Below are 114,177 nucleotides of genomic sequence, written 5' to 3'. Positions count from 1 at the left end.
GTAAAAGGGCTGGTCAGGACGGCAAAATTCGATCCAGTTCGGCCAGTTCCGCGGCCACTCGCCTGGCCTGCGGCCACCGGATCAGCGCGTAGATCGACAGCGCCCTGCGCAGGTGCTCCCGCCCCTCCTCCACCTTGTGCAACCGCACCAGGCACCGCCCCAGCCCGGCCCCGGCCTCGGCCAGCACCGAGGGCGCGGCCATCTGCTGGCCCAGTTCCAGCGAGCGCGAGTACAGCGACCGGGCCTCCTCGACCCGGTCCTGGGCCAGCCGGACCGCGGCCAGCCGCCACAGCGTGACCGCCGCGCCCAGTGGGTTGCGCATGTGCCGGTACAGGGCCAGCGCGGCGGTGAGGTCACGCGCCGCGCCTGCCCGGTCGCCGGTGAGGCTGTGCAGGTAGCCCATGGAGTTGAGCGCGTTGGCCTGGCCGAGCACATCGCCGAGGGCACGGGACTGGGCCAGCGAGCGGGTGACGTCCTTGGCGGCCTCGGTCAGCTCGCCGGTGTTGATGCGGACCAGGCAGGAGTGGTTGAGCGCGCCCGCCTCGCCGAGTTCGTCGCCGAGGGCGCGGTAGTAGGTGAGGGCTTCGGCGATGTCGAAGCGGGCGCCGGTGTGGTCGCCGGAGAGGGCACGCATCAGGGCGGCGTCGCGCAGGGTGTTGGCCTGGCCGAGGATGTTGCCCAGGCGGCGGTAGAAGGTCAGCGCGTCGGCCAGGTTGCCGCCGGCACAGCAGTTGTCGCCGTCGAGGAAGCGGGTCCAGCCGAGGTCGTTGAGCGCGTGCGCCTGGCCGAGGGTGTTGCCAACGGTGCGGTAGTGCTCGGCGGCCTCGTACAGGTTGGTGGTGGCCGCGGCCAGGTCGCAGACCAGGTACTGCACCACGCCGAGTTCGTTGAGCGTGCCCGCCTGTCCGGCCAGGTCGTCGAGTTCCCGGTACAGCGCGAGGGCCTGGGTGAGGTGGCCGGTGGCGGCGAGGTTGTCGCCGTCGAGGCGGGCGACGTTGCCCAGGATGCTGAGCGCGTTGGCCTCGCCGCGGCGGTCGCCGGTGCGCCGGGCCACCGCGAGCGCGGTCTGGTTGAGCACGGAGGACTGCTGCCAGTTGCCGCGGCGGCGCAGGTACGGGTGCAGGGCGGTGGCCAGTGCGGTGATCAGTCCGGCGTGTTCGGGTGGCACCGGGGTGAGCACGCAGGCGGCCAGGTTGCAACGTTCGCTGTCCAGCCAGGCCAGCGCGTTGGCGCCGGTGATGGTGGGGCGGTGCGCTGGCGGGTGCTCGGGTTCGGCGGCCTCGGTGACCGGGGCGGCGACCAGGATCTGCGCGGTGGCGGCGATGGTGGTGTGCAGGTAGTAGCTCAGCAGGCGGCCGAGGGCTTCCCGCCGTTGTTGCCGCCGGTCCGGTGGGGACAGCATCCGGGCGTACTCCTGCAACAGGTCGTGCAGGCCGTAGCGGCCGGGCGCGGTCTCGGTGAGCAGGTGGTCGTCGTAGAGGTCCTCCAGGCCCTGGCCCGCGGTGGCCAAGTCGGTGCCGGCCAGCGCGGCCGCGCCGTAGGCGTCGATCTCGGTGCCGGGGTGTTCGCCGAGTTGCTGGAACAGGCGTTGCTGGTCCTCGGACAGGCCCTGGTAGGACAGCTCGAAGGCGGCGGTGATGCACAGCTTCTCGGCACGGATCTCACTGAGCCGGTGCTGTTTGCAGGCCAGCAGGTCGACCAGGTGCCGCACGCTCCAGCGCGGGTGGTGCCGCAGCCGCCCGGCGGCCAGCCGGATGGCCAGGGGCAGGAAGTCGCAGCGGGCCACCAGGTCGGCCACGTCGGTGGCGGCGGTGCGGTGTTGTTCCCCGGCCAGGGTGAGGAACAGCTCGGCGGCGTCGGCCGGGGGCATCTTGGCCAGTTCCAGTGACCGCAGGTGTTCCAGCGCGCCCAGTCTGCGGCGGCTGGTGATCAGCACGAAACAGCCGGGGCTACCTGGCAACAGCGGCCAGATCTGTTCGTGCCCGGCGGCGTCGTCGAGCAACAGCAGCAGTCGCTTGCCGTGGGTACGACGCCGCCAAAGCGTGGCCCGCGCCTGGCAGGAGGACGGGATGCCGCGGGCAGGGACGCCGATGGCGACCAGCAGGTCGATCAGCCCGTCGGCCGGGTCCAGCGGGCGCTGGCCGAGAGTGAAAGCGTTGAGCTGCAAGAAGAACTGGCCGTCCGGGAAACGGGACGCGAGCTGGTGCGCGGCATGCACGGCCAGGGTGGTCTTGCCTACGCCGGGCATGCCGTCCACCGCGATGATCCTGGTGCCGCCCTCGGCCGCCCGCAGCACCGCCTGGGTCAGTTCCCGCAGTTCCCTGGTGCGGCCGGTGAAGCTGAGCACGTCCGGTGGGAGCGCGGCCACCACCGCGGTGGCCTCGGCGAAGGACTCCGGTGGCGCAGGCACCGGTTCGGCGATCCTGGGCGGGTTGGCCAGCAAGTGCCTGGCCAGTTCGCGCACGCCGGGACCGGGCTCAGCCGCGCAGGCCGCGCGCATCCGCTGGGTGGCGAAGTCCAGGAACTCGCGGATCGCGGTGTGCCGCCCGCACCAGGCCAGTGCGCGCAGGCCGATCATGATCAGCTCGTCGGTGGGTGTGCACTCGTTGAGCAGCCGGGTGACATTGCTGGCCACGGTGGGGAAATCGCCGGCGTGCAACTGTTCGGCGAGCAGTTCGGTGTGCATCCGCAGCCGTTCCTGGGCGAGCATGAACCGCTGCCCCTCCACCCAGGTCCCGGTGACCGGGCTGAGTGGTTCGCCGCGCCAGAGCCCGAGTGCGGCCTGGTACTCGGCAATCGCTTTCTCGTGCTCGCCGCGCCCGGCGGCGGTCCTGGCGAGCTTGGCGTGATGGGCGGAGCGGTGGTGATCGACCAGCAGCGGGTCCACGTCGAGCCGGTAGGCCCGCGCCCGGTCGGTGTGCGCGGAGCCGACACCCCTGGTGCGCAACCAGTTCTTGTCCCCGCCCGCGGTCTGGATCGCGGTGCGCACCCGTTCCACGTACTTGCCCAGGCTGGCCGCCGCACTCGGTGGCGGCCCGGCGGGCCAGATGTGCTCGGCCAGGGTGTGCGCGTTCACCCACTCGCCCGGACAGAGCGCGAGCGCGGCGAGCACCCCGCGCTCGGCCATCCGTTCCAGCCGAATCTGGCCCTCTGGCCCGTGGATACCGATCTCCCCCAGGATCCGGATCTCCAATCCGCGTCCCCTCCCTGGACCGCCGATGAAGGGGCGAGTCTGGCACGGGCCGCATGATCGATACCAGGGGTGTGCGGGGTTGTGCTGAGGAATGTCCGCGCAGGTCAACGGATCCACTGAGGACAGGCTGTCCTCAGTGGACGCGTCGACCGATCGATGTATCCGGTTTCAGTGCGCGAGTGCGGCCAGCCAGGGCAGCCAGCGGGCTTCCGGGCCCTCGGCGTACCGCCAGGCCATGTTGGCGCAGGTGTAACCGACCGCCAGCCCGCTCTCCGGATGTGCGAAGCCCAGCCGTCCGCCCGCGCCCGCGTGCCCGAAGGAGCCCGCCCCGAGCATGGGGGAGCCGGTGCGGGTGAGTTCGTAGCCCAGGCCGAAGCGCAGCGGGTGCGGCTGTGGCAGGCGGTCGAACGGGGCGGGCTGACCCAGCCCGTCGGTGTGCGGGGTGCGGGCCCGGTCCACGGTTTCCCGCTGCAACAAACGGATTCCGTCCACCTCGCCGATGGTGGCCGCGTACATCCTGGCCAGCGCGCGGGCGGTGCCGATGCCGTTGCCAGCCGGGATCTCCGCGGCGTGCCCGGCGCGGGAGTTCAGCAACTCGTTGGCCCCGGCGCCGCGTTCGGCGTTGACCAGCATGGTGTGCGCCAGCGGTGCGTCCGGGTCGATGCCGAAGGCGGCCATGCCCGCGCGCAGTTCGGCGGCACTGGGCTCGGCGGCGGTGCTGTACTGGGGGATGACCCGGTGTTCCTGGCTTTCCGGCAGGCCGATCCACAGGTCCAGCCCGAGCGGTTCGGCGATCTCCTTGGCGAAGTACTGACCGACGGTCAGTCCGGTGATCCGGCGGATGACCTCGCCGAGCAGGTAGCCGTAGGTCGCGGCGTGGTAGGCGAAGGCGGTGCCGGGGGTCCAGAGCGGGGCGGCCCCGGCGAGCATGCCGGTGCAGTGCCGCCAGTCGAGGAGGTCCTCGATCGCGCCCAGCCGCTCCGGCGGGAACCCGGGCAGCCCGGCCTGGTGGGTGAGCAGGTGGGTGACGGTGACCTGCTCCTTGCCGTTGGCCGCGAACTCCGGCCAGTACCGGGCCACCGGGGCGGCCAGGTCGAGCTGACCGCGTTCGCTCAGCAGGTGCGCCATGGTGGCGACCAGGCCCTTGGAACAGGACATGGTGACGCCGATCGTGTCCGCCTCGAACGGCGTCGCCCACAGGTCCACCACCGGCTCGCCATGCCGGTACACGGCCAGTTGCGCGCCACCGGGGTCGTGCGCCTGAGCCGCCGTGAACGCGGCCCTGACCTGCTCGTAGCCCGCGGCGACGGTCCCGTGCACCTCGGTCATGACTGCCTCCAGGTATCCAACTGGTTGGTTGATACGGTCAGTCGGACAACGTGACCGCGTCCCCGGGAGTTCCCGGCAGCGGCATGCCGGGCAGGCTCTGGTCGGGCGGCCCGATCAGCACCGGCGAACAGACCCGCCACGACCGCCGGGACCAGCAGGGCGAGGTTCTTGCTTCTCATGGGCGACCGGGAAAACCGTGCCGCTGCGGCACAGTCAAATCCTCACCGCGGCCGGACGCCCAGCACCCGCCGTTCGGCCGCGGTGAACGGCGGGTCCGGCAGGGCGGGGCCGTTGTCACCGCCGCGCACGGCCTGCCAGAGCACCCGGGGACTGCGCATCCGGCTGGGCGGGGCGGTGAGCGCGAAGATGTCGGCCCGGATGTCGGTGACCAGCCTGCTGCGGCCGCTGCTGGCCGAGATCCAGTCGCCGAGCCGGTCGATGATCCCGTCGAAGCGGCCGGGACCCGGACCGGCGGTGCCCGGGTAGCGGGCGTCCTGACCGGTGGCCATGTCCCAGGCGTTCGCCGCCGCCCCGGCCACGGCGCGTTGCAGGCGAAGGGTTCCCGGCTTGCGGCGGCGCTCGAACTCGGTGCGCAGGGCGAGTGCGGACAGCGCGGCGGCGGACATGCCGTGCCCGTACACCGGGTTGAAGGTGGCGTACGCGTCGCCGAGGGCGACAAAACCGTTGGGGCACGGGCGAAGCCGCTCGAAGTGCCGCCGCCGGTTGGCGTCGGCGCGGAACCCGAATGGCGTGCCGACCGGGGTGGCCGCCTCGATCAGCTCGGCCAGCACCGGATGCGGCAGCAGCGCGGCGAAGGCCCGGAATCCCTCGGCGTCCGTGCCCGGCCTGCTGCCCGGCCCGCCGGAGAGGGTGATCATCCACAGCCCGTCCTCGATCGGCAGCAGCGTCCCGTTGCGCCGCACCCCGGGTTCCCGCCGCGGACTCGACTGCAGGGTGACCGCGGGGAACTCCGGGCCTGCGTCCACCGGCGCCCGGAACACCCTGGTGGCGTAGAAGATCCCGGGGTCCACAATGGACTCACGTACCGGCGGGAAGCCCAGCTCGGTCAGCCAGCGCGGCGCGCGGGAGCGGCGCCCGGTGGCATCCACCACCAGCTCCGCGGTCAACGGCGCCGACCCGGTGCGCACCCCGGTGATCCCGGCCGGACTCCCTTGCAGGCCAACAACTTCGGTCCGGCCCAGCACGGTCACGTTGGGCAGCTCGCGCAACCGCCCGCGCAACGTGGACTCCAGCAGTTCCCGGCTGCACCCGAGGATGAACTGCCGCCCGGCGTAACGCGGGAACCAGCCCCGCGAGGCCAGTCCGAGATAGCGCCCCGGCAGGTTGATGTGCTGTGCCCCGGCCGCGGCCAGCTCCGCCAGCACCCCGGGCACCAGCGCCTCCATCGCCCTGGCCCCACCGGAGACCAGTGCGTGCGTGTGCCTGGCCTGCGGCGCGCCCCGGCGCGGCACCGGCTCCCCGGCGAAGGCGTCCTGCTCGACTACGGTGACTGCCTCGGCATGCGGTGCGAGGGCGAACGCGGCCAGCATCCCACCCATCCCGCCGCCGAGAATCGCGGAGTGCTGCAGCACGACTGTCCTCCCCAGGGCTGTGTGCTCGGCACCCTCCAGGAAACCCGCGCCTGCCCCAGCTGGCGATCGGCTGTTCGGGGAGACTGCCGGGAAAGGCGGGCACTAGCCGGGAAAGTCCGGGAAAACCCCAGATCACCGGCCAGTTTCCGGCGTTCCCGGACCGGAAGTATTGCGTGCTCAGCCTGTCCGGCTGACCTGCCGCACCCGCCACAACGGCGCGGCCAGCACCGCCGCGAGCACCAAAGCACTGGCGGACAACAAGATCGCCTCCCTGGCCGCCGAATCGGCCAGCGCGCCACCGGCCAGCGAACCCAGCATGAAGAGCAGGCTGCCGATGCCGCCGGTGATCGCGAAAACCCGGCCGACCAGGCGCTCGGGCACCGCGGTCTGGCACAGCGTGGTGTAGGCGATGCTGAAGGGCGCGTTGGCCAGCGAGGTCACCAGCACCGCGCCGATCGCGGTCGGCACATCGGTCGCGCTGACCATGAGCACCGAGGCGGCCGCCATCACCGCCATGCTCACCGCGAGGCCGCGCGCCACCGGCAACCGGGCCGCCAGCGCGACCACCACCCCGCCGGCCACGATCTGCGCGATCCCGTTCACCCCGGACAGCCAGGCGATGTCGGCCGGCGAGCCGCCGAGGTCCCGGTCCAGGAACACCACCATGATCGTGTTGTTCACCCCGGCGGAGAGGGACAGCGCCAGCGCCGCGGCGGTGGCCACCAGCAGCACCCGGCTGCCCCGGATCGCGGCCAGCCCGGACCGGATGGTGCCGTGCACCGGTTCCTCTGCCTCGGCCTCGGCCGGGCGGATGAGCCGCAACCCGGCCAGCACCAGGGCCGAGGTCAGGAAGGTGGCCGCGTCGAACAGGATCGCCGGCACCGGGCCGAGCCAGCTGGTGGCGATGGCCGCGGCGGCCGGACCCAGGGTGAACCCGAGCTGGGTGGTCAGGGTGAGCAGCGAGTTGGCCCTGGTGAGCTGTTCCGGCCCGACGGTGGCCGGGGTCAGCGCGCGCTGGGCCGGTTCGGCCAGGGTGGCCCCGGCGGCCAGCGCGGCCACGCACAGCACCGCCAGCACCGGACTGCCCAGCACCAGCGCACCGGCCAGCAGCAGCGCCAGCACCGCGCACAGCAGGTCCGCGCCGATCATCAGGCCCCTCGGCCCGAACCGGTCGGCCAGCCTGCCGTAGAGCGGCACCACCAGCACCCTGGGCAGGAACCCGGCCAGCACCAGCGCACTGAGCCAGGGCGCGGGCGCGGTGCTCTGGCTGTAGAGCCACAGCACCACGGTGGTGCCGTTCATGGCATCACCGATGGTGGACACCGCGCCCGCGGCCCAGAGCCGCCGGAAGGCCGGGGTGAGCATCAGTTCGCCGGGGGACCGGCCAGCAGCGCGGACACCGGCACCAGCGGCTTCTGTTGTGCCGCCGGGGTGCGGGCGCGTTCGGCGGTGGCCGCCGGCCAGTACTCCTCCTTGAGCCTGCGCAGGTGCACGTGCCACAGGTGCGGCAACAGGGTGCGCGGCGTCGGCCCAAGGCCCAGGTCCAGCTCGCCGGAGCTGAGCGAGACGCCCTCGCCCGGCTCGACCACGTAGTGCCCGTCGGCGCGCAGGGCGGAGACGTTGCGCTGCAACGCCTTGCTCGCCCACATCGCCGGGTTCATGGCCGGGGCGAACACCGCGGGGCGGGGGCTGGACAGCAGTGCGGTGGACAGCAGGTCGTCGGCGATCCCGTTGGCGGCCTTGCCGATGATGTTCGCGCTGGCCGGCAGCACCAGGAACAACTGCGCCCAGCGGGTGAGCCGGATGTGCGGGGCCTTCTGGGTCGGCCCGCCCCACAGGTCGGTGAGCACCTGGTCTGCCAGCACCGTCTCCACCGTGTTCGGCGGGATGACCCTGGTGGCGGCCGCCGTCATGATCACCTTGATCTCGCCGGCGAACTCACGGCGCAGCCGGAGCAGGTAGTCGATGATGTGGATGGCGTGGATGGATCCGCTGACGCCGACCAGCAGCCGGTCGCAGGGCGGTGTGCTGTACACGAAATCTCCTCCAGGTGCCCAGGGAGCCGGTCCCCGCCGGGTGAGCGGCGGGGACCGGCGTGGGATCAGCAGTGACAGTTGCCATCGCCCGGGGGCTTGATCTGTTCAGCCGGGCGGGGCTGCGAAAGCCAGGTCATGTGGGTCACCCCCTTCCGTTGTCATCCCTTGGGACAGAACTGCTGGTCCTTCGGCTGGACCGGTCCGGTGTGCGCACGTTCGGCGCGGACGAATCTGAGCGTTTCCTGGATGGTCTGCTTGGCAGGCGGGCAGAACACGTCGTTGTCGTCCATCCACTCCTTGGGGCAGACCGCGCCGTGACAGGAGGGCTGGAACCAGCAGGAGACGCACTTCTTGCCGGTGTCCATGCCGTCGGTCTCGCACCACAGCGCCATCCGGGCCCAGTCCAGGTCCATCAGCCCGTCCGGGCGGAGCACGCCGACCTTGTTGCGCTCGTGGTAGTCCAGTTCGATCGTGCACTTGTAGACGGTGCCGTCGGAGCCGATCACGAACGAGCGCGGGTTGGCCGCGTAGCAGACGTAGCCGTCCGGGCCCATCGAGCTGGAGACCGTGCCGTCCCGGAACCCGGCGGCCGCGGCCTGGCGGCGGGCCTCCACGATCGCGCGCGGACCGCTCTTGCCCTCGCAGATCACCAGGTCCTCGTCCCCGGCGCCACCCCAGCGGCCGATGGCCTCGAAGTGCGTGGTGAACCGGGGATCGCCGCCGAACTCCTCCTGCAGCATCGCCAGGTAGCCGTCCAGCCTGGACAGCGTCTCCGGGTCGAAGTTGTGCCGCACCATCACCTCGAAGTCCAATGTGGACCGGCGGAGGTAGCGCAGGTTGTCCAGCACGGTGCGGAAGGTGTCCTCGCCGTCCTTGCCGTGCCTGCGCGCGTTGTGGTCGGCCTCGGTGCCGTCCAGGGTGATCTGGAAGTGGTTGACCCCCAGCGGGATGATCTGATCGGCGAACCGGGGGGTGAGCAGTGAGCCGTTGGTGGTGGCACTGGCGCTGAACTTGATGTCGCGCCGGTCGGTGAACTCGCGCATCCAGGGCATCAGTTCCAGCACCGTGCCCGCGGCCAGGAACGGTTCGCCGCCGAACCAGTGCACCGCCAGCTGTTCCAGATCCTCTTGCGCCTCAAGGAACTTCTTGAGCCCGTCGCGCAACTCCGGTTTCATCTCGCCGCGCAGGAAGGACTCGTAGCAGTACACGCACCGGAAGTTGCACTCCTCGGTGGGCATGATGATCAGGTGCAGCATCGACGGGTCGTAGCGGCGCAGGTAGGACTGGTGCACCAGCTGGGCCTCGTCCATCGTCTCCGGCACCAGGAACCCGCCGTGCTCCAGGTCGGCCAGGATGCCCTCCAGCGGAGCGTGGCTGATCGTGCCGGGGATCAGCGCCCGCCGGGCCTGCTCGGCCAGTTCCGGTTCCACCACCCCGATCGCGCCGGTGCGGGAGGAGTTGACGATCAGGGACTGGTCCTGGTCGAAGCTCATGCTCAGGAACCGCGATGGGGTGTACCGGCCGTTCGCCATGGCGCCGCCTCCGAGATCGCTTGATCGCCTTCGAGATCCGATCCTGCCGAGCCGGGTGCATAGGAACCGCACAGGCGGCGCACATTCAGCGGCTGCCGACCGCCGCGCGCAGTCGGTCCAGGTGCTCGGCCAGTGCGCGTTCCGGGTGCGCGGACAGCCCGGCGGCGGCGATGCGCAGGGCCAGCGGCAGGTGGTCGCAGAGTTTGGCGAGCTGGGTGGCGGCCTCGGGTTCGGCGTGCAGGCGGTCCGGGCCGAGCAGGGTGGCCAGCAGGGTGTGGGATTCCTCCGGGGGCAACGGGTTCAGCCGCAGCCTGCGGGCGGACTCGAAGACCACCAGGCCGTCCAGGGGGTCCCGGCTGGTGATCAGGACCAGCGAGCCGGGGCTGCCGGGCAGCAGTGGGCGGACCTGTTCGGGGCCGATCGCGTTGTCCAGCAACACCAGCACCCGGCGATCGGCCAGCAGCGAGCGGTACAGCGCGGCGGCCTCGGCCAGACTGGGCGGCACCGTGGCCGCGCCGAGAGCCCGCAGGAAGCGGGCCAGCACGGTGTGCGCGGGCAGGCCGGAGGTGTGCCCGCACAGGTCGGCGTGCAGCTGGCCGTCGGGGAAGCGCGGGCGGTGCCGGTGCGCCCAGCGCACGGCCAGCGCGGTCTTGCCGAGGCCGTGGCCGCCGGTGATCGCGGCGACCAGGGTGCCGTCCGCGCGCCGGTCCAGCAGCTCGTCCAGTTCGCGGAGTTCGTTGCCGCGGCCGGTGAAGTCGATGATCGACTGGGGGAGCTGGGCCGGTGGCGTCGGCCGCGCGGGTTCCGGGCTGCTGTCCTCGCTGAGGATGAGCTGGTGCAGCCGCCGCAGTTCCGGGCCGGGGTCCACGCCCAGCTCCTCGGCCAGCCTGCGCCGGGTGTGCTCGTACACGGTGAGCGCCTCGGCCGGTCGGCCGCAGCGGTGCAGGGCCAGCATCAGCAGCGCGGGCGGCTGCTCCCGGCTCGGGTGCGCCGCGGTCAGCTCCCGCAACTCCGCCACCACCTCGCCTTCCTGCCCGGCGGCCAGCCGGGCGCGCAGGCAGTCCTCGGTCACCGCCAGCCGCGCCTCGCCCAGCCGGGCCAGCTCGGCCTCGACCCCGTGCAGCTCCACGTTCTCCAGCGGCTGCCCCCGGCACCGCGCCAGCGCGTCCCGCAGCTGCCGGGCGGCCTCGACGGTCTGCCCGCGCCGCAACGCCTCCCGGCCCCGTTCGGCCGCCGCGGTGAACCCGGCCAGGTCCAGCTCACCGGGGTACACGGTGAGCAGGTAGCCGCCGGAACGGGCGATCAGCCGGGACTGCTCCGGGCCGAACAGGCGCCGCAACGCGGTGAGGTGGCTGCGCAGGTTCGCCGCGGCCGAGGGCGGCGAGACCGGCCCCCAGACCACCTCGACCAGCCGCTCCGCGCTGACCACCTCGTTGGCCCGCAACAACAACGCGGCCAGCAGCGCCCGTTGCCGCGGCGCCCGCACCGGCAGGCACACCCCGTCTCGCCGCACTTCCAGCGGGCCCAGTACGCGGAACTCCATGACAGTCCACGAGACAACCGCTTCCCTGCCACGTCAACTGATCACCATCGCGCGATCATGGTTCCCTGCCCGAAGAGGCGGACCTTCGGTGGCGGGTCGATCGGCTACCGGTCGCGGGCCGCGCGCCGCCGCAGCAGCACGGCCGCGACGCCCAGCAACATCACGGTGAGGCCAGCGCCGATCAGGATCAACAGGGTGCTGCCGCCGATCCACCAGCGCCGGGCCGTCGAACCGGTGACCGTGACCAGCTCGCCCTCGCCGTCCAGCCTGGCCAGCTCCCTCGGCCCCCGGAGGTAGTCCTCAGGAGCGAGCAGGGTGTTCTCCCGCCGGAATTCGGTCAGGTCGCCGCCGTAGCCCTGTCCAGCGCTGTCGAAGACCCGGGCCGGGCCGCCGGGGGCGCGGGCCACGTGCAGGGTGAGCAACTCGATCGCACTGTCGGCGCGCCGGATCAGGAGGCGGCGCTGGAAGATCTCGGTGCCGCCGTACTCCCGGATCGCGGCACTGGCGGCATCGCTCGGTGAGCACTCGACCTTGTCCTGGCACTGGCGGGCGGTGAACAGGACGTTCTGCAGTTGCTGCGGGGAGAAGTGCGCGGCGAAGTTGGCCATCCGGTCCTCGGGCGTGCGGCTGTGCGCCCGGTACCCGGCCAGCGGATCGTCGCGGACCTCGGCCGCCCGCACGTACTCCGCGACCAGGTTGGGCACCGGCCCCGGCGGTGGCTCCGGCGGGCCGCAGGCCCCCAGCATCAGCAGCGCCACCAGCGGTGCCCACCGAGCACGCATGACGCGCAGCCCCTCACCTGATCGACGATTCGCGCCGAGGGTAGGTCAGGTGAGGTGCCGCTCAGTCACCGCTGGCAGCTTGCTGTCACCGGCTCAGCCGGGTTTGCGGGCCACGGCCAGCACGCAGTCGAGCAGGTCCAGTTCGCGCCGGATCTGGTCCTGGTCCTGCCACCAGTCCGGTTTGCCGGCCCGGCCAGGATCGCCCCAGTGCCGGAACCAGCCCTCCCAGGTGTGCTCGCGGATCGAGCGCACGCCGACCTCGTCGAACCCGATCCGGGTGAGCTGCTCGGCGTAGGCGGTGCGGTCGTGCCAGTTCGCGTCCGGGATGCTGAACCGGTAGAGGCTGAACCGCGGTGAGCGGAAGACCTCGCGCGGGGTGTCGCCGTGCAGCGGGATGGTGTCCACGGTGCCGAGCAGGCCACCCGGCCGCAGTACCCGGAACGCCTCGGCGAAGAACGCGCTGCGCGGGTGGAAGTGGAAGGCCGCGTCCAGCGAGACCACCCGGTCGAAACTGGCATCCGGGAACGGCAACGTGGTCGCGCTGCCCATCCGGAAGGTGAGCCGGTCGGTCAGCCCGTCCTGCTCGGCGCGCTGGGTGGCGGCCAGCACGTGTCTTGGCGTGACGTCGACGCCGGTGACCGACCGCGCCTTGTCGGTGTTGAGCCAGAGGAAATCCTGCTCGCCGTAACCGCAGCCGACGTCCAGCACGTCGTGCTCGGGGGCCAGGGCCACCGCGTCGCCGAGGCAGGTGGCCAGTGCCGCGCCCGCCTCGTCCAGGGTGCTGTCCGGATACTGCCAATAGCCGATGTTGACATACCGGGTTCGCTGACCCTCGAAGTCGGTTTTCGGATCGGTGAACTCGTAGAACCGGCGTACCCGCGCGGCGGGGTCGCGAGTGGTGATGGCGCGGAGGATTTTGCCGAACGTACGGATGTCTCGCAGCATGCAGGCGGGCTCCCTGGGCGCGGAACTCGATCGGTCTGCCGCCGCGAACCGGACATACACGACGACGTATTGACCGTATCGCCGTGTATGTCCGGATTTTTCCTAGTGTTGGATTTTCACCATCAGGCGGGCAGGGCCGCTTCCAGGCCGTTGAGCACCGCATTGCAGTCCCGGCGCAGGGTTTCCGCGTCCTCGGCGGTCACGAAGAACACCCCGAGCCAGTTGCGAGATCCCCCGGACGGGTCATAGACCGGCACCGGGTCGCCCTCGGGCATCTCGAAGGCCTTCACCTGATCGGCGGTGGTGCCGGGGGAGAGCAGCGTGTCCCAGTCCGCGCCGGAGGGGTTCCAGCGCGGGGTGCTGGCCCAGGGGGCGCCGTGCGCGTCGGTGGGGATCACCGCCAGCGAGGCGGCGGCCCGCTTGCCCTCGATCATCATCGCCTCGGGGTAGTCCACCGGCTCGCCGAGCAGCTCGCGCACCAGCATGGCGATCGGGTCGAAGCCGAAGACCTCCTCGATCTGCTTGGTGACCATCAGTCCGGCGAAGCGGGCGCCGGTCTCGATCACCGCGCCGAAGCCGTCCGGGCCGAGCTTGATCTCGGTGTGCGTGCCGCAGGTCTCCAGGCCCAGCGCGTCCACCGCGCGGCGGGAGATGTCCTCGAGGTGGCGCTGCACCGGCTCGGGCAGCGTGCTCGGCATGGTGCTGGCGACCTCGGTGAACGGCGGGATCGCGGGCAGCTTCCCGGTGATGCACAGCGGGTGGTAGACGCCGTTGGCCACGATGCCCTCGACGCTGACGTAGTCGCCGTAGCCGGGCTCGGTGTACCAGCCCTCGGTCGACCCGGCCAGGATCTCCTCGACGAGGAGGTCCCGGTCGGTGTCCGGCGCGTACAGCTCGTTCATGCCCACCTGGTGCCCCAGCTCGAGGGCTTGCGCGACCTGCCGCCACGCGGGCGCCACGTCCTCGGCGGTGTGCAGCACCAGCTGGGCCACGGATCCGGCGCCCCAGGCCGGCTTGAGCAGCAGCGGCGGGGTCAGCTCGGTCATCGCCGCGGCCAGGTCGGCCTCGGAGTCCACCCGGCGGAACCGGGGGATCGGCACACCCGCGCGCTCCCAGGTCTCGCGCATCAACCGCTTGTCCCGCGCGGTGATCAGCCCGGGACCGCCACCGGGCAGGCCCAGCCGCTGCGCGACCTTGGCCACCAGCAGCACCGCGAACTCCGAGATCGACAGCACCGCGTCCGCGCCCAGTGCCCTGGCGTGCTCGACCACCAGGTCCACCAGGGCCTCGCCGCGGGCCTCGGTGGCCAGCTCGGTGACGCTGGTGCAGGCCGGCCGCCACTCGGACTCGCCAGCCTCGGGCAACGGCATCAGCGCGAGCACGTGCAGCTCGCCCTCGCCCGCGATCCGCGGGAAGACGTGCTCCAGCGGCGCGCCGCCCTTGACGTAGAGGTAGAGGATCTTCTTGCTCATCGAGTGCTTCCTTCGATCACGGCCTCCGGCGCGCGGCGGCGGTGCGCCCGGCGGAGGAATGCGGCCAGCACGGTCATCAGCACCACGGTGCCGATGGCCAGGTGCAGGAGGAACAGGTTCAGCGCCCCGGCGGAGAGGTAGGCGCCCAGTGCGAGCACGACCAGCGAGCAGACCAGTCTGTCCACAATGGACTCGACCGAGAGCACGGTGGCCCGGCGGGAGGGATCGGTGACGGCGTCGTTGACCAGCTGCCGCTGGATCGGGTACGCCACCCCGGAGACCAGGGAGAACACGCACATCAGCGCGATGGTCGCGGCCAGTCCGGCCGGGACCAGCAGGGCCAGCAGCAGGGCGAGCACGGCGGTCAGCACGAGGATCGCCCTGGTGTCGCTGAGCCAGCGCCGCACCAGTGCCGAGCGTGCCGCCCCGGCCACCTCGAAGAGCGCGTTGGCGGCCAGCACCGAGCCGAAGGCGGCCACCGGGAGGTCCTTGGCGGCCAGGATCGGCTGGAACAGGTTGGTCTGCAACACCCGGACCAGGGTGAACACCGCCACGCCCTGCACGATCAACAGCATCAGCAGCTTGGAGCGGGTGACCAGCCGGACCGCGCCGGTCAGCGCCTGGGACAGCGGCTCCCGATCGGCCTTGTCCGGCCGCCGCTGACCACCGGGCAGCGCGGGCAGCCGGGCGGCCAGCAGCACCGCGACGGCCGCGCCCGCGGCGGTGAGCAGGTAGGGCAGCGGGGTGTGCCACTGCATGAGGAACCCGGCCAGCGGCAGGCAGGCCACCCGCCCGATCAGGCTGGCCGCGCGGGCATTGCCCTCGGCCTTGCGATAACGCTCCGGTACGCCCGAACGGACGTGGTATTCGTACAGATAGGCGCTGCCCGCACCGGAGACCAGCGAGTTCGCCAGCGCCACCAGCAGGAAGTGCACCAGGAATCCCCAGAACACCGGCCAGAACACCGGCAACAGGTTCGCGACCAGCAGCGTGCCCGCCCCGGCGAGCAGGAACCGGCGATAGTCGAACCGGTCCGCGAGCGCGCCGGTGGGAATCTCCAGCAGGCAGAAGAACACGTAGTAGATGCTCTGGATGGTGAAGATCTGCTCGTCGGTCAGACCGGCGTTGCGCTGGTAGAGGTAGAAGACGGGCAGCCACCAGAGCAGTCCGGAGAACAGTTGGTAGCCGTTGTACAGTCGGGTCACATTCGCTCAACTCGGTAATTCGCGGAATCGAGTTCATCGCAAATGGCGGGGATGAACAACGGAGAAACAGAATGTTATCATCTTGTGCTGTCCTCGGCCAATCCGGCCGATGTGACTCTGCTCGCAACATTGAAGGATTTGATTCATGCGAGTCCTTTTCCTGGGAAGTCCAGGGGCCGGCCACCTGTTACCGATGATTCCGCTGGCCACGGCATTCCGTGACCGCGGCCACGCCATCGCCTTCGCCACCCTGGACGGCGGCGAGGCGATCACCCGGCTGGACATCCCGCACCTGCCCATCCAGCCGGGCCTGGACTGGCGGCACGAACTCCGCCGCCTGGGCGCCGAGCGCCACCCCGGCCTGCTGGCCCGCACCGTGGCCACCAACTCCGCCGACCGCGCCGCCTTCGTCCCGCTGGCCGCCCAGGTCAACCGCGCGGCCCTGCCCGCCACCATCGCCACGGTCCGCGCCTGGCGCCCCGACCTGGTGATCTACGAGTACCTCTACCCGGCCGCCCTGATCGCCGCCGCCGAGCTGGGCATCCCCGCCATCCAGCACGAACTCGGCTTCACCCGCACCGCCCCCCTGCGCGAGCTGATGCTCACCGAACTCGCCCACCCCACCCTGACCCCCGGCCACACCCTGGAAGTCGCCCCCCGCGGCATGATCCCCGGCCCCGACTACGGCCACCCGCTGCGCCCCATCCCCCTCGACACCCCTGGCGACCTCCCCGCTCCCACCGGACGCCCGCGGATCGCGGTGACCCTCGGCACCGTGCCACCCAAGGTCGACGGCCTCACCCGCCTTGACCGCGTGGTCACCGCCGCGGCGGCGATCGACGCCGACTTCACCCTGGTCATGGGCCGGATGGACATCAGCGAACTGGGCCCGCTGCCCAGCAACGTCCAACCGACCGGTTGGGTGCCGTGGCACCGGCTGCTGGAGACCTGCGCGGCAGCGGTGCACCACGGCGGCTCGGGCACGGCACTGGCCGCGCTGGCGGCGGGAGTGCCGCAGCTGGTGCTGCCGGACGGGTCGGACCGGTTCATCACGGCGGACGCGGTGCAGGCGCGCGGGGCGGGAGTGAAAGCGGTTGCCGAGGAGGTGACGCCGGAGCTGTTGCGGCGGTTGCTGGCCGATCCGGGGTGGCAGGCGGCGGCCCGCGAGGTCAGCGCGGAGATCGCGGCGATGCCTACCCCCGGTGAGGTGATCGATACGCTGCTGGTCTAATTCCTGCCGGGGGTGGGGACTCTTGCGTGCTTCGGAAACCACGTTGACCGGGCTGATCCAGGGCCAACGGCAGTTCCAGGTGCCGCTGTACCAGCGCACCTACTCGTGGACGGACAAACAGCTCGAACTCCTGTGGGAGGACGTGCTCAGCCAGGCCGGGCCGCCACCGGCCGGGCCGACCCACTTCCTGGGCTCGGTGGTGCTGGCGCCCTCGCCGCGCAGTGAGGCGGGCTTCGAGCAGTGGGTGGTGGTGGACGGCCAGCAACGGCTGACCTCGCTGAGCCTGGCGCTGGCCGCGCTGCGCGACCACCTTGGCGAGACCGAGCGGATCAACGACCTGTACCTGCTCAACCGGTACAAGCAGGGCGATGACCGACTGCGGCTGCTGCCCACCCAGGCCGACCGGGACAGCTACCGGCGGTGCGTGCTGGAAGGGCAGGCCGACGGCGAGGACCGGCTCGCCGTGGCCTACCGGTACTTCCGGCGGCAACTCGGCAGGCTGACCGATCCGGCCGCGCTGGAGCGGGTCGAGCAGTCGCTCACCACCCGGCTGACCCTGGTGCTGGTCACCGCGGACCGGGACGACAACGTGCACCGGATCTTCGAGTCGCTCAACAACACCGGCCTGCGGCTGAGCCAGGCCGACCTGCTGCGCAACCACCTCTTCATGTGCCTGCCCACCCAGGCCGAGCGGATCTACACCGACCTGTGGCTGCCACTGGAACGCGAACTGGGCGACCGCCTGGAACAACTCATGTGGCTGCACCTGGTGCTGACCGGCGATGAGCGGGTCCGGCGGCAGGATCTGTATGTGGCGCAACAGGAACGGCTGCGCCGGGCAGGCGGCACCGAGGCCGCGGTCGAGTCCTACCTGCGCGAGCTGACCCGCCGGGCCCCGCACCTGCGCACGCTGACCGAACCGGACCGCGAGCCGGATCCGGCGGTCCGCGAGTGCCTGCGGCGACTCGCGGACTGGTCCGTGACGGCGGCCCACCCGATGCTGATGACGTTGCTGGACAAGCGTGACCGTGGCGAACTGTCCACAGTGGACCTGGTGACGGCGCTGGTGCACGTGGAGAGTTTCCTGGTCCGCCGGATGATCTGCCAGGTGCCGACGAACAGCCTGGCCCGCATCTTCGAGGACCTGCCAGCCCAGCTCTCCGCCGAGTTGCCGGTGGCCGAGGCCGTGCGCCAGGTGCTCTCCGGCCAACGGCATTCCTGGCCCGATGACGATGCGCTGCGCACCGCGATCCGGACCTAGGCGTTCTACCGGCAGTGTCAGGCTCACCATCGAACACGTGCTACCCCAGACCCCGACGCAGGAGTGGCTCGATGTGCTGGCCGAGGACGGCGGCGATCCGGCGGAGCGACACAAGGAACTGCTGCACACCCTGGGCAACCTGACCTTGACCGCGGTCAACGCCACCCTGTCCAACCATCCATTCCAGCGCAAACAGGACCTGCTTTCCGTCAGCCACCTGGAGCTGAATCGGCAGATCGCGGGCACGAGCCGTTGGGGCGCAAAGGAAATCCTGGCCAGGGCGGAGGATCTGGCCGACCGGGCGATCCGGTTGTGGCCGGGTCCGGCGGAAGTGCATCAGGTGGAGAAGGCCAGGGACTGGAGCCTGTTGCACCGAGCCTTGGCTGCCCTGCCGATGGGCGCGTGGACAACCTACGGCGAGGTCGCCACCCTGATCGACTCGCATCCGCGGCCGGGTCTCGGCCACCTTCCGCTGGGCCGACACCGATCGCGGCGAGATACTGGACGTGTTGCGCGCCGATGGCGTTCGCCTGGATGAGCACAACGTCGCCGATCCGGAGCAGTGGCTGTCCGCGGCCGACCTCGCCGAACTGCTCGGCCTGGACGCCACCAGCCTGGCCGAGGAGCAGGCGGACCCGGACGACTACGAGATCCGGTGGCAGCGATTCCTGGAGCAGCTGGGCCGGCACTTCGGCTTCGGTGACGGTGCCAAGGTGACCAGCTGCTTCCTGCTGTTCGACCGGCCCGATCGGGAACACGTCTGGCCGTTCACCATCTACCCGACCTACGGCGCCGCCGGTTACGTGGAGGTCGTCTTCCTCTACCTGTCCACCCGGGACCCGTTCACCGACCCGGCGATCCGAGAGGACTTCCGCCTGCGCCTCAACCAGATTCCCGGCATCGACATCCCGGCCAGCAAACTGGCCCGGCGCCCCAGTTTCCCGCTGTCCGTGCTGGCCGATCCGGCCAACGTGCGAGCGCTCGGCGAGATCCTCCGCTGGTTCCGGGACACCGCCGAGCGCTGAGCGACTCAGCCGACCGAGTGCGCGGCCATCCGCTCGGCCAGTCCACGCCGGTCCGCGTCGGCCACCGGTCCAGGCGAGCCGACCGCGGTCGCGCCACCGGCCAGTGCATCGGTCACGAACCGGGCCACCAGGGCCGGGGCGGGGGTCAGGTCCGCGCCCAGGCTCGCGATGACCACGGGGGTCTCCGCGGGGTCGGTTTCGACCGCGACCAGCCAGCCGTGGCGTTCGGTCCAGGTGAGCATCAGGTCGTGGCCGGGCAGGCCGGGCCAGCGACGGGTGAGGGCCAGGTAGGCCGTTGCCGTGTCGGTGACCTCGCACAGTGCGCCGTCGGTGGAGACGCCAAGCGCGGCGGCCACGGCGTGCACGTAGCTGGACAGGGCCTGGGACAGCGGCGGGGGCTCGGGGGTGGGCTCGGGGTTGGGCAGCCCGAGCATGGCCAGGAGGTCGTGGCGGTCCTGCGGATCGGTGGCGTGGCAGGCGACCGTGCGGGCGGCGCGGACCTGCTGACCGAACTCGACCCGGCTGGCGTGCGCCCTGGCTTCGGCGAAACCAGTGCTGGCTGGACGGGGGGATGCGCTCATGCTGGCTCCGTTTCCGGACTGGCCGGGATCGCCAGCGTGTTTGGTTGTAATGAGGAGACATTACCGCTGCTTCACCTGGGAGCAAATGCGAGTCCGCTCAGGTCAGCAAGCGGTCACCGTGCGGTAACGGTGCTGGCATCGCCGTCATCGATGTGCGATGGGCACCCCGGCGGCGCGGAGTCTGGCCTCGGTGAGCGCGGTCAGTCGTGCCCAGGCCGGGGCCTTGTCCATGTTGTGGTAGCTGATCAGCCCGTGCCGGGCGGCCGGGTCGCTGCGGCCCTGGAAGGCGGTCACGATGGCCAGCTGCGCGGGGTTGGCGAGGTAGTGCTCGGCCATCGCGGTGGCGAGTGTCTCAAGCCGGGGATCGTCCGGATCCCAGTCGGCCGCGGCCCAGCCGAGTCGTTGCAGTTCGACGAACCGGGGGTCGTCCAGGGCCGCCTCGACGTTGCCGAGGTAGGCGTCGAAGTCCTCCGGGACCAGCGCCCTGGCCAGCACCAGGCCCTCCCGGACGATCTCCACATCGGCCGGGGTCATGCCGAAGCCGGGCAGCCGGTCCAGCAGCGCGAGCGCGTGTTCGGGCAGCAGCGCCCGGTCGCCCTCGGTGAGCCGGTGCAGGGTGTCCCGGCGCGCGGTGAGGTCCTCGATCTGTTTGGTGAGGCGGCGTTTGACGTCATCGAGGGCGGCCGCGAACTGCTCGCCGTCGGCCGCCAGCAGCGACTTGATCTCGGCCAGCGGCACGCCCGCGGTGGCCAGCGTGCGGACCTGGACCAGTCGCAGCAACTCCGGTGAGCCGTAGCGCCGGTAGCCGGAGCTGTCCCGCCGCGGCTCGTCGAGCAGACCGTGCCGGTGGTAGTGCCGCACGGTCTTGATGGTGATGCCGACGAAGGCCGCCGCCTGGCCGATCGTGACGCCGAGGGTCATCCGGTGAGGATGGACCCTGCCCCTGGGTCAAGGTCAACCCGCGCCCGACTTGCCAAATCAGCAAGGAACTTTGCCAAGGCGTCCAGCGGCGGCGCACGGTGGGGCCATGACAACCAAGGTAGATGTCCTGGTCATCGGCGGCGGCGCGGCCGGACTCAGTGGCGCGCTCACCCTGGCCCGCGCCCGCCGCTCCGTGCTCGTGCTGGACGCGGGCGAACCACGCAACGCCCCCGCCGAAGGCGTGCACGGCTTCCTCACCCGCGAGGGCCTGCCGCCCGCCGAACTCGTCGAGCTGGGCGCGGCGGAGGTGCGTGGCTACGGCGGACAGGTCCGCCAGGCCACGGTGACCGCCGCCCGTCGCACCGCCACCGGGTTCGAGGTGGACACCGCCGACGGGGAGCGGTTCAGCGCCCGCCGCCTGCTGATCACCACCGGCCTGACCGACGAGCTGCCCGAGATCCCCGGCGTGCGCGAGCGCTGGGGCCGGGATGTGCTGCACTGCCCGTACTGCCACGGCTGGGAGGTGCGGGACCAGCCGATCGGCGTGCTCGGCGGCGGCCCGCACACCCTGCACATGACCCTGCTGCTGCGGCAGTGGAGCGCGGATGTGGTGCTGTTCCGGCACACCGCGCCCGAACTGACCGCCGCCGACCGCGAGCAGCTGGCCGCCAGGGAGATCGCCGTGGTCGAGGGCGAGGTGGCCGGGCTGGAGATCACCGCGGACCGGATCTCCGGGGTCCGGCTGGCCGACGGCCGGGTGGTGCCGCGGCGGGCGATCGCGGTGCTGCCGAGGTTCGCCGCCCGCGCCGGATTCCTCGCCGACCTCGGGCTGTCGTTGACCGAACACCCGATGGGCGAACACATCGAGGCCGACGGGCGGGGCGTGACCTCGGTGCCAGGGGTGTGGGCGGCGGGCAACGTGACCGAGCTGATGGCCAGCGTGGTCATGGCGGCCGCCGCGGGCATGGCGGCGGCCACCTCGATCAACGCCGACCTGGTCCAGGAGGACACCCGCCGCGCGGTCGGCCGCCGCGCGTTCAGCCCCGAGCAGGAGTCCCGGCTCAGCGAACTGGTGCTCGGCGCGGACCGGCACGGCCTGGCCGGGCTGCTTCAGCCGAACCCGATGTGAGTCAGCCAGAACGCCAGCAGCGCGGTATCGCCGCTGACCGCGATCCCGTTGCCGGCGAAGGGCTTCCGCCGGTACAGCGCCAGCAGCAGATCGGTCAGCGGGGCGCGCGCGGTCACCGCCGCCGCGCCCCGGCCACGGCCGGAGACGATCACCTCGCCGGTGAGGTCGACGAACCAGGCCGCGTCCACATCGGTGGCCGCGAAGGCCAGTGTGCGGCCGGGGCCGAGCAGCGCGCGCTTGCCGGGGTTGTACTCGAAGTGCTGCGCCAGCGAGTCCAGCATCATCCACTCGTCGACGGCGTCCAGGGCGACCTCGGTGGCCACGGTGAACGGGATCCCGGCGGCCAGGGTCGCGTCGGCGCGGTGCACGACCGTCTCGTGCGCGAACCGCCGGGCCCAGAAGTCGGTCCCGCCGCCCGAGGTCAGCGGGGTCCAGACCGCCAGGCCGGGGCCTGCCGCGCGCAGTGCCTCGGCCAGTTCGGTCGCGCCCTCGACCAGCCAGTCCAGCGGCAGCGGCCGGGAGTCGTCGCCGTCGAGCTTGCGCACCTGGTCATCGGGGAGGAACCCGGTCGCCCTGGTGCGGATGATCTCCGCGGCCCAGCGGTGACCGCCGCCGATATGCCGCACCAGGTCGCCGAGCGTCCAGCCGGGGCAGGAGGGCACCGGGGCCCGCGGGTCGGCCCCGGCCAGCTCGGTGAACACCTCGGTCTGGACGCGGATCTCGGTGTGCTGACGGGTGAAGTCCATGGTCGCCTCTCGTGCTCGGGAACCGTTGTGCACGAGCTGGTCGGAGCCGACCCGGCGATCTCGACATCGGCCGTTACGGCACCACGACCAGCCTGCCCACCACCGATCCCTCGGCCAGCCTGCGCAACGCCTCGTCCACCCCGCCCAACGGATACTCGCCGGCCACACACGCCCGGATCCGGCCCGCCGCCGCCATCGCCATGACCGCGCGCGCGTCGGCCAGGGTCGCGCCCACCGAGCCGCGCAGGATCGTCTCCCGCACCACCACCTCCAGCACGTCCAGCGCGGCCGGCTTGTCGGTGTAGCCGACCAGCACCACCCGACCACGCGGTCGGGTCATCCGCACCGCCTGGCCCGGGGTGTGCTCGTTGCCGACGGTGTCGATCACCACGTCGCAGCCGCGCCCGCCGGTGGCCGCGAGCACCGCCGCCACCGGATCCGCCGCCCTCGGATCGACCGCCGCCGTCGCCCCGTACCGGATCGCCTGGGCCCGGCTCGGTTCGTGCGGGTCCACCGCGAACACCGTGGCGCCCTCGGCCACCGCGACCTGGGTGACCGCCAGGCCGACCCCGCCCGCGCCGATCACCACGACCACCTCGCCCCGCGCCACCTCGGCGACCGCGCGCACCACCCGGACCGCGGTGGTGCCCGAACAGCCCAGCACCGCGGCCTCGGCGAAGGAGACCTGCTCCGCGATCGGGACCAGGCAGCGGGCGGCGGTGAGGAAGTACTCGGCCAGGCCGCCGTCGGTGTCGAAGCCCCACTTGGCGTTCGGGGCGGCGCACAGGTTCTCCATGCCGCCAACGCACCAGGCGCACCGGCCGCAGCCGTCGTAGTAGTAGGCCAGCACCCGCTGACCCACCGGCGCGTCCACGCCGGGACCGACCTCGGCGACCTCGCCGGCGATCTCGTGGCCCAGCACGATCGGCAGCGGCGGGGCGATCGCCTCGCCGGTGGCCAGGTGCAGGTCGGTGTGGCACAACCCGGCCGCGCGGACCCGGATGAGCGCCTGACCTGGACCTGGCACCGGGCGCGGGCGCTGTTCCACGGTGATCGGGCCGCGGAGTTCGCGCAGTACCGCCGCGGACATGAGTTGGGTTCCGGACACGGCCTGGATCCTGGCATACCGCGAGGCGGCGTAATAGTGCCGTGATTGAGGGGAAACACACCCGTGCGTCACTCGATCGAGGCTTGACAGAGATCGCGTCTTGTTTCGCGCCCTGCCGGGGAAGTAGCGTCCGATCCGGCGCATCCGTGTCAATGGCAGAAGGACCCCGGTGGAATTCGACGGCTTTCATCAGGCGTATTCTCATGTGTTGAAATCACTGATCGACGAACCCGCGTACCGCAACGCGCCGCGTGGTTTCGCCAGCCGGGAACAACTCGGTCTGCGGTACCGGCTGCGCGAGGCGAGCCAGCGGATCCCGTTCGTGCCCGCGCGCAGGCTCAACCTCGTCTTCAACTTCGCCGAGGCGCTCTGGTACCTCTCCGGGCGCGATGACCTGGACTTCATCGGCTACTACGCGCCCAGCATCCGCAAGTACTCCGCCGACGGGACGCGCCTGACCGGCACCGCCTACGGTCGTGCGCTCTTCGGCGGCAACGGCAGGCCGGTGCAGTGGCCGACCCTGGTCCGGCAGTTGCGGGAGGATCCGGACAGCAAACGTTGCGTGCTGCAGATATTCGACGCGGACGAACTGGCCATCGCCGGAAATCCGGACGTCTCCTGCACGCTCGGACTCCAGTTCATGCTCCGCGAGGGCGCACTGCACGGCGTTGGTTTCATGCGCGCCAACGACGCCTATCGCGGAATGACCAGCGACGTTTTCTCTTTCACGCTGATTCAGGAGATGTTCGCCCGCGAATTGGGTGCCGAACTCGGTTCCTATACCCATCTGGTGGGTTCGGTGCACCTCTACGACCCGGATTACCAGCGTGCCCGCGAGGTGCTCGCCGACCCGGCCGTGCACGAGACGGTGCTGCCGCGGTTCCCGGAGATGCCCGTCGGCGACAACTGGCCGTGGGTGCGGCAGGTGCTGGAGTACGAGGAAGCGCTGCGGCAGAACCGGATCCGGCTGGAACCCGACACCGAGGTGCTGGGCCTGCCGGAGTACTGGGCGCAGGTGCTGCTGATGTTCGAGGTCTACCGCCGGGTGCGGCGCCAGGAGCAGGTCGACGGCGAGCTGATGGCCGCGCTGTCCCCGCTGTACCGCGCGCTGGTGGAGCAGAAATGGCCGCAGACGGTGTCCAGCGGGACACCGGTGGGGAGCTGAGGAGCCGATGGGCACGCAGTGGAAGGACACCGTCGACGTCGCCGACGGTTTTGACGCCTACGACGACCTGCCGGAGCGGCTGATCGGCTACCCGGCCGTCTTCGCCGCGCTGGGCATCGGCGACCCGTCGGTGCGCACCGTGCTCGACTACGGCTGCGGCCCCGGCAAGGTCGCCAACCGGGTGGTCGGCGCGAGTGCGGCGCACGTGGTGGCCGCCGACATCTCCGCGGCCATGCTCGACATCGCCCGCACCCGCCGGGCCCACCCGCGCATCCAGTACCACCAGATCGACAGCGGCGGCCTGCCCTTCCTCGCCGATGACTCGGTGGACGCCGCGATGTCCTGCTACGTCTTCATCAACGTCGGCGAGCAGGCCCAGATCAAGGCCATCGTGGCCGAGGTGCACCGGGTGCTCCGACCGGGCGGTAGGTACGCGATCCTGGACACCAACCCGGACACCACCGGCATCCGCTTCTCCACCTTCCGCAGCGGCGAACCCGGCCGGGTCTACGCGCACGGCGAGCGGCGGCAGGTGCTGCTGCACCAGCCCGGCGGCGGCGTGCTGGAACTGATCGACCACCACTGGCCGCGCCAGACCTACCTCGACGTGCTGGCCGAGGCCGGCTTCCGCGAGATCACCGTGGCCCAGCCACTGCTCGACCCGGCCGCGGCGGCGCAGGCGGAAACGCCGCCCGCCGAGGCCACCCGTCCACCGTTCCTGATCGTCTCCGGGGTGAAGTGAATGAGCAGCACAGGTTCCCGTCGCAGTGTCTTCCTGGCCGGCCCGTTCAAGGCGCTGGTCGATGACACCGGCGCGATGCGGGTGGCCGAGAAGGCCCGCTTCGAGGCGCTGATCGACCGCCTGGAGGCCGAGGGCTACCAGGTGCACAACGCGCACCGCAGGGAGGCGTGGGGCAAGGAGTTCCTGCGGCCGGAGGAGTGCACCCGGCTGGACTACGAGGAGATCTCCGACAGCACCGTGTTCGTGGCCTTCCCCGGCCACCCGGCCTCGCCGGGCACGCACATCGAGATCGGCTGGGCCTCGGCGCTGGGCAAGCCGATCGTGCTGCTGCTGGAGCCGGACCGGGAGTACGCCTTCCTGGTGCGCGGCCTGCACACGGTCGCCGACGTCACCTACCTGACCATCGGTGACGATCTGGTGGACGAGGTGGCCGCACTGGTGAACCGGCTGGCGGATCGGGAACCTGTCGTCGAAGGTGTGTGAGGTGAACGATCTCGCCGAGTACTACGACGGCTTCCTGGTTGACCTCGACGGGGTCGTGCACCTGGGCTGGCAGCCCCTGCCGGGCGCGGTGCGGGCGCTGGCCGAACTGAGCCGCCGGGGCAAGGGGATCGTGTTCCTCACCAACGATCCCCGCCTCGGCCGGGCCGCGGTGGCCACCCGCCTGCGCGGACTGGGCATCGCGGCCGAGGCCGATTCGGTGGTCACCTCCGGCTGGGCGGCCGCCGTGCGGGTCGCGGACACCCGCGGCCAGGTGTACGTGATCGGCTCGCCCGAACTGCGGGCCGAGGTCGCCGGCGCCGGCGCCACCGTGCTCTCCTCGGCCGAGGCCGGGATCGCGGACCGGATCCTGGTCGGCGGGCACAGCGGGTTCGACTACGCCGAACTGGTCGCGGCCTGCCGGGCCGGTGACAACGGCGCGGAGCTGTTCGCCACCAACCGGGACGCCACCTTCCCGATGCCGGAGGGGCCATGGCCCGCCACCGGCGCGATCCTGGCCGCGGTGGAGACCGCGCTGGGCCGCCGGGCCCGCTCGATCGGCAAACCGGAGCCGGAGATCTTCCACGTGGCCAGGGCACTGCTCGGCCCCGGCCGGATCGCGGTGATCGGCGACCGGATGGACACCGACATCCTGGGCGGCCACCGGGCCGGGCTGGCCACCATCCTGGTCCACCAGGGTCCCGACCGACCGGTCGGTGAGCCCGCGCCGGACCACGTGGTCACCTGCCTGGCGGAGCTACTGCACCCGCGGTAGCCCGGCCAGTGGCAACAGCACCTCGTCCACGATCTGCGCGCGCAGTTCCACCGGCATCGGCGGGCCCTGGGTCAGGAAGTGGTGCAGCACCAGCGCCGGACCGGCCGCCGCCACCCGGGGCGTGATCGTCTCCGCGCGGATCTCACCGCGCTCGGCCGCCTGCCGCAGCACCTGGGTGAGCAGCCGGTTGCGGCCGCTGACCATGCTCTCGCGCAGTTCACGGGTCAGCTCGGGATCGCGCAGGGTGTCGGTCAGGATGCCGCGCACCGCCTCGCCGACCGGGCTGGTCAGCCGCTGGACGACCAGGTCCAGTGCGGCGAGCAGGTCGGTGCGCAGCCCGCCGGTGTCCGGGATCGGCTCGGTGGTCCGCGCGGTGTGCTGGATGGCGGCGGCGACCAGGTCCTGCCGGGTGGGCCAGCGGCGGTACAGCGAGGCTTTGCTGGTGCGGGCCCGCTGGGCCACCCCGTCCATGGTCAGCCCGGCGTAGCCGACCTCGGCGAGTTCGGCCAGGGTGGCCTCGACGATGGCGTTGAACAGCACCTCGCCCCGTCGGCGCGGACCGCGGCGGTGATCCACCGGCTGCTCCATCCACACCCCCACTTAGAGTCCGTTGCGTTCTCTATCGCGGCAGCCTACCGTGGGAGATAGTGAACTGCGAGTTCTCTATCTGATGGGGGAGTGGTTATGCGGGTGTTGTTCGTGGCCTCGGCGGGTGTGGGGCACGCCTTCCCGATGGTGTCGCTGGCCAGGGCGTTCGTCGCCGCCGGGCACGAGGTGCTGTTCGCCACCACGGGGGAGGGCCTGGCGGTCGGCGAGGCCGGGCTGCCGGTGGCCGATGTGTCACCGGGGATGAACCGGTCGGTGATGATCGCCAAGCTGCGGGCCGAGCACCCTGAGTTGGTGCGCGCCATGCAGGCAGGCCGGATCGGCGACCTGCGTGAGACCGCGGAGCTGATCGGGGTCATGGTGCGGCTGCAGGTGGACGGGGTGATCGAGGTGGCCCGGTCCTGGAAACCCGACCTGGTGGTGCAGTCCCAGGCCCAGCACACCGGCCTGATCTGCGCGGGAGCGCTGGGTATTCCGTTGGTGGAGCACAACTTCGGCCTGGTCCGGGCGACTGGGCTGGACGAGACACTGCGGGAGCAGCTCGCCGACGTCTTCGCCAAGCACGGCGCCGAACTGCCCGAACGCCGCACCACCCTGGACGTCGCACCGCCGAGCATGGTCGACACCCCGGTCGGCCGCCCGCTCCGCTACGTGCCCTACAACGGCGCCGCCGCCACCCCCGGCTGGCTGGCCGAACCGCCACTGCGGCCGCGGATCGCGGTCACCCTGGGCTCGGTCGCCCCCAAGGAAACCGGAATCGGCCCGGTGCAACGGATCCTGGCCCTGGCCGGGGAGATCGACGCCGAGTTCGTGCTCGCTCTGGGCGCGGTCGACCCCGGCCCGCTGCCCGCCAACGTGCGCGGCACCGGCTGGCTGCCGCTCAACGCGCTGCTGCCCACCTGCGCCGCGATCGTGCACCACGGCGGCGCGGGCACCACGATGACCGCACTGGACGCGGGCGTGCCACAACTCGTGCTGCCCAGCGGTTCTGACCGCTACGTCAACGCCGCCGGTGTGCACGCAAGGGGAGTCGGCATCGCCGCTGAGGAGTCCGAAGTGGACAGTGTGCTGCTCACCCGGCTGCTCACCGAGGAATCCCTGCGGATCGAGGCGGCGGCGGTGCGGGCGGAACTGCGTGCGCTGCCCGCCCCGGCCACGGTCGCGGCCGAACTCGTGGAGTGGGCTTCCTGACTCAGTGCGGCCGGGTCACCTCGCCACCGCACCGGCAGACCTGGTCCGCGCACCCCGCGCACCAGGTCCGGTGGCAGCGCCCGCAGATCGCCAGCTCGCCCAGTGGTTCGGCGCCCCCGCAGTCACCGCACAGCCGGGTACTGGCCAGCATCGGTGCCGCGGGAGTTCCGCTGAACGCCAGCAACTCCCGCGCCACCGGTGGCAGGTGCTCGGCCCAGCGGTGCGCCGTGACCAGGTCCAGGCGCAGCAGCGGATCGGCCGGGCGGCCGTCGGCCACCCACAGCTCGGCCCGGTTGGTCAGCCGCGCGGTCAGTGCTCGATCGGCCGGATCACGTTGCAGTGCAACGGCTTCCAGTGCGGCGCGTTCGAGGTGGTTGACCGGCAGACGGGTCACCTTGCGGCGCCGGGCCAGGTCGGCGCGGCTCGCGGCGTAGTCGTACTCGCCGCGCTGGAAGGCGGCCTCGGTGAGCAGCGCCAGCTTCTTCAGCGAGGTGCCGCTGCTGATGGTCCGGAAGTGCTCGCGCAGGCCCCGCCACCGCGCGTCGGCGGTCACCGGGCCACGCCGCCCGGCCAGCACGCAGCCGATCAGCGCGATCAGGTCGATGTTGCTGGGGCCGATCCGGTCGAGCAGCCGGGCGAGTTCGGCGTGCTCGCCCGCGGCCAGCAGATCACCCAGCATCAGCAGCAGCCAGCGGGTGTGCATGCCCTCGTCCTCATCCCGCCCCGGCTGCGCGGCGATCTGCGCGGCCAGCTCGAAATCACCGGCGAGCAGGTGGTGCAGCCGCAGCGCGGCCCGACCGGACGGGTGTTCCCGGTCGGCGGTGTAGCCGCGGTTGAGGTGCGGCAGCGCGCGTTCGGGGTTGTCCAGCATCAGCCAGGCCTGCGCGAGCACCGCGGCGTCCGGCTCGTGCTCGAACTCGCCCACCCGCTCCCACTCCTGCGCCGCCACCAGCAGCCGGTGCAGGTCGGCGGTGTCGCCGGTCTTCTCCACCAGTTCCACCAACGCCTTCACCCACAGGCAGGTGAAACCCAGTGCCGCCGCACGGGCCAGTTCGGCCTCGCGCAGTGCCCGGGTGCTCAGCTCCTCGATCCGCAACAGCGCGGGCACGGTGCCCAGCTCGTAGAGCCGGTGGCACTCCGGCAGCCAGGCCAGCCAGCCCACCGACTGCCGAATGGTGGCCACCCCGGCCCGTCGCGGCCAGGAATCCAGGAGGTCCGGCAGGGTCCCGAGCGGGTACCAGACCAGGGGCCGGTCCGCGCCGAGCTGTGGCCCGGTCGTGGTGCCAAAACCCAGGTGTCGCCCAAAATTCGCGATGATCGCCTCGGCGTCCGGCCGCGCACCCGGCTGCTCGGCCAGCGCCTGCCCGGCCAGCTCGTCCAGCCAGTCCCAGCCCTCGACCAGGTCCAGGCCCTCGCGCAGGATCCGGCCCCAGGCCCACACATCCATCGCCGGATCGGCCGCCGCCCCGGCGAGCTGCTCGGGCGCGGCGTAGGCGGCGGTCAGTCGTACGCTGGTCCGCCCGCCCGCCGGGACCATGGTCTCCAGGTCCGCCAGCACCGTGCGCCACCGCGGTTCCCGCCCGGCGAAGCCCTCATCGCCGTGCGCGAAAAGCACGTTCTCCGGCTTGACATCCCCGTGCACCAGCCCATGCCGGTGCAGCTGGTGCAGCGCACAGGCCAGCGCCAGCCCGTGATAGGCGAGTTCCTCGACGCTGATGTCCTTGCCCGCCAACCGATCCCGCAGACTCCCGCCGGGACAGTAGGGCAGGCACAGGTGCTGCACCGGCCCGCCGGGCACCCCCAGCACTTCCTCGACGGTCAGCACCCCGCCGAACCCGTGCCGGATCAGCCGCAGCGCCTCATCCTCCCGCCGCGCCAGTTCAGCCGCCGTTGTAGCCGCGGATCCCTTGAGCACGAACAGCTGCCCGTCCGCACGCCGTCCTAAGTAGACGGTGGGAGCCAGTTCGGCGACCGTCTCGTAGCCACCGATCCGGCCCAGCGCGGGCGCCTGCCGCAACGCCGCCGCGGCGGCCAGCGCGCGCGGGAAGTACGGCGCGGCGAAGGGATCGGCGAATCGTCCGCTCATGCGACGTGCAGGGCCGCGAAGGCAGCGCAGACCACGGCCCAGCGTTGCTGGTGGAAGGCGATGGTGTCCTTGATCAGCACGCCCAGCTCCTGACCCAGTTCACCGTCCAGGGCGCGGTAGAGGTGGTCCAGCACTGCTGTGCCGGAGGTGCGGGTGGACACGGTGATGGCGGCCGCTGCGCCCTGCGGCGGCCCGGTGCGGGCGATCTCCCCGGTCGGGAAGTACTTCAGCACCGCCACCGCGAACGCCCGCTCCGGCGCACTCAACGGGGCCTCGCTGAACGCCGCCGCCAGCGCGTGCACCCGGACTCGCACCGGCTCGAAGTCCACCCGCAACCGCCGCAACGACTTGGCCACCTTGCCGACCTGCTCGGCGAACCCCGCCTCACCCTGTGCCCAGGCATCCGGGGTCTGGTCCAGCACGGCGTTGAACATCAGCAGGTAGTCCCGGTGCACGGCTTCGAGATCAGCCATCAGCCGCAGCAACGCCGACTGGGAATCGAACGCCTGACCCAGTTCCGCCAGCGCCCGGTTCGCGTGCAGGTGCACCCCACCGTGCACCACCCCGGCCTGCACACTGATCCCGGACACCTCGCCGGTGATCGAGTTGGCGGTCTCAGGCGGTTCGGCCCCGTCCGTGCTCATGGCGACACGGTAGTGGACCAGGACGCGGAAACCCCGCCGCCGGAAGAACTTCCGGTGGCGGGGTTTCGTCAGGCAGGTCAGAGACCAGCGGTGAACAGCAGGCGGTTCACGGTGCCGCCGGTGGTGCCACCGGAGACCACGTTCGGGGTGGCGTTGGTGTTGAGCCAGTTGTGCACGGTGGCCGAGGGGGCGTCGCCGAAGCGGGCCTTGTACAGCGCGGCCACACCGGCCACGTGCGGGGTGGCCATCGAGGTGCCGCTCATCGAGCCGCTGCCGCCGGTGCGCAGGGTGGAGATGATGTTGCCGCCGGGGGCGTAGAGGTCGACGCAGGCGCCGGTGCTGGAGAAGGAGGAGCGGGCGTCGCTGATCTCCGAGGAGGCGACCACGGTCGCGGTCTCCACCTTGCGCGGCAGGCGGTCACAGGAGTTGCCGCCGGTGTTGCCCGCCGAGGTGGCCAGGAAGACGCCGGAGGAGATCATCTTGCGGATCGCGGTCTCCAGCGCCGCGCTGTGGGTGAAGTTCCACGAGGTGTTGGCCACCGCGGGCTTCTTCGCGTTCGCGGTCACCCAGTTGATGCCGTTGAGCATCGAGGTCGCGGTCGCGCCGCCACCGCAGTCCATCACCTTGACACCGTGCAGGCTGGCCTTCTTGGCCACGCCGTAGGTCTTCGAGCCGATGGTGCCTGCCACGTGCGTGCCGTGGCCGTGGCAGTCGGTGTTGTTGGTGTCGATGGCGTTGTGGTCGAAGGTCGCCCGGCCCTCGTAGTCCGGGTGCGAGGGCGTGATGCCGGTGTCGATGATGTAGGCGTGCACACCCGCGCCGGTGGCGTTGTAGGTGTAGCTCTTCGACAGCGGCAGGTTGCGCTGGTCGATCCGGTCGATACCCCAGGACGGCGGGTTCGGCTGGGTCGCCTCCAGGGCGTCGGTGACCCGCACGTCCTGCTCGATGCTGGTGACCGCCGGGTCGCGGCGCAGCTGCCGCAGCTGGGACGGGGTCAGCTTGGCGGAGAAGCCGGTGACAGCGGCGTTGAACTCAGCGGCGGGCTTGATGTCCAGCGAGCTGGTCAGGCTGCGACCGCGGGCCTTGGCCGGGTCGGTCACCACGATGTAGGTGTCGGCGATGGGCTGGGTCCCCGCCGAAGCGGTGGCCAGCGACAGCGGCGCCTGGTAGGCGGGCTCGGCCATCGCGGTGGCGGCGGCGAGGGTCGACAGGGCCGCGGCCGAGAACACGGCGATCACACGATTGAGCGGATGCACGTAGTGGCTCCTTAGTGCACCAGCGACCGGGCGTGTCCACCGCAGGGTTGGTGAACGGACCGCCACCCGATCGTGGGTCAACCAGCAGACTGACGAGTTGGTCTCCGCAGGTCAATGGTGCTGATCAAATGTCCGCTAGTGTCCATCCGTTCTGCGGTGTTGCTGCCATCTTTCGGCCGAGGTGGTTCGGGGGATTGCGGCAACCGCCCCCATGAGCAGCCCCCACACCTCACCGGCGTGTTGGCCGTTGTCGTACCCAGTCTTGGCCGTTCTCGTACCCAGTGTTGGCCGAACTGGTACACCCTCCGGCCAACACGCCGCCCACAACGGCCAACACACCGTCCAGTTCGGCCAACACACCGTACGAGAACGGCCAACACGGGGTGGGTGGGTTAGGGGAGGGGGGTCAGGAGGATGTGGCCGTCGCGTAGGGCCTGCTCGATTGGGTCTGGGTCTGGGTGGGGGGAGCGGCCTGGGCCGTGGCGGATCTCGAGTTCGGTCAGTGGGGGCTTGGTTTCGCAGGTTTGGCACCACTCGCTGTGTGGGAGGTCCTGGCCGCAGGCGGTGTGCCGTAGCAGGGTGCGGGGGCCGTCGGGGGAGAGGTGTTTGTTGCCCCAGCGGACCATCGCGGTCAGCACCGGCCACAGCTCCTGACCGCGTTCGGTGAGCAGGTACTCGTGCCGCCCCGGCTGGTACTCGCTGCGCTCCAGCACCCCCGCGCCGACCAGGGATTCCAGCCGGGCGGACAGCACCGCGCGGGGCAGGCCCAGGTGGCGGTGCAGGTCGGTGAAGCGGCGGATGCCGAAGAAGCAGTCGCGCAGGATCAGCGGGGTCCAGCGCTCGCCGATGATCTCCAGCGTGCGCGCGATGGTGCACTCCTGGTTCGCGTAGTCCGACTTCAGCGCCATGCCCCCATGCTAGCCGTCGGTTCAGTGAATGAACCAACCGTGCTACGGTTCATTCACTGAACCGAGGGAGGCTCGTGGTGACCGCCACCGCACAGTCGGCTCCGCCGACACCAGACCTGCGCCGCACGGTCGCGGTCGCCGGATTCGGCACCCTGCTCGTGATGGCCGTGTTCACCGCGCCGCTGGCCACCCCGCGCGAACTCGCCACCGAACTGGGCGCCGGACCGGCCGGGCAGACCTGGATCCTGAGCGCGATGAGCCTCGGGCTCACCGTGGCCATGCTGACCGCGGGCGCGCTGGCCGACGATTTCGGCCGCCGCCGGGTGTTCCGGCTCGGCGCGGTGGTGCTGCTGCTCGCCTCGGTGCTCTCCGCGCTGGCCACGGTGACCTGGCTGTTCGTCTTCGCCAGGGTCCTGGCCGGACTCGGCGCGGCCGCGGTGCTGGCCTGCAGCCTGGCGCTGATCGGGCACGCCGCCCCACCCGGACCACAACGCGCCTACGCCATGGGCCGCTGGAGCGCGAGTCTTGGCCTCGGCCTGGCCCTCGGGCCGGTGCTGACCGCGCTGGCCGCGCAGTTCCTGGACTGGCGGGTCATGTACTGGGTGCTGGTGCTCGGCGCCGCCGTCCTGGTCACCGCCGCCCGCGGGCTCACCGAATCGGTCTCCGGCCACCGCCGCCCGCTCGACCTGCCCGGCGTGCTGCTGCTGGCCGCCGGACTCGCCGCGCTGCTGGCCGGACTCACCCTCGGTCGCGGCGGCTGGCTGGCCCCGGCCACCCTGGCCCTGCTCGGCGGCGGCCTGCTCCTGCTGCTCGGTTTCCTGCTCCGGCAGGCATTCGCGGCCGAACCCATGATCGAACTGAGCCTGTTCCGCAGCCGCGGCCTGGTCTCGGCCACCCTGGTCTCCTTCGCCGCGGGCGCCGGGGTCACCGCGCTGATGTCCTTCCTGCCCATCGTGCTGCAGAACGCCCTGGGCCTCGGCCTGGTCACCACCTCGGTGCTGGTGGTGGTCTGGTCCGGCGCCAGCGTGCTGGCCGCACTGGCGGCCCGGCGACTGCACCGGCTCGACCTGGACCTGCGGCTGGGCCTCGGCATGATCATCCTGGCCGTCGGGCTGTTCGCGCTGGTCAGCCCGTCCCGCACCGGGTACGGCCTGGACCTGCTGCCCGGCCTGCTGATCGCGGGCATCGGCACCGGCATCAGCAACTCCAGCCTGGGCGTGGCCGCGGTGGCCAGCGTGCCCCCGGCCAAGGCCGGTCTGGGCGGCGGCCTCAACCAGACCGTGCGCTACCTGGGCGCGGCCATTGGGGTGACCGTGGTCTTCGTACTCAGCGTGCGCTCGGCCGGGGCCCCGATCAGTGAACTCCTGGACGGCTGGCGGGCGTCGGTCTACGTCTGCGCCGGCGTCACTCTGATGGGTGGAGTCGCCGCCCTCGCACTGCGTCCGCGCGCATCGCGATAACGGGTTTACCATCGCAGTGCCGGTCGGATTACTCCGATCGGCACTGTCTGCCCATACCCGGAAGTGAAGTAGGACGCTGAGTGAGGCCAGGACTGACATTCGCGGTGCTCGGGCCGGTACGGGCCTGGCACGACGGGGTCGCCCTGCCGCTGGGCTCGCCGCAGCAGCGGCTGACCCTGGCGGTGCTGCTGCTCGCCCAGGGCCGACCGGTCAGCACCGAGGACATCGCCGCCGCACTCTGGGAGAACGAGGTGCCAAGGGCCGCCCGCGGCACCATCCGCACCTACGTGCACCGGCTCCGGCAGACCCTGGAGATCGGCGGCGGCGAACCCGTGCTGACCTCGGCCCCCGGCGGTTACGCGTTGCGGGTGAATGCCGATGGGCTGGACCTGAGCCGCTTTCAGGAATTGGCCCGGAATGCTGAGAAATCCATTTCTCAGGGTGACCTGGAAAGCGGTCTCCGGGACTTGCACGCGGCCCGGCTGGAATGGCAGGGCGAGGCACTGGCCGAGTTGCCTTTCGAGTACGCGGCCAGGGAACGGGGCAGGCTGCGGCAGCGCCGACTGGCCGTGATCGAGCGGCTGGCCGCACTGGAGATCGACCGCGGCCGCTGCGCCGGTCTGCTGGACCAGCTCGCCGCCGAGGCCGCCGCCGAACCCCTGCGCGAACGCCTGCAGGAACTGCTCATGCTCGGCCTGTACCGGGCGGGCAGGCAGGCCGAGGCCCTGGAGACCTTCGACCGGGTGCGCCGCGACCTGGCCGCCGAACTCGGCGTCGACCCCGGCCCTGCCCTGCGCGGCCTGCACGAACGCATCCTGCGCGCCGACCCGGCCCTGCTCGGCGACAGGGTCGAACGGCACCGCCCGACGGCCCAGCCGGCCACCCCCTGCCAGCTGCCTGCCGACCTGCCCGTGTTCACCGGCCGGGACGCCGAACTCGCCCAGATGCGCTGCCGCCTGCAACCCGGCCCGAACCGGCCCGCGGTCGTGGTGGTGCACGGCATGCCGGGGGTCGGCAAGACCACCTTCGCGGTCCGCTGCGCGCACGAGCTGGCCGGGGACTTCCCGGACGGCACGCTGTATGTGGACCTGCGCGGGTTCGAGGCCGGGGACTCCGCGCTGGACCCGGCCGACGCGGTCCGCTGCTTCCTGGACGCGCTGGCCGTGCCCACCCAGCACCTGCCCGACCGCCTGGACGCGCTCACCGCGCTCTACCGCACCGTGCTGGCCGAACGCCGCTGCCTGATCCTGCTGGACAACGCCCGCGACACCGCCCAGGTGCTGCCGCTGCTGCCCGGCGGCTCCCGCTCACTGGTGCTGGTGACCAGCCGGGTGGAGCTGTCCGGCCTGGTCGCGGGCACCGGCGCGCTCACCGTGTCACTGGACCTGCTCGGCCACGCCGAGGCCAGGCAATTCCTCACCCGCCGCCTCGGCGAGGACCGGCTGGCCGCCGAACCCGGGGCGGTCACCGACATCATCACCACCTGCGGCCGGTTGCCGCTGGCCCTGGCCGTGGTCGCCACCAGGGCAGCCGCCAACCCCGGGTTCAGCCTGGCCGAGGTGGCCGCCGAACTCGCCGCGGCCAAGGGCGGCCTGGACGCCTTCGCCAGCCCGGACAACCTCACCGACGTCCGCACCGTGCTGTCCTGGTCCTACCGCGCCCTGTCCGCCCCGGCCGCCCGGCTGTTCCGGCTGCTCTCGCTCTACCCAGGCCCGGAGATGGGTGTGCCGGTGGGCGCCAGCCTGGCCGGCGTGCCCAGGGCCAGGGCGAGTGTGCTGATGCGTGAGCTGGCCGCCGCGCACCTGGTCACCGAACCCCGCCCCGGCTGGTACGCCTGGCACGACCTGCTGCGTGCCTACGCCGCCGAACTACTGCAAGCCGAGGACAGCCACGAACAGCGGCAGGCGGCCCGGCGGCGCGGCCTGCACTGCCACATCCGCTCCGCGCACGCGGCCACCCAGACCCTGTCCCGGCAGCAGGACGGCCCGGAACTCGGCGAGCTGGAACCGATGGTCTGCCCGCGCGCCTTCACCAGCCACCAGGACGCACTGGACTGGTTCGGCGAACGGCACGGCGTGCTGCTGAGCATGATCGACCGGGCGGCCAGGGACGGTTTCGAGTCCGAGGCCTGCCGCCTGGCCTGGTGGATCCGGCACTTCCTGGACCTGGGCGGGCACTGGCGGGACCTGGAGGTGGTCAACGAGACCGCGTTGCGCGCCGCCCAGCGGATCGACGACAAGATCGCCATCGGCTACGCCTCCCGCGGCCTGGCCAGGGTCGCCGCGCACCACGGCCGCTACGAGTCCGCGCGCCAGCACCTGGCCCAGGCACTGGCCTGCTTCGAGGCCGAGGGCGATCTGCTGGGCCGGGCCTTCACCCACCGCCAGCTCATCGGCGTACGCCAGCTCGACCGCGATATCGAGGGCTCGCTCACCGAGTCCGCGGCGGCCCTGGAGTTGTTCCGCCGGGCCGGGAATCCGCTCGGCGAGGCGGGCGCGCTGGTCGCCGAGGCGGCCGGCCTGACCCGCCTCGGCCAGCACGAGCAGGCCCTGGAATCCGGCGAACGCGCGCTGGCCCTGCTGGCCGACTCCGGCGAGCCCTACGACCTCACCCTGGCCCTGGAAACGGTCAGCCGCAGCTACTTCCACCTGGGCCGCTACCAGGAATGCGTGACCTACCGGGAACGCGATCTGGCCATCAGCCGCACCCTGGGCGAACACGGGAACATCGGCACCTCACTGGTGCACCGCATGATCACCAGCTGCCTGATCCACCTCGGCCAGGCCCGGCACGCCGCCGGTCAGCACGAGCGGGCACGGGAAGACCTGCGCGCCGGACTGGCCAGCCTCACCGCCGAACTGGCCGAGGTCTACCGCACCATCGGCCGCTACCACGAGAGCCGGACCAGACTGCGCGACACCGTCACCGCGCTGGAGACCCTGCTCGCCGAACCGGACACCGGCGCGGACTGGTACGACCACGCCACCGAGGTGCTCGACACCTCGGTGACCGCGGCCGTGGAAATGGGTTTCGGCGCCTACATCCTGGAGTACTGACCCAGCGTGCTCAGTCGGTCAGGACCTCATCGGCGAACCGGTTGAGGTTGGCCAGCATCCGCTGCGCGCGCTCCTCGGTGCTCAGCGACTCCTTGGGGTTGGGCACCGCGGGCTTGCGCAGCCCGCGCACGTAGAGCGAGCAGGCCAGGTCGGCGCACAGGTAGGTGCCCACCGTGTTGCCCAGCTTCCCGGCCGCCCCCACCCGGCGCGCGCCGAACAACGCCACGTCCCCGGTGCCGTGCGTGGTCAGGCAGAAGGCGCACATGGACTGCTTGATCCGGCCGGAGGTGGCCACCAGCGCCAGCCCGACCGGCCCATCCGCGCGCGGCACCACGACATACCCGTTGTTGACCGCCTTGGGATCGCGCCAACCCAGGAAGTCCAGGTCACCCCAGGCCACCTCGGTCAACTTCCCCGGCAACGCGAGCCGCTTGGCCTCTCCCTTGGAGCAGTTGGCGAAGGAGGCGCGAATGGTGCTCTCAGCTAGCGGTTCCACGGCCCGATCATCGAACGGCGTGCAAGCGGCGGCAACTTATTAAGCCCTGGGGTGACCCACACCCCAGTCGTGCAACGCGGTCAGCACCGGCCACAGCTCGCGGCCGCGCTCGGTGAGTTCGTACTCCACCCTCGGCGGGATCTCCGGGTACAAGGTCCGGGTCAGCACCCCGTCGTGCTCCAGCGCGCGCAACCGGTCGGTCAGCGTCTTGGCACTCGGATTCCCCAGCGCCGCCCGCAGTTCCCCGAACCGCAACGGCCCGCACAGCAGCTCGCGGACCAGCATCGCCGTCCACTTCCCACTGAGCACCCGCAGTGCAACCTCGACCGCACCCGGCCGGGCCTGTCGACAAACCCCCTGCTCAACCCCAGTAACCACAACCCAACTATGCCACTTCCTGGGTACTAGTGGAGGCCCCCGCCTAGCGTCAAAGCCATGATCATCGCAGTGCACGGCCCCACCGGCGTCCAGGGCGCCCCCGTCGTCAGCCAGCTCCTTGCCGCCGGCCACGAAGTCCGCGCGGTGGCCCGAAACCCCCGCGACCTGCCACCCGGCGCCCACGCCACCATCGCCGACCTGACCGACCCCGACTCGCTCATCGCCGCCTACCAGGGTGTTGACGCGGTGGTCCTGCAACTCCCACTCGGCTTCGACAACGCAATGCTCACCCAGGCCGAGTCAGTGCTGAAAGCCTTGTCCACCAACACGATCGACCACGTCATCTTCAACACCAGCGGCCCCTACCCGACTCGTGCCAGGGGAATCCCGTTCCTGGACGCCCGCTACCAGCTCATCCGCGACCTGCCCGAGGTCACCCCGACCTTCTCGATCATCGGCCCCGCCGCCCTGTACAACGAGGTCCTGGCCGACCCGGCGACCACGACCGACACCGAAGTCCGCCTGCCCCTGCCCGCGGACATGCCGGTGCCCTGGGTAGCCGCGGCCGACGTAGCCTCGGCGATCGTGGAGCTGCTGGCCGCTCCGGTGCCCGCGCAGCTGATCGCCGGGCCGGAGGAGCTGACCGGGCCGGAGGTCGCGGCGGTGTTGTCGAGCGTGCGTGGGCGGGAGATTCGTTGGCGCACCGTGGATCTGGCTGAGTACGAGCAGCTGATGACCCCGTACCTTGGGGCTGAGCTGGCGGCGGGGATGGCTGGGTCGTTCGCGGTGGTGGACGCGGATGAGGTGGATCCGGCGTTGAACCGGCCGGGCAGCACCACGTTGCGCGACTGGGCGGCTGTTTGACGGGAACTCACTCCGCGTGGTGGCTGACCGGATACAGTCGGTCACCATGTCGGAGCACGAGTTCGTCGCCCCCATCCTCGACCCGCCGGGCGATGGGAACCTGCCGGGCACGCCGCCGCCGTTCGTGGGCCGGACCGAGGAACTGGCCAGGCTGACCGAACTGGTCGAGCGCGGCACGGCCGTGCCGATCGTGATCTCCGGATTGGGCGGGGTCGGCAAGACGAGCCTGGTCCTGCACTGGGCCAGCCAGAACGAGAAGCTCTTCCGCGGTGGACAGATCATCTTTCGCACGGCGGTGCTGCCGATGCGCCGGTTGCTGGCCAGGCTGGGCGTCGATCATGCGGCCATCCCGGAGGGGCTCGCCGCGCAACTGCGGCTGTACCGGGAGACGACCAGGACCCGGCGGGTCCTGGTCGTGCTGGACGGAATCGAGAATCCGGCCCTGGTCCGCCGCCTGCTGAGCGGCGCGCCCGCCATCACGGTGCTGATCACCAGCCGGATCACACCGGACAACGCGGTGACGCTGCCACCGTTGCCGATCGAGGAGGGGTACCCGAGGCTTTCGGCGGCGAGCCCGGCGGCGAGCGCCCTGCTCGAGTTGCTCTGCGCAGCACCCGGACCGGACTTCAGCCTGCACACGATCGCCGCGCTGAGCACCGGCGACCCTCTCCTGCCCCACCGATCGGCGCTGGAGCTGGCCCACCTCGGCCTGCTGGAGAACCGGCGGTCGCGGCACTGGATCCCGGACTGGATCCGGCCTCTGCTGCTGAAGGCGCTGGGTGCGCCCCGAACGGTCCACCGGCGGCGGATCGCCGACTGCTACCTGCAGACCGCGGTCGATGCCGACCGGCTGCTCTCCCCGGCGCGGTCGCAGTTGACACCACCGATGGCCGAGGAGGTCATCCGCGAGCACCTCGACGATGCCAGGGAAGCCTTGACCTGGTTCGATGCCGAACACGCCAACCTCCTTGCCGTGCAACAGCTCTGCCTGCGGGAAGGCTGGTCCGAGCACGCCTGGCAGCTGGCCTGGGCGCTGGAGACCTACCATCGCCGCCGGGGCCTGCTCGGCGACCCGGCGACGACCTGGCACGCGGCCGTGGACACCGCGCGGCTGCTGGAAGACTCGCCAGGGATCTCCGTCGTCCGCCAGGTGCTCGCCGACCTGGACGACCCGGTCGGCGAAGCCACCTGGGAAGTCCTCGCGCTGGAGGGGATCGCCGCGGTGAACGCCGAACTCGGCGACTTCGAGGGCGCCCGCCGCAACTGGGACCGGGTGCGCGATCTCCGCCGCGGCCCCGTCACCGAGGTCACCGTCTACACCACCGACAACGTCGGCGAACCCCTGCGCGACGCCGTGGTGGAACTGCTCCAGGTAGCCGGATTCGCGGTGACCGGCAAGGACACCCCGATCCGCGGTTCCTGGTTCCAGCGACTGCGCGTCCGCGGTGACGCCAAGGCCGTCGACAAGCTCGGCGAACTCGCGGGCAAGCTGGAACGTGCCGCCGAACTCAAGTACATCGCCACCCCGCGCTCCGAGAACGACGAACGCGAGGCCAACGCCATCGCCAAACTCGCCGAGGCGATGAAGGACGTCGACGAGGTGATCATCCGCACCTCCTCCGTCCTGTTCGTCAAAACCGCGGGCTGCGTCATGTCGATCGTGCTCAGCGAGGAGCAGATCCGTTGCCTGGACCGCAATCCCCAGCTCATGCAAGCCCCGGCCAAAGTCCTCGACGCCCTCGCTGAGCTGGTCCGCGGGGAGCCGGTGCCGCTCGCGGTGGAGGGACAAACCGGTTGACATCCGCTCCGCTCTGAAGGACGGAGATTCCCTCTACGCTGCGCGTGGAACACGCGGCGTCCGGGCGGGTTACCGCTTCACCGCGCGGTGCCGGCATCGCTGCTGGTCTTACCTGCGCTCCACGGTCGTTGAAGTCCGCCTGTCCGGCGGCCTTGATGTTCTTGGCAGCGTTGAGGTCCCGGTCGTGGGTACTGCCACACGGACAGACCCACGACCGAATATTCAGCGGCAGCTTGTCGCCCAGCCGGCCGCAGTCCGAGCACGTCCGGGTCGACGGGAAGAACCGGTCCACCCGGGCGAACGTGCGCCCGTACCGGGCGGCCTTGTACTCCAGCATCGCCGTGAAGGATGCCCATCCGGCGTCGTGCACGGACTTCGCCAACCTGGACCGGCCCAGACCGGCCACACACAGGTCCTCGACGTAGACCGCTTGGTTGTCGCGGATGATCGATGTCGAGAGCTTGTGCTGCCAGTCCCGCCGGGTATCTGCCACCCGCGCATGGGCTCGGGCAACCTTGACCACGGCCTTCTTGCGCCTGTTCGATCCCTTGGTCTTGCGGGACAGGTCCTGCTGCAACCGCTTGAGTTTGCGGGCCGCGCGGCGCAGGAACTTCGGCGCGGTCACCTTCGTGCCCTCCGACATGACTGCGAAGTGGGTCAGGCCCAGATCGATACCGATCTCGAAGTCGAGGCGAAGTACCGTCCGGCCGCGTCCCGGATCACCGTCACGGACGACGGATCGGCTGGGAGTTGACGGGACCAGCGCACGGGCAGGTCGCCGATTTTCGGCAGCCGCAGGCGGCCGTTGGCCAAGACCTGGAACCGGGCGTTCCTCGTGAAGCGGATGGCCTGCCGGTTGGCCTTGCGTGACCGGAAACGGGGCGGTGCGATCTTGCTACCCTTGCGCTTGCCCGAGAGCGAGGCGAAGAAGTTGCGGTAGGCCACGTTCAGATCGGTCAGGGCCTGCTGCAGCACGACCGAGGAGACTTCGCCCAGCCACGCCCGTTCCGGGGTGGCCTTCGCCGCGGTGACCCGCTTCGACAGCTCCGCGTCCGACAGGTACGGCAGTCCTGCGGATCGTGCTTCCTGGCGTGCCCGCAGCCCGTCGTTGAACACCACCCGGGCGCACCCGAACGACCGGGCCAGCGCCTCGCGCTGAGCTTGGTCCGGGTAGAGCCGGTAGTTGTAACGGAGCCGCACTCATGCACCCTACCGTTGGTTTATGGTTGGTCTCCAAGGCATCCGCACTGGCAGACTCTCGATTCCGAGACCGAGCGGATCGAATGCAACGGCGAGAACAACCACGTTCATCTGCTCGTGAACTTCCGGCCCAACGTAGCCCTGGCGAAGTTGATCGACTCCCGCAAGGGCGTCTCCTCACGGCGGATGCGGCAGGAGCTACCCGACCTGTGACGGCACTACCATCGGGCCAGCAAGCTCTGGTCGGGTTCGTACTTCGCAGGCTCCGTCGGCGGCGCACCATTGAGCGTCCCGCGTCAGTACATCGAACAGCACAGGGTAGCGGCCGACCGGATGGGGTAGACCGGAAGCATGCGAAGCCGAATTGTGCCGGTTGCCGGGTTGGTGCTGTTGCTCGCGGGGTGCGGGGGTAGTCCGACCGCGCCCGGAGGGACCTCGGTCGCGCCGAGTTCCGGGGCCTCCGTCACCAGCGCACCGCCGCCGGGTAGTTCCGCGCCCGCGACCTCCGTGCCTGGGCAGTTGACGTTGCAGGGCAAGGTCAGCGCCGGGGTGGAGTCGGGGTGTCTGGTCATGGAGTCAGGGGGCAAGCAGTACCTGCTGGTCGGCGGGGATCCGGCGGTGGTCAAGCCGGGTGCTGAGGTCGAGGTGCGCGGGGTGCTCAAGCCGGATCTGGCCTCCTTCTGCCAGCAGGGCGAGCCGCTGGAGGTCAGTTCGGCCAAGGGGCGCTGAGTCGTGTGGGCTGGTGGGGCGGCCTATGAGAGGTACATCGGGCGGTGGAGCCGGCCGGTGGCGGCGGCGTTCGTGGACTGGCTGGGCGTGCCCGCCGGGCGGCGGTGGCTGGATGTCGGGTGCGGCACGGGGGCGCTGACCTCGGCAGTGCGGGCGAGTTCGCCGGAGCTGGTGCTGGGGGTTGATCCGTCGGCCGGGTTCCTTGGGGTCGCGCGGGACCGGAACCCGGGGGCCGCGTTCGTGGTGGGACAGGCGGGGGCGTTGCCCGCGGTGGCCGGTGGGTTCGACGCGGTGGTCAGTGGGTTGACGGTGAACTTCGTGGCCGCGCCGGGGCGGGCGGTGGCCGAGTTCGCGCGGGTGGTCGCGCCGGGTGGGGTGGTGGCGGCCTACGTGTGGGACTACGCCGACGGGATGCAGCTCATCCGGCGGTTCTGGGCGGCCGCGGTGGAACTGGATCCGGCGGCCCTCGCACTCGACGAGGGCCGCCGGTTCCCGTTGTGCCGCCCCGAACCGTTGCGGCGCTTGTGGTCGGACGCCGGACTGACCGATGTCACCGTCCGGGCGATCACCGTGCCGACCGTGTTCGCCGACTTCGACGACTACTGGACGCCGTTCCTCGGCGGCCAGGGACCGGCCGGGCAGTACGCGGTGCGAGGTGATCGCAGCGCGTTGCGCGAGCTGTTGCGGCAGCGGCTACCGACCGCCCCGGACGGTTCGATCCCGTTGACCGCCACGGCCTGGGCGGTGCGGGGTCACTCCTCGATGGCGCCGCCGACGGCGCGCAGGTGATCGCGGAAGGTCAGCTCCGGATTCTGTTGGCGGGCAAGGAGATAACCGTCGAAACCGACCTGGCTGCGCAGCGAGACCCCGGCGCGGATCCGGTCGGCCTGACCGCGTTCGGTGTCCCGGATGCCCTCGGCCAGGGTGAGCAGTTCGGCGGCCCGGTCGGCCGGGGCGAAGAGCACGCCGTCCTCATCGCCGAAGACCAGGTCCGCGGTGCTCACCGTCCACGGGCCGACGTTGGCGGCGGTCAGCGCGTCGGCCGGGCGTGGGTCCAGGCGCAGCGGACCGGTGGACAGGCTGCCCTGGCTGAACACCGGCAGCCCGATCGCCTGGATGTCCGCGGTGTCCCGGTGCAGGCCCCAGATCACGATGCCCTGCACCCCGGCCAGTTGGGCCTCCAGCGCGGCCAGGTCGCCGACGCAGGCCTCGTCGATCCGGCCGCCGTTGTCCACCACCAGCACATCACCGGGCTCGGCGTGCTCGAATGCCTCCAGGAAGATGTCCACACTGCCGACGTGCCGGGCAGGCAACACCCGGCCGGCCACCCGGGCGCCCTGGACCAGCGGGCGCATCGGGCCGGGCGCGCAGTGCACCGGCACCTTGGCCCGCACGCAGGCGTCGGCCAGGTGCGCGGTGGTCAGCGTCGCGAACCGGCGCTGGAGTTCGTGAGTGTCCATGATGTCCTTATCCGGCAAGGGTTTTCGCAAACCAGTGGTGAGCGTAGGGCTCGTCGTTGAAGGCGGGGACCTCGCGGTACCCGGCCGCCAGGTACAGGCCGATCGCCTCGGCCAGGGCCTGGTTGGTCTCCAGCCGCAGCGTGCGCACCCCGCGCGCGGCGGCCCGCGTCTCCAGCTCGGCGAGCAGGCGGCGGCCAAGGCCGAGACCGCGCACGGTGGGGGAGACCCACATCCGCTTGACCTCGGCCCAGTCCGGCCGGCGCAGCTTCAGCGCACCGCAGCCGACCGGCTGCCCGTGCAGCGTGGCCACCAGCAACATCCCGTGCGGCAGGGTCAGCTCGGCGTCCTCGGCCGGGTTGCTGCGCGCCGGGTCGAAGCCGTTGTCGAAGCGGGCGGCCAGGTCGGCGAAATAGGCGTCCACGCAGTGCCGAGCGTCCGGCGAGGCCGGGTCGACCACCGCCACCTCCACCATCGAGGCCGCCAGCAACCGCTCCACCTCGGCCATCGCCGCACTCAGCCGATCCCGCTGGGACCCGTTGAGCGGCAACAGCATCGAGGTCGCCAGCTCATCCGACAACCGATCCAGCTCGGCCCGCTCGGCCAGCCCGGCCGCGGTCAGCCGCGCCATCCGCACCCGCCCGTCCACCGGATCCGCACCGACCTCGACCAGACCCTCCGCACCCAGCGCCCGCAACATCCGGCTCAGGTACCCCGAGTCCAGGTCCAGCCGCGCCCGCAGCTCCCGCACCTCGCGCCCGTCCGGGCCGATCTCCCACAGCAACCGGCACTGCCCGAGCGGCCGGTTCCTGGCCAGGTACGCCTCGTCCAGCGCGCCGAGCCGCTGGGTGACCGTGCGGTTGAACCGCCGCACCTGCTCGATCAGCCCGGTGTCCATTCTCTGACCTTAGTCAGAGAGTCAAGACCGACGAGGGGAGTACCCGTTACCCGTAGAGCTGGCGGAGGTGAGTCCGTGCTGGCCGGGCAACCGTCACCTTGCGGTGGCGGTGTTGGCCCGCACCGAGCGGTACGGGTCTTCCCGGGGCAGTACCCGTTGCCCACCGGAGGTGGGTCTGACGTGGGTTTCCCTCGGGCTCGTTTCATGTCGCCCACCAACTGTGGGAGGACACAACATCGCCAGGTTGCGGGCGGCGTTGAGGTCGCGATCCCTGCGCATGCCGCAGGAGTCGCAGGTGAAGGTGCGTTCGGACAGGCGGAGCTTGGCTTTCGCCACGCCACAGTCCGAACAGGTCTTCGAGGAGGGGTACCAGCGGTCGGCCAACAGCAGGCGGCTCCCGTGGCAGAGCACCTTGTACTGGAGCTGACGGCGTAGCTCTCCCCAGCCAGCCCCGGCGATGTGCCGGGCGAGCCGCCGGTTTCGAAGCATCCCGGCCACGTTCAAGTCCTCCAGGACGATTGTGCCGAAGGTGGTGGCCAACTTGGAGGTGAGTTTGTTCAGCCCGTCGCCGCGGGCGTTGGTGATCGATGTGTGCAGGCGGCTGACCTTGTCCTGGGTCCGACGCCAGCGCGCTGAGGGGGAGCGCTGGGTACCTCGGTCGGGCCCCTGTCTGCGGGCGGCCTGGCGTTGCAGCCTGCGCAGGGTCCGTTGGGCGAGTTCCAGGTGGCGAGGGTTGGGAATGACCTGCCCGGTGGACAGCACCGCGAGGTGGGAGAGCCCCAGATCCACCCCGATCACCGCGTCCGGCCTCGCCGGAGTCCGGGCAGCGCGGATGATCTCCACCGAGAACGAGACAAACCACCTGCCCGCCCGATGGGAGATGGTGGCGGAGCGAATGCGGGCGGTGCCGCGCTCGACGTGCCTGGCCAGCTTGCGGGTGGATTCGTGGGTGCGGACCAACCCGATCCGGGGGAGCCTGACATGGCGACGGTCGTGCTTGGCGAGTCCGAACGTGCCCGTGGTGAATCGGCACGACAAACAGGCTCGTCGCCCCTTGAAGCGAGGAAATCGCATGCGCGGGCCGCGCCGAACGCCGCTGCGGGATGCTCGCCAGTTGTCCAGGGCGGTGGCCAGGTTCGCCAGGCCTGAGGAGTAGGACTCCTTGGAGTTCTCCTGTCACCACGGTGCGTGGCCGTCCTCCCGCTGTGCGAACACCGCCTTCGTCAACGCCAGACCCCAGTTGTACGCGAAGCGCTGCCCGCCGCAGTGGGATCGCAACATGGCGTCCTGAGCAGCAGTGGGAGCAAGTGCGTACCGGTAGGCTTGGATCATCGTGGTCATGGCGAGACGACCGTAACCGGCGACACCGACAGTTCCCGGTGACGGGAGAGACCTCCGGTAGTCGAGACGACCAATGAACTCCGGAGGATCGGGATGCTCCTGCAGGTGCCGGGCTGGCTATGGGCAGCCACCATCGCCGCCTTGATCGCGCTGCTCGCGGTCGACCTCACCCTGGCCGTGCGGCGGCCGCACGCGGTCGGCGTGCGCGAGGCCACCGCGTGGCTGGTCTTCTACTTCGGGCTGGCGGTGATCTTCGCCGTCGGGGTGTGGTACTTCGGCAGCGCGGAGTCCGGGATCGACTTCGTCACCGGCTACCTCACCGAGTACTCGCTCAGCGTGGACAACCTGTTCGTGTTCGTGGTGATCCTGTCCACCTTCGCCGTGCCCGCGGTGCACCAGCAGCGGGTGCTGTTGTTCGGCATCGTGATCGCGCTGGTGCTGCGGGCCGCGCTGATCTTCATCGGCGGGGCGGCGATCAACCAGTTCAGCTGGGTGTTCTGGATCTTCGGCGGGTTCCTGGTGTTCACCGCGGTGCAGCTGGCCCGGCAGCGCGAGACCAGCCACGAGTACCAGGAGGGTGCGCTGGTCCGGTTGTTGCGCAGGCGGTTCCGGGTCACCGAGGACTACGTGGGCGGCCGGTCGCTGGTGCGCGTCGACGGCAAGCTGTGGCTGACCCCGATGTTCGTGGTGATGGTCGCGGTCGGGTCGGCCGACCTGCTCTTCGCGGTTGACTCGATCCCGGCGATCTACGGCATCACCCAGGACACCTACCTGGTCTTCGCCGCCAACGCCTTCGCGCTGCTCGGCCTGCGCCAGCTCTACTTCCTGATCGGGCACCTGCTCGACCGGCTGGTCTACCTCTCCTACGGGCTGGCGGTGATCCTCGGGTTCATCGGGATCAAGCTGGTCTTCCACGCGCTGAAGAAGAACGAGCTGCCCTTCATCAACAGTGGTCAGCCGGTGACCTGGGTGCCCGAGATCAGCAACTGGTTGTCGCTGGGTGTGGTGGCCGGAGTGCTCGTGGTGACCGCGGTGGCCAGCCTGGTCGCCACCCGCCGCCGCTCGGTGTGACGCCGGGTAGCGTGCGGTGCATGACCTCGCGACACATCCCCTGCCGGGCCGTGCTCTTCGACTGCGACGGCGTGCTGGTGGACTCCACCGGCCCCGCCGAGGAGGCATGGGGCCAGTGGGCCCGCGAGCACGGCCTGGACCCGGCGGTGGTGCTCGACGGCATGCACGGCGTCCGCTCCCAGGACACCGTGGCCACCTACCTGCCTGCGGAGGCGCGGGCGGCCGGGCACGCCCGGATCGAGCAGATCGAGATCGCCGGTGCCGAGGGCACGGTGCCGATCCCCGGCATCCCGGAGCTGCTCGCCGCGCTGCCCGGCAACTGGGCGGTGGTCACCTCGGCCACCCTGCCGCTGCTGCGCGCCCGGCTGGCCGCGGCCGGGCTGCCGCTGCCGGAGGTCACCATCACCGGTGAGACCGTCCAGCAGGGCAAGCCCTCGCCAGAGGGCTACCTGACCGCGGCCGCGCGGCTGGGTGTGCCGATCGAGCAGTGCGTGGTCGTGGAGGACAGTGCGGCCGGGATCCAGGCCGGACTGGCCGCCGGGGCCGGGCACGTGCTCGGTGTCGGCAAGGGCGAGGCCACCGAGGCGGCGAGCAGCGCGGTGCCCGACCTGACCGGGGTCACCTGGGACGGCGACGGGCTGCGGGTCGGCTGACGCGCGCGGGCGCGGCTCAGGTGCGGGCCGCGCCCACCTTCCAGTACCCGGAGAACAACACCCGCCGCCGATCCAGGCCGCGCTCCTTGACCAGGTGCCGCCGCACCCCGGTGGCCAGCCCGGACTCCCCGCACACCCAGGCGTAGTCCAGCTCCGGCAGGTCGCAGGCGCGCAGCGTGCGCACCAGTTCCGCGCCCGGTTCGCCGTCGCGGGTCAGCCAGGTCACCTCGACCCGCTCATCCAGTGGCACCCGGTACTCCGCGCCGGGCACCTCCACCAGCACCCGCAGCCCTGCCACCGCGTCATCGTCCACAGTGGACAGGATCGCGGCCAGTGCCGGCAGTGCGGTGTCGTCGGCGGCCAGCAGCTGGTTCCGGGCGTCGGCCGGGGGCTGGTAGCAGGAGCCACCGGTGCGGAAGCCGACCACGTAACCGGGTTTGGCCGCGGCGGCCCAGGCCGAACCGGGGCCGGCGTCGGCGTGCAGCACGAAGTCCACGTCGATCTCGCCGTCGGCGGCACGCAGTTCGCGGATGGTGTACCAGCGCAGCTCGGGCCGGGCCGTCGCGGGCATCCGCCGGATCGCGGCCCGCACGTTCATCCGCTCGGCCGGGAGTAACACGCCCTGCTGCCCGGCCTGCGGCATCAGCAGGCCGAAGTACTCGTCGGGGCCGGTCGGGACGAAGTGCCCGAACTCGTTGGCGTGGAAGGTGATCCGCCGGACCTTGGGCGCCACCTGGCGGATCGAGGTGACTGTCATCAGGAACTGGTCCACCTCCTCGCGCGCGGTCGGCGCGGCCATCACCAGCGAGGTGGCGGAGCTGAGCAGGCTCAACTGGAGGCGGTCGAACCGCGACAGCTTGGTCATGAGGGTAGCCTAACCTAACTGCTCGCTTTCTTGCGGGATCGGCATGTCCTGTGGTTCATTAGTGGAGTAATGAACCACAGGACCGGAGTCGGGATGTTCAACGACGGCAGTCCGATCTACCGGCAGATCGCCGAGCGGATCGAGGCGGACGTGCTCAGTGGAGCGCTGGCCGCTGATGAGCAGGTGATGTCGACCAACCAGTACGCCGCCTTCTACCGGATCAACCCGGCCACGGCGGCCAAGGCGTTCCAGCAGTTGGTCGAGCGGGGTGTGCTCTACAAGAAGCGAGGTCTGGGGATGTTCGTCAGCGCGGATGCCCGCGAGGTGTTGCGGGCCCGCCGGGGGGAGCGGTTCTTCGCCGATGTGGTGGATCCGATGGTGGCGCAGGCCAAGGCCATCGGGATTCCACTGGACGAGGTCGTGCGGCGGATCAGGGAACTGACCGAGGAGGGGGCATGATCACGGTCGAGGTTGACCGGCTGGAGTTGCGCTACGGCGCGACGACGGCGTTGCGGGACATCAGTTTCCGGCTGGACGGGCCGGGCATCTGCGGGGTGCTCGGGCGCAACGGGTCAGGCAAGTCCAGCCTGTTCTCGGTGCTCGCCGCCTTCCGGCGGGCTACCGGCGGCGAGGTGCGGATCGATGGTGAGCCGGTGTTCGAGAACCCGCGCAATACCCGGCGGATCTGCCTGATCCGGGAGGCCGGGGACACCGTGGAGAGCGGTGACCGGGTGCGTGAGGCACTCAACCTGGCCGCCGAGCTGCGGCCGGACTGGGACGCGGACTACGCCGCCGAGCTGGCGGACAAGTTCGGGATCAGCACGCGCAAACGCCTGCGGGAGCTGTCCCGCGGTCGGAGATCGGCACTGGGGGTGGTGCTGGGGCTGGCCGGCCGGGCGCCGCTGACCATCTTCGACGAGACCTACCTCGGCATGGACGCGCCGTCCCGGATGACCTTCTACGACGAGCTGATCGCCGAGCAGAGCGCGCGGCCGCGCACCTTCCTGCTGGCCAGTCACCTCATCGACGAGGTGGCTCCGCTGCTGGAACGTGTTGTGCTGCTTGACGATGGCCGGCTGGCCGCGTTCGAGGAGGTGGACGAGCTGCTCGGCAGAGGGGTGTCGGTGACCGGGCCCGCCGAGGTGGTGGCCGGGATCGTGGAGGGCCTGCAGGTCATCGGCGAGCGCGCGCTGGGGCAGACCCGGCAGGCGGTCGTCTACGGCGAACTGGACGCGGGCAGGCGGGCCGCGGCTGCGGCGGCGAACGTGGAGCTGGGGCCGTTGTCCTTGCAGGAACTCATCATCCACCTGACCGGGGCGGAGGAGCGGGCATGAGCGGGTATCGGCCGTTGCGGTTCCCGTTGCCGGGGATCTTCGCCTTCGTGGTGCTGCTGTGGCTGGCCTTCGCGGTGGTGGTCGGCCTGGTGCTGACCGGGATCGCGCTGTGGGGCACGGTCACCCTGAGCGTGTGGGACAACGTGCTGCAGGCCGCGCTGTGGTTCGCCTTCGGGTTCACCGCCTGGCTGGTCCACACCTACCTGCCGGTGTACCTGGCCAACGGGATCACCCGGCGCGAGTACACCGCGCGGGTGGCCGGGTTCGTCGGCGTGCTTGCCGTGCTGCTGGCGGTGCTGGCCACCGCGGGCTACCTCCTCGAAGGCGGGGTGTACGCGATCGCGGGCTGGCCGCAAGCCGTTGCCCCGCACCGGTATTTCACCGCAGCGACCGAGGTGCCCGTGGTGCTGCTGACCCAGTTCCTGTCCTTCGGAGTCTTCAGTGCGGTGGGTGCGCTGGTTGGGGCGAGTTTCTATCGCAACGCAGGGCTCGGGGTGCTGTCCCTGCCGGTGGGCCTGGCGGTGCTGGTGGTCGGCAACCTCCTGGCGGGCACCTGGCTCGGCAGCGGGTCCGGCTTGGTCCTGTTCGGGCCACTGCCGCTGGCCGTGTCCGCGCCGACGGGTCTGGCCCTGATCGCGCTCGTGCTCGGTGGGGTCTGGTTGCTGCTGCGGGACATCCCGGTCCGCACAGTGTCCACTTAGGACCAATCGCAGGGGGGATCCGGTGCGGCCGGACATCGTGGCCCACGATGTCCGGCCGTCCGGCTGCTACGCCTTGACCTCCGCGGTCGGCCGCACCGAGCGCAGCACCACCAGCACGAACCCGCTCAGCACCAGGCAGGCCGCCGCGCCGATCCAGGCCACCCAGTGCAGGCCGTCCACAAAGGACGTCCGGGCGGTGAGCAGCAGGGCCTGGCCCACCTCGCCGGACAGCTCGCCGGCCATCCGCACCGCGGTGGCCAGGGTGTCCCCGGCGGCGGCGAGCTGCTCGCCGGTCAGCCCGGTCGGCGGGTTGTCGAAGAGCCCGGCGCGGTAGACCACCGCGCCGAGGCTGCCCAGGATGGCGATGCCGGCCGCGCCGCCGAACTCGTTGGCGGTCTCCGAGATCGCCGCCGCCGCACCCGCGCGCTCCGGTGGTGCGGTGGCCAGCACCAGGTCGGTGGCGATGCTGGCCACCGCGCCCACGCCAGCGGCCAGCACGACCTGCGAGGCCAGCAGCCACGGGATCCCGCTGTCCACGCCGACCTGCGCGAACAGCGCGAACCCGGCCGAGGTCAGGATCAATCCGGTGGCCACCAGCACGGCCGGGCGCACCCTGGCCGCGACCATGGTGGCCAGGCCGACGCCGCCGAGCATCCCGACGATGCCCGGCAGCGACCACAGTGCGGCCTCGAACGGGCTGTAACCCAGCACCAGCTGCAGGTACTGCGAGACGAACAGGCCGATCCCGGCCAGGATCAGGAAGGTGATGGTGCAGGCCACGATCGAGCCGCTGAACCGGACGTGCCGGAACAGTCGCACGTCGATCATCGGCTGCCGCGCGCGCAGCTGCTGGCGGACGAACACCCAGCCCAGCACCAGGCCGAGCGCGATGGCCGCCAGGTGCGACCAGGCCAGGCCCTCCTTGGCGATCTTCTTCACGCCGTAGATCACCGGCAGGATCGCGGCCAGTGACAGCGCCGCGCTGCTCAGGTCGAACTTGCCGGGGTCGGGGTTGCGCGCCTCCGGCAGCAGGATCGGGCCCAGCACCAGCAACAGCAGCATCACCGGCACGTTGAGCAGGAACACCGAGCCCCACCAGAAGTGCTCCAGCAGCAGGCCGCCGATCACCGGGCCGATCATGGTGCCGCCGGCGAACCCCAGCGTCCACACGCTGACCGCGATCTGACGTTCCCGCGGATCGGTGAACATGGTGCGGATCAGCGACAGCGTGGACGGCGCCAGCGTCGCCCCGGCCACGCCCAGCAGGGCCCGCGCGGCGATCAGCAGTTCGGTGCTCGGCGCGTACGCGGCCAGCACCGAGGCCACCCCGAACAGCGCCGCGCCGCCCAGCAGCACCCGTCGCCGCCCGAACCTGTCGCCCAGGGTGCCCATGGTGATCAGCAGCCCGGCCAGCACGAAGCCGTAGAGGTCCAGGATCCACAGGAGCTGGTCGCTGCTCGGCCGCAGCTCCGCGCTGAGCGCCGGCACCGCGTAGAAGAGCACGGACAGGTCCATGGACACCAGCACGGTGGGCAGCGCCAGCACCGCGAGGCCAAGCCATCGCATGGGAGATCCCCTTGTTTACGTCGTAAACCCCTTGAACGCTTACAACGTATACTTCGAATCGCCGCAGGGGCAACCGAGTGGAGGAACATGCGGGAGACGGCGACCCGGCGACCCGGCCTGACCCAGGAGCTGATCGTGGACACCGCGATCGGCCTGGCGGATGAGGGCGGGCTGGACGCGATGACCATGCGCGGGGTCGGCCAGCGCCTCGGCGCCACCGGCATGGCGCTGTACCGGCACGTGGTCAACCGGGAGCGGCTGGTCGAACTCATGATCGACCGGGTGGCGGGGGAGTACGCCTACCCCGAGCCGCGCCCGGCACACTGGCGGGACGCCCTGGAAGCGGTGGCCTGGCAGGACTGGCGGTCCTTCCACGCGCACCCGTGGATGCTGGCCGCCACCGCCACCGCCCGCCCGCCGCTGGGGCCGAACCTGATCGCCAACATGGAGTGGGCGCTGGCCAGCTTCGACGGCCTGCGGCTGGAGCCCCGCGAGCAGCTCTACCTGCTGGGCGTGGTCACCAGTCACGGCCACGGGCTGGGCATGGTGTGGCTGGGCGGGGAGGTGGTGCCCGATGTCAGGGCCACCACCGGCTGGTGGCGGGAGCGGCTGAGCGAGTCCGACGCCTGCCCCCGGCTCAACGCGCTGGCCACCGCGCTCGGCCCGGAGATCGACGTGCACCAGGAGTTCGAGTTCGGCCTGGCCCGCATCCTGGACGGCATCGAACTGCACCTCGGCCGGCGCTGACCCGGCCTCAGCCCGCCGCACGCACCGCCGCGGCCGTGGCGTGTTCCAGGGCCAGGTGCAGCGCGCCGTGTGCCGGGGCCAGCGCACCGAGCACGCCGTGGTCGAGCCGGACCGGTGCGGGGGAGCGGGCGGCGACCGCGGCGCGCACCGGTTCCAGCAGCGCAGGGTGGGTGCCGACCGGGCCGCCGAGCAGCACCAGCCCGGGATCCACCACCGCGGTCACCGAGGCCACCGCGCGCGCGATCCCCGCGCTGAGCGTGCCGATCGCCCGGCTGCGCGCGGTGCTTTCGTTGGCGGACAACAGGTTCAGTACCGCGTCCACGTCGTTGCGGCCGAACCCGGCGGCGCTGAGTTCGCCGGCCAGGGTGTCCGCGCCCGCGCCCGGCAGGTAGCCGATCTCCCCGGCCAGCCCGTGCGCGCCGCGGACGAGCCGGTCGCCCAGGTAGAGCCCGACGCCCAGTCCGGCGCCGATGTGCAGGTAGGCGAAGCTGTCCGCGCCCGCCGCGCCGCCGGAGCGGTGCTCGGCCAGCGCGGCCAGGTTCACGTCGTTGTCCACCAGCACCGGCGCGCCGGTCACCGCTGCCAACACCTCCGCCGGGCTGACCAGGCCCTCCGGGAACGGCGAACCCGGCAGCGCGACCACCTCGCGGGAGCCGGGCGCGACCGGGTTGGCCACCGAGACCGCCACCGCCCGCAACGGCCCGCGCTCCGGCCCGATCGCCTCCTGTGCGTGCTGCACCACCGCCCGCAGCCCGCTGACCACGGCGGCGCTGTCGCCCGGCTTGCCCGGTGGCCGGGTGTGCTCGTGCCGGATCACCCCGGCCAGGTCCGCCGAACGCGCGCGCACCCCGGACTGGTCCAGTACCACCGCGAGCACCCAGCCCGCGGCCGTGCCGAGTTCGTAGAACGTGCCCACTCGCCCGCGCCTGCCGGTCTCGGCCGGTCCGGTGGCATCCAGCAGCGCGGCCTCGACCAGGCGGCGCACCGACTCGGACACGGTCGGCTTGGAGATCCCGGTGGCGGTGGCCAGTTCCGCGCGGGTCACCCGGCCGCGGGCGATGACCTCGGCCAGCAGCCGCGCGTCGGTGCCCGTGCGCAGCACCGACTGCGGGAGTTCCCTGCTGAGGCTTGCGCGCTCTCGTGTCACCGGCCTAGCCTGCCATCAGGATCTAGTTAGGTGAGGTTACCAAATGACGTCCACCACCGCGGCTCCCACCGACTTCCCCGCCGCCATCCGGGCGGCCAAGGCCGAACTGCGCGCGCGGGTCGGCGATGTGGCGGGTGCGTTCGCCCAGGTGAGCGCGCAAATGCGGACCGAGGTCGCGGCGGTGCTCGCCCAGCGCGAACGCGGCGAGGAGGTCTGGCCGGTACTCGAGTTCGCCGAGCTGGCCGAGGTCGGCGAGCAGCAGCGGGCCGCGATCCGCCGCCGCGGCTGCGCGGTCATCCGCGGCACCTTCCCGCGCGAGCGCGCCGAGTCCTGGGACGCCGAACTGGTGGACTACCTGGCCCGCAACGACTTCGAGGGCTCCTACCGCTACCTCGACGACGGTGTCTTCGGCGGCCTGGCCGCCGGCAAGCCGTCGATCTTCCCGATCTACTGGTCCGGCCCGCAAATGGAGGCCCGATCGGACCCGAACATGGCCGCGGTCCGCGGTTTCCTCAACGGCTTCTGGCAGCACGAGTCCGAAGGCCGGGTCTGGTTCGACCCGGCCCGCGACACCGCCTACCCCGACCGGGTCCGCCGCCGCGCCCCCGGCGCCAACTCGGCCGGACTGTCCCCGCACACCGACTCCGGCTCGGTGGAACGCTGGCTGCTGCCCGCCTACCAGCAGGTCTTCCGGCACGTCTTCGCCGGCGAGCCCGCGAGGTACGACCCGTGGGACGGCGCGTACCGGACCGAGGTGCACGAGTACTCCTCGACGGTGATGTGCTCGGCCTTCCGCACCTTCCAGGGCTGGACCGCGTTGTCGGACATGGCGCCGACCGAGGGCGTGCTGCAGGTGGTGCCCATCCCGTCCGCCATGGCCTACCTGCTGCTGCGCGCGCTACAGGACGACGTGCCCGAGGACGACCTGTGCGGCGCGGTCAACGGCCAGGCACTGCCGATCAGCGAGCAGTGGCACGCGGAGTTGCTGCCCGCGCTGACCCCGATCCCCGCGGTCGCGCCGGGGGACACGGTGTGGTGGCACGGCGACCTGATCCACTCGGTCGGCGCGGTCACCGGCCAGCGCGGCTGGGCCAACGTCATGTACATCCCGGCCAGCCCGCACTGCCCGAAGAACGCCGAGTACGCCGCCCGCTGCGGCGAAGCCTTCCTGGCCGGCGCCAGCCCAGCCGACTTCGCCCCAGAGGACTACGAGACCACCTGGACCGGCCGCCCCACCCCCGCCGACCTGAACCCGTTGGGCCGCAACCAACTCGGCCTGGACTGACCGGATCACCAGACCGGGTCGACCCCGAGGATCCGCACCGTCCGCTCCCACAACTCCCGCCCGAACGCCGGGTCATGCACCTGGGCGCCCTTGGGCGGCTGCCGCTTGAGCAGGTGGAAGTAGGCCCCGTTCACCGACTCCGCGTCCGGCGTGGCCGCCAGGTGTTCCAGCGGAGCGGCGCCCTGGTCCGGACTGACCGCCATCACCTTCCCGAGCGGTGACTTGATCATCAGCTTGCCGAACAGCCCGAACACCCCGTCGCTGCGGAAGAAGTCGCTGGCGACCAGTCCCGGGTGGAAGCTCGACGCGGTCAGCCCCGTACCCGCGGCCCGCCGGGCGAGTTCCTGGGTGAAGAGCACGTTGCCGAGCTTGGAGCGTCCGTAGACATTGGTGCTGCGGAACCGGCCCTTGGCGCAGTTGAGATCGTCCAGGTCCAGCTTCGCCCAGGAATGCGCGGCACTGGCCGTGGAGATCACCCGCGCGCTGCCCAGCGCGGGCGCGAGCAGGTGGGTGAGCAGCACGGGCGCGAGGTAGTTGGCCTGGAAGGTCAGCTCGTGCCCGTCCACGGTGGTGACCCGCTTGGTGGACTGCAGACCGGCGTTGTTGGCCAGGATGTCGATCACCGGATACCGCGCGAGCAGCTCGGCGGCCAGCCGCCGGACCTCGTCCAACTTGCCGAAGTCAGCCAGGAACGACTGCACGCCAAGCTCTTCCGCCACGGCCGCGGTCTTCTCCGGGGAGCGGCCGACGATCGCCACGGTCGCGCCGAGCCTGGTCAGCCGCCGGGCCGCGGCCGCACCGACTCCCGCACTGGCGCCGGTGATCACTGCGATGCGGCCGTCGAGCCGCAGGGTTTCCGCCATGGGGTCGATCTTGCCAGGGTTGGGTTGGTTCGTGGGGACTGTGGTTTCAGTGAGGACTGAAGTTAGTAGGGTGGGCGGACAGGCGGAAAGCAGCCCGGAGTGGGGCTGGTGGTGGAGGGGCTGGGGAGCATGGGGCGCTGGGGGCTGGCGGGGCTGGGGTGGTTGGCGAGGCGGGGAGCAGCGGCCGCGGCACAGCGGGAGCTGGGGGAGTGGGACGGGATCGCGGTCCAGCGGCGAGAGGCGTTGGCGCGGGAGGTAATCGCCGTCGGGCGTCGAGGTTTGCCGGGGCGAGGTGGAGTTCCCGGGGCGCGGCGGAAATCAGCGAGGCGGGATGAGATCGCGGTCGCGCGGCCGGAGTCGCCGGGGCATGGGGTAGCGGTCGGGGCTCGGGAGACCGGGCAGAAAGAGGCGACGGCGCGGCGGGAGTCGGTGGCGCGGGACGGAATCGCTGTCGGGCGCAGGGGATTGTCGGAGCACAGCGGAACTGCCGCTGGGCGACAGGAGTCACCGAGGCGGGGCGGGATCACCGTCGGGCCGCGCGAGTCGCCGGGGCGGGCCGGAACCCCCGCGGCACGCCGGAACTCCGCGAGCCGTGGCGGAATCGCCGCCGGACTCCTGGCCTGCGGCCTGATCGCGAGCGCGTGCACAGTCGCCGAAGTCCCCGACCCCCTCCCCGCCCCCAAACCCGCCACCGCCGCCATCCACCCCCCTGGCCGCTCACCCGCCCCCCGCCCCGCCACCCTCGAAGAAGTCCCCACAGACCCCGTCCGCCAGCGCTCCCCACGCCTGGAAGACGAGCTTCGCCGAGCGCTCCCAGCCGGATTGCGGATCGAGCGGATCACCTCCTCGGTCGAGCCCGCCCTGGGCAGCCGCTCCTACGAGATCGGCGCCCTGGTCACCGACGGGTCCGGCTACGGCGTGGTGCTGGTGCTCTTCACCAGCCCGCCGATCACCTCCGGGGAGCCGGGGTGTTTCAAGCACCAGGAGAAGTTCTGCCGGATCCTGCCGCAGGACGGCGGTGACACGGTGTCCATGGTGGACCGCAGCGGCGAGGCCGAGCAGCGGGCGATCACCGCCGACCGGTTCCGGCCGGATCGCAAGCTGCGCTTGACCATCCGGTCCCAGGACGGGGCCGACGAGCTGCAGTCCCGGTTCTGGCGGGGCGGGTCTCGACTTGGCCGGGTGCCGTTGACCGCCGACCAGGTGGTGGCGCTCAGTGGGCATCCGGGGTTCACGCCCGACTAGTGCACCCGGGCCGCCGAGGTGCCCAGGCCGTGGGGGCCGCCGAGGGTGGGGCGGGTCTTGCGTTGCCAGGATTCCGGTTGGTAGCGGCGGGTTTCCAGGTGCCATTGGAAGTCGCCGGCCAGCCAGTCGCGCAGGCCGGCGAGGTAGCGCTGGGTGGTGGTTGTGGTGCTGGGGTCGTGCCGGGTGAGCAGGGCCGGGATCTCGGTGTGGCACAGGTGCTCGAACAGTTCCAGCCGGGCCGTCAGGAGTTGGGTGGTGCGGGTGGCGGCGTTGTCGACGCCCTCGCCGAGGAAGGCCGCGTGCACCACGACCGCGTTGCCGACCTCCTGCTCGTACTCGGTTTCCCGGCGGTAGGAGAGCAGGTCGTTGTGCAGGTCGACCACATCGGCGAAGGCCTCGCCGAGCCTGCGCATCGGCGTGCTGTCCCGGATCGCGGCGGGCAATTCCAGTCCCAGCACCAGTTCGGCCAGCTGGGCGGCCCAGAGCGCGCCACCGGCCAGGCGGCGCATGCCGAGGTAGTCGGCTGGATCGGGGATCCGGCCCTGGGCGAGGTTGTCGATCTCCCACAGGGCGTCGTCGGCGATGTTGGGCAGGCAGCCGGCCAGCCGGGAGCGCCAGGCGGGGGAGGCGGTGGTGCGTTGCCAGAGGTCGTGCAGGGCGTGTTCGACCGGGTTGGCGGGGGTCGCGCCGCGTGGGATCTTGGCAAGGCGGTCGAGGAAAGTCCTGGCGCCCAGGGGATCCCGGGTTCGCTTGTGGCGTTCCAGCAGTAGGTCGTCCAGGTACCAGCTCCAGGTGTACCAGTCCGAGACCAGGTTCAGCGTGTCGCCGCGGCCCTCGGGGTGGACCAGGGCGGCGAAGAGCGGGAAGTCGAAGTCGGCCAGGTCCTGCTCGTCCCAGATCGCGAACCAGGGATCCGGTCCGGCCACCAGGCCCATCCGGTGTGCCCAGGCGGTGCTGTGCGCGCGAGCCCTTGGCAGGTCGGGGCTGCGACGCGGCGGGTAAGGCGGCTGCACGGCGCGAGCTTGCGGCGTGATCGCGCCGGTGTCCACACCTCGAAAGCGTGACGCGGGAAAACCGGTGGTCCGCGCCGCCCGGAACGAGCAGCATCGGTGATCGTGACCGTCGATCCACGAGTGCTGGCCCTGATCGCCGCCCGGCATGGGCGGTCCCTGGGCGAGGTCGAGCCGCTGCCGCCCGGCGCGGCCAACCACTGCTACCGCCTGGGCCCCGACCTGGTGCTGCGCATCCCGCGCGCCGACCCAGCCGAGTTGCGCAAGGAAGCCGCCGTCATCCCGGTCGCGCGGGCCGCCGGCGTGCGTACCCCGGAGGTGCGCAGCTACGACCCGGACCTGCCCTACCTGGTCCTCGAACACGTCCCCGGCGCCGAACTCGCCGCACCAGACCCCGTCGTCCTGACCGAGCTGGGCCGCCAGCTCGCCCGCCTGCACCGCCTGACCCCGGCCACCGCCATCCCGGGCGTGCCCACCGACACCGAGTCCGACCCCCGCCCACTGGTCGACCACCTCGCCACCACCGGCCTGCTCGACCGTACCTCCGCCGCCTGGCTCACCGACTGGCTCAACCACCTGGCCCCCTACCGTCCCGCCTCGAACCCGGTGCTCGTGCACGGCGACGTCCACCCGCAGAACCTGTTGACCCACAACGGTTCCCTCACCCTCATCGACTGGGGTGACGCGGCCTGGGCCGACCCGGCCACCGACTTCGTCAAGCTCCCGCTCGACCACCTGCACCCCGTGCTCACCGGCTACCTGCCCACCCCGGCCGACCGCGAGGCGTGGACCGCCCGGATCCTCTGGCACAACCTGTCCTGGACCCTGGGCAGGCTGCGCAACCCACGCCCGCGCCCGGACGAACGGCACTGGAGCGCACCCCCGTACGCGCGACTGCTGGACCTGCTCCGCTTTCTCGCCCAGGACCCGCCCGAACCGTGGCGGTCACTGCTGCCGAACTCCCGCGCCGGGAAACACTGACCCACGGTTTACCGCCACCCGGTGGATCCGGCCGGGAACCCATTAGCCGCGGCCAACTCGGGATCCGCGGTGGTAGCGCTTCCGCGCATTGATGCGGTACCACTATGCCTGTGGGATAACCATCAGTGACACGGGCATCGGTGGCTGACTGTTTGCCGAGGGGTGAGCGGGATGGGGGCACAGCCGCCAGATTCCGGCGAGAACGAGGAAACCGGGGCCACCCCGCCGGTTCCGCCGCCCAGTGCGCACAACGATCTCTCTGGGCACATCTACGGCGGCGCGGTCCAGGGTTACCGGATCGGGCCAGTGAACTTCCACCAGGTCCCCGGCCAGCGTCACCAGGTACCCAGGCAACTGCCGCCCGCCCCCGCCTGGCTGGTCCATCGCGGTGACGAACTGGCCAACCTGGACCGCCTGGCCGAGTCATACCGGCGCCGCGGCCGGTCCATGGTGGCGGTGCTCAGCGGGCTCAGCGGAGTCGGAAAGACCGCGATCGCACTCCAGTGGGCGCACGAGAATCGCGCCCGCTTCGGCGGCGGGCAGCTCTATGCGGATCTGAACGAATACCGTCATCGCGGTGCCGTGGATGTGAATGAGGTGCTCGCCGGTTTTCTGCGCGCGCTGGGCGAGCACCGGCCGTTGCCGATCCGGCTGCCGGAACGGGCGGCGAAGTTTCGCACCATGACCGCGGAGTCGAATGTGCTTGTGGTGCTGGACAACGCCGACCAGCCCGGCCAGGTGCGTGCCTTCCTGCCCGGTTCGCCCGCCGGTGTGGTGCTGGTGACCAGTCGCAGCAAGCTCAGCGGACTCGGCTCGGAGGGCGCCGAACTGATCCCGGTGCACCCGCTGGATCCGGCGCACAGCGTGGAATTGTTGCTGGAGCAGACCAGGCGGGGCAGCGCCGAGTACGACCAGGCCGCGCTGGAGGTGCTGGCCGAACTGTGCGCCGGGCTGCCGATGGCGCTGCGGGTGGTCGGCGCGCTGCTGGCGCACCGGCGGCACTGGTCACTGCGGCGGCTGGTGGACTACTTCAGCGATGAGGGGCACCGGCTGAGCAGGCTGTCCTCCCAGGACCGGGATCCATTCGACCAGCTCTTCGAGACCGCGGCCGGCCAGCTCTCCGTCGAGGGCCGGGCGGTCTACCACTGCGTTGGCGCCCACCCCGGCCCGGATTTCGGGCAGCACGTGCTGGCCGCGGCCACCGGACTGGCGCCGGAGGCGGTGGAGGACGCCCTGGACGAGCTGAGCGAGGCGCACCTGGTCGAGGTCACCGGACCGGATCGCTACCGCATGCACGAACTGGTCAAACTGCACGCCGGTCAGTCCGCACCCCAGGCCGCCGGTCACGCCGCGGTGCTGCGTGGCATCGTGGACTGGTACCGGCACGGCGCGGCCGCCGCGGACCGGGCGGTGCTCGGCGAGGACCGCTGGCGGCTGGCCCCGCGCAGTGAGACCGCGCCGACCTTCGTCTTCGCCGAGGGCAGCGGCACCGGCTGGTTCGAGCTGGAGCGGCGCAACCTGCTGGCCGCGGTGCGCTGCGCGGCCGGACAGGGCTGGGACGATGTGGTGTGGCAACTCTGCGAGGCGCTCTGGTCGGCCTACCACACCCGCCAGCACTTCGCGGATTCCATTGCGGCACACCAGCTTGGCGTGGCCGCGGCGGAGCGCTGCGGGCACCTGACCGCGGAGACCCGGATGCGCAACCAGCTGGCCAGGGCCTGGCTGGAGCTGGCCGAGTTCGCCGCGGCCGAGCGCGAGCTGGAGGAGGCCGAGACCAGGGCGGTGGCCAGTGGCGACCCGAGGGCCCGCGCGGTGGTGGTGGAGTCCTACGGTGTGTTGCGCAGCAGGCAGAACCGGCTGGCGGAGAGCGCGGGGCACTTCCGGCAGGCACTGAGTGTCAACGAGGAGATCGGCGATGTGCGCGGGGTGGCCATGCAGGGCTACCAGCTCGGCGGGGTGCTGCAGCGGCAGGGCGAGCACACCGAGGCGATCGCGGTGATCCAGCAGGCGCTGCTGAAGTTCTACGAGGTGGGCGACGAGTTCTCCGCGGCCCGCGCCCGGATCGTGCTCGGTGACGCGCACGTCGCGCTGGGCCAGGACCGGCAGGCTTGCGTGCACCTGCAGGCCGCGATCCGGATCATGCGCCTGCGCGGGCAGCCGGAGCGGGAGGTCCGGGCGTTGCAGGCACTGGTGGAGATCGCCCAGCGGCTGGCCGACGCCGAACTGCGGGCGGACGCGCTGGCCCGGCTGCGTGAGCTGACCGGCGGCACCGCCTCAGACCTGCGGTAGCGGCCGCACGCTCTCCACGCAGACCTCGGTCACCGGGCCGTCGGCCAGGCGCGCGCTGAGTTTGACGCCCGGTTCCAGCTCGCGGCTGCTGACCCGCCAGCGGTAGACCGCGACCGCGGCCAGGAACACCCGCAGCGGCTCGGGGGCGCAGGGCCACAACGAGACCACGCCCAGCGCCGGATCGCGGAAGGTCAGCACGCATCGGTGCTCGGAGACCGCGGCCACCAGCGCGGCCGTGCCCTCGGCCAGGGCGTGCGCGGCCCAGTCGGCCAGCTCGGTCCCGGTCAGCGGGCCGGTGCGCACGATGATCTCCGCGGTGGCCCGCAGGATGGGATCGACCTCGTCGTCGTCGACCACCAGCAGGTAGTCGCCGGTATCACTGATTCGCCGGAACCGTTGCAGGATAGCGGGAAACCGCTCTATGTCCACAGTGGACTCAGTGACGCTGTACAGCACATGGAAGGCGGTGATCGCCGCGCCGCGCACCGGGTTGGGCGCGCTGATCGGCAGCATCCGCGGTGGGTGCGCGGGCTGGTCGAGCTTGAGCAGTTCGTAGCAGGTCCGGCGCAGTTCGGCCGCGGATCCGCCGGGCAGGCCAAGGGTGTCGCCGGTGATCTCCACCAGCTCGGCGGACGCGGTGGCCTGTTCGACCTGTTCGCGCAGGTCATCACGCACGCTGAGGACGGGGGCGGTGCACACCAGCCTGCCGGTGACCGAGCCGGGGGTGAGATCGTCCAGGCCGCTGGCGGAGTTGAGGAAGGGCCTGCCCAGCGCCGCGCCGTAGAAGGCCACCGAGCCGTGGTCGCCGATGCTGAGATCGGCGGCGATCAGCGCGGCCTGCCAGCTGTCCTCCGGCCGGATCAGCAGCAGCCCGCTGTCCAGGGCGTCCCGGAACCAGGCCCGCACCGTCCCGACCCCGTGGTAGGCCCACACGTTCGGGTGCAAAACCAAGGCCACCCGGTAGTGGTCCACCGGCAGCTGGGCGAGCAGCCGCTCCACCAGCTCGTCCCGCTGCCCCAGCAGCGAGCGCTCACCCCAGGTGGAACTGATCAGCACCAGCCGCTGACCAGGTTCGACGCCCAGAGCCGCGCGGTAGGCCGACCGCCGGACCTCGGCCGCGCGGATCCGGTCCCAGGTCGGATCGCCGATCACCCTGGCCCGCTCGGCCGCCGCCGGGGTGTGCAGGGCGAGGTCGCTGAGCTGACGTTCGTGGGACAGGCCGATGACCGTGGGGAAGACCTCGCCGTCCACGGTCAGCTCATGCGGGGACAGCCCGACCGGGGCGTCCTTCTCGTTGGTGCGGCTGGGCAGGCGGCGGTTGTATCCGGCCCCGTGCGGCACCACCAGCAATGGCCCGTCCAGTTCGGCCAGCGAGGGATTGACGTGCGCGGCCAGCACGAGGTCGAAGCTGGATTTCGCGGCCACCTCCCAGTCGAGCAGGGTGATGCCGAATCGGTCCAGCTGCCCGTGCAGACCAGCGGTGAATACCGAGCCGGAGTCGAGGGTGAAATGCACCGCGAGCCGGTTGTCCGAATCCAGTAGCGGCACGATGTCGAGCAACCGGACCAGGGAGGTCAGGTTGCGCACCACGGCGAGGACAGTGCGTTGTGGCCGCACTGTCGCCCACAGGTCAACATCGGGCAGCACGCGACCTCCGCGACAATGGCGCCTGCCAACTGGCGAAGGATACACAGGAACGGGAATCGGCAGAATTCCGGGTAGAATGGCGCATTGCCAGCGGAAGAGGTGGGGATTGATGGACCCGGTCACCCTGGCCGTCGGTGGTGGCCTGCTGCTCCTCGGCTATCTCGGCGGACTGCTCAGCCGCCGCAAACGCGCCCCCGAACCCCCGCTCACCGCCGATTGCGGCTGCGGCCACTCCCTGGCCATGCACGACCCCACCGCAGGAACCTGTCACGCGGAACTGCCGCGGCCGAAGTCCTACAACGACGCGGGTGAGTACGTGGGCACGACCTACGCGCAATGCCCGTGCCGGCAGTACGTGGGTCCGCGGCCGATCGAGGAGTTCCTGGCGCCGAAGTACCTGCCGCCCGCCTGAGCCGCCCGCCTGAGCCGCGCGCCGGACCGCGTCGGCTCGGGTATGCGTACTCCATATGTCTGTTGGGCCAAGCTCCCTCGGCAGCACCATCGCCGACACCCGAGGAGAAGGTCGATGAGACGCGGTTCACCACTGGGCGCGGGGCTGGCCCTGCTGCTCCTGCTACCCATGCTCGGCTCGACGGCCGTGGCCGCCGATGATCCACCGATCCCGCACCGGGTGTCCTGGCTGGGGGAGACCCTGCTGCCCGAGGACGCCGCCCACAGCGAGGGCACGACCTGGCCCACCTACCGGCGGTGGGTGCAGAACCACCTGTCCGGGATCTGGGTTGATCCGTTGGTGGCCGATGGGCGGGTGTTCACCAACTCGGTCAGCGACGAGGGTCAGCACGAGGCCGGGGTCTACCAGCACGATCCGGCGAAGGGCGCGTTGCGGCCGACGGCCTGGTTGCAGCGGCAGGGGACCGGCGGGTCGGTGGTCACCGGGGACGAGAAGTACTTCTACGCCGACGTGACCAGGGACGGCGGGCAGTTGCTGGTCCGCTACCAGCGGGCCACACCGGCGGCGAACGGGTCGATCCCGATCTCGGAGTTCCCCGGCGGGGATCCACTGCACGCCGGCAAGACCGCGGGACGCAAGCTGAGCGGGCTGCCCGGCGGCGTGAGCACGGGGCGCGGGTTCGTGTTCCTGACCCGGCCGCAGGAGAACACGATCTACGTCTACGAGCGCGAACGGATGACCGTGGTCGCCAAGACCACCGTGCAGAACCCGGGTGCGCTGGCCTTCCGGGCAGGAAGCAACACGCTGTACGCCTTGTCCGACAACGCTTCCGGCGCTCGGGTGCTGTCCAGCTGGACGGTGCAGGCATCCGGGGCACTGACCGCCGGGTCGACGCTGACCGACGTCGGCGGTGCGCCGGTGGCGGTGGCGGTCAACGCGAACCGGCTGGTGATCGCGGACAATGCCGCTGCGGCGCAACAGGTCCGGGTCTACGAGGACTGTGTGTCCTGTGTGGACAAACTCCGGCTGGTGGACAGGCTCGGGCAGCCGGGCGGACTCGCCGCGGGCGGCGGGGTCTACGCGAATGACCGCTTCGACAACCTGACCGCGGTCGGGCTGGACAGGGACGGCCACATCCACGTCGGCTCCAACAGCACCGGGGCCTACGGCTGGGTGGACATCCGGCGGTTCACCCCGGCGAAGGCGTTGCAGGCCAAGCTGATCAACTACATCCACTCCGACAACGTGGTGCCCGACCCGCGTGACCCCGGCACGGTGTACTCCGCGTACCACAAGTACTCGCTGGACTACACCCGGACGACTCCCGGTCAGGAATGGGCGCCGGAGCGGACCCGGCAGACCCTGGACCGGGCCGGGTGCCCGGACGACGCCCGGGATGTCCTGCCGAACAACAAGGACAACTACCAGAACATCCCGGCCGCGGTGCGCTACCTCAAGGGCGCGGACGGGGTGGAGCGCAAGTACCTGTACGCGATCCCGGTCGCGGGCGGCTACACCATGGGCGTGTACCGCTTCGACGGCGAGATCGCCCGGCCCTCGGTGCTGTTCTCGGTCGGCATGAACGACTGGCCCAACGGCACCCCGGGAACCGCTGGGCTGTACCAGAAATGGGTGGACGGCGGCGGCGAGCCCGGTCAGCCGCACGCCCAGCCCAACTGCCGGATCGACCCTGGTGAGATCAGCACCATGACCGGCCGGATCAACTACATCGGCTACGGCACCTCCATCGACGACAAGGGCGGGATCTGGGGCGGCGGGGTCGGCGGCAAGCCCAAGACCGTGTTCCACTTCAAGGTCGACTCCTTCGACCGCGCGCACAACCCGCGCTACGCCGACGGCAGGGAGATCGAGCTGCCGGAGGTGCCGATGGACCGGATCCTGCAGGTGCACTACGTCGCCGCCACCGACACCGCCTACCTCTACGGCAGGCTCGGCGCGGAACCGGCGGGCGGGGTCTCGCCGCGCTACATCCTGGCCGCATACAAGGGTTTCAGCACCGCGGCACCCAGCCGGTCCTGGTCGGTGGACATGGGTTACCAGTCCTGCTGGAGCAACGGGCGGGACTACTGCTTCCCGCAGGCGCTGGCCGTGGCGGGCAACCGGGTCTACGTGGCCGACCAGGGCACCACGCCGGTGCCGCCCAACGGCCGGATCCGCAGCTACCGCGCGGACGACGGCCGCTACCAGGGCTCGCTCTACTCCGGCACCGAGATCGGCCAGACCGCGGGCCTGGTGGACATCGCGGTCACCGGGATCACCGCGACCCGGCTGCCCAGCGGCGACCACGTGATCTTCCGCGAGGACAACTCGGTCGGCCGGGTGCAGATCCACCGGCACACCCCGGTCGACCGGTAGCCGGTCAGACGAGCGCGCGACTGGCCTGGCCGAGCCCGAACTCCGCGCGCGGCCGCTCCAGGTGATCAGCGATCTGCTCCGCCACCACCAGCGCGCGCTGGTGGTGGCGGAGTGCCTCGGCCGGTCGACCGGCGGCCAGGGCGGCCTCGCCGAGTCCGTTGCGTGCCCTGGCCTCCAGCACCCGGTCGCCGATCAGCGGGGCGCTGGCCAGGGCCTGCCGGAAGTGTTCGCTGGCTTGTTCGTGGCTACCCAGCCGGCACTGCGCCAGGCCGATCCCGTACTGGGCGTGCGCCTCGACAATGGCCTCGCCACACCGCCGGGAACTGGCCAGCGCCCGATGCTGCCAGTCCAGCGCCTGCACGTGCCGCCCCTGGCTCCAGCAGGTGTAACCCAGCCCGTGCTCGGCGTGACAACGGCTCAGCTCGTCCCCGGTCTCCCCGGCCAGTGCCAGTGCCCGGGTCAGGTGATCTTCCGCCGCGGCCAGTTCGCCGGTGCGCCAATGGTTGTAGCCCAGTCCGACCAGCGCCCGGCACTGCCCGACCCGATCATCCATCTCCTGCGCGATGGCCAGCGCGCAGTCCAGCAGCTCGGCGGCCTCCCGGTAGTGCCCCAGCCGCCAGCGCACCCGCCCCAGGTCGTGCCAGGCGTGCCCGCGGTCCATGCCGGTGGCGACGTCCAGGGCGTGGTTGTGCAGGGTGAGCGCGTCCTCGTGCTCGGCCCGGGAGTTGAGGTAGCGCGCCAGCGTGGTCGACAGATCCCGCACATGTCGCGGCCAACCAAACCGAGCCGCGAATCCCGCACCACACACCAGATTCACCCGCTCTTGTGCCAGCCAGGACAGCGCCGCGGCCTGGTCGGCGAAGCCCGGTTCGGCCGGACTGGGCAGCCCCGGCCTGCCATGCTTCTCCGCCGGTCCGACCAGATCAGTGGCCGCGACCGCCATCCGCGACTGGTGGTCGAACAACCGGGTCAACGCCGACCGAGGCTCCCCACCGGCCAGCTTCGCCGCATAGGCCCGCACCAGGTCGTGAAACCGATACCGCCCCACCTCCGGTTGCTGAAGCAGCTGATGATCAACCAGTTCTTCCAGCAACACCAACGTCTCCGCCCCGGAAGCCCCACTCAGCGCGGCCGCCGCCCCCACCTCCAGATCCACCCCCGGATACAGCCCAAGCCGCCGGAACAGCGCCCGCGCCGGCGCCCGCAAATGCTGATAGGACAACGCGAACACGGCTTCAACCGCCCGATCCTCACTGGCCAACTCCGCCAGCCGCCCACACTCGTCCCGCAGCCGCTCCACCAGATCCGCCACCCGCCAGCGAGTACGCCGCCGCAACCGGTTACCCGCGATCCGGATCGCCAGTGGCAGAAACCCGCACAGCGCGACAAGTTCAGCCGAAGCCACCGGCTCCCGAACCACCCGATCCCGCCCAACAATCCGCCCCAGCAAGGCAATCGCATCTCCGGGCGGCAACACATCCAGCGTCAGCAGCGTGGCCCCGTCCACCCCCGTCAACCCTCGCCTGCTGGTGATCAACACCAACGCCCCCGGAGTCCCCGGCAACAACGGCCGCACCTGCGCACTGTCCAAAGCGTTGTCCAGCACCAAAACCACCCGCCGCCGAGCCAGCACCGCCCGCCACAACGCGGCTCGCTCCCCAGCATCCACCGGCACCTGCTCCGCCGCCACTCCCGCCGCCCGCAACAACCGGCCCAGCGCGACCCCCGGTTCCAGCGGCAGTTGCCCCGGCGTATGCCCACCCAGATCCAGGAACAACTGCCCATCCGGATACTCCGCCGCGAGCCGATGCGCCAACCGCAACGCGAGCGTGGTCTTGCCAATCCCACCCATGCCGTCAATAGCCGAGATCACCACCGCGGTACCCCCATCCCGCGCCAACCCCGCCAGCAACGACTCCACCTCGCCCACCCGCCCAGTGAAATCAGCCAGATCACCAGGAAGATCCCGCCGCAACCCCGCGACAACCCCACCCAACCCCGGATCGGCCACCAGAATCCGCTGCCGCAACTCCCACAACCCAGCCCCCGGATCCACCCCCAACTCCGCCGCCAACCGCCCCCGAACCCGCTCAAAGTCAGCCAACGCCTCAGCCTGGTTGCCCATCCGATACCGCGCGAGCATCAACAAGCCCCACAACGATTCCCGCAACGGATACAAAGCCGCCAACCCAGCCAACTCACCAACCACCCCCGCCTGCTCGCCCTCACCCAGCCGAGCCCCCAACCACTCCTCCAGCACACCCAGCCGAACCTCGTTCAGCCGCGCGACCTCAACCTCCGGCAAGCCCACATTCGCCAAAGCCTCCCCCCGCCACAACTCCAACGCCGCACCCAACAGCGCCACAGCCACCCCACCCTGCCCAAGCCGCCCCGCAGCCCGCCCCCGCTCAACCAGCTCGCCGAACACAGCCAGATCCAATTCCCCCGCCCCAACCACCAGCAGATAACCCCCCGGCCGAGTCAAAATCCGCCCAGCCCCCAACAACCGCCGCAACCCAGCGACATGACTACGCAGATTGGCCACCGCCGAAGCAGGCGCCACCCCACCCCACACCGCCTCCACCAACCGCCCAACCGACACCACCTCATTGGCCGCCAACAACAACGCAGCCAACACCGCCCGCCGCCCCGCCGCCCGAACCGGCACCACCTCGCCCCCGGCCCACACCTCCACCGGCCCCAACACCCGAAATTCCAACACCCCCCGGAGTCTGGCACCCACCCAAACGACCCCCCACCACCCGACCAAAAGCCTGCCCACCCAACCGCCCCCACAGCCAACCCGCCGTACAAGAACGGCCAACACGCGGTACAAGAACGGCCAACACGGCGTACAAGAACGGCCAACACGCGGAGAGCTTGAAACCCCAGCCGGCGTGTTGGCCGTTCTGGTACAGGGTGTTGGCCGTTGTGGACGGTGTGTTGGCCGTTGTCGGCAGGCTGGCGGGCGGAGCCCGGAGTGGGTGGCGGGGAGTGGGCGGGCGAAGCCCGGGGCGGGGAGCGTTGGGGGCAGGCGGGCGAAGCCCGGGAACGCTGCGGCTAGGCGGTTCCCACACGCCGCGACCGGGCGGAGCCCGAGGACAAGCAGCCGGGGTGGCTTTTCAAACATCTCCCGAGCGGTTCCCCATCCCCGTCAGCCTGGAGAGGACACACCGCATCCTGGGCGCGCGGACCCGCAACCCGCCGCCGCCCTAGCCTCCCAACCGCAGGGGTCCGCGCGCCCAGGATGTGGTTTGGTATCGGAGGGCTGACGGGGATGGGGGACCGTACGAGCACTGCTCTGTGCCTTTGACTTTCCCCCCATCCTTTGATTTCTGCCCGTCCGGCGAGGACGCCCTTGATCTTGACCTTCACCTGAAAAAGCAAGATCAGCGAATCGCACGCAGCAACCGAGAAACATTGATCCGAGTAGGATTCAACCCCTGCTCAATCTTCTCCAGCATCAACTCGGCATTGATCCGCCCATAAGCCAGCAGATCAATATTGGCCAACCTGAACTCCGGCCAAGTATGAATACTCAAGTGCGACTGCGACAACACCAACACCGCCGTAACCGCCCCATTGGGAAACACATGCCCCGTCTCCCCAAGGATGGTCGCATTCCCCGCCACAGCCGCCGTCCGCAACAAATCCAACAACACCGGCTCGTCAACCAGGATCCCCGGATCACGCACCCACACATCCACCGCATACGAACACAGCTCGTCTACCTGGACCTCTGCACCCGGCTCACCCATACCGCCCAGGCTAGGACCGTTCCGCCCACCCCGCAGGAAGAAGCTAAGCGCCGGCCAAGCGATAGCCCGTGACGACGAGTTCCTGCAGAGCCAGCGCATCAGCCGCCGGGACCGCCGCACCGGGTTCAATGCCGTTGAGCGCGTTGTAAAAAGCCGTCAGCGCCGCCAACTCGGGCCGGGCCGATGCCACCGTCACCGTGCCATCTGCCAGCCGCAGCTCCCCACGCCGGAAATCGAGCACATGCGCACCCTCCGTCGTGTGCGCGGTAATCGCCATCGTGACCGTCCGCGCCGCCCGATCCAGGCGCACCAACGCGGGCACCCCGTCAAAGCTCAGCCCCAGCTCAGCCTGCTCCTCAACCTCACCCCCGGACACCGCGCACGAACGCACCGCGGGCAACCCGAACACCGCGACCAGCACATCCAGCGCATGCACCCCCAGATCCAGCAGCGCCCCACCCCCAGCCAACACCGGATCCCGATACCAGGGCGTGAACGCCTGCCACAACCGATCCCCGGGGTTGCCCATCCCGAACTCGATGCTGGTGATCTCACTGGCACGCACCGCCGCGGTGAACGCGGGCAGCAACTCATGGAAGCGATACGGCAGGTTGACGCCGAAAAGCGGTCCGCCGGTGGTCCGGGCGGCGAACTGGCGGGCCTGGTCGATGTCGGCGGCCAGCGGCTTCTGGCACAGCACCGCCACCCCGGCCTCGAGCGCGGCCAGCGCCGGGGCCACGTGCTCGTTGTTCGGGGTGCAGACCGCGAGCACGTCCGGTCGCGTCCTGGCCAGCACCTCGTGCACCGAGCCGCCCATCCACACCCCGGGCTCGTTGGCGAAGAGTTCGGCGGTGCGGGCCGGGTTGCGGTCGCAGGCTCCGACCAGTTCCAGGTCGGGGCGGGAGTCCAGGAAGGGCAGGTGGTAGCGCTGGGCCACCCGGCCGCAGCCGATGATCGCGACCCGGGTCATGGCGTGGCCTGCCGGGCGGGGGCGAGTTCGGCGGCGAGCTGGTCCAGACTGATCCGGCCGCGCAGGAAGTCGCCGACCCTGACCAGCCGGGGGCGGCCGTGCCGCTGCGCCACCAGGGTCCAGAACAGGCCGAGGTCGGTCGCGGTGTGGTGCCGGGCCTGGGGCAGGTGACAGGCGAAGGAGCCGATCAGCCGGAACTCCGCCCCGGCCAGTGCCAGGCGCAGGCCCAGCTCCAGGTCCTCACCGCCCCACAACGCGCCGAATCCCTCGTCGAATCCGCCCATGCGATTGAACAACTCCCTGGGCATGCTCGTGCTGGTGCCGACACAGGCCAGCCAGCGCAGTTCGTGGTACGCGGGAATCCCGGCCACCGCCTGGGCCACGCCCTCGATGAACGAGCGCTGCGGGCCCAGCCGCCGGTACCGCTGGGCCAGGGCGGGCAGATCCGCCGGACCCAGGGTGCGGCCGCGGGCGCCGGTCAGTGTTTCGCTGAGCCGGGGCGGGTCGGGGGTGAACAGGAACGCGGTCAGGTCGGTGATGCGGCCGTGCGCCACGGTGGCCGGGCCGTGCGCGATCACGTGTCGGCGCAACAGGTCCGGCGCGGCCAGGGTGTCGTCGTCGAGGAAGAGCAGCAGGTCGCCAGTGGCCAGTGCGGCGCCGGCGTTGCGGGCGGCGGCCACGCCCCGGCCGCCGGTGGCCGTGCGGCGCAGCGGCAGTCCGGCGGGCAGGGCGGCGAGCACCGCCTCGACCGCGCCGGGGGTGGGGGAGTCGTCGACCAGCACCACCTCGAACCCGGCCCGGTCCAGCGTCTGCGCGAGCAGGGCGGACAGGGTCAGGTACAGCCGGGTGGTGCGGTCCCTGGTCGGGATGACGACGCTGATCATCGCGCCGCCCTTCTTTCCGTGGAGAACGCGTGCGTCTTCGCTCGCGCCATTCGGTCGCGAATACACGGGGCCGACTCGGTGGCATTCGGCATTCCACCCAATGTAGCGCAGCACAGCCGGGTCCACTACTGTCCCTTGGTATCACTGGGTAACTTGAGGGGTCATTGCTCCGACCGAATTAAAACGAGTTCGCCGCCGGATTCACCTGCCGGAAAACGCTAGGATGCGCGATTGGCGGGAAGGGGACCGGAATGCACTTGCCGTCCGGCGCGACGGAGTGCGACCACCTCGCGGAGCTGCCGCCGGTGGACGCCGAACCCGACCTGGCCCCGTTCCCGGCCGACCCCGCGGCGATCCCACCCGCCGCCGCCCCGGCCACCGACCTCCGGCTGCTGGTCCTGGGCCCGCCGCGGGCGCCGTCCCGGCAGGCCCCGGCGACCGCCCCGCGCGGTAGCACTCCGGAGACCTCCCGCTGACACCTCGCCGCGAAGTTCACCCGAACTACGTTCGGTGATCTGCCCGATAGGGAGCCCGGGTCACCCGTATACCCGCTTACGCTCGCCCGGGATACGTGAGTTGATCAGGAGGAACAGGGTGACGGAGGCGACGGGCTTCGGCGCCGGGCTGCGCAGGCTGCGCACCGACCGGGGGCTCTCGCTGGCCCAGGTGGCGAACCTGGTGCACTACAGCAAGGGCTACCTGAGCAACGTCGAGAACGGCCGCAAACCGGTCAACCCAGGCCTGGCCCGCAGGCTGGACAAGGCCCTGGACGCGGCTGGCGAGCTGACCGGACTGGCCCTTGAGGACGGGCAGCGCTGCCCCTACCAGGGGCTGGCCGCCTTCGAGGCCGCCGACGCAGGCTGGTTCTTCGGCCGGGACCGGGCCACCGCGGCCCTGCTGGGCAGGCTGGCCGACTCCAGGACCGCCGGGCTGCCGCTGGTCGTCTTCGGCGTCTCCGGCGCGGGCAAGTCCTCACTGCTGCGGGCCGGACTGGTGCCAGCGCTGGACCGGGGCGCGCTGCCGGAGGCCGGACCGGTCCAGGTGATCACGCCGACCGCCCGGCCGATGAGCGTGCTGCCTGCGCCGGGCGGGGTGCTGGTGGTGGACCAGTTCGAGGAGGTCTTCACCCTCTGCGAGGACCCGGCCGAGCGCCGGGAGTTCATCGACGCGCTGTGCGCGGCGGCCAAGGCGGACACCCTGGTCGTGCTCGGCGTGCGCGCGGACTTCTTCGGCGCCTGCCTGGCCAACCCGTGCCTGCTGGCCGCGGTGCGGCACAACCAGTTCACCGTGGGCGCGATGTGCAGGCGGGAACTCGTCGAGGCCATCACCGGACCCGCCGAGCGCACCGGCCTCGCCGTGGAACCAGGGCTGGTCGAACTGCTGCTGCGCGATCTCGGCGTGGTCGGCGAGGATCCGGCCGCGGGCTACGACCCCGGCGCGCTGCCACTGCTGTCCTACGCGCTGATGGGCACCTGGCAGCAGCGCACCGCCGAGGCGATGACGGTGGCCGGGTACCAGGTCACCGGTGGCATCGACGGCGCGGTGGCCGCCGCGGCCGAACGCGCCTACGAACAGCTCGGCCCGGAGGCCCAGGAGGCGGCCCGGCGGGTGCTGCTGCGGCTGGTGCGCATCGACGAACGCGATGAGCCGGCCCGCCGCCGGGTCCGCTTCGACGAACTGCTCTCCGGTGAGGAGAAACCGGCCCAGGCCGCGATCGAGACCCTGGCCGAGGCCCGGCTGCTGGTGCTGGACCGGGACACCGTGGAGATCACCCACGAGGCACTGCTGCGGGCCTGGCCACGGCTGGGCGACTGGATCGCGGCGGACCGGGAGGGCCTGCGGCTGCACCGCCAGCTCACCCAGGCCACCCAGGAGTGGAGCAGCCTCGGCCACGACGCGGGCGCGCTGTACTCCGGCGCCCGCCTCACCCTGGCCGAGCAGTGGGCCGCCGAGCACGACAGCGAGCTGACCGGCGGCGAACGGGACTTCCTGCGCAACAGCGCCGCCGCCGGACTGCGCCGCGCCCGCACCCGGCGCAGGCTGGTCGCCCTGCTCGCGGTGCTGCTGGTACTGGCCGCCAGCGCCACCGTGGTGGCCACCCAGTCCCAGCGGACGATGGCCGAACAACGCGATCTCGCGCTCTCCCGCGGCACCATCGCCACCGCGGTCTCCCTGCAGGAGTCCGATCCCGCGCTGGCCGTGCAGCTGCGGCTGGCCGCCTACCGGCGATCACCCGGCCCGGACACCCGCGACGCGCTGCTGGCCGCGTTCAGCCAGCCCTTCCGCGGCCGGTTCACCGGTCACGGCAGCGATGTGGTCACCATGGCCTTCGCCCCGGCAGGCTCGCTGGCGGCCACCGCGAGCTGGGACCACACCGCCAGGCTGTGGGACATCGGGAACCCGCGGCGGCCGGTCGAACTCGCGCAGCTGCCGCTGGCCGAACAGGCCCGCGCGGTGGCCTTCCACCCCGGCGGGAAGCTGCTGGGCGTGGCGGACGCGAGCAGCATGCGGCTGTGGGACATCACCGAACCGCGTGGGCCCCGGCCGGTGACCATCCTGCGCGGTGAGATCACCTGGGTCGCCTTCAGCCCTGACGGCCGGACCGCGGCCACCGGTGACCTCAAGGGCGGCACCACGCTGTGGGACATCAGCGATCCGGTGCAGCCAAGGGAGAGACACCGGCTGCCCGGCCACCTCTCCGGGGTCACCTCGATCGCCTTCAGCCAGGACGGCCGCCTGCTGGCCACCTCCGGCGACACCACCGCGCGGATCTGGGAGCTGGGCGGCGGCGAGCCCCGGCTGCGCGGCGTGCTCACCGCGCACACCGCCTCCCTGCGCACCATCGCGTTCAGCCCGGACGGCGCCACCCTGGCCACCGCCAGCTGGGACCACACCGTCCGGCTGTGGCGCACGGCCGATCTGCGCGGACTGGCCACGGTCAACGCGCACCAGTCCATCGTGTGGTCGGTGGCCTTCAGCCCGGACGGCCGCAGGCTGGCCAGCACCGGCGGCAACACCATCCTGTGGGAGGTGGCCGATCCGAGTGCGCCCCGCCGGGTGAGCACACTGCCCGGCGGCACCTACGCGGTGGCCTTCAGTCCCGACGGCAACACCGTGGCCACCCCGGACTGGGTGCAGGACCTGCGGGAACTGCCGCTGACCGGGCATGAGGACGTGGTCACCTCGGTCGTGTTCAACCCGGCCGGCGACCTGCTGGCCTCCGGCAGCTGGGACCGCACGGTCCGGGTGTGGGACGCCCGCAGGCCGCGTCCGCTGGCCGTGCTGACCGGCCCGGCGGCCTTCGTGCGCGCGGTGGCCTTCAGCCCGGACGGGACCCTGCTGGCCGCAGGCAGCGAGGACGGTTCGGTGTGGCTGTGGGATGTCCGCGACCCGGCCGCCATCCGGCCGCTGCCGCCGATCGCGGTGGGCGCCGGCGAGGTCGGCAGCATCGCGTTCAGCCGGGACGGCAAACTGCTGGCCACGGCCGGGCACTACTGGGTGACGCTGTGGGATCTCGCGCAGCGCCGGGAGCTGTCCCGGCTGGGCAACTCCACCACCGGCAACCTGCTGGCCGCCTTCAGCCCGGACGACCGGATGCTGACCGTCTGGGCCAGGTCCAGCCCGCCCCGGCAGTGGCAGATCACCGACCCCGGCCGGCCGACCGAACTGCCCCGCCCGGCCGGTGACAAGTCGGCGGCCGCCGGCACGTTCAGTCCGGACGGCCGGATCCTGGCGCTGTACCACCACGATGACCGCACCGTGCGGCTGCTGGACCAGAGCGGCGACCTGGCCGTGCTGCCGGGGCAACCGCTGCTGTACCGGTTGATCTTCGCCCCGGACGGCAAGCGGCTGGCGGGGGCAGGGGAGGACGGTGTGGTGCGGGTGTGGGATCTCAGCGATCCGCGCGCCCCGGTCGAGCAGGCCCGGCTGGCCGGGCACAACGGGCCGGTGCCCGGGGTGATCTTCAGCCCGGACGGCGCCCAGGTGGTCACCGGTGGCAACGACCGCGCGGTGCGGCAGTGGGACGCCGATCCGGACCGGGTGGCGGCCAAGATCTGCCAGGTGGCCTACCCGCGGATCAGTCCGGAGGTGTGGGAGCGGTACTTCCCAGGGCTGGAGTACGAGCCGCCCTGCCCGGCCTGATCGGGATTTCCCAAGGGCCCTGGCGTGCATCCGCCCGCCAGGGCCCTTGGGTCAGGTTCAGAAGCGGAACACCCAGTTCTGCTGGGATGACCCGTTGCACTGCGTGGAGTCCGCGACCCTGGCATCGTGGTTGGCGGTCAGGCAGAAGTTGCTGCCGCGGTACAGGATCCGCCCGTCCGGCCGGGGATCCCAGGTCTGGCCGATGAAGTTCCACGGCTTGCAGCGCAGGGCCCGCACCGGGTTGTTGTTGATCTCCAGGCAGTCACCGGTGCGGGTGTTGACGATCGTGGACCCGCTGCCGCGCACCCACCTGGCCGAGCTGGCGAAGACGGGCAGGCAGGGCAGGAGCTTCAGCCCGTCGTCGACCTGGGTCAGGCACGGCCCGAGCCCGCCCGCCTTGATCATGGTCCCGTCCACCGCAGGCCCTGCCGCAGCGGTGGGTGTGCTGGTCAGTGCCACCAGGGCCAGTGCGATCCCCAGTACGCGGCTGCGTGCCCGCATGCTGTTCTCCTTCGTGCGTGGATACCTGGACCGGATCCTGGCAGCAAGATCACGGCACCGGCAGCGCCGGACCGAAGGGCTGCCCGGCAGACCGCCCGAACGGCCTGCCCCGTGACAGAACCATTACGCGGCAAGGACAAAACCCGGACACGGCCGCCGGAGAGTTGACGGGTCGACGGCGGGTGCGCCCGCCGGATCACTGTCCACACTCTGAAGGAGTGGTTGTCCTGAAACACATCTCCGTTGCCGCGGTGACCGCGGCAGCGCTCCTGCTGACCACCGCGTCGCCCGCGGGCGCCACCGCGATCGGCGACGTCCAGCAGGCCATGGCGAAGGTGGCCGCGACACCCGGCGCGGTGGGTGTGATCGGCGGCGCGTACCTGGACGGCAGGCCGGCTGGCCGGGGCAGCGCCGGATCGCGGCTGCTCAACGGCGAAGGCGGCCTGATCCCGGCGGAGGCCCGCTTCCGCATCGGTTCGCAGACCAAGACCATGGCGGCCACCACGCTGCTCAAGCTGGTGGAGGAGGGCCGGATCGGGTTGGCGGACAAGCTGGCCGCCGTGCTGCCCGAGGTGGCGGTGGACGGGCTGGTCGAACGGGCCGAGGAGATCACCGTGCGGCAGCTGATCCAGCACACCTCCGGCGTACCCGACTGGTACTCCAGGGCGGGCTCGACCGAACCGGCCTTCGACGTCTTCGACTTCACCACCCACCACCGGCCGCTGGACATCGTGAAGATGACGCGAGGACTGCCGCGCACCGGCGCACCGGGGGAGAAGTTCACCTACTCCAACACCGGCTACACCCTGATCGGCATGATCGTGGAGAAGGTGACCGGCCGGTCCCTGGCCCGCGAACTCGACCGGCGGCTCTTCCAGCCGCTCGGCATGTCCCAGACCTACCTCGCGGCCAAGCCGCCGGAGGGCATCAAGGGCCCGCACGGACACGGCTACTACCCGGATTCCACCGGCGCACCACGCGATGTGGACCGCTTCAACGCCAGCTGGGGCTACGGCGCGGGTGGCGTCATCTCGACCACCAGGGACATCAGCGCCTTCTACCGGGCCTTCTACCAGGGCAGGCTGCTGCCGTCCGCGCTGCAGGAGGTCCTCACCGGTGGGCCCCAGGGGCTCGCGCGGCAGGGCTCGGGTCAGTGCGGGGACGACCTGCGGATCTTCGGCGGCACCGCGCCCGGCTACAGCGCGGTCACCCTCACCTCGACCGACGGCAGGCGGCAGCTGGCCGTCGCCGCCACCAGGAGCACCGCCGACGACGGCGAGGTCATCACCGCGATGATCAAGGCAGCCGAGGCCGTGCTCTGCCCGGCCTGACCCACTGATCGAGCAGTGCGCCTGACTGGGTCGCCGCCCCCGGCGGAGAGCGACGGCCCGGTCAGGTGATCAGCCGTGCGGGTTGAACGGGATGCCCGCAGGCTTGGCCTTCTCCAGCTCCCAGCCGAACGCGCTGTCCTTCAGCCCGAACCCGGCGCTGCCGAAGTTGGCCTGCACCAGGCGATCCCGGATCCCGGCCGGGTAGTTGTCCCAGCCGACCAGGGTCGGGTACTGCCAGGCGCCCTTGTGGTTCTCCGGCGGTTCGGTGGCGCTGGCGTGCCGGAAGCAGTGCGTGCTGATCCCGTCCTTGTGGTAGACGATCTTCGCGTGCGTGCCCTCCCAGGCGACCTGCGAGGAGGGCTTGGTGGTGTATTTGCCGTGCGCGGAGGTGGAGACGTGCTGCGCCGAGCCGTTCTGCACCCAGATCACCACGTGCTCGATGTCGTGCCGGTGCCCGCTCTCGATCCCGGCCAGCGCCTGGTCCTTCTCGAAGTACAGGTCGTACATGTAGGCGCACCAGCCGTTGTTGCAGCGGGCGCGGGAGTAGGAGTTGGTGTTGTTCAGGTCGGAGAGGTCCCGGCAGTTGCCGTTGAGCGCGCCGGTGGGCTTGAGACCAGGGTTGAGCGTGCCGTCCGGACCGATCGCGGGACTGGAGTAACAGCCGTCCCCGTCGTAGTCGAAGGCAGGCTGCCAGCGCAGGTCCTCCGCCGGCGCGCTGCCCGGCAGCGCCCGCGGCGGCTCGGCGTGCGCCGCACCGGGCAGCAGCATCGCCACCGCGGCGGCACCAACGATTGCATTGAGGGCGAAGGACAATCGCCCGAACCGCCGTTTCCTCCCGCGCTCGGCCAATGGCACAGCGTTGTGCTGCATGGGGACCTCCCGGACCGGTGGGGGCGGCGGCTGTTGTCGTTGACCATGGTTCAGTGCGCACCCGCCGGTCCGTCAAGGGCCGGGCGGCGGTCACCGCCCGGCCACTCGAAGGTTCCCGGACTGATCAACTGACGTTCACCGGGCGGTGGGCCGATCAGGCTTGCGCGCCCGGTGCCCCCGGTCCGTGCTCAGCGGCAGCTCCAGCGGTACTTCCGATCCGGCCCCGAGGCGCCGGCGATGGTGTTGTCGTCGCCGAGCACCTGCACTGTCCAGGGGGTGCCGCCGGGGGCGTCCGGCAGATTGGTGAGCAGGGTGGTGCCCTGCCACAGGGCGGGCCGGAAACCGGATTCGGCGTTCCTCCCGGCGAGCAGGCCCTGCTGGTTGATCAGGTCGACGCTGCCCCTGGGGGTCAGCGGCGTGACCTGGCCGGAGTGGGTGTCCCATACCCAGCTGTTGAAGTCGCCGGAGGGGTTCTGCCCGAGCACCTTGCCGTTGCTGATCCGGCGCACGGCCATCAGCACGGTGCCGTCCTCGTCGAGGTCGATCGGCCGGGTCGCGCCGTACTGCGGGTTGGTGTGGGTGATCGGCGCGGAACCGTTGCCCGGCCACAGGATCCAGCCACCGCCGCCGGAGGCGAGCATGTCACCGCGGTTGTTGATGGCCACCGCGTCACCCACCTTGACTCCGGCGGGCGGGATGAGCTGCCGGTAGGTCCCACCAGCGGACCAGCTGCATGTCCCCGCTGTGCGGCCCTGTCGGTGGTCATCAGCAGCAGGTCCCGCGAGTTCACCCCGGGTGGGGCGGTGAGCGGGTCGGCCTGCCAGGTGCAGGGCGGCGGGTTCGGTGCGGCCAGGGCTGACGGCGCGGGTCATTACCGCAGGGCGCATGGGCTTCCCCCCAAAGTCGATGTGCTTGCCTGCCCGGTTTACAACGTTGGAAACGGGGAGCGCAGCCAAGTGACTCCATCCGGCCCAACGCCCCCTCAGCCCGTGCCCGGCTGCTCCGGCGGCGCGCCCCGCCACCGCCAGCCGGCCTGTTTCGGCTGGTCGGGCAGGCTGCCCCGGTCGGTAGCCCACAGCAGCACCCGCCACGGGTCCAGCCCGGTGAGTTGCGCCGTGGTGTGCGGGAACATCCGGGTCAGCACCCGTTTGCACACCGCCCGCGGTGGATCCAGTGCCAGCCCGAGTCCGGTGGCCAGATCGTGCCCGTGCACCAGCATCTCCACGCAGCCCATCCCGGCGAATCCGGCCGGATCGGCCAGTCCGGTCGGGTGGTAGGCCCGGGTCGCCGGTGGCGTGGTGCGCACGGCGGCGGCCAGCAACCGGCTGCCGGTCATCGCGAACTCCAGCAGTTCGGCGGCGGTGGCGTCCTTGTCCGCGCACGCCTCGAACCGGACGTAGCGGTCCGCGGGCCGGGCAACCAGTTGGGCCGCATAGGAAAGCAGGCAGTCGCCGAGGTGTTCGGCGGTGTGCCGGGCGGTCCAGTCCCCGGTGCCGGGCACTGCGGACCAGTCGCGGTCGGTGGCGGGGGCGAGTACGGCCACCACATGTGTGGTGACCGTGTCCAGATCGTCGGCGGGCATGGTCGGGCAGTCTGCCCGATCAGCGTTGCCGTGGCGGGATCTTCACCTCGAACAGCTTCTCCGCGTCGGTGACGCAGGCGTTGTCCGGCACGTACCGCGAGCAGCTCCCGTCCGGCATCCGGTTCACCTGCGACACCCAGGCCAGCGATCCGGCCGAGTTGTCGTTGCGCGGCAGGTGCCGGTCCGCGATGGCCGAGCCGGCCGAGCCGAGCAGCAACAGCATGGCCGCCAGCAGACCGACCCTGGCCGGCAGCACGAATCGCGGTCGCGGCACGCCGAAGCGTTCCACGGCCAGGAAGACCGCGTAGCCGGTGAGCACCAGCAGGCAGTACAGGATCTCGGCGACCGTGCGCGGGTAGAGCTGGACGGCGTTCTCGGCGTACATCCGGCTGGCGAAGTAGAAGCGCAGCAACCAGGTTCCGGTCAGGCAGGCGACCACGGTGAGCACCGCGGTGCGGCGCAGGCCCAATGCCAGCGCCAGGGCCAGGCCGGTGATCAGCACGATGGTGAACAGGCCGACGCCGCCGAGTTCGCCGGCCGGCGGCCAGCTGGTGATCCGGCCCGGTTTGTCGCCCAGCCACATCGCGAAGTAGGCCGGGTCGGTGAGCACGTCGAAGTAGAAGTACTGGTCCTTGGTAGTGCCGGCGCCGCTCAGCAGGCCGTCCAGGTGACGCAGGCTGACCAGGACGAACGTGACGAGGGTGGCGCCGACGAACGCCAGTCCCTTGCCGGGGGCCGTTTTCCACGGGAAGAGCAGCAGCAGGGTGAGCACCGCGCCAGGGGCGGACCAGACGTACCAGCCGGAGTAGGTCAGGAACAGCACCCCGAAGCCGATCCCGAAGGCCGCGCCGCCGAGTAGTAGCCCGCGGTAGCTCGCCCGGTCGGCCCGGCGCAGGGTGCGCAGGAACCGGATCAGCACCGGCAGGAAGACCACCAGCACCAGGTTGGCGTAGGGCTTGTACGGGTCGATCAGCGGCAGCGTGGAGACCACACCGATCCCGAGCGCCCAGCCGGGCCGCAGCACCAGCCGCCAAGCCAGGTAGGCCAGCGGCGCGAACAGTGAGACGCCGATGATCTGCACGTCCTGCAAGGCGAACCCGGCCGGTTCACCGGTCAGCCAGGTCCAGCCCGCGAGGGCGTAGACCGACAGCGGCGGGTAGTTGCTCGGCATGACCTCGCCGCGGAGCAGGCCCTCGGCCCAGCGGATCAGCACCCCGGAGTCGCCGTGGTTGGCGTTGAGCGCCCAGGCCGTGCCGCGCAGACCGACCAGCACCCCGCCGCCGACCAGGCCACCGGCGAGCCCGGCGACGGCCGCCGCGGTGAGCCGCCCGGCCAGTTCGGTGCCAGTGCGCAGCCGGGCGGCCAGCACCAGCCCGGCGATGACCGCCAGACCCAGCACCGCGAACCGGATCTGCAGCCCGGCCAGGCCGCTGACCTGGCCGAGCCGGTCCAGCGGATCAACATCGACGGTGCCGCTCCAGGCCAGCAGGATCGTCAGCGCGAGCAACGCGACAACGACCTCCAGCACCGGCGCCAGCCACCGCAACCGCGCGGCGCGGCCAGTGAAGGCGATCTCCAGGGTGGCGATTTCCCGTGCGAGCGCGCGATCCTGTTCCAGGGCGCGCTCAAGGTGCGGCGAAGACACTATTCATCCCAACGGCTACCGGGTCTGACGTGCGGACTGCGGGTGGCCGTGCAAGGACCTTCCCCCAGCACCGGAAGCTACTGAGACGCGATGGACAATCGCTTACCTCCCACTAAAGATCGGTTCGGGCGGGCTCGGAGGACGGGTCCTCACCGGGGGGTGGGGTGGTCTGGTTTGGTCTTCGGTTGTGGTGCGCGGGCAGGAGCTGACCGATGAGCAGTGGCAGGTGGTCCAGCCGTTGCCGCCCGCCGCCGGAACCAGGGTCGGGATCTGCCCTGGCGTTGCGGTCCCTGGAAAACCGCCTGCGACCGGTTCTGGCACTGGTCCCGCAACGGCACTCTGACCGCCCTGGTCGCCCAGGTCCAGGTCGTGGCCGAAGCCATCGACGAACTCGACCGTGAAGTCTCGGTGGACTCCAGCATCGTGCACGCCCACCAGCACGCCGCCGGAGCCCGCCACACCGGCACCGCCTCCCTGGGGGCCCGGCAACCCCGCGACGGGCACACCGAACCAGATGATCATGCCCTCGGACGGTACCTGGGCGGACTGAGTACCAAGAGCCACCTGGTCTGTGACGGTCACGGCCGCCCACTGTCGGTGGTTCCCGCCACACCGGCCCTGTCCGGCCGGTGAGTCGCCCGGTGTGGGTGCTCGCGGACAAGGGCCACTCGCCCCGGGGATCCGGGCCTACCCGCGGCGAGGCCGGATCGCAGTCACCGTCCCCAAGCGCCGCGATCAGCAGGCCAATCGGCACCGCCACGGCCGATCCGGTGGCAGACTGCCGGTATCCGAGTCGGTGATCTATCGGCGGCGCAACGTGGTTGAGTGCTGCTTCAACCGGCTGAAGCAGTTCTGGACCATCGCCACCTGCCACGACAAGATCGCCCTGTCCTGCCGTGCCATGATCGAGTTGTTCATACTCCTCATCTGACTGTTGCGGACACGCTCTGGGAGGGCGGGGGATGGGGTTGCTCGGGCAGGCGGTGGTCATGTTCGTGGTGACCAATGTGGACGACATCGTGCTGCTCGCCCTGTTCTTCGGTCAGGCCGCCGGTGGCCGGGGTGCGGTGCTGCGGGTGGTCGCCGGTCAGTACCTGGGCTTCGTGGGGATCCTGGCCGCCTCGATCGTTGGCGCCCTGGGGGCTGGGTTGTTGCCAGCGCCGGTGATTCCCTACCTCGGGCTGTTGCCGTTGTTGCTGGGGCTGCGCGCGGGCTGGCAGGCGTGGCGGGAACGCCGGTCCGGTGGGGCGGACGATGAACCGGAGGTGCCGGGAGGGGGGCCCACGGTAGTGGCGGTCGCCGCGGTCACCTTCGCCAATGGTGGGGACAACATCGGCGTGTACGTGCCGGTGTTCGCCGGCGCCGGGACCACCGGGCTGATTGTCTACACGGTCGTCTTCCTCCTTCTGGTCGGGGTGTGGTGTGTGCTGGGGCGGTACTTCGCCACCCGGCCGTTGATCGCCAGGGCCCTGGCTCGGTGGGGGCATGTGGTGTTGCCGGTGGTGCTGATCGGGATTGGGCTGCTGATCCTGGTCGAGGGCGGTGCGTTCGGGCTCTGAGTCTGGTCAGGGCGGGGATTTGCGGAACAGGAGTAGGACGACCGCGGCCATCATGATCAGCAGGACCGCGCTGAGTCCGCCCAGGGTGTTCAGGGCGGTGGTGAAGGCGGATCTGGCGGTGGTGAGCAGTGCGGTGGCGGCCTCCGGGGGGAGTTGGGCGGCGGTGGTGAGGGCGCCGGAGAGGGTGTCCCTGGCCAGGCCGGGGGTGTCCTGGGGGAGACCGGCGCGGTAGACGGCGGTGCCGATGCTGCCCAGGACACCGACGCCGGCGGCGATGCCGAACTCCATGCTGGTCTCGGACATTGCGGCGGCTGAGCCTGCCTGGTCGACCGGTGCGTTGCCGACGATCAGGTCTGGGCCGAGGGCCATCAGTGGGCCGTTGCCGAGGTAGACCAGGACGAAGCCGGTGATCAGGAGGGGCAGGCCGGATACCGGGTGGACGAAGGCCAGTAACAGGTAGCCGAGGGCGGCCACCCCCAATGCGAGGGCCAGGATCCGGCCGGGTGGGAAGCGGCGGGCCAGGGCCGGGGTGAGCAGGGAGGCGACGATCATGGCGCCGGCGGCGGGTAGCAGCCACAGTCCGGCGGTGAGCGGGGACAGGGACTGGACCAGTTGCAGGTACTGGGACAGGAACAGATAGACCGCGCCGACCACGCCGATGCCGACCATCAGCACCACCAGGGCGGCGGTGAACGTCCTGGTGCGGAACAGGGTCAGGTCGAGCAGTGGGTCGGGCAGGCGGCGCTGGCGGCGGATGAACAGCACCGCGCACAGCACACCGACGGCCAGTGCGGGCAGGCTCCGGGTGAGGTCGCCGCCGCGGGCGAGGTCCTTGATGCCGTAGATCAGCGGCAGGATCGCGGCCAGCGACAGCAGGATGCTGGCCAGGTCGATCCGGCCCGACTGGGTGCGGGCGGACCGGTGTTCCGGGAGCAGGAACGGGCCGGTGAGCAGGAGCAGGAGCATCACCGGCACACCGGCCAGGAAGACCGAGCCCCACCAGTACCACTGGAGTAACAGGCCGCCCAGGATCGGGCCGAGCGCGATGCCAGCGGAGAAGCAGGTGGCCCAGACCCCGATGGCGGTGGCGCGCTGGCGCGGGTTGACGAACATGGTGCTGAGCAGGGCCAGGGTGGAGGGCATCAGGGTGGCGCCCGCGATGCCGAGCAGCGCCCTGGCGGCGATGAGCACGGCCGGACTGCTCGCGTACGCGGCGGCGACCGAGGCCAGGCCGAAGGCCGCGGCGCCGATCAGCAGCAGGCGGCGCCTGCCGACGCGGTCGCCGAGGGTGCCCATGGTGACCAGGAAGCCGGCGATCATGAAGCCGTAGCTGTCCACGATCCAGAGCAGTTCGGTGCTGGTGGGGCGTAAGTCGGCGCCGAGCTGGGGCAGGGCCAGGTAGAGCACGGTGGCGTCCATGGCCAGCAGCAGGGTGGGCAGGGCCAGCACGGCCAGGCCGAGCCAGTCACGCAGGCCGGCCCTGGGTGTGGTTGCGGTTGTGGTGTGCACGGGTCCTCGGCGGGTGGGAGTGGGTGTCGGGGATCAGGCTGCCGGGGGCGGCGCACGAAAACCGCACGGAGTTCGCACGGGGCGGGGGTGTCGGTGGGGTGGGCTAGCGTCGGGTTCGTGCGATTCGGAGTACTGGGTCCGCTGGCCGTGTGGACGGCGGCGGACGTGCCGGTGCGGATCCCGGAACCCAAGGTCCGCGCACTGCTCGCCGTCCTGCTGGTGCAGGAGGGCAGGCCGATGCCGCCCGCCCGGATCATCGCCGAGCTGTGGGGCGACCAGCCACCGGGCAACCCGGCGAACACCTTGCACACCAAGGTCTCCCAGTTACGTCGCCTGCTGGCCAAGGCCGAGCCGGACACCCGGCCGCTGCTGGTCCGCGAGTCCGCCGGGTACGCGCTCACCCTCGCGCCGGACGCGCTGGACCTCACCCGGTTCCGCGCACTGGTCGCCACCGCCGGGCGCACGGCCGACCCTGCCGATCGCGCCGGTCTGCTCGGGCAGGCGCTGGCGCTCTGGCGCGGGGCGGCCCTGGCCGATCTGGCCGGGGAGGAGTTCGCCGAGGCGGCGATCGCCCGCTGGGAGGAGGAGCGCCTGGTCGCGATCGAGGACCGGGCGCGGGCCCGGCTGCTGCTCGGTGAGCAGGCCGCGCTCGCCGCCGAGCTGGCCGAACTGGCCGCCGCGCACCCGCTGCGAGAACGTCTGCAGGCTGCCTACCTGGGTGCGCTGCACCAGGCCGGTCGCCAGGGCGAGGCGTTCGCCGGGTACGAGCGGCTGCGCGCGGAACTCGCCGAGCAGCTCGGCGTCGATCCCGGGCCCGAACTGCTCGACCTGCACCGGACGATGCTGCGACCACCGGCCCCGGCGGCCCCGGCCCGCGGCAACCTGCCCGCACCGCTGACCGGGCTGCTCGGCCGGGCCGAGGCGGTCCGCGCGGTCGGCGCGCAGCTGGGCGAGTCCCGGCTGGTGACGCTGACCGGGGCAGGCGGGGTGGGCAAGACCCGGCTCGCGCTGGCGGTCGCCGAGCAGGTCAAGGCCACCTTCGCCGACGGCGTCTGGCTGGTCGAACTGGCCGGGCTGGGTCGAGGGCAGACCGCGGCCGGTATCGCCGAGGCGGTGGCCGCCGCGCTGGACCTGCGGGCCGGACCCGGCAGTGCGCAGGGCGCGGGCTGGGTGGTGACGGCGTTGCGGGACAAGGAGATCCTGCTGGTGCTGGACAACTGCGAGCATGTGGTCGAGGCGGTGTCGGCCTGGACCGCCGAGCTGCTCGCGGCCGCGCCGAGGGTGCGGGTGCTGGCCACCGGCCAGGAGGCGCTGGGCCGCACCGGTGAGACGGTGTGGCCGGTGCCGCCGCTGGCCGCCGGGGACGCGGTCCGGCTCTTCGTCGCCCGCGCCGCCGACCGGCAACCCGGCTTCACGCTGAGCGCGGACAACACCGAGGTGGTCGCCGAGATCTGTCGCCGCCTGGACGGTCTGCCACTGGCCCTGGAACTGGCCGCGACCCGGGTGCGACTGCTCGGTGTCGGCGAGGTGCGGGCCCGGCTGGATGACCGGTTCCGGCTGCTCGCGCAGGGCGAACGCGCCGCCCCGCAGCGCCAGCGCACCCTGCGTGCGGTGGTGGACTGGTCCTGGGAGCTGCTCACCCCGGCCGAACAGGTGGTGCTGCGCAGACTGGCCGTGCACGCCGACGGCTGCACCCTGGCCGCGGCCGAGGCGGTGTGCGCTGGCGGCCCGGTGGCGCCGGACGAGGTGCTGGAGCTGCTGGGCAGGCTGGTGGACCGGTCCCTGGTCGAAGTGTCCGATGTGGACGGTCCGAGGTACCGGCTGCTGGAGTCCGTCGGCGCCTACTGCCTGGAGCGGCTGGCCGAGGCAGGCGAACTGGCCGAGGTGCGGGCCGCCCACCGCGACTACTACCTGGCCCTGGCCGAACGCGCCGAGCTGCGCGGCCCGGCCCAGCGGGACTGGCTGCGGCGGCTGGACCTGGACAGCGCCAACCTGCGGCGGGCGCTGGAGGGAGCGGTGGCCGAGGGCAACGGGGTGGCGGCGTTACAGGTGGCCCGGGCCCTGCTCTGGTACTGGTTCCTGCGCGCACGACTGTCCGAGGCCCGTCGGCACCTCGCCGCCGCACTGTCCCTTGTGGACGAACCGGAGCCGTCGATCCTGGCCTGCGCGGAGGGATTCGCGCTGCTCGACGGCGACCGCCCGGTCCCTGGACCGGTGCCCGCGGATCCGTTCGGCGCCTGGTTCCTCGGCTACTGCCGTTACGTCACCGGTGATTTCGCCGGGAGCACCGCTCCGCTCAGCGCGGCGCTGGCCGCCTTCGAGCAGCGCGGCGACCACTGGGGCCACGCGGTGGCGGCCGGCACCAGGGCCGCCGTGGGACTACTGCTCGGCGACCTGGACCAGGCCCGCCGGGACGCCCGGCTCGGCGCGGAGCTGGCCGCGCGGACCGGCGACGGCTGGGCCCGGTCCCTGGCCGCCGGACCCCGGGCCGAACTGGCCGAGATCGCCGGTGACTACGCCCTGGCCCGGCGGTGCCACGCGGACGGCCTGGCCTGGGCCGAGGACCTGGGCCTGTGGCTGGAGGCCGGGGAGCGCCTCGGTGGGCTGGGCCGGATCGCGCTGCTGTGCGGCGAGCACGAGGCGGCCAGGAGCCACCACGAGCGGGCCAGGGAACTGGCGCGCACGCACGGCTTCGAGTCCGGCCGGATCCACGCCGAGATCGGGCTCGCCCTTGGCGCCCGGCGGCGCGGCGCGCTGACCGAGGCCGAGCGGTGGCTGCGCGGACTGCTGGACTGGCACCTCCGCGCCGGGCAGGACCACGGCACCGCGCTGGTGCTGGCGGAGCTGGGGTTCGTGGCCGAACTGCGCGGGGACGCGGCCACCGCCCTCGCCCGGCACCGCTCGGGGCTGGTCGCGGCCACGGCCAGCGGTGATCCGCGGGCGGTCGCGCTGGCCATGGAAGGTCTGGCCGGAGCACGGGCGGCAGGCGGGGAATTCGTCGCGGCGGCCCGGTCGCTCGGGATGGCCGCGGCGATCCGGGAGTCGGTCGGCGCGCCGCTGCCACCGGCTGAACGTGAGGATGTCGACCGGATCAGTGGGCTGGTGGCCGGCGCGCTGGGCGAGGCGGACTTCGCGGCGGAACTGGCGTGCGGCCGGGAAACGCCGCTGGGACAGGAGGACGCCGTCATGGCGCCGGCCGGTGGGTGAGCGGCCCGCCGGGCGCCGTGGGGACGGCGGCCCGGCGGGCCGGCTCAGCTCGCGGCGCCCAGCCGCCGGTCGAGTTCGGCGCGGTCGGCCAGGTACCAGATCTGGTTGCCGCGGTTGGTCTCCCGCACGTAACTGGCCAGCGCCGAGCTGCGCTGGACGTGCTCGCTGATGTCGCCGAGGAAGGCCAGCGGCACCCGGTAGTTCACGAACTTCTGGGTGAACTCCCCGGCCATCCTGGTCTCCAGCCGGAAGAAGCCCTCGGCCAGCCGGGACACCGGGATCGCGATCACCCTGGCCTGCTGCGACCAGGCCTCGCCGATGATGTCGGCGGCGTCGCGTTCGCTGCCCAGCGGTGGTCCTTGGGGCGCGCAGTGGAACACCGGCACCCCGTGGGTGATCTCAAGCATGTCGCCTCCCCGCGTTGGTGGTGGTCAGGAATTCGAGTTCGGCCGGGACGGTCGGCACCAGGTGGCCGGTGCCGGGCAGCAGGCGCACGGTCGCGTGCGGGAGCACGGTGCGCAGCCGCCGGGCGGCGATCCTGGTGTCCCACATGACGTCCAGCTCGCCGATCAGCACGTGCACCGGCATGGCCAGCCTGCCAAGGACCTCGTCGGTGAAGACAGGCAGGTCACCACTGCGGTAGCGGTAGTGCTTGCTCATCAGCACGGTCCTGGCCACCACCGCGGTCTCGTCCACTGTGGACAGACCGGGACCCAGCATCATCCGCACGGTGCGCAGCTTCCCCCAGCGGCCGAACGGGGTCAGCAGCAGTGCCTTGAGTAGATAACCCTTGCGCTCCTTGGTGATGCCGGGCGGGCAGGACAGCGCGAGCCGGTCCACCCGCTCCGGTCGCCGGGTGGCGTAGTCCAGGGCGAGCCAGCTGCCCAGCGAGTAACCCAGGATCGCGGTGCGGTCCAGGCCGAGGTGGTCCAGCACGGCGTCCAGCCAGCTCGCGTACCGGTCGGTGGCCGGGTCGGGCCGGGTGGGCGCGCTCAGGCCCGGTTCGCCGATGATGTCCACCGCGTGCACCCGGAAATACGTTGCCAGCTCGGCGATCCGGCCCAGCCACTGGGCCGAGTTGCTGCCGGAACCGTGCAGCAGCACCAGCGGCGGCGCGTCCGCCGGACCGCAGCTGAGCACGAAGGTCTCGCCCTCGGGCGTGGGCACCTGCCGCCGGTCGTGGGGCACGGGCCAGGACGCCAGCTCCGCGAGGTACAGCTCGCGGAGCCGGCGCTCTCCAGCCTTGGATCGGTAGATCATGCAAGGGACTCTAACATTCCCTAAAGTTCCTTGCTAGGGGATTGATAGGGAGTGATGAGGAACTCAGGGTCAGTCGCCGTTGATCACGAAGGAGGATCCGGGTTCGCGGACGATGTTGCCCTTGGCCGAGTTGGTGATGGTGACGTTGGTCAGCGTCGCGCTGCCCCGCGCCCCGCCCATGGCCAGGATCCCGGCCCCGTTGTTGCTCTTGTCGATGCGCACGTTGGTGATGGCCACGTTCGGCATCTCCCCGCCGCCGGTCTTGAACTGGATGCCGTCGTAGGTGGAGTCCAGTACCTCGGTGTCCCGGATGACCACGCCGGGAATGGGCAGGTTCTGCGGGAACAGCGTGATCGCGCCGAATTCCTGCGCCTCGCCCCAGAACACCCCGCCGCAGCGGTGCAGCGCGTTGTTGGCGATCAGGGTCTGGCCGGAGAAGGGCAGTGGGTCGTGGTCGGTGGCCAGCATGATCCCCGGGTAGTTCATGGTGTCGTAGATCAGGTTGTTCTCGATGCGGTTGCCGTAGCCGCCGTAGACGGCGATCCCGTTGGCCCGCCAGGGCAGCTGGATGGTGTTGTTGAGGAACTTGTTGTCGTGCGCGATGTCCACCGCCTGGTTCTTCACGTACTTGTTGGCCCACACCGCGAGCGCGTCGTCGCCGGTGGTGCGGAAGGAGGAGTTGAACACCGTGGAGTTGCGGGTGCCGTTGGTGAAGTTGATCCCGTCGGCGTAGGTGTTGCGGATCCGCATGCCGCTGAACTCCAGCCCGTCGCCGGGCCCCCACAGCTCGGGGATGTTGTCGAAGTCGCGGCCGACCCAGACCCCCACGTTGGCGTGCTCGATCCAGACGTTGCTGATCTTGGTGCCGGTGCCGAAGCGGCCGTTGAGGCCCACCCCGCCCTCGGCGTTGCCGTCGCCGCCGCGGATCCGGCCGGAGCCGAAGATGGCGATGTCGGAGATTTGCGTGTTCTTGTCGATGTCGAACCCGAAGTTGCCCTCGTGCGGGTGGTTGATCCCGCCGGTGGCCAGGTGCGGCTGGGTCAGCGTGTACAGCTGGGAGTGCCACATGCCCGCGCCGCGGATGGTCACGTTGCTGATCCCGACCTGGTTGTGCGGCCCGCGGCCGAGCGGATCCTTGGTGAGGATCTTCTTCTCCTGCCGCCACTGCCCGGCCGGGATCCACACGCAGCCGATCACGCCGTTCTGGTCGTCGGTGACCGCGCGCTGGATGGCGTCGGTGTCGTCGTTGCCGTCGTTGGGCACCGCACCGTAGTTGGTGATCGAGGTGCACCCGGCGGGCTGGTTCGCGGCTGGCGCGACCTGCTCCAGGTCGATCAGGTCGATGATGTAGAACTGCGCCGAGTCACCGGCGTCGCGCTGCAGCTTGAACCGGGTGCCGGGCGGGTAGGAGCCGGCCAGCAGCGCGTGCGATTCGTCGAAGAGGCGGCGGGCGTCGCCCTGCGGGTTGTTGGTCAGCGATTCGGGTCCGTCGCTGTTGCCGTAGAGCCAGCTGTGCCGCGAGGACAGGGTGAGCTTGCGGACGAAGGTGTCGTTGACGTACAGGCTGATGGTGGCCTCGATGCCGCCACCGCCGGGCGCGTCCGGGATCGAGTTGCGCACCACGATCGAGTTGGCCTGGTTGGCCGAGGTGAACTCGACGAACTGCCCGGTGCTGTTGAGCCGCACCGACTGGCGGCCGGAGGACTCGGTGGCGAAGTTGGTGTGCCCGAAGGTGCGCAGCGGATCGGCGGTGAGCAGCTGGCCCTGGTAGCGGGCGGCCTCGGCCTCGTACTCGACATAGGGCACCGCCGCGCCGCGCCCGACCACGATCGAGCGGGCCAGGGAGTTGTTGTTCTCGTTGGTCTCCGCGAGCACGCCGGTGGCATCGGCGGTGGCGGTGATGGTGGCCCCGCCGCTGGTGGCGGTCCAGGTGCCGTTGATCGCCACGGTGGTTTCCGCGCCCGCGGCGATCGGGCCGGTCGGGGTGTTCAGCGTGGTCCCGCCGACCGCGATCCGGGTGACGGTGTTCCCGGCCGCGCTGGTGCCGCGGTTGCGCAGCTGCACCGCGAAGCTGACCTGCGCGCCGACCGCCGGACTGGTCGGGTTCGAGGTGACGCCGAGGACCTCGAGGTCAGGGCCGGGGGCCTGGCCGACGGTGAGCTGGTTCGGCGCGGTGAGGCCGTTGTTGGCGTCGTTCTGCTCGACGATCGTGTTGGCCGGGTCGACCAGCGCGGACACCTGGTAGCTGCCCACCGCCCTGGTCCCGGCGTTCACCGAGACGCTGGCCGTGCCGCCCGCGGCCAGCGCGCCCACCGGGGCGGTGCCGACCACCGCGCCGCCGAGGCTGAAGTTGACCGTGGTCGCGCCCGCCGGGGCCGAGCCGATGTTGCGGACCTGCGCGGTCAGCGTGATCGGGTCGGTCTCGCTGGGACTGGCCGGGCTCCAGGACACCGTGGACACGGTCAGGTCCGGGTTGGGCGCCGGGGTGCCGATGACCTGGAGTTCACCCACCTGGCCGCCGGGGGCGCCGGTGTTGCCGAAGAACTGGAGTCGCAGGTCAGCGGCCCGGCCGGTGACCGGGATGGTGATCGAGTTCTGGTTGCCGGAGGGGCTGAACTGGTAGTCGGCGCGCTCGCGTAACGAGCTGAACCCGCTCGCGGCCTGATCGCGGCCCAGCACCTGGATGCTCTGCGTGCGCGGGCCCCAGATCGGGTCCGGGTTGAGCTTGATCACCACCGACTCCAGGTCGGCGTTGGACCCGAGCTTGACGGTCAGCGTGGCCGGGTAGCCGGCGGATTCCCAGTAGCTGCCGATGTTGCCGTCGTTGGCGTTGGTCGCCACGTAGTTCTGGGTGACCGAGGATGCCTCGATCGGCTTGCCGCGGGCCAGATCGGCCGGTGCGGCCAGTGCGGTGGCAGGGGTGAGACCGGCGCTGACCAGGCCGATCGCGAGTAGGGCGGTGGTGAGCCGTCTGAGCTGCTTCCAGTGCATGGGGACCTCTGTTCGGTTTTCCGCGCAGGGCGGGACGCCGCGGGGCCAGGGCGAAGGGCGGCGACCGCGGGCGTGACAGGGCGTATGCGATGAAGTTGCAGATGATCGCCGATGATTTGAGCGATCACAGTCGACTTTTTGCGGACAGGGGAGTCAAAGGTTGCAGACACATGACGGTGACGTCAACGGTCCGCGGGCGTCGAGTTGGCAGACAGCGGAGTGTCAGACCCGCCTGGCAGGCTCGGCGCGTGCTGAATCCCGAACAGTTACGAGCAGACCTGGTGGAGTTCGCCCGCGCTGAGCTGGGCGAGACGCTCGGCGACCGGATCACCGCGGTGGCCAAGCCCGGGGTGCGCCTGGTGGTGGACGAGACCAGTTCCGGCCGGTCCCGCTTCGGCGGTGCAGGCGAGTTGCCGCCGGGGGTGGAATGGCCTGCGACGCAAGGGGTGCCGATGGTTCTGCTGGCGGTGCTCGACCTGGCGGAGCTGGGTGAGTTGTGGGACGGGTTCCCGCCCTCGGGCTTGCTGCACTTCTTCTGCCTGAACGAGGAGTACGACGTGTGGGGGCTGGACCGGCGATGGGACGGCTGGCGGGTGCTGCATGTGCCGGACGGCACCGGTGTGCCCACAGCCGTCCCGGACGGGGCGATGACGATGCCCCTGCGGCCGGTGCGGTTCGCACACGTGTGCACGGTGCCCAGCCTGGATGATGGCTTGTTCCAGTGGCACGGGCCGGAGCGGCGCCTGGTCGCCGACTTCGTGCGGGCGTGGCGGGTCCGGTCGGCGGAGTTGGGCGGGTGGTCAGAGGAGGAGGACGACGAACACCAGATCGGCGGCTGGCCCACGGTGATCAACGGATCGCCCTGGTGGTACGCGCATTTCGAGTCGCTGGAACTGACCGCGGCGGGCGAGTTGTCCGAGGAGGCCCGGGCTGAGCACGAGAGGCAGACCGAGGAGGAGAACTGGCAGATCGTGCTTCAGCTGGGCACCGATGGCATCTTCAACTGGGCCGACGGCGGCCTGATCTACTTCGGCCTGCCGGAGAAGTTGTTGCGGGCCGGGAGGTTCGACCGGACCTGGGCGGAGATGGACAGCTGCTGAGGCTACGCGCCGAGGGCGGTCGGGAGCTGGTCCCTGGACTGGATGCCGAGCTTGCGGTAGGCGCTGGTCAGGTGCACCTCGATGGTGCGCCTGCTGACGAACAGGGTTTGCGCGATGGCCCGGTTGGTCTCGCCGTCGGCGGCCAGCCGGGCCACCCGCAGTTCGCTCGCGGTCAGTGCGTCCACCCCGGTGAGCAGGGTTCGCCGGGGCCGGGCGCCGGATGCGACCAGCTCCTGTTTCGCTTGCGCGGCAAGGGGATGGGCGTGCCGGCGGCTGGCCAGGTCCAGGCCCTCGCGGAGGTGGCGCTGGGCGTCGGTGCGGTGTCCGGCCCGGCGTAACGCGCTGCCGTAGGAGATCAGCGAGTGCGCGAGTTCGAGCACGCCGGTGGAGCGGCGCAACACGTCCACGGACTCGGCGAGCCGGTCCAGCCGGGTGCCGCCGCCCTCGATCAGGCCGAGGGTGCGCAGGGCGATGCCGTGCGCCCTTGGCGCGCCGAAGCCTTGGGCCAGCACGAGTTCCTCCTCGGCGAGGTCCCTGGCCGAGGTGGGTTCGCCGAGGGCGAGCTGGGCCAGTGCGGCATCGGCCCGCCAGTGCGCGAAGCCCGGGTTGACCACGCCCGCGCCGGTCAGCCCGGCACCGCAGGCCAGCAGGTCGGCCAGGGCGGCCCTGGGTCGTTGCTGGCGGAGCCGGAGGCGGCCGCGGGCCAGGTGCACGAAGTGGCCGATGAGCATCCGGACTTCCTCCTCGGAGTCTAGTTCGTGTTCGGTGAGCACGGCCTGGGCCTCATCGAGGTGGCCCTGTTCGGCGAGCGCGTCGACCAGCACGGCGGCGGCCAGTGGGAGTTCGCGGTCGCCGTCGACCTCGTGCAGGGCAAGGGCGGCGCGGCCGTCGGCCTCGGCTTCCTGGAGGTGTCCGGCGGTGAGCGCGGTGCGTGAGCGCAGCACGGCCAGGTAGCGGAATTCGGCCAGGTTGCCGCGGGTGCGGGCGTGTTCGACCCCGCGATCGAGCACGTCAAGGGCCTCGGGCAGCCGGTCGGCCATGACCAGCGCGGTGCTGGCGAAGTTGGCCAGGATCCAGTGGTCCCGGGTCGGCAGCGAACCGGCCACGGCGCGGGCGGCCAGCTCACCCACCACCTGGGCCGGGCGGTCGGCGGTGGCGCAGGCGCCGAAAGCCAGGCAGGCCAACACCATCCGGCCCGCCTCGGTCTCCGCGGACACGGTGTCCGCGAGCTGGTCCAGCCGGGCGATCCAGGAGGTGGGCGGGTGCATGCTGACGAAACTGGCCATGGAGAAGGCGACGGTGAGCTGCAACGGCAACTCGCCCTCGTCCAGGGCCAGGGCCGCGCGGGCCAGCTCGAAGGTCTCCATGGCCGCGTCCGGGCGGCCGGTCTGCACCATCACCGCACCCAGGTCCAGGGCCAGTTCGCCGCGGGTGACCGGGTCGGTGCTCAGCTCGAACGCGGCCCGCAACGCCGGGGCGGCCTCGGCCGGGCGGTTGGCCATGCCCAGTGCCCGGCCCAACTCGGCGTGCAGCCGGGGCAGGTCCTCGGCGGCGGGAGGTTCGGCCAGGGCACGGCGCAGGCAGCTCGCGGCTGCCTCGGGCGCACCCCGGCCGAGTGCGTTCGCCGCGGCCGCGACCAGCGCGGTGACCACCGTGGGGTCGGCGCTGGGCGCGGCGGCCAGCAGGTGCGGCACGAGCTGTTCGGCCGGTGCCCCTTCGGCGGTGAGGATCTCCACCGCGCGGCGGTGGTCGGCGGCACGGCGGATCTCGGTGCCGTCGGCGTAGACCGCGGTGCGCACCAGCGGATGCGCGAAGTCCAGGGGATAGCCGCCGGTGAGGATGGACTCGCGGGCGAGCAGGTCGGCCAGGTCGGTTGCGGTGTCCAGGGGCAGGTCGGCCAGCCGGGCCGGGCGGCGCAGGTCGGCGGCGGGACCGAGGACGGCCAGGGCCCTGGCCAGCCGGACGGCCTCGGGGCCGAGGCGGGTGAGCCGGGTCAGCACGGTGCGGGCGATCGGCGCGGCCTGCAACCCGGGCACCCGGCCGGCCTGGGCCGCGACCGGCGGCACCCGGTCGGCGCGCAGTGCGGTGATCGCCTCGGTGAGCAGGAACGGGTTGCCGCCGGTGGCCTGCGCGCAGGCCCGGCAGAACTCGGCGTCGGCGGCGGGGGAGAGGCGGTCCCGGACGAACCGGCCGACCGCGTGCTCGGACAGCGGGGCGAGGTTGAGCCGCACTGGGTCGACCCCGCCAAGGGCCAGGGTGAGTGCCGCGTCCGGGGCGAGCGGGCGACTGCCGAGCAGGAGCAGCACCGGCAGGTCGGCCATCCGCCGGGCCAGGTGCGAGACGAACCGCAGCGAGGCCTCATCCGCCCAGTGCGCGTCGTCCACGGCGAGCAGCAGCGGCGCGGGTTCGGCCAGGTTGGAGCACAGCCAGTACAGCCCGTGCACCACACTGCCCACCGCCGCCTCCCGCCCGTCCGCGGCGAACACCGGCGCGGCCAGTGCGGCGGCCCCGGACTGGACCTCGGGCTCGGCGGTGCGCAACGCGGGCTCGAAGAGCTGGCGGATCAGCGCGAACGGCAGGTCCTGCTCCAGTTCGCCGCCGGTGGCGGTGAGCACCCGGAACCCGCGCCCGCCCGCCAGGTCGCCCGCGGCGGCCAGCAACGCGGTCTTGCCGATCCCCGGCACCCCCTCGACCAGCGCTGAGGTGCCCCGGCCTGCCGCAGCCGCCTGCAGCAGCGCACCGATCCGCCCCAGTTCGGCGTCCCGCTCGAACAGCCCCACCCGCACCCCTGCCCCGCAAAAGACTTCGGTGTCGACCACAATGCCGAGACGGTCGCGGAAAGTCATCGTGGTGTCTCAGGTTGTTACCTGCCTGGGAGGGGCCATGCGCAGAACCGTGATCGCCGGACTCGCGATCGCACTCGTCGCGCTGCTGAGCGGCTGCGACGACCTGGGGGATCAGGCACTACCGGTGTCGGCGACCAAACAGCAGGTCATCGCACAGACCACGGTCTCGCCGGCCACCGCGGGGGACTGCAACCGGACCGGGCCGAAGATCCGGTCCGTACTGCCGACGCTGACCAGCAAGTTCCACATCGCCAAGGCCAACCCGTGCGTGCCGCTGATCGGTCTGGTGGACGAGGTGCTCGGGGTGGTGCCGCGTTCGGAGCGGGCCGCGCTGGCCGCCTTCCAGGACCGGCTCGGCAGGCTGGTGGGTGCGGCGAACACCGTCAACACCGTGCTGACCTGCGCCTACCAGACCGACCGGCTGGGCATCGTGCTCTACCAGGAGAAGGCGCAGGCGCTCTCCCTCGGCCTGGTGGTGGCCATCCGCGGCAAGCTGGACGCCGCCGCCGAGGTCGCGGCCTGCTACCTCAAGGTCACCCTGACCGGTTTCCTGGCCGACCCGCCACCCGGCAAACCGCAGGTGCCGTGCTTCCACCGCGGCTCCCGCAAGCAGGGCGGCGAGGACTACTCGCTGTTCTGGGTCGGCTCCAGCGAGGCCATGTGCCTCGCACTGGCCAAGCTCGGCGGCTAGCGACGCCTGCGACGGGGTGCGGGCAGGCCGTGCCGGATGGCATGGCCCGCGTGCACCCCGTAAGCCAGGTCAGCGGCCAGATTCCGCAACTCCCGCAACAACTTCCGCATGGACTCAGCCTCGCCGGGCCGGCCAGGCCGAACCAGTGGCGGTAACGACAACCTTCGCTAAGATCCCGCCATGGCCAAGACCGTGGCGGTGCTCGCCTACGACGGCATGACCTCCTTCGAGACCGCGATCGTCACCGAGGTCTTCGCCCTGCGCTGGCCCGACCTGGACCTCGGCGAGGACTGGTACGAGGTGCGCATCTGCGCCGAGCAGCCGGGTCCGGTGCCGGTGCTCGGTGGGGCGGAACTCCTGGTCCGGCACGGCCTGGACGTGCTGGCCGAGGCCGCGACCGTGGTGATCCCGAGCGTGGCCGACGTGCACGCCGAACCCGCGCCCGCGGTGATCGCCGCCCTGCGACTGGCCGCCAGCCGGGGCGCGCGGATCGTGTCCATCTGCTCCGGGGTCTTCGTGCTCGCCGCCGCCGGACTCCTGGACGGACGGCGCGCCACCACGCACTGGCGCTACACGGATCTGTTGCAGCGCAGGCATCCCGCCATCGAGGTCGACCCGCGCCCGCTCTACATCGACAACGACCGGATCCTCACCAGCGCCGGCTGCGCGGCCGGTCTGGACCTGTGCATCCACCTGCTGCGCAAGGACTTCGGCGCCGAACTGGCCAACGCGGTGGCCCGGCGGCTGGTCATCCCGCCGCACCGGGACGGCGGTCAGGCGCAGTACATCGAGAGCCCGGTGGCCGCCCAGCCCGGCGACGACCGGATCGGCGAGAGCATCGCCTGGGCGCTGGCCCACCTGACCGAGCCGATCACGGTGCGGGTGCTGGCCGAGCGGGCCCGGATGTCCGAACGCAGCTACCTGCGGCACTTCGCCAGGACCGTCGGCGCGAGTCCGATCAAGTGGCTGATCGCCCGGCGGGTGCAGGCCAGCCTGCCGCTGCTGGAGAGCACGGACACCCCGATCGAACAGGTGGCCGCCGCGGTCGGCTTCGACACCGCGGTCACCTTCCGGCACCACTTCACCGTCGCCCTGCGCACCAGCCCCTCGGCCTACCGCCGGACCTTCCGCGCCGCGGGCTAGCCAAATTTGGCTAGCTGGTGCTAGCCTTCGCTCGGCAGGTAGCCAAATTTGGTTAGTGGGGAGAATCGATGTCCGGCTTGACCCCGTACGTGATGGTGCGCAGCGCCAAGGAGTTCGTCCAGTTCATCACCGAGACCTTCGAGGCGGAGGTGTCCAACGTGATCCCGCTGGCCCAGGACCCGGAGCGGGTGGTGCACGCCGAGGCCCGGATCGGCTCCGGCGTGCTGTTCTTCGGCGACGCGGGCATGGACGGCCGCCAGTGCCTGCCCACGCCGGAGGAGTCCGCGCACGTCCAGCTCTGGACCGTGGTGCCGGACCCGGAAGCCACCCACGCCAAGGCGCTGGCCGCGGGCGCCCGGGAGGCGCTGCCGCCGACCAAGGAGGAGGACGGCACCCTGATGAGCGGCTTCATCGACCCGTTCGGCACCCTGTGGTGGTTGAGCAAGACCGGGCTCTGAGCGCGGGCTAGGGAAAAAGGGAGAAGTCCATGTCGGCGGTTCGGCTGCTGGTGCTCGGCGCGGTGCGGCGACACGGGCGCGCCCACGGCTACCAGGTTCGCGCGGACCTGGAGAGCTGGGGCGCGCACGAGTGGTCCAACGCCACCTCCGGCTCGGTCTACCACGCGCTCAAGGCGATGACCGGGCAGGGATTGCTGGTGCTGCACGAGACCAGGCCGAGTGAGGCCGGCGGACCGCCGCGGATGGAGTACGAACTCACCGAGCAGGGCGAGCAGACCTACTTCTCGTTGCTGCGCAAGGCCCTCAGCAGTCACGACCCCGGTCTGGACCAGCTGGCCGCCGCGGTCGGCCTGATCGAGGACCTGCCCCGCGCGGAGGCGATCGAGCTGCTGGGCAGGCGGACCGCGGCGATGGCCCAGTGGCGGGCCAGCGTCACCGGGGGGCTGCCGCCGGAGACGGATCTGGACGGCTGGGGGCCGGTGGGTGAGGTGTTGCGGTTGTGGTTGCACACCGCGGACAGCCGGGCGGAGTGGACCGCCCGGCTGGTCCGCCGGCTGGAGGAAGGCGCGTACCGGATGGCGGGGGAGCCGGAAGCCCCGGCCTGATCACCGCAGCTGGCGGGCGGCGTAACCGAGTTTGGCCGAGTTGACGATCAGGTGCAGCCGGGTGATCCGGTCCCCGTCCAGCGCGGGGGCCAGGATCGCGGTCAGTGTCCTGCCGATCCGCAGCAGCGCCGCGGGATGCCCGTTGACCTCGGCGGTGGTGCCGTTGACCAGGGAGACCTGCGGGTGCTTTGACAGGCCGAGCAGGTAACGCAGCACCCTGGGCTTGCCGGTGATCGCGCGGCGGGCCGCGGTGGTGCCGCCGCCGTCGGCCCAGGAGACCACGTCCTCGGCGAGCAACTGCTCCAGCCCGGCCGCGTTGCCGTTGAGCACCGCGGCCAGGAACCGGGTCACGATGCGCTGCTGGGCGGAGCGGTCCGGGGGGTACCGGTGTTCGGTGGCGAGGTGTTCACGGGCCCGGTGCAGGAGCTGCCGGGAGTGGGATTCCTCGACGTCCAGGATCGCGGCGATCTCGCCGTGCGACTGGTCGAACGCCTCGGCCAGCACGAACACCGCGCGCTGCACCGGGGTCAGCCCCTCCAGCAGCACCAGCGTGCCCAGCGACACCAGATCCCGTTGCGCCGGCGTGGTGAGTGGGCCGAGCGCGCCGTCGGCGGTGAGCACCGGTTCCGGCAGCCAGGTGCCGACGTAGTCCTCGCGGCGGGCACGGGCCGAACTCAGCCGGGTCAGGCACAGGTTGGCGACCACCGTGGTGAGCCAGGCCGCGGGCACGTCGATGAGCGCCCGATCCGCCAGGTGCCAGCGACGGGCGGCGTCCTGTACCGCGTCCTCGGCCTCCGCCGCCGAACCGAGTAGCCGGTAGGCCAGGCCGAACAGGCGGGACCGATGTTCCTCGAAGACCCGCACGGGCCGGAGGTTACCCGCAGCGCGGCGACTTACCCGCGGTGCGGCGGCCGGGGGCGGTCAGCAACCCCCGGCCACGCCCGGATCACTTGCCGTTGTCGCCGATCGCGGCCAGCGCGGCGGCCAGCTTGAAGTACTTGTTGGTGCCCAGGTCGCGGACCGTCTTGATGCCGAAGGCGGCGGCCAGCTTCTCACCATCGCCATCGCTGACACCGGCCAGCGCGGCGACCGGCGCGTCCAGAACCTCGGCCACGGTCAGGTTCTCGTACGCCTTGTCGAGCTGCTTGGCCAGGTCCACGGATACAGCCACAGGTGGTTCCCCTTCAACGAGATTCGGTAGATGCCGCGGGCCAGGCTAGTGACGGCGCGCGGTGCGCGAGAGCCTCTGCGGGACCAACTCCGGCTCAGCACTGAGCGGGAGTCGGGCGGCCGGATCCGACGGCAGGGCAAGGCCGTCAGGGTCGTACCGGCGGTATCACCGGGTTGGCCCAGTCTGCCTGGCGCCGCTCCTCCAGATACGCGGCCGCGATCACCGCCACCGCCAGCTCCGCCTTGAACCGCTCGGCGGCCTCCGCCGTGACCGGCAGCACCCAGCCGCTCTTGCGGTTGTCCTTGACGTCTTCCCAGATCCAGCTGCGCACCCAGCCCCGGTCGTGCGTGTAGCGCTGCTCGTGGTGGTGGCCCTGCGGGGTGGTCCAGTGCCGGAGCAGCTCCGACAGCTGGTCGGACGGGTCGCCCTCCCGCACCCAGCCGAAGTAGGTGTACTCGCCGTCCACCGGGTCGTAGTGCTCGGACCGCCGATCCACGTGAACCCCCAGTTCATCCGGATACCGACATATGTACCGGAAAAGGCAGGCCCGTCAGTACAACTGCCGGTACCCGGCCTCGAGTTGGCCGCCAGGACCGCCGGATCCACCTGGAGCCCCATCTGCTCGGCGGAGATCCCGGCCATCGACGGGATCTCCGCCGCCCGGCCCTCGATCCGCATCCGGGCCAGCACGTCCGGTTCGTCGCTGGGGTAGGCGCGACCGTTGACCCGCAACACCTCCCGCAGGCCGGTGGCATCCGAGGTGGCCAGGGCCAGGAACGGGGCGTGCGCGATGAAGTGGCGCACGTGGTGATCGATCCGGTCCTGCACCTTGTCCTTGACCATGGCCTCCGGCGGGCCCGGATCTCGATCGGCTCGCTGTACCAGTACTACCCCAACAAGGACGCGATCCTGGCCGAGTTGCTCACCCGCCACCTCGACGGCGACCGGGCCGCCGAGACGCTGCGCCAGTACCGGGACCGGCCGGACCCGATCGAGGAGATCGTCCGGGTGTTCGTGCACACCGTGATCGAGAACCATCTCGACGATCCGGCGCTGCTGCGGGTGATGATCGAGCAGGCGCCCCGCTCCGGCGAGCTGCTGGAGCGGGTGACCCGGCTGGAGTGGGCGATGATCGGCGACCTGCGCGAGCTGTTCGAGCGGCATCCGGAAGTCCTGGTGCGGGACAAGGACACCGCCGCCCGGCTGGTGGCCTCGACGGTGGAGCTGACCGTGCACCAGCTCATCGCCGCCCCCGGCTCCATCGACACCACCCGGCTGGAGCACGAGCTGGTCGCGATGATCACCGGCTACCTGCGCGCGAACCGGTGACGGGCCGGCGGGCCAGCAGTTCCCGCAACGCGCCGACCACCACCGCGGGCGCCTCCTCGGCCATGAAATGCCCGCAGGACACCGTCTTGTGCTCGACCGCGGGCGCCCAGGCCCGCCACAGCCCGGCCGCGTCGAAGCCCAGCGCCGACCCCCAGTCCTGCTGCAACACCGTCACCGGCATCCGCAGCTGGTTGCCCGCCGCCCGGTCCGCCTGGTCGTGCTCGACGTCCACCCCGGCGCTGGCCCGGTAGTCCGCGACGATCGAGGGCACCGCGTCCCGGCAGGCGTCCAGGTAGGCCGCGCGGATCTCGGCCGGGATCGCGGCCGGATCCTTGGTCCAGAGATCCAGGAAGTAGCCGAAGAAGGCGTCCGCGCTGGCACTGATCATCGCCTCCGGCAGTCCCGGCGGCTGGGCCATCAGGTAGAGGTGGAAGCCGATCGCCGCCGACCGCCCGCGCATGACCTGCCACATGTCCGCGGTCGGCAGCACGTCCAGCGAGGCCAGGTGGGTGACCACGTCCGGGTGATCCAGTCCGGCCCGGATCGCGACCAGCGCGCCCCGGTCGTGCCCGGCCAGTGCGAACCGCTGGTGCCCCAGCGCCGCGGCCAACGTGACGATGTCCGCGGCCATGGTGCGCTTGGCGTAGCCCTCGGCCGGTTTGTCGCTGGCCCCGTAGCCGCGCAGGTCGGGCACGATGACGGTGTGGTCGGCGGCCAGGTCGGCGGCCACGTGCCGCCACATCAGGTGCGTTTGCGGGAAGCCGTGCAGCAGCACGATCGGGCGACCGGTCCCGCCCACCGCCACATTCAGTGCCACGTCCGGTGCGACGGTGATCCGCTGGTAGTCGAATCCGGTGATCCTGGGTGTCATGAGCGCAGCGTGCCCGTGCCCGATCAGCAACCGATCAGCAAGCGCTGGGCGGTTCGCCAGGAGCCCGCGACGCGGTCACCGGGGCGCTGGACACCCCGGTGACCGCGGCCGGATCAGGGCCGGGTGCAGACGAGCCTGGAGTTGCCCTCCCAGAAGGTGATGTTGATCCGGTACGCCGTGCTACTGACCTCCTGACACTGCTCCGCCCGGAAACCGTTGGCGCGGGCGTAGAACCGGGCCATGAGGAAGGCCCTGTCCTTGGCCTCCTTCTCGTTGAAGCCCCGGTCGACGCCGACGAAGGTGCGGGTGTCGGCCTTGTCCGCCTGCTCGGCGGCGATCGCGGCGCCCGCGGTGGACAGCAGGGCCAGGCCGACGAGCCCGGCGGTCAGAATCGCTCTCATAGGTCGTGCCTTTCTGTTCGCTGGTAAGGGTTTCAGGGACGCATGAGCTGCCACTGGTCCCAGAGGTTGGCGCAGGTGGTCTGGATCAGCCGGACCCCGGTGCCGGTGGCCCCCGGCGGGACCCCGACGCACTTGCCGCTGTGCGCGGCCCTGATCCGCCGCGCGCCCACCGGTGGTTCCGAGGGCACCACGTCGAAGAGCTGGTTGGCCGCACCGGTGCACGGCTGCTGGCTGAGCAGCGCGCCGTCGGCGATGGAGGCGTCGTCCACGGTGACGCACAGGCCGCTGACCACGGGCTTCAACATGGCGCGGTAGCGCACCCCGCCCGCGTCGACGTAGTTGATCCGGGTGGCCCGGCTGGAACAGTGGAACTGCTGCACCGGCGCGCCGGGAGCCGGTGAGGCGTTCCCGATCTCCATGCAGAGCCCGCTGGCGGCGCTCTGGAACCGCCAGGTCGCCTCCGCGGCCGAGGCCGGGGTGCTCATGGCCAGGACGGCGGCCGGGACCAGCGCGCCGAGCAGGATCTTCCGCAGTGGGAAGCGCTTGCCGCTCATCGCCTGCACTTCCAGGTGACCGAGGCGTAGTAGAAGATCCCGCTCATGTACTCGTCCAGGTTGGTTTCCTTGCAGTTCCTGGGCGAGAAGCCGTGCCGGAGGGCGTAGCGGCTGGCGTGGCCGCGCACGCTGTGCCGGGCGAAGGCGGGGTCCATGTTCGCGTCGCTGGTGCAGGTGTACTCGGTGACCGGGCCGCTGCACGGTTCGAAGGGACCGGCGGTGGAACTGGCCATCGCGGCCGGAGCCATCGCGGTGATGGTGGCGAAGGCGACCACGGCCGCCTTCGCCGCCAGTGCTGCTCTACTCATGTGAATCCCCCTTACGGTGAACGCCGAGATCATTCATCTCAGCTGACGTTCGAGGAGGATCATGGAGTGAGCGGATGAGTGCGTCAACTGGTGTGGACCAAACTTCGGATAGATCAGCTGAGATGCGCCCGAAGAGGCGGTGCGGTGCGAATTCGGGCTAGCTCGCGAGCGCGACTGATCACCTAGGCTCGGTCCGTGATGACCTTCGGCGTACTCGGCCCGCTGGTGGCCGCGGACGAGCACGGCCCGGTCACCCTCAAAGGTCCCCGTCAGCGCGCCATCCTGGCCCGGCTGCTGATCGCCCGCCGCCGGGTGGTCCCGGTCCGCACCCTCATCAACGACCTGTGGGCAGACCCGCCCGACGGCGCCCTTGGCGCGCTCCAGACCTTCATCAACACCCTCCGCCAGTCCCTGGAGCCAGGCCGCGCCCCCAGGACCCCCGCCACCCTGCTGGTCACCGAGACCCCCGGCTACGCCCTGCGCACCGCCCCCGACGCGGTCGACGCCACCCGGTTCGAGGTCGCCCTCGCCACCCTCGACCTGTCCACATTGGACAAAGCCCTCGCCCTGTGGCGCGGTGCCGCCTACGCCGAGTTCGCCGAAGAACCCTGGGCCCGCCCGGAAATCGCCCGCCTGGACGAACTCCGCCTGCTGGCCGTCGAACGCCGAGCCGAAGCCGCCCTGGCGCAAGGCCAGTCCGCCGCGGTCGCCGCCGACCTGCGCGCCCACATCACCACCCACCCCTGGCGCGAACACGCCTGGCAGCTACTGGCCCTGGCCCTCTACCGCACCGGCCGCCAGCACGACGCCCTGGAAGCCCTGCGTACCGCGAGAAACGCCCTGGTCACCGAGTTGGGCGTGGACCCGGGTCCCGCCCTCCGCCAGTTGGAAGCGGACATCCTCGCCCAGGCCCCACACCTGGACGCCCCACGCACACACCCAACCGCGACCCCCGCCACCGCGAGCCCCGTCACCGCCACCGCCGTCACCGCCACCGCCGTCACCGCGACCTCCGCCACCGCGACCCTGCACCCCCTCCACGCCCCCTCGCACCCCGGCCGCGCCACCGAAGCCGCCCAGCCAACCCCACTGCCCGGTCTCGCCCCGGGACCCCCGCACCCCGGCCAAGCCACCGATTCGCCCCAACCACCCTCGCCCCTCAACCCCCCACTCCTGGGCCGCGGCACCGAACTCGCCCTCCTGACCCGCACCCCACCCCGCCTGCACCTGTCCCTCATCTCCGGCGAACCCGGCTCCGGCAAAACCGCCCTCGCCGAAGCCCTCACCAGCACCCTCGCCGCCCAAGGCTGGCGCACCGCCTGGGGCCGCAACCCCGAACACCCCGACACCCCCGCCACCTGGCCCTGGACCCAGATCCTGACCGCCCTCGCCACCCACCACCCCCTCCCCGCCACACCCCCCGAGGACCGCTTCCACTTCCACCGCACCGTCCTGTCCTATGTGGACACTCTCGCCCGGCAGGCCCCACTCCTGCTCGTCCTCGACGACCTGCACCGCGCCACCGAGGAAACCCTCGCCCTGCTCGCCACCCTGGTCACCGAACCCCCGCCGCGCCCCATCCGCATCGTCGCCACCCACCGCTCCACCCAGATCACCCCCGGCCTGGCCGACCTGCTCGCCCGCATCGCCCCCGCCGAACCCACCCGCGTCTACCTCACCGGCCTGCCCGAGTCCGCCACCGCCGACCTCGTCCGCACCACCGCCCAGCGCGAACTCCCGGCCCGCGTGCTGCACGCCATCCACGAACGCAGTGGCGGCAACCCCTTCTTCGCCCGCGAACTCGCCCGGCACTACGAGACCCAGGGCGACCTCGCTGTGCCGGCCGGGGTCCGCGAGGTGATCCGCCACCGCCTGGGCGCCCTGTCCGCGGACGCCCGCACCGTGCTCCGCCAGGCCGCCGTGATCGGCCGGGACCCCGACCTGGACCTGCTGATCACCCTGTCCGGCAACGAGAACCTGGTCCTGGACACCCTGGATGCCGCCCTGCTGCTGGGTTTCCTCACCGAGTCCGGCCCCGACCGCCTCCGGTTCGCACACGCCCTGGTCCGCGACACCCTCTACGAGGAGGTCTCCGAATCCCGCCGGTCCCGCTGGCACGCCACCCTCGCGCACACCCTGGAAAGCCTGCGCCCCAACGACATCGACGCCCTGGCCCACCACCACCTACTGGCCGGATCCCGTGCCCCCGCCGACCGTCGCGCGCACTACGCCGCCGCCGCGGCCCGCCTGGCCGAATCCCGCTTCGCCCCACACGAAGCCGCCCGCCACTACCAGGCCGCCCTCGACGCGCACGACGGCGACCCGCGCACCCGCCTCGAACTCCGGATGGGCCTGATCCGCAACCAGGCCGTCACCGGCCACCTGCACACCGCCCGCGACCAGCGCGCCGGCACCCTGGCCGAAGCCGAATCCCTCGGCGACCCCGAACTGACCGCCAGGGTCATCGCCGCCTTCGACGTGCCCGGCAGCTGGACCACCCACGACGACCCGGCGATCGCCGCCCAGGTGGTCGCCGTCACCGAACGCACCCTCGCCGCCCTGCCCCCGCACCGGATCGCCGACCGGGCCCGCCTACTGGCCACCCTCGCCATGGAACTCCGTGGCACCCGCTCCACCCGCGCCCGCACGGCCGCCGCCGAAGCCGAGTCCCTGGCCAGGGAGTTGACCGACCCGGCCCTGCTCGCCTTCGCCCTCAACGGCCGTTTCCTGCACACCTTCGACCACGCGGGCATGTCCCCGGAACGCGCCGCCCTCGGCCACGAACTCCTTGCCCTGTCCGGCGAACACGGCCTGATCACCTTCGAGGTCCTGGCCCACCTCATCCTGATCCAGGCCTGCGCCGCCCGGTCCGACTTCGCCGCCGCCGACCAGCACGCCACCGCCGTCGATCAACTCGCCGACCGCCACCAGCTCCCACTCGTGGCCGTCTTCACCGAGTTCTACGCCGCCCTGCGCCACTCCGCCGCTGGCCGGTTCACCGAATCCGAGGCCGCCTACCGCGCCGCCGCCACCCGCCTGGACACCGCAGGCATGCCCGGCCTCGCCAACAGCCTGCTGCCACTGTCCTTGCTGTCCTTGGATCTCCAGCGCAACTCACAGTCCACAGTGGACCTGACCGCGGAATGGGGCCCGTACCTGGACTGGGTCCGCCCACTGGCCCTGCTCGCCTCAGGCGAACGCCCCGCCGCCCTGGCCGCCGCCCGAGCCCTCCCGGACACCCCGGCCGACCTGCTCACCGAGGCCCGCCTTGCCCTGCTCGCCCGCACCGCCGTTGCCTTGCGGGACCGCGAACTCATCGAACGCGCGCACACCGAGCTGCTGCCCGCGGCCGGCGAACTCGCCGGTGCGGGCAGCGGCCTGCTCACCTTCGGCCCGGTGACCGGTTACCTGGCCGAGTTGGCCGCCGCACTCGGTCGCTAGGACACCAGCGAGTCCAGCAATCGCAACCGTTCGGCCGAAGGCGTGCCCGGCTCCGCGCCCAGGAAGATCAGCCGCTGACTCGGATCATCCGGCAGCCGCAGGATCTCCTCCTGCAACACCAGCTCGCCGACCAGCGGATGCCGGAACTTCTGCGTCTTGTGCAGGCATTCCGCCACCGGATGCTCGGCCCAGATCCGGGCGAAATCCGTGCTCTTGATGCTCAGCTCGCCGATCAGCGCCGCCAGCATCTCGTCATCCGGATGATCACTGGTCGCCGCCCGCAGGTAGGAGGCGGCGTTGCGGGCCTGCTCCGGCCAGTCCGGCAGCAGATCGCGCATCTCGGGGGAGAGGAACATCAGCTTGGTCAGGTTCGGCCGCTGGTCCGGGCGCAGGCCGTAGAGGGCGTAGCCCAGCCGGTTGGCGCCCAGCAGGTTGGTGCTGCGGCCGACCAGCACCGCGGCCTGTTCGGTGTTGCTCTCCAGCAACGTCAGCATCGAGGGCCGGACCGTCTCCGGACCGGTGCCGCGGCGCACCGTCTGGGCTGGGCGGGCCAGCCGGAGCAGGTGCGCGTGCTCGTCCACGTTGAGCTGCAGGGCGGCGGCCAGCGCGGACAGCACCGAGTCCGACATCTGATGGCTCTCGCCTTGCTCAAGCCGGGTGTAGTAGTTCACGCTGATCCCGGCCAGCTGGGCCACCTCGTCCCGGCGCAGGCCGGGCACCCGGCGTGGCTGGCCGTAGGTGGGCACCCCGACGGTCTCCGGCGTGAGCGCGGCCCGCCGGGCCCGCAGGAAGTCGGCCAGCTCGTCAGCCGTGCTCCGGTTCTCACCCATGCACCCATGATCGCCCCCTCGCGGCCGGGCTGCCATCCCCTGGCGTTGGTACCCACCGCAGGGGCGCGCGCGGGCCGCGCGGCGGGTGCAGCGTGGGTGCCATGACCGCCACGACCCTCACCCTCGGCCTGGACACCTTCGGCGACGTGCCGGACAGTGCCAGCCAGCCCGAGGGCATCCGCCTGCTGGTCGAGCAGGGTGTGCACGCCGAGTCCGCCGGGGTGGACTACTTCGGCATCGGCGAGCACCACACCGCCGAGATGCCGCTGTCCGCACCGGACCTGGTGCTGGCCGCCATCGCCGCCCGCACCGAGCGGATCCGGCTGGGCTCGGCGGTCACCGTGCTCAGCACCGACGACCCGGTCCGGGTCTTCCAGCGCTACGCCACCCTGGACGCGCTCTCCGGTGGCCGGGCCGAGGTGATCCTTGGCCGCGGCTCCAGCACCGAGTCCTTCCCGCTGTTCGGCTTCGACCTGGCCGACTACGACGAGCTGTTCGCCGAGAAGGCCGACCTGTTCGCCCAGCTGCGCGAGGAGAAGCCGGTCACCTGGACCGGAAAGTTCCGGCCCGCGCTGGACGGCATCGAGGTCTTCCCGCACACCACCTCCGGCGCACTGCCCACCTGGATCGGCGTCGGCGGCACCCCGCTGTCGGTGGTCCGCGCCGCCCAGCACGGACTGTCCCTGATGCTGGCGATCATCGGCGGTCCGGCCGCCCGGTTCCGCCCGTTCGCCGAGCTGTACCGGCAGACCCTCAAGCACACCGGCGGCCCGGACCTGCCCATCGGCGTGCACTCGCCGGGACACCTGGCCGAGACCGACGCGATCGCCCGCGAGGAGTTCTTCCCGCACTACCTGGACGCCTTCGGCCGGGCCGCCCGGCAACGCGGCTTCCGCCCGCCGACCAGGGAGTCCTACGAGGCGGAGGTCGGCCCGCGCGGCGCGCTCTACGTCGGCTCGCCGGAGACCGTGGCCACCAAGATCGCGGCCACCCTGCGGCAGCTCGGCGCGACCCGCTTCGACCTGAAGTACGGCATGGCCAGTCTGGGGCACGAGTCCCTGCTGCGGGCCATCGACCTGTACGGCCGCGAGGTAGCGCCCCGCGTCCGCGAACTGCTGTCCACCCACTGAACCGAGGAGCGTTTCCCTTGTCCGACAAGAAGATCATCGCAGTCATCGGCGCCACCGGGGCCCAGGGCGGCGGCCTGGCCCGCGCGATCCTGGACGACCACAACGGCCCGTTCGCGTTGCGCGCCATCACCCGCGACCCCGCCTCGCCCGCCGCCCGGCTGCTGGCCGCCAGTGGGGCCGAGGTGGTGCAGGCCGACCTGGACGACGAGGACAGCATCCGCCGCGCCTTCACCGGTGCCTACGGCGCGTTCGTGGTGACCAACTTCTGGGCCCCGCTCACCCCCGAGCAGGAGGCCGCCCGCGACCGGGCCCAGATGGAGATCGACCAGGCGCACACCGCGGCCAAGATCGCCGCCGAGGTCGGCCTCAAGCACGTCATCTGGTCCACTTTGGACGATTCCAGGCCGCAGTTCACCCACCGCGGCATCAACCCGCCCACCCTGCTGGGCCGCTACAAGGTCCCGCACTTCGACGCCAAGGCCGAGGCGGACGCCCGGTTCACCGAGCTGGGCGTGCCCACCACCTTCCTGCAGACCACCTTCTTCTACGAGGCGTTCCTGGCCGGTCAGGGCCCGGCGCGGGACGCCAACGGCGACCTGGTGCTGACCACGCCGATCGGGGACAGCCCGATGTCGATGATCGCGGTGGAGGATATCGGCCGCACCGCCTACGGCATCCTCAACCGCGGCGGCGAGTTCGTCGGCCGCACCGTGGCCATCGCGGGCACGCACGCCACCGGCAAGGAGATCGCCGCGCTGTTCACCGAGGTGCTCGGCGAACCGGTCAGCTTCCGCCCGCTCACCCCGGACGCGGTCCGCGCCTCCGGTCATCCCATCGCCGACGAGATCGCCGCCACCTTCCAGTTCTACGCCGACACCGCCGACTACTTCGTCGGCGCCCGCGACCTGAACCAGGTCCGCGAACTCAACCCGCGCCTGCAGTCGCTGACCGACTGGCTGAAGGCGAACGCGGCGAAGATCCCGCGCGACTGACCGCGTCCACGCCCGGCCGGAACCACCCGGCCGGGCGAGCCGGTTGGACACGTGTGGTGATCGACCTGTTACGCACCGTCCCCTCGGGTTGTGACGCGGCACTGCGACCGTCTCCGGGGTGGAGGTCGACGCGCGAGGCAGTCAGGGAATCCAGCAGGGCGACAACAACCGGATGTGGAACCTCTTCGTCAACCTCGGCCTGCCGCCCGCGCTGAGCCGGGCGCTGGTGCTGCTGATCGTGGTGGCGCTGCTGGGCGGCGGCACCTGGGCGGTGGCGAGCTGGGTGCTGCCCTGGTTAGCGCCGACCTACCGAACCCAGTTCCTGATCGACACCACCGCCGAGGAACCGGAGAGCATCGCCCGCTCACTGCGCCAGGCCGTGCAGAACGCCGGTGACCAGGACTCGCTGGCCCTGCGGGGTTTCGGCGGTGAGTGCGGCGCGCCGGACAACACCACCCAGCTGGTCGACTTCGGCACCGGCAACCGCCAGGAGATCACCCAGGCCGCCGGGCAGCGCCGCGGTGGCAGGCCCACCCTGTTGCGCGGGGTGGTGGAGGCGGTGGCGGACTTCGCCGGCCCGTTCACCCTGCGAGCCACCCAGGTCAACCGGATCATCCTGGTCACCAGGCACGGCACCGACGCCTGCGACGAGGACACCGCCTTCGTCGGCAAGGAGATCAAGGACCGGCTGGCCGCCGCGGGCCTGACCATCGAACTGCGCCTGGTCGGCTACCAGCTCCCCGGCGACCAGCGCGACCGGCTCAAACAGATCGCCGGCGGCGCGGGCGCACCGGAACCGCTGTTCGCCGCCGATCAGGCCGGGCTGGACGCGGCACTGGAGTTCGTGACCAACGCCGAACCCGTGCTGCGCTACGCCAAGGAGATCGTGGACATCTTCAACCCCACCGTGGAACGGGTGAACACCGCGGGCACCGCCATCGTCGAGGGCCGCCTGGACGTCGCCGAGCGCACCCTGGCCGAGGCCAGGGAGTCCGCCGGGCAGGCCGGTCCGCGCCTGGACGGCCTGCGCGAGCGGGCCAGAACCCAGCAGGCACAGGACATCCAGCGCCAGGCCGACGCACTGCGCGCCCAGCTCGACCGCATCCTCACCGCGGCCAACAGCCTGCTCGCCACCGCCCGCTCGGCCCAGTCCCTCGACCCCGGCCTGACCGCCTTCCGTGGCTTCGCCGCCGACTACAACGCCAAGGTGACCAGCATGAACAAGGCCATCGCCGCCCTGCGCGCCACTGCCCCGGCGGCCCCGCGATGACCGCGCCCGTCAAGCCCCGCCGCCGATTACGCCTGATCGCCGCGCTGCTCACGCTGATCCTGGTGGCCGCCGCGGTGATCGTCTACTTCCTCATCCCCAACCACCGCACCGCTCTCCTGGTCGACTCCTCCGCCGCCCCCGACGGGTTCGGCCCCCTCGCCCAGGCGGTCGGCGCGGCCGCGGTCAACAGCGCCGCGACGGATTCGCTGTCCCTGCGCCGTTTTGGCGGCGAGTGCGGCAGCCCGGCCAACACCAGCGAACTCGTCGGCCCGGCCACCGGCACCGGCAAACAGGTCGCCGACGCGCTGCGCCGGGTCACCGCCGCGGGCCGCAGCACCCTGGTGGCCGGCATCCTCGGCGCCATCGAGGACTTCGCCGGGCTCTACCCGTTCCGCGGCTGGACCACCAACCGCATCATCGTGGTCACCCGCCAGGGCGTCGACGCCTGCAACCAGAACGAGGCCGAGGTCAAGAAACTCATCCAGGACAAGGTCGCCGAAGCCGGTCTGTCCCTGGAGTTCCGCTTCGTCGGCCTGCAGGTCCCACCCGACCAGCAACCAAAACTGACCCAGCTCGCCGCGGCCGCCGGTGCCCCCAAACCCAAACTGGCCGCCAGCACCGCCGAACTGGCCACCTCGCTCCGGGAACTCGTGCTGCCACGCGCCACCGAGGCCGGTTCGATCGCCCCGCCCACCAGCACGACCAAGCCACCCGAGCGAGCACTCGTGCAGGTCGCGGTCGCTATGTCGGTGTTCTCCGCCGAGATCAGCATCAACGCGCCGGACACCAAAGCCTGTGCGCTGCCCACCGGTCTGAAGTCCAGACGCTGCGAGTTCACCGTCCCCGCCGGGACGATCGCCCCGTTACGCGCCACCATCTCCGGCGCCTGGATGGGCCGCGGCCACCAGGGCCAGCCGATCTGGTTCGGCTGCGAGGACAAACCAACCACCCTGCAAGGGATTCCCGGCGCCAGCGCGACCTGCAACCTGGACCTGACCACCTCCGGCCGCTACGTCTGCCTGGCCACCACCGACCTCGCCGACCGCGGTGGTGCCTACGCCTGTTCGGAGATATTCAAGAAGGTCCCCAAGGCCCCGATTCCCTTCGGTAGCACCGCGCCCGCACCCACCAAGTAGGTCGTCGGTAGCACCGCGCCCGCGCCCACCAGGTAGTTCTCAGGTGGCGTACCGCCCGGCCAGCTCGGCGCCGATCCGGGCCAGTTCCGCCTGCACCGCAACGGGTTCCAGCACTTCGATCATGGTGCCCCAGCCCGCCAGGTTGCGCGCCAGATCCAGCGCCGTCGGCGCGCCCAGCCGCACCCGCGACCGCCCGTCGCGCTCCTCGTCGACCTCGCAATGCCGCCCGAACTGGTTGCGCAGCACCGAAACGAACCGCGACTCGATCACCACCGTCGCCCAGGTCCGGGACCGCTTCTGCTCCACCTCACCCACCACCTTGTCCCAGGCGGCGGCCA

Annotated in this window: 99 protein-coding genes and 4 pseudogenes (1 of these 103 cut by a window edge); 46 read left to right on the top strand and 57 right to left on the bottom strand. The window is 71.4% G+C overall.

Features of this window, described 5'->3' with window-relative positions; translation table 11 throughout:
* Positions 1–13: 13 nt before the first annotated feature.
* The 11 genes from HNR67_RS29940 to HNR67_RS29890 all read right to left on the bottom strand — a co-directional run bounded on the left by HNR67_RS29940 (position 14) and on the right by HNR67_RS29890 (position 15,629).
* Positions 14–3,193, bottom strand: a complete 3,180-nt coding sequence (locus tag HNR67_RS29940; protein ID WP_185005525.1) for an AfsR/SARP family transcriptional regulator — start codon at positions 3,191–3,193, stop codon at positions 14–16.
* 168 nt (positions 3,194–3,361) lie between these two features.
* Complete coding sequence (locus HNR67_RS29935) at positions 3,362–4,522, bottom strand: serine hydrolase domain-containing protein (protein ID WP_185005524.1); 1,161 nt, start codon at positions 4,520–4,522, stop codon at positions 3,362–3,364.
* A gap of 221 nt (positions 4,523–4,743) precedes the next feature.
* Complete coding sequence (locus tag HNR67_RS29930) at positions 4,744–6,114, bottom strand: FAD-dependent oxidoreductase (protein ID WP_185005523.1); 1,371 nt, start codon at positions 6,112–6,114, stop codon at positions 4,744–4,746.
* Positions 6,115–6,291: 177 nt separating this feature from the next.
* A complete protein-coding gene (locus HNR67_RS29925) occupies positions 6,292–7,479 on the bottom strand; it encodes an MFS transporter (RefSeq protein ID WP_185005522.1) in 1,188 nt (395 codons plus the stop codon).
* The gene (locus tag HNR67_RS29920) at positions 7,479–8,150 is read right to left on the bottom strand and encodes a flavoprotein (protein WP_185005521.1); all 672 of its coding nucleotides are present in this window, start codon (positions 8,148–8,150) and stop codon (positions 7,479–7,481) included. The genes HNR67_RS29925 and HNR67_RS29920 overlap by 1 nt, the downstream gene beginning before the upstream one ends.
* A 158-nt stretch (positions 8,151–8,308) precedes the next feature.
* Complete coding sequence (locus HNR67_RS29915; RefSeq protein ID WP_185005520.1) at positions 8,309–9,682, bottom strand: radical SAM/SPASM domain-containing protein; 1,374 nt, start codon at positions 9,680–9,682, stop codon at positions 8,309–8,311.
* An 85-nt stretch (positions 9,683–9,767) separates the two neighbouring features.
* Positions 9,768–11,225, bottom strand: coding sequence for an AfsR/SARP family transcriptional regulator (locus HNR67_RS29910; protein WP_185005519.1), 1,458 nt, complete (start codon positions 11,223–11,225; stop codon positions 9,768–9,770).
* Positions 11,226–11,329: 104 nt separating this feature from the next.
* On the bottom strand, positions 11,330–12,007 hold the full coding sequence (locus HNR67_RS29905) for a hypothetical protein (protein WP_185005518.1): 678 nt from the start codon (positions 12,005–12,007) through the stop codon (positions 11,330–11,332).
* Positions 12,008–12,100: 93 nt separating this feature from the next.
* Positions 12,101–12,952, bottom strand: a complete 852-nt coding sequence (locus HNR67_RS29900) for an SAM-dependent methyltransferase (protein WP_185005517.1) — start codon at positions 12,950–12,952, stop codon at positions 12,101–12,103.
* A gap of 122 nt (positions 12,953–13,074) precedes the next feature.
* Positions 13,075–14,424, bottom strand: a complete 1,350-nt coding sequence (locus HNR67_RS29895; RefSeq protein ID WP_185005516.1) for an ATP-grasp domain-containing protein — start codon at positions 14,422–14,424, stop codon at positions 13,075–13,077.
* Positions 14,421–15,629, bottom strand: coding sequence for an MFS transporter (locus HNR67_RS29890; RefSeq protein ID WP_185005515.1), 1,209 nt, complete (start codon positions 15,627–15,629; stop codon positions 14,421–14,423). Before HNR67_RS29890 ends, HNR67_RS29895 begins: the two co-directional genes overlap by 4 nt.
* A 145-nt stretch (positions 15,630–15,774) precedes the next feature.
* Here HNR67_RS29890 and HNR67_RS29885 point away from each other — a divergent pair, with 145 nt between their 5' ends.
* From HNR67_RS29885 to HNR67_RS29870, 4 genes are read left to right on the top strand one after another with little or no spacing between them, the layout of a single operon-like run.
* On the top strand, positions 15,775–16,860 hold the full coding sequence (locus HNR67_RS29885) for a glycosyltransferase (protein ID WP_185005514.1): 1,086 nt from the start codon (positions 15,775–15,777) through the stop codon (positions 16,858–16,860).
* A 22-nt stretch (positions 16,861–16,882) separates the two neighbouring features.
* Positions 16,883–18,121, top strand: coding sequence for a DUF262 domain-containing protein (locus HNR67_RS29880; protein ID WP_185005513.1), 1,239 nt, complete (start codon positions 16,883–16,885; stop codon positions 18,119–18,121).
* Positions 18,087–18,659: an HNH endonuclease family protein gene (locus HNR67_RS29875; protein ID WP_312988320.1), complete on the top strand. Its 573-nt coding sequence runs from the start codon at positions 18,087–18,089 to the stop codon at positions 18,657–18,659. Before HNR67_RS29880 ends, HNR67_RS29875 begins: the two co-directional genes overlap by 35 nt.
* Positions 18,631–19,146, top strand: coding sequence for a hypothetical protein (locus tag HNR67_RS29870; protein ID WP_185005511.1), 516 nt, complete (start codon positions 18,631–18,633; stop codon positions 19,144–19,146). The genes HNR67_RS29875 and HNR67_RS29870 overlap by 29 nt, the downstream gene beginning before the upstream one ends.
* Positions 19,147–19,151: 5 nt before the next feature.
* Here HNR67_RS29870 and HNR67_RS29865 read toward each other — a convergent pair whose 3' ends face one another.
* Positions 19,152–19,727, bottom strand: a complete 576-nt coding sequence (locus HNR67_RS29865; RefSeq protein WP_185005510.1) for a DUF6292 family protein — start codon at positions 19,725–19,727, stop codon at positions 19,152–19,154.
* A 144-nt stretch (positions 19,728–19,871) separates the two neighbouring features.
* Positions 19,872–20,648 (bottom strand): MerR family transcriptional regulator, encoded by a 777-nt coding sequence (locus HNR67_RS29860; protein WP_185005509.1) that lies wholly within the window; start codon positions 20,646–20,648, stop codon positions 19,872–19,874.
* 106 nt (positions 20,649–20,754) lie between these two features.
* Between HNR67_RS29860 and HNR67_RS29855 the strand changes: the two genes are divergently transcribed.
* The gene (locus tag HNR67_RS29855) at positions 20,755–21,777 is read left to right on the top strand and encodes an NAD(P)/FAD-dependent oxidoreductase (protein WP_185005508.1); all 1,023 of its coding nucleotides are present in this window, start codon (positions 20,755–20,757) and stop codon (positions 21,775–21,777) included.
* Here the strand turns inward: HNR67_RS29855 and HNR67_RS29850 are convergent.
* Positions 21,759–22,523 (bottom strand): maleylpyruvate isomerase family mycothiol-dependent enzyme, encoded by a 765-nt coding sequence (locus HNR67_RS29850; protein ID WP_185005507.1) that lies wholly within the window; start codon positions 22,521–22,523, stop codon positions 21,759–21,761. The two genes, HNR67_RS29855 and HNR67_RS29850, sit on opposite strands and share 19 nt — an antisense overlap.
* Before the next feature lie 73 nt (positions 22,524–22,596).
* Positions 22,597–23,631 carry an alcohol dehydrogenase catalytic domain-containing protein gene (locus HNR67_RS29845; protein ID WP_185005506.1) on the bottom strand — a complete coding sequence of 345 codons (1,035 nt, stop codon included), beginning with the start codon at positions 23,629–23,631 and terminating at the stop codon, positions 22,597–22,599.
* A 169-nt stretch (positions 23,632–23,800) separates the two neighbouring features.
* Between HNR67_RS29845 and HNR67_RS29840 the strand changes: the two genes are divergently transcribed.
* From HNR67_RS29840 to HNR67_RS29825, 4 genes are read left to right on the top strand one after another with little or no spacing between them, the layout of a single operon-like run.
* A complete protein-coding gene (locus HNR67_RS29840) occupies positions 23,801–24,796 on the top strand; it encodes a thymidylate synthase (RefSeq protein ID WP_185005505.1) in 996 nt (331 codons plus the stop codon).
* Between the two features lie 7 nt (positions 24,797–24,803).
* Positions 24,804–25,538 carry a class I SAM-dependent methyltransferase gene (locus HNR67_RS29835; protein ID WP_185005504.1) on the top strand — a complete coding sequence of 245 codons (735 nt, stop codon included), beginning with the start codon at positions 24,804–24,806 and terminating at the stop codon, positions 25,536–25,538.
* Positions 25,539–26,021 carry a nucleoside 2-deoxyribosyltransferase gene (locus tag HNR67_RS29830; protein ID WP_221490103.1) on the top strand — a complete coding sequence of 161 codons (483 nt, stop codon included), beginning with the start codon at positions 25,539–25,541 and terminating at the stop codon, positions 26,019–26,021.
* Between the two features lies 1 nt (position 26,022).
* Positions 26,023–26,793 (top strand): HAD-IIA family hydrolase, encoded by a 771-nt coding sequence (locus tag HNR67_RS29825; RefSeq protein ID WP_185005503.1) that lies wholly within the window; start codon positions 26,023–26,025, stop codon positions 26,791–26,793.
* Here HNR67_RS29825 and HNR67_RS29820 read toward each other — a convergent pair.
* Entirely contained in the window at positions 26,776–27,381 is a 606-nt protein-coding gene (locus HNR67_RS29820; RefSeq protein ID WP_185005502.1) for a TetR/AcrR family transcriptional regulator, read from the bottom strand. The genes HNR67_RS29825 and HNR67_RS29820 overlap by 18 nt on opposite strands.
* Positions 27,382–27,477: 96 nt before the next feature.
* Between HNR67_RS29820 and HNR67_RS29815 the strand changes: the two genes are divergently transcribed.
* Positions 27,478–28,590 (top strand): nucleotide disphospho-sugar-binding domain-containing protein, encoded by a 1,113-nt coding sequence (locus tag HNR67_RS29815; RefSeq protein WP_185005501.1) that lies wholly within the window; start codon positions 27,478–27,480, stop codon positions 28,588–28,590.
* 1 nt (position 28,591) lies between these two features.
* Here HNR67_RS29815 and HNR67_RS29810 read toward each other — a convergent pair whose 3' ends face one another.
* The 4 genes from HNR67_RS29810 to HNR67_RS29795 form a co-directional block, all read right to left on the bottom strand.
* The gene (locus HNR67_RS29810; RefSeq protein ID WP_185005500.1) at positions 28,592–30,676 is read right to left on the bottom strand and encodes a protein kinase domain-containing protein; all 2,085 of its coding nucleotides are present in this window, start codon (positions 30,674–30,676) and stop codon (positions 28,592–28,594) included.
* On the bottom strand, positions 30,673–31,320 hold the full coding sequence (locus HNR67_RS29805) for a hypothetical protein (RefSeq protein WP_185005499.1): 648 nt from the start codon (positions 31,318–31,320) through the stop codon (positions 30,673–30,675). The genes HNR67_RS29810 and HNR67_RS29805 overlap by 4 nt, the downstream gene beginning before the upstream one ends.
* A gap of 77 nt (positions 31,321–31,397) precedes the next feature.
* Positions 31,398–32,558, bottom strand: coding sequence for a S8 family peptidase (locus tag HNR67_RS29800; RefSeq protein WP_312988316.1), 1,161 nt, complete (start codon positions 32,556–32,558; stop codon positions 31,398–31,400).
* A 410-nt stretch (positions 32,559–32,968) separates the two neighbouring features.
* The gene (locus HNR67_RS29795; protein ID WP_185005498.1) at positions 32,969–33,484 is read right to left on the bottom strand and encodes a winged helix-turn-helix transcriptional regulator; all 516 of its coding nucleotides are present in this window, start codon (positions 33,482–33,484) and stop codon (positions 32,969–32,971) included.
* 77 nt (positions 33,485–33,561) lie between these two features.
* Between HNR67_RS29795 and HNR67_RS29790 the strand changes: the two genes are divergently transcribed.
* Positions 33,562–34,944 (top strand): MFS transporter, encoded by a 1,383-nt coding sequence (locus HNR67_RS29790; protein ID WP_185005497.1) that lies wholly within the window; start codon positions 33,562–33,564, stop codon positions 34,942–34,944.
* An 80-nt stretch (positions 34,945–35,024) separates the two neighbouring features.
* Positions 35,025–38,000 (top strand): AfsR/SARP family transcriptional regulator, encoded by a 2,976-nt coding sequence (locus HNR67_RS29785; protein WP_185005496.1) that lies wholly within the window; start codon positions 35,025–35,027, stop codon positions 37,998–38,000.
* 10 nt (positions 38,001–38,010) lie between these two features.
* Here HNR67_RS29785 and HNR67_RS29780 read toward each other — a convergent pair whose 3' ends face one another.
* Positions 38,011–38,496: an FBP domain-containing protein gene (locus HNR67_RS29780; protein ID WP_185005495.1), complete on the bottom strand. Its 486-nt coding sequence runs from the start codon at positions 38,494–38,496 to the stop codon at positions 38,011–38,013.
* 39 nt (positions 38,497–38,535) lie between these two features.
* Positions 38,536–38,805 (bottom strand): winged helix-turn-helix transcriptional regulator, encoded by a 270-nt coding sequence (locus tag HNR67_RS29775; RefSeq protein WP_221490102.1) that lies wholly within the window; start codon positions 38,803–38,805, stop codon positions 38,536–38,538.
* A gap of 126 nt (positions 38,806–38,931) precedes the next feature.
* On the opposite strand from HNR67_RS29775, the gene HNR67_RS29770 reads away from it, so the two are divergent.
* Together HNR67_RS29770 and HNR67_RS29765 are read left to right on the top strand one after the other, a co-directional pair.
* A complete protein-coding gene (locus HNR67_RS29770; protein WP_185005493.1) occupies positions 38,932–39,738 on the top strand; it encodes an SDR family oxidoreductase in 807 nt (268 codons plus the stop codon).
* 46 nt (positions 39,739–39,784) lie between these two features.
* Complete coding sequence (locus tag HNR67_RS29765) at positions 39,785–41,536, top strand: hypothetical protein (RefSeq protein WP_185005492.1); 1,752 nt, start codon at positions 39,785–39,787, stop codon at positions 41,534–41,536.
* On the opposite strand, the pseudogene HNR67_RS29760 reads toward HNR67_RS29765, so the two are convergent.
* Positions 41,445–42,736, bottom strand: a pseudogene (locus tag HNR67_RS29760) (RNA-guided endonuclease InsQ/TnpB family protein). The gene HNR67_RS29765 and the pseudogene HNR67_RS29760 overlap by 92 nt on opposite strands.
* Between HNR67_RS29760 and tnpA the strand changes: the two are divergent.
* The 3 genes and pseudogenes from tnpA (at position 42,698) to HNR67_RS29745 (ending at position 44,254) form a co-directional block, all read left to right on the top strand.
* Positions 42,698–43,078, top strand: a pseudogene (gene tnpA / locus HNR67_RS46765) (IS200/IS605 family transposase). The pseudogenes HNR67_RS29760 and tnpA sit on opposite strands and share 39 nt — an antisense overlap.
* 9 nt (positions 43,079–43,087) lie before the next feature.
* Positions 43,088–43,465, top strand: a complete 378-nt coding sequence (locus HNR67_RS29750; RefSeq protein ID WP_185005491.1) for a hypothetical protein — start codon at positions 43,088–43,090, stop codon at positions 43,463–43,465.
* Between the two features lie 57 nt (positions 43,466–43,522).
* Entirely contained in the window at positions 43,523–44,254 is a 732-nt protein-coding gene (locus HNR67_RS29745; protein WP_344960530.1) for a class I SAM-dependent methyltransferase, read from the top strand.
* Here HNR67_RS29745 and HNR67_RS29740 read toward each other — a convergent pair.
* The 4 genes from HNR67_RS29740 to HNR67_RS29725 all read right to left on the bottom strand — a co-directional run bounded on the left by HNR67_RS29740 (position 44,218) and on the right by HNR67_RS29725 (position 47,161).
* The gene (locus tag HNR67_RS29740) at positions 44,218–44,925 is read right to left on the bottom strand and encodes an RraA family protein (RefSeq protein ID WP_185005489.1); all 708 of its coding nucleotides are present in this window, start codon (positions 44,923–44,925) and stop codon (positions 44,218–44,220) included. The two genes, HNR67_RS29745 and HNR67_RS29740, sit on opposite strands and share 37 nt — an antisense overlap.
* A 7-nt stretch (positions 44,926–44,932) precedes the next feature.
* Positions 44,933–45,820: a bifunctional helix-turn-helix transcriptional regulator/GNAT family N-acetyltransferase gene (locus HNR67_RS45885; protein WP_185005488.1), complete on the bottom strand. Its 888-nt coding sequence runs from the start codon at positions 45,818–45,820 to the stop codon at positions 44,933–44,935.
* A gap of 93 nt (positions 45,821–45,913) precedes the next feature.
* Complete coding sequence (gene tnpB / locus HNR67_RS29730; RefSeq protein WP_246493642.1) at positions 45,914–46,942, bottom strand: IS607 family element RNA-guided endonuclease TnpB; 1,029 nt, start codon at positions 46,940–46,942, stop codon at positions 45,914–45,916.
* Positions 46,943–46,996: 54 nt separating this feature from the next.
* The gene (locus HNR67_RS29725; protein ID WP_185005486.1) at positions 46,997–47,161 is read right to left on the bottom strand and encodes a helix-turn-helix domain-containing protein; all 165 of its coding nucleotides are present in this window, start codon (positions 47,159–47,161) and stop codon (positions 46,997–46,999) included.
* 93 nt (positions 47,162–47,254) lie between these two features.
* Here HNR67_RS29725 and HNR67_RS29720 point away from each other — a divergent pair, with 93 nt between their 5' ends.
* Positions 47,255–48,232, top strand: a complete 978-nt coding sequence (locus HNR67_RS29720; RefSeq protein WP_246492626.1) for a TerC/Alx family metal homeostasis membrane protein — start codon at positions 47,255–47,257, stop codon at positions 48,230–48,232.
* A gap of 20 nt (positions 48,233–48,252) precedes the next feature.
* The gene (locus HNR67_RS29715; RefSeq protein WP_185005485.1) at positions 48,253–48,885 is read left to right on the top strand and encodes an HAD-IA family hydrolase; all 633 of its coding nucleotides are present in this window, start codon (positions 48,253–48,255) and stop codon (positions 48,883–48,885) included.
* Between the two features lie 16 nt (positions 48,886–48,901).
* On the opposite strand, the gene HNR67_RS29710 is transcribed toward HNR67_RS29715, so the two are convergent.
* Positions 48,902–49,750, bottom strand: coding sequence for a siderophore-interacting protein (locus HNR67_RS29710; RefSeq protein ID WP_185005484.1), 849 nt, complete (start codon positions 49,748–49,750; stop codon positions 48,902–48,904).
* 69 nt (positions 49,751–49,819) lie between these two features.
* On the opposite strand from HNR67_RS29710, the gene HNR67_RS29705 reads away from it, so the two are divergent.
* From HNR67_RS29705 to HNR67_RS29695, 3 genes are read left to right on the top strand one after another with little or no spacing between them, the layout of a single operon-like run.
* On the top strand, positions 49,820–50,209 hold the full coding sequence (locus HNR67_RS29705; protein WP_246492625.1) for a GntR family transcriptional regulator: 390 nt from the start codon (positions 49,820–49,822) through the stop codon (positions 50,207–50,209).
* A complete protein-coding gene (locus HNR67_RS29700) occupies positions 50,206–51,084 on the top strand; it encodes an ATP-binding cassette domain-containing protein (RefSeq protein ID WP_185005483.1) in 879 nt (292 codons plus the stop codon). Before HNR67_RS29705 ends, HNR67_RS29700 begins: the two co-directional genes overlap by 4 nt.
* Positions 51,081–51,785 carry a hypothetical protein gene (locus tag HNR67_RS29695; RefSeq protein WP_185005482.1) on the top strand — a complete coding sequence of 235 codons (705 nt, stop codon included), beginning with the start codon at positions 51,081–51,083 and terminating at the stop codon, positions 51,783–51,785. Before HNR67_RS29700 ends, HNR67_RS29695 begins: the two co-directional genes overlap by 4 nt.
* 66 nt (positions 51,786–51,851) lie before the next feature.
* Here HNR67_RS29695 and HNR67_RS29690 read toward each other — a convergent pair whose 3' ends face one another.
* The gene (locus HNR67_RS29690) at positions 51,852–53,351 is read right to left on the bottom strand and encodes an MFS transporter (RefSeq protein WP_185005481.1); all 1,500 of its coding nucleotides are present in this window, start codon (positions 53,349–53,351) and stop codon (positions 51,852–51,854) included.
* Between the two features lie 87 nt (positions 53,352–53,438).
* On the opposite strand from HNR67_RS29690, the gene HNR67_RS29685 reads away from it, so the two are divergent.
* Entirely contained in the window at positions 53,439–54,098 is a 660-nt protein-coding gene (locus tag HNR67_RS29685; protein ID WP_185005480.1) for a TetR/AcrR family transcriptional regulator, read from the top strand.
* Between the two features lie 7 nt (positions 54,099–54,105).
* On the opposite strand, the gene HNR67_RS29680 is transcribed toward HNR67_RS29685, so the two are convergent.
* Positions 54,106–55,245: an ROK family transcriptional regulator gene (locus HNR67_RS29680; RefSeq protein WP_185005479.1), complete on the bottom strand. Its 1,140-nt coding sequence runs from the start codon at positions 55,243–55,245 to the stop codon at positions 54,106–54,108.
* 43 nt (positions 55,246–55,288) lie between these two features.
* On the opposite strand from HNR67_RS29680, the gene HNR67_RS29675 reads away from it, so the two are divergent.
* Positions 55,289–56,530 (top strand): YbiU family protein, encoded by a 1,242-nt coding sequence (locus HNR67_RS29675; RefSeq protein ID WP_185005478.1) that lies wholly within the window; start codon positions 55,289–55,291, stop codon positions 56,528–56,530.
* Positions 56,531–56,535: 5 nt separating this feature from the next.
* On the opposite strand, the gene HNR67_RS29670 is transcribed toward HNR67_RS29675, so the two are convergent.
* Positions 56,536–57,393 carry an SDR family NAD(P)-dependent oxidoreductase gene (locus tag HNR67_RS29670; RefSeq protein ID WP_185005477.1) on the bottom strand — a complete coding sequence of 286 codons (858 nt, stop codon included), beginning with the start codon at positions 57,391–57,393 and terminating at the stop codon, positions 56,536–56,538.
* Positions 57,394–58,215: 822 nt separating this feature from the next.
* On the opposite strand from HNR67_RS29670, the gene HNR67_RS29665 reads away from it, so the two are divergent.
* Positions 58,216–58,638 carry a hypothetical protein gene (locus HNR67_RS29665; protein WP_185005476.1) on the top strand — a complete coding sequence of 141 codons (423 nt, stop codon included), beginning with the start codon at positions 58,216–58,218 and terminating at the stop codon, positions 58,636–58,638.
* Here HNR67_RS29665 and HNR67_RS29660 read toward each other — a convergent pair.
* On the bottom strand, positions 58,635–59,651 hold the full coding sequence (locus tag HNR67_RS29660; protein ID WP_185005475.1) for a terpene synthase family protein: 1,017 nt from the start codon (positions 59,649–59,651) through the stop codon (positions 58,635–58,637). The two genes, HNR67_RS29665 and HNR67_RS29660, sit on opposite strands and share 4 nt — an antisense overlap.
* 102 nt (positions 59,652–59,753) lie before the next feature.
* Between HNR67_RS29660 and HNR67_RS29655 the strand changes: the two genes are divergently transcribed.
* Entirely contained in the window at positions 59,754–60,629 is an 876-nt protein-coding gene (locus HNR67_RS29655) for a phosphotransferase family protein (RefSeq protein WP_185005474.1), read from the top strand.
* 171 nt (positions 60,630–60,800) lie between these two features.
* Positions 60,801–62,918, top strand: coding sequence for an NB-ARC domain-containing protein (locus tag HNR67_RS29650; RefSeq protein ID WP_185005473.1), 2,118 nt, complete (start codon positions 60,801–60,803; stop codon positions 62,916–62,918).
* Here HNR67_RS29650 and HNR67_RS29645 read toward each other — a convergent pair.
* Entirely contained in the window at positions 62,904–64,565 is a 1,662-nt protein-coding gene (locus tag HNR67_RS29645) for a hypothetical protein (RefSeq protein WP_185005472.1), read from the bottom strand. The genes HNR67_RS29650 and HNR67_RS29645 overlap by 15 nt on opposite strands.
* 109 nt (positions 64,566–64,674) lie before the next feature.
* Here HNR67_RS29645 and HNR67_RS29640 point away from each other — a divergent pair, with 109 nt between their 5' ends.
* Together HNR67_RS29640 and HNR67_RS29635 are read left to right on the top strand one after the other, a co-directional pair.
* Entirely contained in the window at positions 64,675–64,977 is a 303-nt protein-coding gene (locus tag HNR67_RS29640) for a hypothetical protein (RefSeq protein ID WP_185005471.1), read from the top strand.
* 114 nt (positions 64,978–65,091) lie between these two features.
* Positions 65,092–67,353, top strand: a complete 2,262-nt coding sequence (locus HNR67_RS29635; protein WP_185005470.1) for a lactonase family protein — start codon at positions 65,092–65,094, stop codon at positions 67,351–67,353.
* A 4-nt stretch (positions 67,354–67,357) separates the two neighbouring features.
* On the opposite strand, the gene HNR67_RS46420 is transcribed toward HNR67_RS29635, so the two are convergent.
* The 5 genes and pseudogenes from HNR67_RS46420 to HNR67_RS29615 form a co-directional block, all read right to left on the bottom strand.
* Positions 67,358–69,283, bottom strand: a complete 1,926-nt coding sequence (locus HNR67_RS46420; RefSeq protein WP_312988306.1) for an ATP-binding protein — start codon at positions 69,281–69,283, stop codon at positions 67,358–67,360.
* Positions 69,284–69,376: 93 nt separating this feature from the next.
* Positions 69,377–70,483, bottom strand: a pseudogene (locus HNR67_RS46760) (BTAD domain-containing putative transcriptional regulator); the annotation flags it as partial.
* A 259-nt stretch (positions 70,484–70,742) separates the two neighbouring features.
* The gene (locus HNR67_RS29625; protein ID WP_185005468.1) at positions 70,743–71,111 is read right to left on the bottom strand and encodes an S-adenosylmethionine decarboxylase family protein; all 369 of its coding nucleotides are present in this window, start codon (positions 71,109–71,111) and stop codon (positions 70,743–70,745) included.
* A 43-nt stretch (positions 71,112–71,154) separates the two neighbouring features.
* Positions 71,155–72,081 (bottom strand): Gfo/Idh/MocA family protein, encoded by a 927-nt coding sequence (locus HNR67_RS29620; protein ID WP_246492624.1) that lies wholly within the window; start codon positions 72,079–72,081, stop codon positions 71,155–71,157.
* Positions 72,078–72,965, bottom strand: coding sequence for a glycosyltransferase family 2 protein (locus HNR67_RS29615; RefSeq protein ID WP_185005466.1), 888 nt, complete (start codon positions 72,963–72,965; stop codon positions 72,078–72,080). The genes HNR67_RS29620 and HNR67_RS29615 overlap by 4 nt, the downstream gene beginning before the upstream one ends.
* Before the next feature lie 251 nt (positions 72,966–73,216).
* Here HNR67_RS29615 and HNR67_RS29610 point away from each other — a divergent pair, with 251 nt between their 5' ends.
* Positions 73,217–73,441: a hypothetical protein gene (locus HNR67_RS29610; protein WP_185005465.1), complete on the top strand. Its 225-nt coding sequence runs from the start codon at positions 73,217–73,219 to the stop codon at positions 73,439–73,441.
* Positions 73,442–73,559: 118 nt separating this feature from the next.
* Positions 73,560–77,108, top strand: coding sequence for an nSTAND1 domain-containing NTPase (locus tag HNR67_RS29605; RefSeq protein WP_185005464.1), 3,549 nt, complete (start codon positions 73,560–73,562; stop codon positions 77,106–77,108).
* Positions 77,109–77,165: 57 nt separating this feature from the next.
* On the opposite strand, the gene HNR67_RS29600 is transcribed toward HNR67_RS29605, so the two are convergent.
* A complete protein-coding gene (locus HNR67_RS29600) occupies positions 77,166–77,609 on the bottom strand; it encodes a ricin-type beta-trefoil lectin domain protein (protein ID WP_185005463.1) in 444 nt (147 codons plus the stop codon).
* Between the two features lie 218 nt (positions 77,610–77,827).
* Between HNR67_RS29600 and HNR67_RS29595 the strand changes: the two genes are divergently transcribed.
* Entirely contained in the window at positions 77,828–78,940 is a 1,113-nt protein-coding gene (locus HNR67_RS29595) for a serine hydrolase domain-containing protein (RefSeq protein ID WP_185005462.1), read from the top strand.
* Between the two features lie 69 nt (positions 78,941–79,009).
* Here the strand turns inward: HNR67_RS29595 and HNR67_RS29590 are convergent, their stop codons facing one another.
* The 4 genes from HNR67_RS29590 to HNR67_RS29575 all read right to left on the bottom strand — a co-directional run bounded on the left by HNR67_RS29590 (position 79,010) and on the right by HNR67_RS29575 (position 83,037).
* Entirely contained in the window at positions 79,010–79,708 is a 699-nt protein-coding gene (locus HNR67_RS29590; protein WP_246493636.1) for an NPP1 family protein, read from the bottom strand.
* A 290-nt stretch (positions 79,709–79,998) separates the two neighbouring features.
* Complete coding sequence (locus HNR67_RS29585) at positions 79,999–80,487, bottom strand: hypothetical protein (protein WP_185005460.1); 489 nt, start codon at positions 80,485–80,487, stop codon at positions 79,999–80,001.
* A gap of 305 nt (positions 80,488–80,792) precedes the next feature.
* Positions 80,793–81,392, bottom strand: a complete 600-nt coding sequence (locus HNR67_RS29580; protein ID WP_185005459.1) for a maleylpyruvate isomerase N-terminal domain-containing protein — start codon at positions 81,390–81,392, stop codon at positions 80,793–80,795.
* Between the two features lie 19 nt (positions 81,393–81,411).
* Positions 81,412–83,037: a hypothetical protein gene (locus HNR67_RS29575; protein ID WP_185005458.1), complete on the bottom strand. Its 1,626-nt coding sequence runs from the start codon at positions 83,035–83,037 to the stop codon at positions 81,412–81,414.
* Positions 83,038–83,206: 169 nt separating this feature from the next.
* Here HNR67_RS29575 and HNR67_RS46755 point away from each other — a divergent pair.
* Positions 83,207–83,968, top strand: a pseudogene (locus HNR67_RS46755) (hypothetical protein).
* Between the two features lie 31 nt (positions 83,969–83,999).
* On the top strand, positions 84,000–84,596 hold the full coding sequence (locus tag HNR67_RS29565; RefSeq protein WP_185005457.1) for a cadmium resistance transporter: 597 nt from the start codon (positions 84,000–84,002) through the stop codon (positions 84,594–84,596).
* 6 nt (positions 84,597–84,602) lie between these two features.
* Here HNR67_RS29565 and HNR67_RS29560 read toward each other — a convergent pair whose 3' ends face one another.
* On the bottom strand, positions 84,603–86,105 hold the full coding sequence (locus HNR67_RS29560) for an MFS transporter (protein WP_312988299.1): 1,503 nt from the start codon (positions 86,103–86,105) through the stop codon (positions 84,603–84,605).
* A gap of 117 nt (positions 86,106–86,222) precedes the next feature.
* Between HNR67_RS29560 and HNR67_RS29555 the strand changes: the two genes are divergently transcribed.
* A complete protein-coding gene (locus HNR67_RS29555; RefSeq protein WP_185005456.1) occupies positions 86,223–89,312 on the top strand; it encodes a BTAD domain-containing putative transcriptional regulator in 3,090 nt (1,029 codons plus the stop codon).
* Between the two features lie 44 nt (positions 89,313–89,356).
* On the opposite strand, the gene HNR67_RS29550 is transcribed toward HNR67_RS29555, so the two are convergent.
* The 3 genes from HNR67_RS29550 to HNR67_RS29540 form a co-directional block, all read right to left on the bottom strand.
* Positions 89,357–89,719: a DUF4180 domain-containing protein gene (locus tag HNR67_RS29550; RefSeq protein ID WP_185005455.1), complete on the bottom strand. Its 363-nt coding sequence runs from the start codon at positions 89,717–89,719 to the stop codon at positions 89,357–89,359.
* Complete coding sequence (locus HNR67_RS29545) at positions 89,712–90,572, bottom strand: alpha/beta fold hydrolase (RefSeq protein WP_185005454.1); 861 nt, start codon at positions 90,570–90,572, stop codon at positions 89,712–89,714. The genes HNR67_RS29550 and HNR67_RS29545 overlap by 8 nt, the downstream gene beginning before the upstream one ends.
* 69 nt (positions 90,573–90,641) lie before the next feature.
* Positions 90,642–93,563, bottom strand: coding sequence for a CARDB domain-containing protein (locus HNR67_RS29540; protein ID WP_185005453.1), 2,922 nt, complete (start codon positions 93,561–93,563; stop codon positions 90,642–90,644).
* Between the two features lie 248 nt (positions 93,564–93,811).
* Between HNR67_RS29540 and HNR67_RS29535 the strand changes: the two genes are divergently transcribed.
* The gene (locus HNR67_RS29535) at positions 93,812–94,663 is read left to right on the top strand and encodes a DUF1963 domain-containing protein (RefSeq protein WP_185005452.1); all 852 of its coding nucleotides are present in this window, start codon (positions 93,812–93,814) and stop codon (positions 94,661–94,663) included.
* Positions 94,664–94,665: 2 nt separating this feature from the next.
* Here the strand turns inward: HNR67_RS29535 and HNR67_RS29530 are convergent, their stop codons facing one another.
* Complete coding sequence (locus HNR67_RS29530; protein WP_185005451.1) at positions 94,666–97,443, bottom strand: ATP-binding protein; 2,778 nt, start codon at positions 97,441–97,443, stop codon at positions 94,666–94,668.
* Positions 97,444–97,546: 103 nt separating this feature from the next.
* Between HNR67_RS29530 and HNR67_RS29525 the strand changes: the two genes are divergently transcribed.
* From HNR67_RS29525 to HNR67_RS29510, 4 genes are all read left to right on the top strand, one after another.
* A complete protein-coding gene (locus tag HNR67_RS29525; RefSeq protein ID WP_185005450.1) occupies positions 97,547–98,200 on the top strand; it encodes a hypothetical protein in 654 nt (217 codons plus the stop codon).
* A gap of 180 nt (positions 98,201–98,380) precedes the next feature.
* Complete coding sequence (locus HNR67_RS29520) at positions 98,381–99,343, top strand: helix-turn-helix domain-containing protein (RefSeq protein ID WP_185005449.1); 963 nt, start codon at positions 98,381–98,383, stop codon at positions 99,341–99,343.
* A gap of 68 nt (positions 99,344–99,411) precedes the next feature.
* Positions 99,412–99,801 (top strand): VOC family protein, encoded by a 390-nt coding sequence (locus tag HNR67_RS29515; RefSeq protein ID WP_246492623.1) that lies wholly within the window; start codon positions 99,412–99,414, stop codon positions 99,799–99,801.
* Positions 99,802–99,830: 29 nt separating this feature from the next.
* A complete protein-coding gene (locus HNR67_RS29510) occupies positions 99,831–100,406 on the top strand; it encodes a PadR family transcriptional regulator (RefSeq protein WP_185005448.1) in 576 nt (191 codons plus the stop codon).
* Here the strand turns inward: HNR67_RS29510 and HNR67_RS29505 are convergent, their stop codons facing one another.
* The 3 genes from HNR67_RS29505 to HNR67_RS29495 form a co-directional block, all read right to left on the bottom strand.
* Entirely contained in the window at positions 100,407–101,270 is an 864-nt protein-coding gene (locus tag HNR67_RS29505; RefSeq protein ID WP_185005447.1) for a sigma factor-like helix-turn-helix DNA-binding protein, read from the bottom strand.
* 82 nt (positions 101,271–101,352) lie between these two features.
* Positions 101,353–101,577 carry a hypothetical protein gene (locus HNR67_RS29500; protein ID WP_185005446.1) on the bottom strand — a complete coding sequence of 75 codons (225 nt, stop codon included), beginning with the start codon at positions 101,575–101,577 and terminating at the stop codon, positions 101,353–101,355.
* Positions 101,578–101,722: 145 nt separating this feature from the next.
* Positions 101,723–102,073, bottom strand: a complete 351-nt coding sequence (locus HNR67_RS29495; RefSeq protein ID WP_185005445.1) for a hypothetical protein — start codon at positions 102,071–102,073, stop codon at positions 101,723–101,725.
* Between the two features lie 287 nt (positions 102,074–102,360).
* Here HNR67_RS29495 and HNR67_RS29490 point away from each other — a divergent pair, with 287 nt between their 5' ends.
* Positions 102,361–102,906 carry a TetR/AcrR family transcriptional regulator gene (locus tag HNR67_RS29490; RefSeq protein WP_407645147.1) on the top strand — a complete coding sequence of 182 codons (546 nt, stop codon included), beginning with the start codon at positions 102,361–102,363 and terminating at the stop codon, positions 102,904–102,906.
* Here HNR67_RS29490 and HNR67_RS29485 read toward each other — a convergent pair.
* The 4 genes from HNR67_RS29485 to HNR67_RS29470 form a co-directional block, all read right to left on the bottom strand.
* Positions 102,878–103,777 carry an alpha/beta fold hydrolase gene (locus tag HNR67_RS29485; protein WP_185005444.1) on the bottom strand — a complete coding sequence of 300 codons (900 nt, stop codon included), beginning with the start codon at positions 103,775–103,777 and terminating at the stop codon, positions 102,878–102,880. The two genes, HNR67_RS29490 and HNR67_RS29485, sit on opposite strands and share 29 nt — an antisense overlap.
* A gap of 113 nt (positions 103,778–103,890) precedes the next feature.
* A complete protein-coding gene (locus HNR67_RS29480) occupies positions 103,891–104,178 on the bottom strand; it encodes a hypothetical protein (protein ID WP_185005443.1) in 288 nt (95 codons plus the stop codon).
* A gap of 32 nt (positions 104,179–104,210) precedes the next feature.
* Complete coding sequence (locus tag HNR67_RS29475; protein WP_185005442.1) at positions 104,211–104,732, bottom strand: RICIN domain-containing protein; 522 nt, start codon at positions 104,730–104,732, stop codon at positions 104,211–104,213.
* Positions 104,729–105,040 carry a hypothetical protein gene (locus HNR67_RS29470; RefSeq protein ID WP_185005441.1) on the bottom strand — a complete coding sequence of 104 codons (312 nt, stop codon included), beginning with the start codon at positions 105,038–105,040 and terminating at the stop codon, positions 104,729–104,731. Before HNR67_RS29470 ends, HNR67_RS29475 begins: the two co-directional genes overlap by 4 nt.
* A 198-nt stretch (positions 105,041–105,238) precedes the next feature.
* On the opposite strand from HNR67_RS29470, the gene HNR67_RS29465 reads away from it, so the two are divergent.
* A complete protein-coding gene (locus HNR67_RS29465; protein WP_246493632.1) occupies positions 105,239–108,481 on the top strand; it encodes an AfsR/SARP family transcriptional regulator in 3,243 nt (1,080 codons plus the stop codon).
* Here the strand turns inward: HNR67_RS29465 and HNR67_RS29460 are convergent.
* Positions 108,478–109,311 (bottom strand): helix-turn-helix transcriptional regulator, encoded by an 834-nt coding sequence (locus HNR67_RS29460; protein ID WP_185005439.1) that lies wholly within the window; start codon positions 109,309–109,311, stop codon positions 108,478–108,480. The genes HNR67_RS29465 and HNR67_RS29460 overlap by 4 nt on opposite strands.
* 101 nt (positions 109,312–109,412) lie before the next feature.
* On the opposite strand from HNR67_RS29460, the gene HNR67_RS29455 reads away from it, so the two are divergent.
* The 4 genes from HNR67_RS29455 to HNR67_RS29440 all read left to right on the top strand — a co-directional run bounded on the left by HNR67_RS29455 (position 109,413) and on the right by HNR67_RS29440 (position 113,839).
* The gene (locus tag HNR67_RS29455) at positions 109,413–110,441 is read left to right on the top strand and encodes an LLM class flavin-dependent oxidoreductase (protein WP_185005438.1); all 1,029 of its coding nucleotides are present in this window, start codon (positions 109,413–109,415) and stop codon (positions 110,439–110,441) included.
* Positions 110,442–110,458: 17 nt separating this feature from the next.
* Complete coding sequence (locus tag HNR67_RS29450; RefSeq protein ID WP_185005437.1) at positions 110,459–111,433, top strand: NmrA/HSCARG family protein; 975 nt, start codon at positions 110,459–110,461, stop codon at positions 111,431–111,433.
* A gap of 118 nt (positions 111,434–111,551) precedes the next feature.
* A complete protein-coding gene (locus HNR67_RS29445; protein WP_185005436.1) occupies positions 111,552–112,703 on the top strand; it encodes a VWA domain-containing protein in 1,152 nt (383 codons plus the stop codon).
* Entirely contained in the window at positions 112,700–113,839 is a 1,140-nt protein-coding gene (locus HNR67_RS29440) for a hypothetical protein (RefSeq protein ID WP_185005435.1), read from the top strand. The genes HNR67_RS29445 and HNR67_RS29440 overlap by 4 nt, the downstream gene beginning before the upstream one ends.
* A 39-nt stretch (positions 113,840–113,878) precedes the next feature.
* Here the strand turns inward: HNR67_RS29440 and HNR67_RS29435 are convergent, their stop codons facing one another.
* On the bottom strand, positions 113,879–114,177 hold the 3' portion of the coding sequence (locus HNR67_RS29435; protein ID WP_185005434.1) for a helix-turn-helix transcriptional regulator. Its footprint extends 643 nt past the window's final position; the window shows 299 of its 942 coding nt (coding positions 644–942); its start codon lies beyond the right edge, outside the window; its stop codon occupies positions 113,879–113,881.

The organism is Crossiella cryophila (assembly GCF_014204915.1).
Lineage (GTDB): Bacteria > Actinomycetota > Actinomycetes > Mycobacteriales > Pseudonocardiaceae > Crossiella > Crossiella cryophila.
This window is presented reverse-complemented; position numbering and strand designations above follow the sequence as displayed.

What these genes read in the sequence shown, in the direction of transcription:
- HNR67_RS29460 (WP_185005439.1), bottom strand. Translation starts at nt 109,311, where the DNA reads ATGGGTGAGAACCGGAGCACGGCTGACGAGCTGGCCGACTTCCTGCGG.
- HNR67_RS29935 (WP_185005524.1), bottom strand. Translation starts at nt 4,522, where the DNA reads ATGACCGAGGTGCACGGGACCGTCGCCGCGGGCTACGAGCAGGTCAGG.
- HNR67_RS29715 (WP_185005485.1), top strand. Translation starts at nt 48,253, where the DNA reads ATGACCTCGCGACACATCCCCTGCCGGGCCGTGCTCTTCGACTGCGAC.
- HNR67_RS29740 (WP_185005489.1), bottom strand. Translation starts at nt 44,925, where the DNA reads ATGGACACTCACGAACTCCAGCGCCGGTTCGCGACGCTGACCACCGCG.
- HNR67_RS29805 (WP_185005499.1), bottom strand. Translation starts at nt 31,320, where the DNA reads ATGAGCACGGACGGGGCCGAACCGCCTGAGACCGCCAACTCGATCACC.
- HNR67_RS29910 (WP_185005519.1), bottom strand. Translation starts at nt 11,225, where the DNA reads ATGGAGTTCCGCGTACTGGGCCCGCTGGAAGTGCGGCGAGACGGGGTG.
- HNR67_RS29895 (WP_185005516.1), bottom strand. Translation starts at nt 14,424, where the DNA reads ATGAGCAAGAAGATCCTCTACCTCTACGTCAAGGGCGGCGCGCCGCTG.
- HNR67_RS29510 (WP_185005448.1), top strand. Translation starts at nt 99,831, where the DNA reads ATGTCGGCGGTTCGGCTGCTGGTGCTCGGCGCGGTGCGGCGACACGGG.
- HNR67_RS29690 (WP_185005481.1), bottom strand. Translation starts at nt 53,351, where the DNA reads ATGCGATGGCTTGGCCTCGCGGTGCTGGCGCTGCCCACCGTGCTGGTG.
- HNR67_RS29705 (WP_246492625.1), top strand. Translation starts at nt 49,820, where the DNA reads ATGAACCACAGGACCGGAGTCGGGATGTTCAACGACGGCAGTCCGATC.
- HNR67_RS29480 (WP_185005443.1), bottom strand. Translation starts at nt 104,178, where the DNA reads ATGAGAGCGATTCTGACCGCCGGGCTCGTCGGCCTGGCCCTGCTGTCC.
- HNR67_RS29540 (WP_185005453.1), bottom strand. Translation starts at nt 93,563, where the DNA reads ATGCACTGGAAGCAGCTCAGACGGCTCACCACCGCCCTACTCGCGATC.
- HNR67_RS29640 (WP_185005471.1), top strand. Translation starts at nt 64,675, where the DNA reads ATGGACCCGGTCACCCTGGCCGTCGGTGGTGGCCTGCTGCTCCTCGGC.
- HNR67_RS29475 (WP_185005442.1), bottom strand. Translation starts at nt 104,732, where the DNA reads ATGAGCGGCAAGCGCTTCCCACTGCGGAAGATCCTGCTCGGCGCGCTG.
- HNR67_RS29465 (WP_246493632.1), top strand. Translation starts at nt 105,239, where the DNA reads ATGACCTTCGGCGTACTCGGCCCGCTGGTGGCCGCGGACGAGCACGGC.
- HNR67_RS29820 (WP_185005502.1), bottom strand. Translation starts at nt 27,381, where the DNA reads ATGGAGCAGCCGGTGGATCACCGCCGCGGTCCGCGCCGACGGGGCGAG.
- HNR67_RS29580 (WP_185005459.1), bottom strand. Translation starts at nt 81,392, where the DNA reads ATGCCCGCCGACGATCTGGACACGGTCACCACACATGTGGTGGCCGTA.
- HNR67_RS29865 (WP_185005510.1), bottom strand. Translation starts at nt 19,727, where the DNA reads ATGAGCGCATCCCCCCGTCCAGCCAGCACTGGTTTCGCCGAAGCCAGG.
- HNR67_RS29545 (WP_185005454.1), bottom strand. Translation starts at nt 90,572, where the DNA reads ATGATCTACCGATCCAAGGCTGGAGAGCGCCGGCTCCGCGAGCTGTAC.
- HNR67_RS29670 (WP_185005477.1), bottom strand. Translation starts at nt 57,393, where the DNA reads ATGGCGGAAACCCTGCGGCTCGACGGCCGCATCGCAGTGATCACCGGC.
- HNR67_RS29650 (WP_185005473.1), top strand. Translation starts at nt 60,801, where the DNA reads ATGGGGGCACAGCCGCCAGATTCCGGCGAGAACGAGGAAACCGGGGCC.
- HNR67_RS29470 (WP_185005441.1), bottom strand. Translation starts at nt 105,040, where the DNA reads ATGAGTAGAGCAGCACTGGCGGCGAAGGCGGCCGTGGTCGCCTTCGCC.
- HNR67_RS29795 (WP_185005498.1), bottom strand. Translation starts at nt 33,484, where the DNA reads ATGGCGCTGAAGTCGGACTACGCGAACCAGGAGTGCACCATCGCGCGC.
- HNR67_RS29675 (WP_185005478.1), top strand. Translation starts at nt 55,289, where the DNA reads ATGACGTCCACCACCGCGGCTCCCACCGACTTCCCCGCCGCCATCCGG.
- HNR67_RS29485 (WP_185005444.1), bottom strand. Translation starts at nt 103,777, where the DNA reads ATGACACCCAGGATCACCGGATTCGACTACCAGCGGATCACCGTCGCA.
- HNR67_RS29520 (WP_185005449.1), top strand. Translation starts at nt 98,381, where the DNA reads ATGGCCAAGACCGTGGCGGTGCTCGCCTACGACGGCATGACCTCCTTC.
- HNR67_RS29695 (WP_185005482.1), top strand. Translation starts at nt 51,081, where the DNA reads ATGAGCGGGTATCGGCCGTTGCGGTTCCCGTTGCCGGGGATCTTCGCC.
- HNR67_RS29875 (WP_312988320.1), top strand. Translation starts at nt 18,087, where the DNA reads ATGACGATGCGCTGCGCACCGCGATCCGGACCTAGGCGTTCTACCGGC.
- HNR67_RS29770 (WP_185005493.1), top strand. Translation starts at nt 38,932, where the DNA reads ATGATCATCGCAGTGCACGGCCCCACCGGCGTCCAGGGCGCCCCCGTC.
- HNR67_RS29810 (WP_185005500.1), bottom strand. Translation starts at nt 30,676, where the DNA reads ATGAGCGGACGATTCGCCGATCCCTTCGCCGCGCCGTACTTCCCGCGC.
- HNR67_RS29710 (WP_185005484.1), bottom strand. Translation starts at nt 49,750, where the DNA reads ATGACCAAGCTGTCGCGGTTCGACCGCCTCCAGTTGAGCCTGCTCAGC.
- HNR67_RS29885 (WP_185005514.1), top strand. Translation starts at nt 15,775, where the DNA reads ATGCGAGTCCTTTTCCTGGGAAGTCCAGGGGCCGGCCACCTGTTACCG.
- HNR67_RS29915 (WP_185005520.1), bottom strand. Translation starts at nt 9,682, where the DNA reads ATGGCGAACGGCCGGTACACCCCATCGCGGTTCCTGAGCATGAGCTTC.
- HNR67_RS29600 (WP_185005463.1), bottom strand. Translation starts at nt 77,609, where the DNA reads ATGCGGGCACGCAGCCGCGTACTGGGGATCGCACTGGCCCTGGTGGCA.
- HNR67_RS29900 (WP_185005517.1), bottom strand. Translation starts at nt 12,952, where the DNA reads ATGCTGCGAGACATCCGTACGTTCGGCAAAATCCTCCGCGCCATCACC.
- HNR67_RS29550 (WP_185005455.1), bottom strand. Translation starts at nt 89,719, where the DNA reads ATGCTTGAGATCACCCACGGGGTGCCGGTGTTCCACTGCGCGCCCCAA.
- HNR67_RS29725 (WP_185005486.1), bottom strand. Translation starts at nt 47,161, where the DNA reads ATGACCACGATGATCCAAGCCTACCGGTACGCACTTGCTCCCACTGCT.
- HNR67_RS29610 (WP_185005465.1), top strand. Translation starts at nt 73,217, where the DNA reads ATGCACTTGCCGTCCGGCGCGACGGAGTGCGACCACCTCGCGGAGCTG.
- HNR67_RS29620 (WP_246492624.1), bottom strand. Translation starts at nt 72,081, where the DNA reads ATGACCCGGGTCGCGATCATCGGCTGCGGCCGGGTGGCCCAGCGCTAC.
- HNR67_RS29700 (WP_185005483.1), top strand. Translation starts at nt 50,206, where the DNA reads ATGATCACGGTCGAGGTTGACCGGCTGGAGTTGCGCTACGGCGCGACG.
- HNR67_RS29855 (WP_185005508.1), top strand. Translation starts at nt 20,755, where the DNA reads ATGACAACCAAGGTAGATGTCCTGGTCATCGGCGGCGGCGCGGCCGGA.
- HNR67_RS29815 (WP_185005501.1), top strand. Translation starts at nt 27,478, where the DNA reads ATGCGGGTGTTGTTCGTGGCCTCGGCGGGTGTGGGGCACGCCTTCCCG.
- HNR67_RS29685 (WP_185005480.1), top strand. Translation starts at nt 53,439, where the DNA reads ATGCGGGAGACGGCGACCCGGCGACCCGGCCTGACCCAGGAGCTGATC.
- HNR67_RS29750 (WP_185005491.1), top strand. Translation starts at nt 43,088, where the DNA reads ATGCGAAGCCGAATTGTGCCGGTTGCCGGGTTGGTGCTGTTGCTCGCG.
- HNR67_RS29440 (WP_185005435.1), top strand. Translation starts at nt 112,700, where the DNA reads ATGACCGCGCCCGTCAAGCCCCGCCGCCGATTACGCCTGATCGCCGCG.
- HNR67_RS29615 (WP_185005466.1), bottom strand. Translation starts at nt 72,965, where the DNA reads ATGATCAGCGTCGTCATCCCGACCAGGGACCGCACCACCCGGCTGTAC.
- HNR67_RS29635 (WP_185005470.1), top strand. Translation starts at nt 65,092, where the DNA reads ATGAGACGCGGTTCACCACTGGGCGCGGGGCTGGCCCTGCTGCTCCTG.
- HNR67_RS29590 (WP_246493636.1), bottom strand. Translation starts at nt 79,708, where the DNA reads ATGCTGCTGCCCGGTGCGGCGCACGCCGAGCCGCCGCGGGCGCTGCCG.
- HNR67_RS29455 (WP_185005438.1), top strand. Translation starts at nt 109,413, where the DNA reads ATGACCGCCACGACCCTCACCCTCGGCCTGGACACCTTCGGCGACGTG.
- HNR67_RS45885 (WP_185005488.1), bottom strand. Translation starts at nt 45,820, where the DNA reads ATGGACACCGGGCTGATCGAGCAGGTGCGGCGGTTCAACCGCACGGTC.
- HNR67_RS29515 (WP_246492623.1), top strand. Translation starts at nt 99,412, where the DNA reads ATGTCCGGCTTGACCCCGTACGTGATGGTGCGCAGCGCCAAGGAGTTC.
- HNR67_RS29905 (WP_185005518.1), bottom strand. Translation starts at nt 12,007, where the DNA reads ATGCGTGCTCGGTGGGCACCGCTGGTGGCGCTGCTGATGCTGGGGGCC.
- HNR67_RS29565 (WP_185005457.1), top strand. Translation starts at nt 84,000, where the DNA reads ATGGGGTTGCTCGGGCAGGCGGTGGTCATGTTCGTGGTGACCAATGTG.
- HNR67_RS29765 (WP_185005492.1), top strand. Translation starts at nt 39,785, where the DNA reads ATGTCGGAGCACGAGTTCGTCGCCCCCATCCTCGACCCGCCGGGCGAT.
- HNR67_RS29925 (WP_185005522.1), bottom strand. Translation starts at nt 7,479, where the DNA reads ATGCTCACCCCGGCCTTCCGGCGGCTCTGGGCCGCGGGCGCGGTGTCC.
- HNR67_RS29850 (WP_185005507.1), bottom strand. Translation starts at nt 22,523, where the DNA reads ATGGACTTCACCCGTCAGCACACCGAGATCCGCGTCCAGACCGAGGTG.
- HNR67_RS29625 (WP_185005468.1), bottom strand. Translation starts at nt 71,111, where the DNA reads ATGGGTGAGCCGGGTGCAGAGGTCCAGGTAGACGAGCTGTGTTCGTAT.
- HNR67_RS29525 (WP_185005450.1), top strand. Translation starts at nt 97,547, where the DNA reads ATGCGCAGAACCGTGATCGCCGGACTCGCGATCGCACTCGTCGCGCTG.
- HNR67_RS29860 (WP_185005509.1), bottom strand. Translation starts at nt 20,648, where the DNA reads ATGACCCTCGGCGTCACGATCGGCCAGGCGGCGGCCTTCGTCGGCATC.
- HNR67_RS29835 (WP_185005504.1), top strand. Translation starts at nt 24,804, where the DNA reads ATGGGCACGCAGTGGAAGGACACCGTCGACGTCGCCGACGGTTTTGAC.
- HNR67_RS29830 (WP_221490103.1), top strand. Translation starts at nt 25,539, where the DNA reads ATGAGCAGCACAGGTTCCCGTCGCAGTGTCTTCCTGGCCGGCCCGTTC.
- HNR67_RS29720 (WP_246492626.1), top strand. Translation starts at nt 47,255, where the DNA reads ATGCTCCTGCAGGTGCCGGGCTGGCTATGGGCAGCCACCATCGCCGCC.